Origin of the sequence: Microbacterium sp. OR21 (assembly GCF_047306785.1) — a bacterium.
GTDB lineage: Bacteria > Actinomycetota > Actinomycetes > Actinomycetales > Microbacteriaceae > Microbacterium > Microbacterium esteraromaticum_E.
On the sequence record NZ_JAZEXJ010000003.1, the window covers coordinates 56,696 to 169,548 of the forward strand.

At 69.8% G+C, this 112,853-nt stretch carries 107 protein-coding genes and 1 tRNA gene (2 of these 108 running past the window's edge); 72 read left to right on the forward strand and 36 right to left on the reverse strand.

Features of this window, described 5'->3' with window-relative positions; genetic code table 11:
• Positions 1-180, reverse strand: partial view of a multifunctional oxoglutarate decarboxylase/oxoglutarate dehydrogenase thiamine pyrophosphate-binding subunit/dihydrolipoyllysine-residue succinyltransferase subunit gene (locus V2S04_RS08765; RefSeq protein WP_413638169.1) — the 5' end (the start) only. It extends 3,483 nt beyond the left edge of the window; 180 of the gene's 3,663 nt are visible here — the first part of the coding sequence; the start codon lies at positions 178-180; its stop codon lies beyond the left edge, outside the window.
• 283 nt (positions 181-463) lie between these two features.
• Here V2S04_RS08765 and V2S04_RS08770 point away from each other — a divergent pair, with 283 nt between their 5' ends.
• Together V2S04_RS08770 and V2S04_RS08775 are read left to right on the forward strand one after the other, a co-directional pair.
• Entirely contained in the window at positions 464-1,780 is a 1,317-nt protein-coding gene (locus tag V2S04_RS08770) for a hemolysin family protein (protein ID WP_413638170.1), read from the forward strand.
• Positions 1,777-2,838, forward strand: coding sequence for a hemolysin family protein (locus V2S04_RS08775; RefSeq protein ID WP_413638171.1), 1,062 nt, complete (start codon positions 1,777-1,779; stop codon positions 2,836-2,838). The genes V2S04_RS08770 and V2S04_RS08775 overlap by 4 nt, the downstream gene beginning before the upstream one ends.
• 67 nt (positions 2,839-2,905) lie before the next feature.
• Here the strand turns inward: V2S04_RS08775 and V2S04_RS08780 are convergent, their stop codons facing one another.
• Complete coding sequence (locus V2S04_RS08780) at positions 2,906-3,982, reverse strand: NADH:flavin oxidoreductase/NADH oxidase (protein ID WP_413638172.1); 1,077 nt, start codon at positions 3,980-3,982, stop codon at positions 2,906-2,908.
• Between the two features lie 52 nt (positions 3,983-4,034).
• Here V2S04_RS08780 and V2S04_RS08785 point away from each other — a divergent pair, with 52 nt between their 5' ends.
• Genes V2S04_RS08785 through V2S04_RS08805 form a run of 5 tightly spaced genes read left to right on the forward strand, consistent with a single transcriptional unit; the run spans position 4,035 to position 8,381 of the window.
• Positions 4,035-4,886, forward strand: coding sequence for an NAD(P)H-hydrate dehydratase (locus V2S04_RS08785; RefSeq protein ID WP_413638173.1), 852 nt, complete (start codon positions 4,035-4,037; stop codon positions 4,884-4,886).
• 19 nt (positions 4,887-4,905) lie between these two features.
• Positions 4,906-6,111 (forward strand): hypothetical protein, encoded by a 1,206-nt coding sequence (locus V2S04_RS08790; protein WP_413638174.1) that lies wholly within the window; start codon positions 4,906-4,908, stop codon positions 6,109-6,111.
• A gap of 29 nt (positions 6,112-6,140) precedes the next feature.
• The gene (locus V2S04_RS08795; RefSeq protein ID WP_413638175.1) at positions 6,141-6,473 is read left to right on the forward strand and encodes an MTH1187 family thiamine-binding protein; all 333 of its coding nucleotides are present in this window, start codon (positions 6,141-6,143) and stop codon (positions 6,471-6,473) included.
• Between the two features lie 42 nt (positions 6,474-6,515).
• Complete coding sequence (locus tag V2S04_RS08800; RefSeq protein ID WP_413638176.1) at positions 6,516-7,727, forward strand: MFS transporter; 1,212 nt, start codon at positions 6,516-6,518, stop codon at positions 7,725-7,727.
• A 9-nt stretch (positions 7,728-7,736) separates the two neighbouring features.
• A complete protein-coding gene (locus V2S04_RS08805) occupies positions 7,737-8,381 on the forward strand; it encodes an NUDIX hydrolase (protein WP_413638177.1) in 645 nt (214 codons plus the stop codon).
• Positions 8,382-8,388: 7 nt separating this feature from the next.
• Here V2S04_RS08805 and metX read toward each other — a convergent pair whose 3' ends face one another.
• Positions 8,389-9,594: a homoserine O-acetyltransferase MetX gene (gene metX / locus V2S04_RS08810; RefSeq protein ID WP_413638178.1), complete on the reverse strand. Its 1,206-nt coding sequence runs from the start codon at positions 9,592-9,594 to the stop codon at positions 8,389-8,391.
• Between the two features lie 182 nt (positions 9,595-9,776).
• A complete protein-coding gene (locus V2S04_RS08815) occupies positions 9,777-11,099 on the reverse strand; it encodes a bifunctional o-acetylhomoserine/o-acetylserine sulfhydrylase (protein ID WP_099195559.1) in 1,323 nt (440 codons plus the stop codon).
• A gap of 164 nt (positions 11,100-11,263) precedes the next feature.
• Here V2S04_RS08815 and V2S04_RS08820 point away from each other — a divergent pair, with 164 nt between their 5' ends.
• The 3 genes from V2S04_RS08820 to V2S04_RS08830 are packed head-to-tail and all read left to right on the forward strand — an operon-like array spanning position 11,264 to position 13,244.
• Complete coding sequence (locus V2S04_RS08820) at positions 11,264-12,046, forward strand: SDR family oxidoreductase (protein ID WP_413638179.1); 783 nt, start codon at positions 11,264-11,266, stop codon at positions 12,044-12,046.
• Positions 12,046-12,744, forward strand: a complete 699-nt coding sequence (locus V2S04_RS08825; protein WP_099195560.1) for a uracil-DNA glycosylase — start codon at positions 12,046-12,048, stop codon at positions 12,742-12,744. Before V2S04_RS08820 ends, V2S04_RS08825 begins: the two co-directional genes overlap by 1 nt.
• Entirely contained in the window at positions 12,741-13,244 is a 504-nt protein-coding gene (locus tag V2S04_RS08830) for an N-acetyltransferase family protein (RefSeq protein ID WP_413638180.1), read from the forward strand. Before V2S04_RS08825 ends, V2S04_RS08830 begins: the two co-directional genes overlap by 4 nt.
• A 73-nt stretch (positions 13,245-13,317) precedes the next feature.
• On the opposite strand, the gene V2S04_RS08835 is transcribed toward V2S04_RS08830, so the two are convergent.
• The 6 genes from V2S04_RS08835 to V2S04_RS08860 are packed head-to-tail and all read right to left on the reverse strand — an operon-like array spanning position 13,318 to position 19,211.
• Positions 13,318-14,133, reverse strand: a complete 816-nt coding sequence (locus V2S04_RS08835) for an ABC transporter ATP-binding protein (RefSeq protein WP_413638181.1) — start codon at positions 14,131-14,133, stop codon at positions 13,318-13,320.
• Positions 14,130-14,930, reverse strand: a complete 801-nt coding sequence (locus tag V2S04_RS08840; protein WP_413638182.1) for an ABC transporter ATP-binding protein — start codon at positions 14,928-14,930, stop codon at positions 14,130-14,132. Before V2S04_RS08840 ends, V2S04_RS08835 begins: the two co-directional genes overlap by 4 nt.
• On the reverse strand, positions 14,927-15,793 hold the full coding sequence (locus V2S04_RS08845; protein WP_099195316.1) for an ABC transporter permease: 867 nt from the start codon (positions 15,791-15,793) through the stop codon (positions 14,927-14,929). Before V2S04_RS08845 ends, V2S04_RS08840 begins: the two co-directional genes overlap by 4 nt.
• Positions 15,793-16,746, reverse strand: a complete 954-nt coding sequence (locus V2S04_RS08850) for an ABC transporter permease (RefSeq protein WP_413638183.1) — start codon at positions 16,744-16,746, stop codon at positions 15,793-15,795. Before V2S04_RS08850 ends, V2S04_RS08845 begins: the two co-directional genes overlap by 1 nt.
• Positions 16,743-18,269: an ABC transporter substrate-binding protein gene (locus V2S04_RS08855; protein ID WP_413638184.1), complete on the reverse strand. Its 1,527-nt coding sequence runs from the start codon at positions 18,267-18,269 to the stop codon at positions 16,743-16,745. The genes V2S04_RS08850 and V2S04_RS08855 overlap by 4 nt, the downstream gene beginning before the upstream one ends.
• Positions 18,270-18,302: 33 nt before the next feature.
• Positions 18,303-19,211 carry an alpha/beta fold hydrolase gene (locus V2S04_RS08860; protein WP_413638757.1) on the reverse strand — a complete coding sequence of 303 codons (909 nt, stop codon included), beginning with the start codon at positions 19,209-19,211 and terminating at the stop codon, positions 18,303-18,305.
• Between the two features lie 190 nt (positions 19,212-19,401).
• On the opposite strand from V2S04_RS08860, the gene V2S04_RS08865 reads away from it, so the two are divergent.
• Complete coding sequence (locus tag V2S04_RS08865) at positions 19,402-20,106, forward strand: tyrosine-protein phosphatase (RefSeq protein WP_099195320.1); 705 nt, start codon at positions 19,402-19,404, stop codon at positions 20,104-20,106.
• Between the two features lie 62 nt (positions 20,107-20,168).
• On the forward strand, positions 20,169-20,630 hold the full coding sequence (locus V2S04_RS08870; protein WP_099195321.1) for an SIP domain-containing protein: 462 nt from the start codon (positions 20,169-20,171) through the stop codon (positions 20,628-20,630).
• On the opposite strand, the gene V2S04_RS08875 is transcribed toward V2S04_RS08870, so the two are convergent.
• From V2S04_RS08875 to V2S04_RS08890, 4 genes are all read right to left on the reverse strand, one after another.
• Positions 20,609-21,091 (reverse strand): Fe-S oxidoreductase, encoded by a 483-nt coding sequence (locus V2S04_RS08875; protein ID WP_413638185.1) that lies wholly within the window; start codon positions 21,089-21,091, stop codon positions 20,609-20,611. The genes V2S04_RS08870 and V2S04_RS08875 overlap by 22 nt on opposite strands.
• On the reverse strand, positions 21,088-21,894 hold the full coding sequence (locus tag V2S04_RS08880; RefSeq protein WP_413638186.1) for an arginase family protein: 807 nt from the start codon (positions 21,892-21,894) through the stop codon (positions 21,088-21,090). Before V2S04_RS08880 ends, V2S04_RS08875 begins: the two co-directional genes overlap by 4 nt.
• Before the next feature lie 58 nt (positions 21,895-21,952).
• Positions 21,953-22,693, reverse strand: a complete 741-nt coding sequence (locus V2S04_RS08885) for a PspA/IM30 family protein (RefSeq protein WP_099195324.1) — start codon at positions 22,691-22,693, stop codon at positions 21,953-21,955.
• Between the two features lie 80 nt (positions 22,694-22,773).
• On the reverse strand, positions 22,774-24,771 hold the full coding sequence (locus V2S04_RS08890) for a TPM domain-containing protein (protein ID WP_413638187.1): 1,998 nt from the start codon (positions 24,769-24,771) through the stop codon (positions 22,774-22,776).
• Positions 24,772-24,894: 123 nt separating this feature from the next.
• Between V2S04_RS08890 and V2S04_RS08895 the strand changes: the two genes are divergently transcribed.
• The 6 genes from V2S04_RS08895 to V2S04_RS08920 all read left to right on the forward strand — a co-directional run bounded on the left by V2S04_RS08895 (position 24,895) and on the right by V2S04_RS08920 (position 28,346).
• Positions 24,895-25,734: a DUF3097 family protein gene (locus V2S04_RS08895; RefSeq protein WP_413638188.1), complete on the forward strand. Its 840-nt coding sequence runs from the start codon at positions 24,895-24,897 to the stop codon at positions 25,732-25,734.
• A gap of 71 nt (positions 25,735-25,805) precedes the next feature.
• Positions 25,806-26,531 carry a tRNA (guanosine(46)-N7)-methyltransferase TrmB gene (gene trmB / locus V2S04_RS08900; protein WP_099195327.1) on the forward strand — a complete coding sequence of 242 codons (726 nt, stop codon included), beginning with the start codon at positions 25,806-25,808 and terminating at the stop codon, positions 26,529-26,531.
• Positions 26,528-27,394: a CPBP family intramembrane glutamic endopeptidase gene (locus V2S04_RS08905; protein WP_413638189.1), complete on the forward strand. Its 867-nt coding sequence runs from the start codon at positions 26,528-26,530 to the stop codon at positions 27,392-27,394. The genes trmB and V2S04_RS08905 overlap by 4 nt, the downstream gene beginning before the upstream one ends.
• 54 nt (positions 27,395-27,448) lie before the next feature.
• Positions 27,449-27,521, forward strand: a tRNA-Arg gene (locus V2S04_RS08910).
• A 76-nt stretch (positions 27,522-27,597) separates the two neighbouring features.
• Positions 27,598-27,813 carry a DUF2945 domain-containing protein gene (locus V2S04_RS08915; RefSeq protein WP_099195329.1) on the forward strand — a complete coding sequence of 72 codons (216 nt, stop codon included), beginning with the start codon at positions 27,598-27,600 and terminating at the stop codon, positions 27,811-27,813.
• Positions 27,814-27,815: 2 nt separating this feature from the next.
• Positions 27,816-28,346 (forward strand): DUF488 family protein, encoded by a 531-nt coding sequence (locus V2S04_RS08920; RefSeq protein WP_413638190.1) that lies wholly within the window; start codon positions 27,816-27,818, stop codon positions 28,344-28,346.
• A gap of 15 nt (positions 28,347-28,361) precedes the next feature.
• On the opposite strand, the gene V2S04_RS08925 is transcribed toward V2S04_RS08920, so the two are convergent.
• The 6 genes from V2S04_RS08925 to V2S04_RS08950 form a co-directional block, all read right to left on the reverse strand.
• Positions 28,362-29,156, reverse strand: a complete 795-nt coding sequence (locus tag V2S04_RS08925; RefSeq protein WP_413638191.1) for an SGNH/GDSL hydrolase family protein — start codon at positions 29,154-29,156, stop codon at positions 28,362-28,364.
• Positions 29,157-29,293: 137 nt separating this feature from the next.
• Positions 29,294-30,220: a carbohydrate ABC transporter permease gene (locus V2S04_RS08930; protein WP_413638192.1), complete on the reverse strand. Its 927-nt coding sequence runs from the start codon at positions 30,218-30,220 to the stop codon at positions 29,294-29,296.
• The gene (locus V2S04_RS08935; RefSeq protein WP_413638758.1) at positions 30,217-31,149 is read right to left on the reverse strand and encodes a carbohydrate ABC transporter permease; all 933 of its coding nucleotides are present in this window, start codon (positions 31,147-31,149) and stop codon (positions 30,217-30,219) included. Before V2S04_RS08935 ends, V2S04_RS08930 begins: the two co-directional genes overlap by 4 nt.
• An 89-nt stretch (positions 31,150-31,238) precedes the next feature.
• Positions 31,239-32,660: an N-acetylglucosamine/diacetylchitobiose ABC transporter substrate-binding protein gene (gene ngcE, locus V2S04_RS08940; RefSeq protein ID WP_413638193.1), complete on the reverse strand. Its 1,422-nt coding sequence runs from the start codon at positions 32,658-32,660 to the stop codon at positions 31,239-31,241.
• A gap of 82 nt (positions 32,661-32,742) precedes the next feature.
• On the reverse strand, positions 32,743-33,495 hold the full coding sequence (locus tag V2S04_RS08945) for a sugar isomerase domain-containing protein (protein ID WP_413638194.1): 753 nt from the start codon (positions 33,493-33,495) through the stop codon (positions 32,743-32,745).
• On the reverse strand, positions 33,492-34,424 hold the full coding sequence (locus V2S04_RS08950; RefSeq protein WP_413638195.1) for a MurR/RpiR family transcriptional regulator: 933 nt from the start codon (positions 34,422-34,424) through the stop codon (positions 33,492-33,494). Before V2S04_RS08950 ends, V2S04_RS08945 begins: the two co-directional genes overlap by 4 nt.
• Positions 34,425-34,535: 111 nt before the next feature.
• On the opposite strand from V2S04_RS08950, the gene V2S04_RS08955 reads away from it, so the two are divergent.
• From V2S04_RS08955 to V2S04_RS08965, 3 genes are read left to right on the forward strand one after another with little or no spacing between them, the layout of a single operon-like run.
• Complete coding sequence (locus V2S04_RS08955) at positions 34,536-35,519, forward strand: N-acetylglucosamine kinase (protein ID WP_413638196.1); 984 nt, start codon at positions 34,536-34,538, stop codon at positions 35,517-35,519.
• Positions 35,520-35,550: 31 nt separating this feature from the next.
• Positions 35,551-37,215 (forward strand): arginine--tRNA ligase, encoded by a 1,665-nt coding sequence (gene argS, locus V2S04_RS08960; protein WP_413638197.1) that lies wholly within the window; start codon positions 35,551-35,553, stop codon positions 37,213-37,215.
• Between the two features lie 4 nt (positions 37,216-37,219).
• Positions 37,220-37,987 (forward strand): DUF2993 domain-containing protein, encoded by a 768-nt coding sequence (locus V2S04_RS08965; RefSeq protein ID WP_413638198.1) that lies wholly within the window; start codon positions 37,220-37,222, stop codon positions 37,985-37,987.
• An 11-nt stretch (positions 37,988-37,998) separates the two neighbouring features.
• Here V2S04_RS08965 and V2S04_RS08970 read toward each other — a convergent pair whose 3' ends face one another.
• Complete coding sequence (locus tag V2S04_RS08970; protein WP_413638199.1) at positions 37,999-39,057, reverse strand: YhjD/YihY/BrkB family envelope integrity protein; 1,059 nt, start codon at positions 39,055-39,057, stop codon at positions 37,999-38,001.
• A 114-nt stretch (positions 39,058-39,171) separates the two neighbouring features.
• Here V2S04_RS08970 and lysA point away from each other — a divergent pair, with 114 nt between their 5' ends.
• The 5 genes from lysA (at position 39,172) to prfA (ending at position 46,251) form a co-directional block, all read left to right on the forward strand.
• On the forward strand, positions 39,172-40,563 hold the full coding sequence (lysA, locus tag V2S04_RS08975) for a diaminopimelate decarboxylase (protein ID WP_413638200.1): 1,392 nt from the start codon (positions 39,172-39,174) through the stop codon (positions 40,561-40,563).
• Between the two features lie 52 nt (positions 40,564-40,615).
• Positions 40,616-41,932, forward strand: coding sequence for a homoserine dehydrogenase (locus V2S04_RS08980; protein ID WP_413638201.1), 1,317 nt, complete (start codon positions 40,616-40,618; stop codon positions 41,930-41,932).
• 64 nt (positions 41,933-41,996) lie between these two features.
• A complete protein-coding gene (thrB, locus tag V2S04_RS08985) occupies positions 41,997-42,917 on the forward strand; it encodes a homoserine kinase (RefSeq protein WP_413638759.1) in 921 nt (306 codons plus the stop codon).
• Positions 42,918-43,083: 166 nt separating this feature from the next.
• A complete protein-coding gene (gene rho / locus V2S04_RS08990) occupies positions 43,084-45,150 on the forward strand; it encodes a transcription termination factor Rho (RefSeq protein ID WP_413638202.1) in 2,067 nt (688 codons plus the stop codon).
• Between the two features lie 24 nt (positions 45,151-45,174).
• Positions 45,175-46,251, forward strand: a complete 1,077-nt coding sequence (gene prfA, locus V2S04_RS08995) for a peptide chain release factor 1 (protein WP_340087062.1) — start codon at positions 45,175-45,177, stop codon at positions 46,249-46,251.
• Positions 46,252-46,284: 33 nt separating this feature from the next.
• On the opposite strand, the gene epsC is transcribed toward prfA, so the two are convergent.
• Both epsC and cysK read right to left on the reverse strand, forming a co-directional pair.
• The gene (gene epsC, locus V2S04_RS09000) at positions 46,285-46,848 is read right to left on the reverse strand and encodes a serine O-acetyltransferase EpsC (RefSeq protein WP_413638760.1); all 564 of its coding nucleotides are present in this window, start codon (positions 46,846-46,848) and stop codon (positions 46,285-46,287) included.
• Between the two features lie 13 nt (positions 46,849-46,861).
• Complete coding sequence (gene cysK, locus V2S04_RS09005; RefSeq protein WP_413638203.1) at positions 46,862-47,800, reverse strand: cysteine synthase A; 939 nt, start codon at positions 47,798-47,800, stop codon at positions 46,862-46,864.
• A gap of 101 nt (positions 47,801-47,901) precedes the next feature.
• Between cysK and prmC the strand changes: the two genes are divergently transcribed.
• The 17 genes from prmC (at position 47,902) to V2S04_RS09090 (ending at position 64,689) form a co-directional block, all read left to right on the forward strand.
• Positions 47,902-48,759 (forward strand): peptide chain release factor N(5)-glutamine methyltransferase, encoded by an 858-nt coding sequence (gene prmC / locus V2S04_RS09010; RefSeq protein WP_413638204.1) that lies wholly within the window; start codon positions 47,902-47,904, stop codon positions 48,757-48,759.
• Between the two features lie 66 nt (positions 48,760-48,825).
• Positions 48,826-49,542, forward strand: coding sequence for an L-threonylcarbamoyladenylate synthase (locus tag V2S04_RS09015; protein WP_413638205.1), 717 nt, complete (start codon positions 48,826-48,828; stop codon positions 49,540-49,542).
• The gene (locus tag V2S04_RS09020; RefSeq protein ID WP_413638206.1) at positions 49,539-50,726 is read left to right on the forward strand and encodes an MraY family glycosyltransferase; all 1,188 of its coding nucleotides are present in this window, start codon (positions 49,539-49,541) and stop codon (positions 50,724-50,726) included. Before V2S04_RS09015 ends, V2S04_RS09020 begins: the two co-directional genes overlap by 4 nt.
• Positions 50,726-51,235 carry a hypothetical protein gene (locus V2S04_RS09025; protein WP_340087051.1) on the forward strand — a complete coding sequence of 170 codons (510 nt, stop codon included), beginning with the start codon at positions 50,726-50,728 and terminating at the stop codon, positions 51,233-51,235. Before V2S04_RS09020 ends, V2S04_RS09025 begins: the two co-directional genes overlap by 1 nt.
• Before the next feature lie 179 nt (positions 51,236-51,414).
• Positions 51,415-52,158 (forward strand): F0F1 ATP synthase subunit A, encoded by a 744-nt coding sequence (gene atpB / locus V2S04_RS09030; RefSeq protein WP_099195852.1) that lies wholly within the window; start codon positions 51,415-51,417, stop codon positions 52,156-52,158.
• Positions 52,159-52,201: 43 nt separating this feature from the next.
• Positions 52,202-52,441 (forward strand): ATP synthase F0 subunit C, encoded by a 240-nt coding sequence (gene atpE / locus V2S04_RS09035; RefSeq protein WP_045265023.1) that lies wholly within the window; start codon positions 52,202-52,204, stop codon positions 52,439-52,441.
• 27 nt (positions 52,442-52,468) lie between these two features.
• Positions 52,469-53,011, forward strand: coding sequence for a F0F1 ATP synthase subunit B (locus tag V2S04_RS09040; RefSeq protein WP_099195851.1), 543 nt, complete (start codon positions 52,469-52,471; stop codon positions 53,009-53,011).
• Positions 53,011-53,799 (forward strand): F0F1 ATP synthase subunit delta, encoded by a 789-nt coding sequence (locus V2S04_RS09045; RefSeq protein ID WP_099195850.1) that lies wholly within the window; start codon positions 53,011-53,013, stop codon positions 53,797-53,799. Before V2S04_RS09040 ends, V2S04_RS09045 begins: the two co-directional genes overlap by 1 nt.
• 50 nt (positions 53,800-53,849) lie before the next feature.
• A complete protein-coding gene (gene atpA / locus V2S04_RS09050) occupies positions 53,850-55,490 on the forward strand; it encodes a F0F1 ATP synthase subunit alpha (RefSeq protein WP_413638207.1) in 1,641 nt (546 codons plus the stop codon).
• A 17-nt stretch (positions 55,491-55,507) separates the two neighbouring features.
• Complete coding sequence (locus V2S04_RS09055; protein WP_413638208.1) at positions 55,508-56,401, forward strand: F0F1 ATP synthase subunit gamma; 894 nt, start codon at positions 55,508-55,510, stop codon at positions 56,399-56,401.
• Positions 56,402-56,426: 25 nt separating this feature from the next.
• Positions 56,427-57,881 (forward strand): F0F1 ATP synthase subunit beta, encoded by a 1,455-nt coding sequence (gene atpD, locus V2S04_RS09060; RefSeq protein ID WP_110555023.1) that lies wholly within the window; start codon positions 56,427-56,429, stop codon positions 57,879-57,881.
• 2 nt (positions 57,882-57,883) lie between these two features.
• Positions 57,884-58,144 carry a F0F1 ATP synthase subunit epsilon gene (locus V2S04_RS09065; protein WP_182252895.1) on the forward strand — a complete coding sequence of 87 codons (261 nt, stop codon included), beginning with the start codon at positions 57,884-57,886 and terminating at the stop codon, positions 58,142-58,144.
• A 76-nt stretch (positions 58,145-58,220) separates the two neighbouring features.
• Positions 58,221-58,970, forward strand: a complete 750-nt coding sequence (locus V2S04_RS09070; protein WP_413638209.1) for a YaaA family protein — start codon at positions 58,221-58,223, stop codon at positions 58,968-58,970.
• Between the two features lie 123 nt (positions 58,971-59,093).
• A complete protein-coding gene (locus tag V2S04_RS09075; protein WP_413638210.1) occupies positions 59,094-59,912 on the forward strand; it encodes a large exoprotein in 819 nt (272 codons plus the stop codon).
• A gap of 115 nt (positions 59,913-60,027) precedes the next feature.
• Complete coding sequence (locus tag V2S04_RS09080) at positions 60,028-61,011, forward strand: aldo/keto reductase (protein WP_413638211.1); 984 nt, start codon at positions 60,028-60,030, stop codon at positions 61,009-61,011.
• Positions 61,012-61,083: 72 nt separating this feature from the next.
• Positions 61,084-61,926, forward strand: a complete 843-nt coding sequence (locus tag V2S04_RS09085) for a PP2C family protein-serine/threonine phosphatase (RefSeq protein WP_413638212.1) — start codon at positions 61,084-61,086, stop codon at positions 61,924-61,926.
• 57 nt (positions 61,927-61,983) lie between these two features.
• A complete protein-coding gene (locus V2S04_RS09090; protein WP_413638213.1) occupies positions 61,984-64,689 on the forward strand; it encodes an FtsK/SpoIIIE domain-containing protein in 2,706 nt (901 codons plus the stop codon).
• A gap of 12 nt (positions 64,690-64,701) precedes the next feature.
• Here the strand turns inward: V2S04_RS09090 and V2S04_RS09095 are convergent, their stop codons facing one another.
• Positions 64,702-65,697, reverse strand: coding sequence for an asparaginase (locus V2S04_RS09095; protein ID WP_413638214.1), 996 nt, complete (start codon positions 65,695-65,697; stop codon positions 64,702-64,704).
• A 40-nt stretch (positions 65,698-65,737) separates the two neighbouring features.
• Between V2S04_RS09095 and V2S04_RS09100 the strand changes: the two genes are divergently transcribed.
• Entirely contained in the window at positions 65,738-66,226 is a 489-nt protein-coding gene (locus V2S04_RS09100) for an OsmC family protein (RefSeq protein ID WP_413638215.1), read from the forward strand.
• A gap of 2 nt (positions 66,227-66,228) precedes the next feature.
• Here V2S04_RS09100 and V2S04_RS09105 read toward each other — a convergent pair whose 3' ends face one another.
• Positions 66,229-67,017 carry a lysophospholipid acyltransferase family protein gene (locus V2S04_RS09105; RefSeq protein ID WP_413638216.1) on the reverse strand — a complete coding sequence of 263 codons (789 nt, stop codon included), beginning with the start codon at positions 67,015-67,017 and terminating at the stop codon, positions 66,229-66,231.
• A gap of 128 nt (positions 67,018-67,145) precedes the next feature.
• Between V2S04_RS09105 and V2S04_RS09110 the strand changes: the two genes are divergently transcribed.
• Both V2S04_RS09110 and dxr read left to right on the forward strand, forming a co-directional pair.
• Entirely contained in the window at positions 67,146-68,093 is a 948-nt protein-coding gene (locus V2S04_RS09110; RefSeq protein ID WP_413638217.1) for an FKBP-type peptidyl-prolyl cis-trans isomerase, read from the forward strand.
• A gap of 61 nt (positions 68,094-68,154) precedes the next feature.
• Positions 68,155-69,237, forward strand: a complete 1,083-nt coding sequence (dxr, locus tag V2S04_RS09115) for a 1-deoxy-D-xylulose-5-phosphate reductoisomerase (RefSeq protein ID WP_413638218.1) — start codon at positions 68,155-68,157, stop codon at positions 69,235-69,237.
• Positions 69,238-69,286: 49 nt separating this feature from the next.
• Here the strand turns inward: dxr and V2S04_RS09120 are convergent, their stop codons facing one another.
• Entirely contained in the window at positions 69,287-70,897 is a 1,611-nt protein-coding gene (locus V2S04_RS09120) for a Mur ligase family protein (protein WP_413638219.1), read from the reverse strand.
• An 87-nt stretch (positions 70,898-70,984) separates the two neighbouring features.
• Here V2S04_RS09120 and V2S04_RS09125 point away from each other — a divergent pair, with 87 nt between their 5' ends.
• On the forward strand, positions 70,985-72,298 hold the full coding sequence (locus tag V2S04_RS09125; RefSeq protein WP_413638220.1) for a M50 family metallopeptidase: 1,314 nt from the start codon (positions 70,985-70,987) through the stop codon (positions 72,296-72,298).
• A gap of 30 nt (positions 72,299-72,328) precedes the next feature.
• On the opposite strand, the gene V2S04_RS09130 is transcribed toward V2S04_RS09125, so the two are convergent.
• On the reverse strand, positions 72,329-74,209 hold the full coding sequence (locus V2S04_RS09130) for an anthranilate synthase family protein (protein ID WP_413638221.1): 1,881 nt from the start codon (positions 74,207-74,209) through the stop codon (positions 72,329-72,331).
• A 278-nt stretch (positions 74,210-74,487) separates the two neighbouring features.
• Here V2S04_RS09130 and ispG point away from each other — a divergent pair, with 278 nt between their 5' ends.
• Positions 74,488-75,618 (forward strand): flavodoxin-dependent (E)-4-hydroxy-3-methylbut-2-enyl-diphosphate synthase, encoded by a 1,131-nt coding sequence (gene ispG, locus V2S04_RS09135; protein WP_413638762.1) that lies wholly within the window; start codon positions 74,488-74,490, stop codon positions 75,616-75,618.
• A 19-nt stretch (positions 75,619-75,637) separates the two neighbouring features.
• Complete coding sequence (locus V2S04_RS09140) at positions 75,638-76,492, forward strand: hypothetical protein (protein WP_413638222.1); 855 nt, start codon at positions 75,638-75,640, stop codon at positions 76,490-76,492.
• 32 nt (positions 76,493-76,524) lie between these two features.
• Here the strand turns inward: V2S04_RS09140 and V2S04_RS09145 are convergent, their stop codons facing one another.
• The 3 genes from V2S04_RS09145 to V2S04_RS09155 form a co-directional block, all read right to left on the reverse strand.
• Positions 76,525-76,872 carry a GntR family transcriptional regulator gene (locus V2S04_RS09145; RefSeq protein ID WP_413638223.1) on the reverse strand — a complete coding sequence of 116 codons (348 nt, stop codon included), beginning with the start codon at positions 76,870-76,872 and terminating at the stop codon, positions 76,525-76,527.
• Entirely contained in the window at positions 76,869-77,777 is a 909-nt protein-coding gene (locus V2S04_RS09150; protein WP_413638224.1) for a hypothetical protein, read from the reverse strand. Before V2S04_RS09150 ends, V2S04_RS09145 begins: the two co-directional genes overlap by 4 nt.
• A 72-nt stretch (positions 77,778-77,849) precedes the next feature.
• Positions 77,850-79,277: an RNB domain-containing ribonuclease gene (locus V2S04_RS09155; RefSeq protein WP_413638225.1), complete on the reverse strand. Its 1,428-nt coding sequence runs from the start codon at positions 79,275-79,277 to the stop codon at positions 77,850-77,852.
• A gap of 79 nt (positions 79,278-79,356) precedes the next feature.
• On the opposite strand from V2S04_RS09155, the gene V2S04_RS09160 reads away from it, so the two are divergent.
• The 3 genes from V2S04_RS09160 to V2S04_RS09170 are packed head-to-tail and all read left to right on the forward strand — an operon-like array spanning position 79,357 to position 83,000.
• Positions 79,357-80,127, forward strand: a complete 771-nt coding sequence (locus V2S04_RS09160; RefSeq protein WP_413638226.1) for an isocitrate lyase/PEP mutase family protein — start codon at positions 79,357-79,359, stop codon at positions 80,125-80,127.
• Positions 80,128-80,169: 42 nt separating this feature from the next.
• The gene (locus tag V2S04_RS09165; protein WP_413638227.1) at positions 80,170-81,924 is read left to right on the forward strand and encodes a proline--tRNA ligase; all 1,755 of its coding nucleotides are present in this window, start codon (positions 80,170-80,172) and stop codon (positions 81,922-81,924) included.
• Positions 81,925-81,965: 41 nt separating this feature from the next.
• The gene (locus V2S04_RS09170) at positions 81,966-83,000 is read left to right on the forward strand and encodes a TIGR00730 family Rossman fold protein (RefSeq protein WP_413638228.1); all 1,035 of its coding nucleotides are present in this window, start codon (positions 81,966-81,968) and stop codon (positions 82,998-83,000) included.
• Between the two features lie 3 nt (positions 83,001-83,003).
• On the opposite strand, the gene V2S04_RS09175 is transcribed toward V2S04_RS09170, so the two are convergent.
• Positions 83,004-84,359, reverse strand: a complete 1,356-nt coding sequence (locus tag V2S04_RS09175) for a flavin monoamine oxidase family protein (RefSeq protein WP_413638229.1) — start codon at positions 84,357-84,359, stop codon at positions 83,004-83,006.
• Positions 84,360-84,460: 101 nt separating this feature from the next.
• On the opposite strand from V2S04_RS09175, the gene V2S04_RS09180 reads away from it, so the two are divergent.
• From V2S04_RS09180 to rbfA, 5 genes are all read left to right on the forward strand, one after another.
• Complete coding sequence (locus V2S04_RS09180) at positions 84,461-86,515, forward strand: PhoX family protein (RefSeq protein ID WP_413638230.1); 2,055 nt, start codon at positions 84,461-84,463, stop codon at positions 86,513-86,515.
• Positions 86,516-86,648: 133 nt separating this feature from the next.
• On the forward strand, positions 86,649-87,632 hold the full coding sequence (gene nusA / locus V2S04_RS09185) for a transcription termination factor NusA (RefSeq protein ID WP_099194975.1): 984 nt from the start codon (positions 86,649-86,651) through the stop codon (positions 87,630-87,632).
• Positions 87,633-87,692: 60 nt separating this feature from the next.
• Positions 87,693-87,965, forward strand: coding sequence for a YlxR family protein (locus V2S04_RS09190; RefSeq protein WP_413638231.1), 273 nt, complete (start codon positions 87,693-87,695; stop codon positions 87,963-87,965).
• 94 nt (positions 87,966-88,059) lie between these two features.
• Positions 88,060-90,819 (forward strand): translation initiation factor IF-2, encoded by a 2,760-nt coding sequence (gene infB, locus V2S04_RS09195; protein WP_413638232.1) that lies wholly within the window; start codon positions 88,060-88,062, stop codon positions 90,817-90,819.
• Positions 90,820-90,883: 64 nt separating this feature from the next.
• A complete protein-coding gene (gene rbfA, locus V2S04_RS09200; RefSeq protein WP_099194972.1) occupies positions 90,884-91,312 on the forward strand; it encodes a 30S ribosome-binding factor RbfA in 429 nt (142 codons plus the stop codon).
• Between the two features lie 17 nt (positions 91,313-91,329).
• On the opposite strand, the gene V2S04_RS09205 is transcribed toward rbfA, so the two are convergent.
• Complete coding sequence (locus tag V2S04_RS09205) at positions 91,330-92,232, reverse strand: A/G-specific adenine glycosylase (protein WP_413638233.1); 903 nt, start codon at positions 92,230-92,232, stop codon at positions 91,330-91,332.
• A 72-nt stretch (positions 92,233-92,304) separates the two neighbouring features.
• Here V2S04_RS09205 and truB point away from each other — a divergent pair, with 72 nt between their 5' ends.
• The 6 genes from truB (at position 92,305) to V2S04_RS09235 (ending at position 98,581) form a co-directional block, all read left to right on the forward strand.
• Positions 92,305-93,198, forward strand: coding sequence for a tRNA pseudouridine(55) synthase TruB (gene truB / locus V2S04_RS09210; protein ID WP_413638234.1), 894 nt, complete (start codon positions 92,305-92,307; stop codon positions 93,196-93,198).
• Entirely contained in the window at positions 93,195-93,563 is a 369-nt protein-coding gene (locus V2S04_RS09215) for a hypothetical protein (protein WP_099194969.1), read from the forward strand. The genes truB and V2S04_RS09215 overlap by 4 nt, the downstream gene beginning before the upstream one ends.
• 45 nt (positions 93,564-93,608) lie before the next feature.
• Positions 93,609-94,028, forward strand: a complete 420-nt coding sequence (locus tag V2S04_RS09220) for a hypothetical protein (protein ID WP_413638235.1) — start codon at positions 93,609-93,611, stop codon at positions 94,026-94,028.
• Positions 94,025-94,972 (forward strand): bifunctional riboflavin kinase/FAD synthetase, encoded by a 948-nt coding sequence (locus V2S04_RS09225; protein WP_413638236.1) that lies wholly within the window; start codon positions 94,025-94,027, stop codon positions 94,970-94,972. The genes V2S04_RS09220 and V2S04_RS09225 overlap by 4 nt, the downstream gene beginning before the upstream one ends.
• 190 nt (positions 94,973-95,162) lie before the next feature.
• Positions 95,163-97,316 carry a DEAD/DEAH box helicase gene (locus V2S04_RS09230; protein ID WP_413638237.1) on the forward strand — a complete coding sequence of 718 codons (2,154 nt, stop codon included), beginning with the start codon at positions 95,163-95,165 and terminating at the stop codon, positions 97,314-97,316.
• A gap of 236 nt (positions 97,317-97,552) precedes the next feature.
• Positions 97,553-98,581: a 6-phosphofructokinase gene (locus tag V2S04_RS09235; protein WP_099194965.1), complete on the forward strand. Its 1,029-nt coding sequence runs from the start codon at positions 97,553-97,555 to the stop codon at positions 98,579-98,581.
• A 63-nt stretch (positions 98,582-98,644) separates the two neighbouring features.
• Here V2S04_RS09235 and V2S04_RS09240 read toward each other — a convergent pair whose 3' ends face one another.
• Positions 98,645-100,765, reverse strand: coding sequence for a S9 family peptidase (locus tag V2S04_RS09240; protein ID WP_413638238.1), 2,121 nt, complete (start codon positions 100,763-100,765; stop codon positions 98,645-98,647).
• Positions 100,766-100,916: 151 nt separating this feature from the next.
• Between V2S04_RS09240 and V2S04_RS09245 the strand changes: the two genes are divergently transcribed.
• The 4 genes from V2S04_RS09245 to V2S04_RS09260 are packed head-to-tail and all read left to right on the forward strand — an operon-like array spanning position 100,917 to position 105,199.
• The gene (locus V2S04_RS09245; protein WP_099194928.1) at positions 100,917-102,392 is read left to right on the forward strand and encodes an inorganic phosphate transporter; all 1,476 of its coding nucleotides are present in this window, start codon (positions 100,917-100,919) and stop codon (positions 102,390-102,392) included.
• The gene (locus V2S04_RS09250; RefSeq protein ID WP_413638239.1) at positions 102,389-102,718 is read left to right on the forward strand and encodes a peptidase; all 330 of its coding nucleotides are present in this window, start codon (positions 102,389-102,391) and stop codon (positions 102,716-102,718) included. Before V2S04_RS09245 ends, V2S04_RS09250 begins: the two co-directional genes overlap by 4 nt.
• A 51-nt stretch (positions 102,719-102,769) precedes the next feature.
• Positions 102,770-103,687 carry a phosphodiesterase gene (locus V2S04_RS09255; RefSeq protein ID WP_413638240.1) on the forward strand — a complete coding sequence of 306 codons (918 nt, stop codon included), beginning with the start codon at positions 102,770-102,772 and terminating at the stop codon, positions 103,685-103,687.
• A gap of 51 nt (positions 103,688-103,738) precedes the next feature.
• A complete protein-coding gene (locus V2S04_RS09260) occupies positions 103,739-105,199 on the forward strand; it encodes an aspartate ammonia-lyase (RefSeq protein ID WP_413638241.1) in 1,461 nt (486 codons plus the stop codon).
• 70 nt (positions 105,200-105,269) lie between these two features.
• Here V2S04_RS09260 and V2S04_RS09265 read toward each other — a convergent pair whose 3' ends face one another.
• Entirely contained in the window at positions 105,270-106,139 is an 870-nt protein-coding gene (locus tag V2S04_RS09265) for a fumarylacetoacetate hydrolase family protein (RefSeq protein ID WP_413638242.1), read from the reverse strand.
• A 59-nt stretch (positions 106,140-106,198) separates the two neighbouring features.
• On the opposite strand from V2S04_RS09265, the gene V2S04_RS09270 reads away from it, so the two are divergent.
• Entirely contained in the window at positions 106,199-107,392 is a 1,194-nt protein-coding gene (locus tag V2S04_RS09270; protein ID WP_413638243.1) for a PrsW family intramembrane metalloprotease, read from the forward strand.
• Positions 107,393-107,532: 140 nt separating this feature from the next.
• On the opposite strand, the gene V2S04_RS09275 is transcribed toward V2S04_RS09270, so the two are convergent.
• Both V2S04_RS09275 and V2S04_RS09280 read right to left on the reverse strand, forming a co-directional pair.
• The gene (locus V2S04_RS09275; protein WP_413638244.1) at positions 107,533-108,240 is read right to left on the reverse strand and encodes a cache domain-containing protein; all 708 of its coding nucleotides are present in this window, start codon (positions 108,238-108,240) and stop codon (positions 107,533-107,535) included.
• 88 nt (positions 108,241-108,328) lie between these two features.
• Positions 108,329-109,117, reverse strand: coding sequence for a FadR/GntR family transcriptional regulator (locus tag V2S04_RS09280; RefSeq protein WP_413638245.1), 789 nt, complete (start codon positions 109,115-109,117; stop codon positions 108,329-108,331).
• A 107-nt stretch (positions 109,118-109,224) separates the two neighbouring features.
• Between V2S04_RS09280 and V2S04_RS09285 the strand changes: the two genes are divergently transcribed.
• From V2S04_RS09285 to V2S04_RS09300, 4 genes are all read left to right on the forward strand, one after another.
• Complete coding sequence (locus V2S04_RS09285) at positions 109,225-110,295, forward strand: ABC transporter ATP-binding protein (RefSeq protein ID WP_413638246.1); 1,071 nt, start codon at positions 109,225-109,227, stop codon at positions 110,293-110,295.
• Positions 110,296-110,353: 58 nt separating this feature from the next.
• A complete protein-coding gene (locus V2S04_RS09290; protein WP_413638247.1) occupies positions 110,354-111,538 on the forward strand; it encodes an extracellular solute-binding protein in 1,185 nt (394 codons plus the stop codon).
• Positions 111,539-111,617: 79 nt separating this feature from the next.
• Positions 111,618-112,445 (forward strand): ABC transporter permease, encoded by an 828-nt coding sequence (locus tag V2S04_RS09295; RefSeq protein ID WP_413638248.1) that lies wholly within the window; start codon positions 111,618-111,620, stop codon positions 112,443-112,445.
• 7 nt (positions 112,446-112,452) lie between these two features.
• Positions 112,453-112,853, forward strand: partial view of an ABC transporter permease gene (locus V2S04_RS09300; RefSeq protein ID WP_413638249.1) — the 5' portion only. Its footprint extends 412 nt past the window's final position; 401 of the gene's 813 nt are visible here — the first part of the coding sequence; it begins with the start codon at positions 112,453-112,455; the stop codon falls past the right edge of the window.

Genomic DNA, 112,853 nt, shown 5'->3' on the forward strand with positions numbered 1-112,853 from the left:
CGCGGGCCCCGCGTCGGCCGCCGGGGCGACGGTGTCGGGCGTGTAGTGCTCGAGGATCGGCCACCACTCCTTGTCGACCGAGTTGCGGTCCTTCTTGAACTGCTCGTAGAGCTCGTCCACGAGCCAGGAGTTGGCTCCGAACCCCCCGTCGCCACCGACGCCGGTCACCTGGTTCGACACGCTCTATCGCCCTCTTTCATCGCTGAAGCTCACATGCGACCTGTCGCCCGTTGCAGCGCCCGGGTCGCACTTGCGTAACAGTCTTCAAGCCTAATGCCAAACAGCTCCCGAAATGCCTGCGGCCGCGCCGGTTTCGCGTCGCGGATCCGCCCGGACGCCGCGGTCGGGAGCGATGCGCGCCCTCAGCCGCGTTCTGTAAGATCGTGCGCACCATGGACGACCCTCCTTCTTGCAGTACCTCGCCCCACTGCCCGCACCTCGAGGTTGTCGAGGGACGCAGCTGATGGAATTCGTGCTGTTGGGCGTGGGGCTGCTGCTCATCGTGGGGACGGGGCTCTTCGTCGCCAGCGAGTTCGCTCTGGTCAATCTCGATCGTGCCGAACTCGAAGCCCGTCAGGCCCGCGGAGAATCCCGCCTCGGCCTGACGATCCGCGCACTGAAGATCACCTCGACCCACCTGTCCTCGGCGCAGCTGGGCATCACGCTGACGACCCTGCTCACCGGGTACACGATGGAGCCGGCGATATCGAGGCTGCTCGCCCCGCTGCTGGAGGCGTGGGGGACTCCGGATGCCGTGGCGGTGCCCATCTCGGTGACCGTGGCGATGCTGATCGCGACGATCCTGTCGATGATCCTGGGTGAGCTCGTGCCGAAGAACTTCGCCCTCGCCCTGCCGCTGGCCACGGCGAAGCTCGTGATCCCGTTCCAGACGGCGTTCACGGCCGTGTTCAAGCCCGCCGTCGTGCTGCTCAACGGCAGCGCGAACAGCGTGCTGCGCAGCATGGGCATCGAGCCGAAGGAGGAGCTCTCGGGTTCGCGCAGCGCCGAGGAGCTGTCGTCTCTGGTGCGGCGCTCGGCCAGCCAGGGCGTGCTCGAGAAGGACACCGCCACGCTGCTCGAGCGCAGCCTGAACTTCGCGCGACTGACCGCGGACGACATCATGACCCCGCGGCCGAGCATGCACGCGATCGCGGTGGGCGACTCCGCCGACGACGTCATCCAGCTGGCCAGGCGCACCGGTCACAGCCGCTTCCCGGTGTACGACGACGACCTCGACGACATCACCGGCGTCGTTCACGTCAAGGCCGCCGTCTCGGTGCCGCGGGAGAAGCGCGCCGAGGTGCCGGTGGGCGCTCTGAGCACCGAGCCGCTGCGTGTGCCCGAGACGGTGCATCTCGACGTGCTCGTCGCCGAGCTGCGCACCAAGGGCTACCAGATGGCGGTGGTGGTCGACGAGTACGGCGGCACCGCCGGGATCGTCACGCTCGAGGACCTCATCGAGGAGATCGTCGGCGAGGTGTCCGACGAGCACGACCGCTCGCGCGCGGGCATCGTGCGCCGGGTCGACTCGATCACCTTCCCGGGTGAGCTGCGCCCCGACGAGCTGCTCGGGCGCACCGGCATCGATGTGCCGGCGGGCGAGGTCTACGACACCGTGGCCGGGTACATGATGAGCGTCCTCGAGCGCGTTCCCGTGATCGACGACGAGGTGCGCATCGAGTCGGGCACGCTGCGGGTGGTGCGCATGGACGGACGGCGCATCGACCGCGTCCGGTACACGGCCGATCCGGTCGAGGACGCGACGGAGGTCGAGCGATGAGCGACTGGGCGGGACTGGTCTGGCTCGTCGTGTTGCTCGCGGCGAACGCCTTCTTCGTCGCCGGCGAGTTCGCCGTGATCTCGGCGCGCCGCTCGCAGGTCGAGCCGCTCGCCGAACGCGGATCCCGTGCGGCCAGGACCGCGCTGTACGCCATGGAGCACGCCACGCTCATGCTGGCCACGTCGCAGCTGGGCATCACGATCTGCTCGCTGCTGATCCTGAACGTCTCGGAACCGGCGATCCACCATCTGCTCGAGGTGCCGATGCACGCGCTCGGCTGGGACTCCGCGGTGATCAGCGTGAGCGCTTTCGTGATCACGCTCGCGCTCGTGTCGTTCCTGCACGTCGTGTTCGGCGAGATGGTCCCCAAGAACCTCGCCTTCTCGATCCCGGATCGCGCCGTGCTGCTGCTCGCGCCGCCGCTGGTGTGGGTCTCACGGGTGTTCCGGCACATCATCTGGGCGCTGAACGGCATCGCCAACGGTGTCCTGCGGCTGTTCCGCGTGGAGCCGAAGAACGAGGCGGCGTCGACGTTCACCCTCGAGGAGGTCGCGACGATCGTGGATCGATCGAGACGCGAGGGGGTGCTGACCGACTCATCGGGTGCGGTGGCGGCCGCGGTCGAGTTCACCGACAAGAAGGCCCGCGACATCGCGGTGCCGCTGGCCCAGCTCATCACCCTGCCCGAGACAGCGACGCCAGACGATGTCGAGCGCGCGGTCGCCCGCTACGGGTTCTCGCGCTACGTGATCGTCGACGACGAGCAGTCGCCCATCGGCTACGTGCACCTCAAGGACGTGCTGCGTGCCGCCGAGGGACCGGCGCCCGACGAGAAGATCTCGCTGCCGCTGCCGGCCAAGCGCATCCACCACATGCTGCCCGTGCAGGAGGACACCGACCTCGAGGACGCGCTCGCCGCGATGCGTCGTGCCGGGCGGCACCTCGCACGGGTGCGCGACCGCTCCGGCGAGACCACCGCGGTGCTCTTCCTGGAGGACATCCTCGAAGAGCTCGTCGGTGAGGTGCAGGACGCCACGCGACGCGGACACGGACGCTGAGCCGCCGCATCGGCATCGTCGACCGGGGCCGTGCGGCGGGATCGGCCCGCCGCACGGCGCCGTGACGTCAGCGCCAGCGGGCCCGCAGGTACTGCGGCTGCCACGGCACCTCGACGCCGAGCTCGTGGGCGGCGCGCAGCCCGAAGTGCGGATCGCGCAGCCATTCCCGCCCGGCGAAGATCGCGTCGGCGGCGCCGGAGGCGAGGATCTCCTCCGCCTGGGCGCCGGTGGTGATCAGACCCACCGCGGCGGTCGGCACCCCGTCGTCGCGCACGGTCCGCGCGAACGGCACCTGGTAGCCGGGGCGGTACTCGATGCGGGGGTGGGCGACGATGCCGCCGCTGGAGACGTCGACGAGGTCGGCACCGGCATCCATCGCCCAGCTACCCACCTGGGCCGCCTCCTCGGGGGTGAACCCGCCTTCGGCGTAGTCGGTGGCGGAGAGGCGCACGAAGACCGGACGGTCCTGGGCGATCGCGCGCACCTGGTCGACGATGCGCAGCAGCAGCCGCGCCCGGTTCTCGAGCGAGCCGCCGTACTCGTCGTCGCGGACGTTGGCCAGCGGGGAGAGGAACTCGTGCAGCAGGTAGCCGTGCGCGCCGTGCACCTCGAGCACGTCGAACCCGGCGCGCACCGCGCGGCGGGCGGCGTCGGCGAACGCGTCGACCACGTGCTCGATCCCGGCGGCGTCGAGGGCCGACGGCGCCGCGTACCCGTCGAACGCGATCGCCGACGGGGCGACCGTGGGCCAGCCGCCCTCGGCTGCCGGCACCGTCCCGCGCTGATCGGCCCACGGCCACCAGGTCGAGCCCATCCGTCCGGCGTGGGCAAGCTGGATGCCGATGCGCCCGCCGCGCTCGTGCACCTCGTCGACGATCTGCGCCCAGGCGCTCTGCTGCGCGTCGTTCCAGATGCCGGTGTCGCGCGGCGAGATGCGCCCCTCGGGGACGACACCGGTCGCCTCGGCCATGATCAGCCCGGCCCCGCCGGATGCGAACTGCGCCAGGTGCGTGCGGTGCCAGTCCTGCGGCACGCCGTCGATCGCGCTGTACATGCACATCGGCGAGACCCACAGCCGGTTCGGCAGGGTGAGCGAGCGGATGGTCAGGGGGGTGAAGAGCAGAGGAGTCGTAGGTGAGGTCACATCACGACGCTAACGCCAGGACGCGGTGGCGGGGCGCGCTACCGTGGTGTTCATGCTGCGGGAGTGGACGAGGGCCGACACCAGCGCACTGCTGCGCGTGCCGACCGCGGATGACGACAAGTACTCGCGGGGCGTGGTGGGCCTGCGCACCGGATCCGCCGCTTATCCGGGTGCGGCCGTGCTCGGCGTCGAGGCGGCGTGGCGAGCGGGGGCGGGGTACGTGCTGTACACCGGCGGCGCGCGGGACGCGGTGCTCGCCCGGCGCCCCGAGACGGTCGCCAGAGCCGAGGCGGGCAGAACGCGGGTCGGGGCGTGGGTGATCGGTTCGGGAACGGATGCCGAGCACCGCGATGCCTCCGAGCTCGAGGCGCTCGAGGTGATCCTCAGCGGCGAGGCCGCCGTCGTCGTCGACGCCGGCGCGCTGGATCTCGCCGAGCACGGAACCGCCCCGATGGTGCTCACACCCCACGCCGGCGAGTTCGCGCGGCTGCGTGCCGGGCTCGGGCTGGAGAGCATCGACCTCGGAGCGGAACACGACCGGATCGCGGCAGTGACCGAGACCGCGGCACGGCTCGGGGCGACCGTGCTGCTCAAGGGCGCCCGCACCGTGATCGCCGGTCCCCGCGACGAGCCGATCGTGGTCGAGAACTCCCCGGCCTGGCTGTCCACCGCCGGCACCGGCGACGTGCTGGGCGGGGTGATCGGCGCGCTCATCGCCGCGGATCCCGACCGCACCCTGGCGGAATCCGCGGCGGCGGCCGTCTGGCTGCACGGGCAGGCCGCGGCACGGGCATCCGGAATCGCGGGCGCACCCTCGGCGGGTACACCGTCGCGCGGGCATCCGATCGTCGCTCTCGACGTGGCCGAGGCGCTGCCCGGCGCCGTCGGCGAGCTGCTGTCATGACGCCCTGGTACCCCAGGTGATGTCGCGACCCTGGGTGGTGTGGGCGGCGTTTCTCCTCGCCCACGCCGTCGTCGCGGCGGCGGGCTGGCTGCTTCCGAGCCAGCCGATGGGCGACGTCGTGCTCGTGTACCAGCCGTGGGCGCACGCGGCGCTCGGCGGCGACGCGGTCGTGGGGATCACCGAGAGCTGGGTCTACCCGCAGGTGGCACTGCTGCCCATGCTGGCCGCGCACGCCATCGCCGTCCCGCTCCTGCCGTTGCTGGGCGGCACCGGTGCGTACCTCGTGGGCTGGGCGGTGCTGGTGACCGCGTGCGATGCGCTCGGTCTCGCCCTGCTGCTGCGCGGCCGCGCTGCCCACCGCCGGTCGGCGGCGTGGTTCTGGATCGCCGCGCTCCTGCTGCTCGGCCCGATCGCGATGTACCGGATCGACGCGATCACCGTGCCCCTCGCGCTCGCCGGGGGTCTGTGGCTGGCGTCGCATCCGCGTCTGGGTGCTGCGGTGCTGACCATCGGCGCCTGGATCAAGATCTGGCCCGGTGCCCTGCTGGTCGCCGCGATCGCCGCGGGCCGGCGCGGACTGCAGCTCGCGGTGACCGCCGCCGCCGTCACCGCCGCGATCATCGCGACGCTGCTGATGCTGGGCGCCGGGGAGCGGCTCTTCGGCTTCATCACCGCGCAGACCGGCCGTGGCCTGCAGATCGAGGCGGTCGCCGCGACGCCCCTGCTCTGGGCCGCGGTCGCCGGCGACGCGACGATCGAGTACAGCTTCGACATCCTCACCTTCCAGGTGATCGCCCCGGCAGCACCGGCGGTCGCGGCGGCGACCACACCGGTGATGATGATCGCGGTGGCCGCCATCCTGGTCATCGGGATCGTCCGGGCACGCCGCGGTGCCGCCTGGCCGCGCCTGCTTCCCCCGCTCGCTCTCGCACTGATCGCCGCGCTGATCGTCACGAACAGGGTCGGATCGCCGCAGTTCACCACCTGGCTGATCGCTCCCGCGATGCTGTGGCTCGTCTTCGACCGTCTCCGTGCGCACACGCCGGCGGCTCTCGTGCTGCTGCTGTGCGCCCTCACCTTCTGCATCTACCCGCTGACCTACGACGGACTGCTCGCCGCCCATCCCGTGCCGGTGCTGCTGCTGACCGTGCGCAATGCCATGCTCGTGGTGACGCTCGTCGTCGCCGTGCGTGCCGTGCTGCGCACTCCCGCGTCGCGTCGCTGACGCGATCGACCACGAAAACAGGAGGAACCATGCTCGTCGCATTCTCCGTCGCCCCTTCCGGCGACGGCCGCTCCGGAGATTCGGTGCACGACGCCGTCGCCGCCGCCGTAAGAGTGGTGCGGGGTTCCGGCCTCGCGCACCGCACCACCAGCATGTTCACCGAGATCGAAGGGCCCGACTGGGACTCGGTGATGGATGTCGTCAAGCGGGCCACCGAGGCCGTCATGCCGTACGGGTCTCGGGTCTCGCTCGTGCTGAAGGCCGACATCCGACCCGGGTACAGCGGCGAGCTGGATGCCAAGATCGAGCGCCTCGAGGCGGCGATCGACGCATCCGCCGACGGTGAGGCGACCGGCCGGTAGCATGGGCGGGTGACTCCCTCGAATCTCTCGAGGGGGGCGGCGATGAGGGCGCTCCTCTCTCTCGCCGTCGGCAGCTTCGGCATCGGCATGACCGAATTCGTCATCATGGGCCTGCTGCCCGAGATCGCCCAGGATCTGCTGCCCGATGTCTGGGCGGCCAGCAGTGAGCAGGCGATCGGCCAGAGCGGTGTGCTCATCTCGCTCTACGCGCTCGGCGTGGTGATCGGCGCGCCGACCATCGCCGGCGCCGTGGCGCGCTTCCCACGCCACCGCGTGATGCTGGCGCTCGCGATCGCACTGACCCTCGGCAACGCGCTCACCGTGGTGCTGCCCGGCTTCGGTCTGGTCGGCGCCTCGCGACTGCTCGCCGGCCTGCCGCACGGCGCGTACTTCGGCATCGGCGCTCTGGTGGCGGCCGACATGCTCGGGCCGGGCAGGCGCGCCCAGGGCGTCGCGTTCATCCTGACCGGGCTGACCGTCGCCAATGTCGTCGGGGTGCCGCTGGGCACCTACCTCGGACAGCAGTGGGGGTGGCGCACGGCGTTCCTCGTCGTGACCTGCGTGTTCGCCCTCGCGGCCGTCTGCATCGCCCTGTTCGTGCCGGCGCACCCCGGTGATCCCGGACGCACCCTGCGCTCGGAACTGGGCGTGTTCCGCGTGCCGCAGGTCTGGCTCACGCTGGGCATGGGCGCGATCGGCTTCGGCGGGTTCTTCGCCGTGTACAGCTACATCGCCCCGCTGGTCACCGAGATCGCCGGCGCTGCGCAATGGGTCGTGCCGGTGACCCTCGTGCTGGTGGGTGTCGGCATGACCGTGGGCAACCTGGCAGGCGGACGCCTGGCCGACCGCGATCTGCGCGGCACCCTGGTCTGGGGCCTCGCCGCGCTGGCAGCCGTGCTCCTGCTGCTCGCCCTCCTGTCGTTCTCGATCGTGCCGCTGATCATCACCGCCATGCTCGTCGGCGCGATCGCGTCGGTGCTGAGCCCGGCGATCCAGACCCGCCTGATGGACGTCGCAGGTGACAACCAGTCCATCGCGGCCGCCTTGAATCACTCCGCGCTGAACATCGGCAACAGCCTCGGGGCCTTCCTCGGCGGAGCGGCGATCTCGCTCGGCTTCGGCTACACCGCCCCCGAGTGGGCGGGGGCGGTGCTGGCCGTGCTCGGACTCGCGATCGTGCTGACCGCCTACCGCGCGCAGGCGTCGGCGCCGGAGCAGACGCTGGTGCCGGAGACGGCGGCGCGCGGCCGTTAGAGTGTCCGCATGGATGCACCGATGCGCGTCGCCGGAACCGCCGTGGTGCTGCGCGACGGTGCGGCAGGTCTGGAGGTGCTGCTGCTGCGGCGCCCCGCCACCGGATCGTTCCCCGGCGTCTGGGTCTTCCCGGGCGGGCGCGTCGATCCCGGAGACGAGATCGACACCGACGACGAGGAGCAGGCGGCGCTGCGCGCGGCCGTGCGCGAGACTCGTGAGGAGGCCGGGATCGGCATCCGGGATCTGGCGACCCTCTCGCGCTGGGTGCCGCCGGCCGAGACGCCGGTGCGGTTCCGCACCTGGTTCTTCCTCGCCCGTGACAGCGGCGAGCGGCTGCGGCCGAACCCGGGCGAGATCGAGGAGGCGGTCTGGATGACGCCCGACCGCGCGTTCGGGCGGCACGCGGCCGGCGAGCTCACGCTGTTCCCGCCGACCTGGATCACGCTGCACGCTCTGCGCGAGCATTCCACCGTCGATGACGCGTTCGCGGCGGTCAGCGCCTTCGCCCGCTACGAGACCCGGATGCAGCAGCTCGAGCGGGGGATGCGCGCGCTGTGGGCGGGCGATGAGGAGCATCCCGACGAACCGGGCGCACCGGGAGCGCGCCACCGGCTCACGATGACAGCGCTGCCGTGGGTCTACGAGCGGGGCTGAGCCCCGGTCACGACGCGAGCAGTCGCTCCAGGTGGGCGCCGACCGGGTCGGTCTCGATGAGGAAGCCGTCGTGGCCGAAGTCGCTGGTGAGCACCACGGCCTCGTCGTCGATGAGGTTCGGGATGCTGCGCGCGATACGCTGCTGCCCGTCGACGGGGAACAGCCGATCGGTGTCGATGCCGAGCACGAGCGTCTTCGCCGTCACGGTGTGCAGCGCCTGCTCGACGCCGCCCCGGTCGCGGCCGACGTCGTGCGAGTTCATCGCCTCGACGACCGTGAGGTAGCTGTTCGCGTCGAAGCGCCGCGTGAACTTGTTGCCGTGGAAATCCAGGTACGACTCGACCGCGAACCGTCCGCCGCGGCCGAGCGGCGACACATCCGACTGCCACGAGCGCTGGAAGCGCTGATTCAGCTCGATGGGGCTGCGGTAGTTCAGCAGCGCCATGCGCCGGGCGAGGGCCAGGCCGCGGTGCGGACCCTCCCCGAGCGCCGCGTCGTAGTACTCGCCTCCGGCGAAGCGCGGGTCCATCCGCACCGTCTCGAGCTGCACGAAGTTCAGCGCCAGCTGGTCGGCGGTGGTCACCGGGGGAGAGGAGAGCACCGCGAGCCGCTCGACGCGCTCGGGCTGCATCACCGCCCACTCCAGGGCGTGCATGCCGCCCATCGAACCGCCGATCACGGCGGCCCACCGTTCGATGCCCAGCGCGTCGGCGAGGGCGATCTGCGCGGCGACCTGGTCGCGGATGGTCAGGTAGGGGAAGCGGGATGCCCATTCCCGGCCGTCCGGGGCGATGCTCGCGGGTCCCGTCGAACCCTGGCATCCGCCGAGCATGTTCGGTGCGATCACGAACCACCGGTCGGTGTCGATCGCCGAGCCGGGGCCGACGATGTCCTCCCACCACCCGGCAGTGGCGTGCCCGGCACCCGCGGGGCCGCGGACGTGGCTGTCGCCGGTGAGGGCGTGCAGGATCAGCACGGCGTTGTCGCGTGCCTCGTTCAGCTCGCCCCAGCTCTCCCACGCCAGGCGGGTCGCGGGCAGCAGCTGGCCGTTCTCGGTGCGGAAGCCGCCGAGGAACGTGAAGCGGCGCTCGCCGGCCGGATCTCCGTCCCGCCAGGCGCCGGTCGCGGGCGGGCGCGCCCGCAGCAGACGCACATCCGCCTCGGTCACGGGCGCCGAAGGCACCGTGTCCTCGGAGGTCGTCTGCCAGTCCATGCGTCCATTCTCGCCTGTGCGCCTCTGGGCCCGCCGCAGGTTACGCGGGGGCGGCTGAGGCGGGAGCCGGGCTCCCGCCCGGGTGCACCGCCGGAGACGGAGAGCCGGCCAGGATCAGCCGAAGACGGCGGATGCCCCGGACCGGACGGTCCGGGGCATCCAGGTGCCCGAAGAGGAGGAGGTCAGGCGCGAGCGGCCTCGGCGACGCGACGGGCGGCGCTCAGCGCGCTGTCGAGGTCGGCCTTGAGGTCGTCGATGTTCTCGATGCCGACCGAGAGGCGCACGAGGCCCGGCGTGACGCCGGCCGAGAGCTGCTGCTCGGGCGAGAGCTGCGAGTGCGTGGTCGACGCGGGGTGGATGACGAGCGAGCGCACGTCGCCGATGTTGGCGAGGTGGCTGAACAGGGTGAGGCTGTTCACGAACTCGCGGCCGGCCTCGACACCGCCCTTCAGCTCGAACGACAGCACCGCGCCGACGCCCTGAGGAGCGTACTCGTTCGCCTTGGCGTACCAGGGCGAGGACGGCAGGCCCGAGTAGTTCACCGACGCGACGTCGTCGTGGTTCTCGAGCCACTCGGCGATCTCCTGCGCGTTCTGCACGTGACGCTCGATGCGCAGCGACAGGGTCTCGATGCCCTGGATGAGGTTCCAGGCGCTCTGCGGCGAGATGGCCGATCCGAGGTCGCGCAGCAGCTGCACGCGGGCCTTGATGACGTACGCCAGCGCGTCGCCGACGGCGGTCGTGTACGACGCGCCGTGGTACGAGGGGTCGGGCTCGGTGAGGCCGGGGAACTTGTCGACGTGCTGCGACCACGGGAAGGTGCCGCCGTCGATGATCGCGCCGCCGATGGTGGTGCCGTGTCCGCCGAGGAACTTGGTGACCGAGTGGATGACGATGTCGGCGCCGTGCTCGAACGGACGGATGAGGTACGGGGTGGCGATCGTGTTGTCGACGATCAGCGGCACGTCGTTCTCGTGCGCGATGTCGGCGACGCCCCGGATGTCGAGCACGTTGATCTTCGGGTTGCCGATGGTCTCGGCGAAGAAGAGCTTGGTGTTCGGGCGCACGGCCGCACGCCACTCCTCGGGGTCGTCCTGGTTCTCGACGAAGGTCACCTCGACGCCGAGCTTGGCGAGGGTGTACTTGAAGAGGTTGTAGGTGCCGCCGTAGATCGAGCTGGATGCGACGAAGTGGTCGCCCGCCTGGGCGATGTTCAGGATCGCGAAGGTGGACGCCGCCTGGCCGCTGGAGAGCACCAGGGCGCCGGTTCCGCCCTCGAGGGCGGCGAGGCGCTGCTCGAGAACATCCTGCGTGGGGTTCTGGATGCGGGTGTAGATGTTGCCGAACTCGGCCAGCGCGAACAGGTTCGCGGCGTGGTCGGCGTTGTCGAACACATACGACGTGGTCTGGTAGATCGGCGTCGCGCGCGCCTTGGTGACCGGATCGGGCGCGGCGCCGGAGTGGATCTGCTTGGTCTCGAAGCGCCAGTTCTCGGCTGCGGTCATGACGTGCTCCCAGGGTGGTCGGGACGATTCGGGTCGGGTGGTCGTGCGGCGGATGCCTGGTAGCGACCTTACGAGCGGGCGCGGTGCCCGCCAAGCCTCCGGAAATGTTACGTAACACGCGGGGATGACGGGTTCGGCGGCTCAGAGCGCCTACGGTGGAGGGCATGGTGATCAGACGAGCCGTGGTGACCGGAGCGAGTTCGGGTATCGGAGAGGCGACCGTGCGCGTGCTGCGCGCGAGGGGCTGGGACGTCGTCGGCGTCGCGCGCCGCGAGAAGCGCCTGGAGTCGCTGGCCGCCGAGACGGGCGCATCCGCGATCGCGTGCGATCTGACCGACTCCGCCGCCGTCGACGCTCTGGTCGCCGAGCTCGAGCGCAGCGGTCCGGTGCATGCTCTGGTGCAGGTCGCCGGTGGCGCGCGCGGCACCGACAGCGTCGAGCACGGCTCGATCGACGACTGGCAGTGGATGTACGACGCGAACGTGCTCGCGACCCAGCGGCTCGTCGCCGGGCTGCTGCCACTGCTGCGCCGGTCCGCGGCGGCCGACGGCCACGCGGACACGGTGTTCGTCACCTCGACTGCCGCGCAGAACCCGTACCCCGGCGGCGGAGGCTACACCGCGGCGAAGGCCGCCGAGGCGATGCTGGTCAAGGTGCTGCGTCAGGAGCTGCACGGCGAGCCGATCCGCGTGGTCGAGATCGCCCCCGGCATGGTGCACACCGAGGAGTTCGCCCTCAACCGACTCGGGGGCGACAGCGTGGCCGCCGAGGCGGTCTACGAGGGCGTCGCCGAGCCGCTGGTCGCCGATGATGTCGCCGAGCTGATCGCGTACGCCCTGAACGCACCGCGCCGGGTGAACCTCGACCTCGTGACGATGCGCCCCCTCGCGCAGGCCGCGCAGCACCTGCTGGCGCGTGGGCCACTGCACGTGCGCACCGACGACTGATGCGTCGCACGCTCGTCGAGCTGGCCGATGCCGGCCTGGTCGATCCGGCGTGGGCGCAGGCGCTCGCACCCGTGCAGCCCCTCATCGGCGAACTCGGCGACAGGCTGCGTGCTGAGCAGGCCGCGGGCCGCGACTACCTGCCCGCAGGCCCCGATGTGCTGCGTGCCTTCCGGCGTCCGATGGGCGATGTGCGGGTGCTGATCGCCGGCCAGGACCCGTACCCGACACCCGGGCATCCGATCGGGCTCTCGTTCGCCGTCGACCGGCACGTGCGCCCGCTGCCGCGGAGCCTGGGCAACATCTACCGGGAGCGCCACGCCGATCTCGGCATCCCGCCCGCACCGCACGGCGACCTCTCCGCGTGGAGCGACCAGGGGGTGCTGCTGCTGAACCGCGTGCTCACCGTGCGTCCCGGGACCCCGGCATCCCACCGCGGCTGGGGATGGGAGAAGGTCACCGAGCTCGCCATCCGCGCTCTCGTCGATCGCGGGCAGCCGCTGGTCGCCGTACTGTGGGGGCGCGACGCCGCGGGCCTGAAGCCGCTGCTGGGCGACACCCCGGTGATCGAGTCGGCGCACCCCTCGCCGCTCTCGGCGCGCCGGGGATTCTTCGGTTCGCGCCCGTTCTCGCGCGCGAACGCCCTGCTCGAGTCGATGGGCGCGGCGCCCGTCGACTGGCGTGTCGAGGGGGAGGCGTGAGCGGGTTGCGGGTACGCGAGGTGACGGATGCCGATCTGCCGGCGATCCGCGACATCTACAACCACTACGTGCGCTCGTCGACGGTGACGTTCGACGAGGTCGAGTCCGTCACCGACGACTGGGTGGCGAAGGCCGCCCGTATCGCCGAGGCGGGCATCCCGTTCCTGGTCGCGGAGACGGCGGACGGAGAACTGCTCGGCTACGCACTCGGACAGCCGTGGTCGGCGAAGTCCGCCTATCGCTTCACGATCGAGAACTCGATCTATCTCGCACCCTCCGCCGTCGGACGCGGCGCGGGATGGGCGCTGCTGGCCGTGTTCCTCGACCGCTGCCGGGAGGCCGGCCTGCGGCAGGTCATCGCGGTCATCGCCGACAGCGGCGCGGAGGCGTCGACAGCCCTGCACCGGAAGGCGGGGTTCACGGACGCGGGCCGGCTGGTCGACGTGGGGGAGAAGTTCGGCCGGCGCCTGGGCGTGCTCTTCCTGCAGAAGTCGCTGTGACGGCCGCTTCGCGGCCGATCGATGTCGCATTTCGGTATACCAAGCGCCGGATGCTATGCCGTACTGAAATATTTCAGAAACGGTCCGGAAGGACGGGCACTGCGGCGAGCAGCCGCTTCGTGTAGCCCTCCGCCGGGTGCCGCAGCACGGTCGCAGTGGCACCGCGCTCCACGATCCGGCCGTCCTTCATCACCGCCACCGTGTCGCTGAGATGCTGAACGAGCCCGATGTCGTGCGACACGGTGATCAGGGTCAGCCCCTCCTCGGCGCGAAGCCGGACGAGAAGGGCGAGGATCTGCGCACGCACCGTCACATCCAGAGCCGACATCGGCTCGTCGCCGACGAGGATCCTCGGACGATGCACGATCGCGCGGGCGAGTGCGATCCGCTGCCGCTGCCCGCCCGAGAACTCGTGCGGATGCCGTGCCGCCATCGCGGGGTCGAGATCCACCTGTGCGAGCACCTCGCGCACCCGTGCGCGGTGGTCACCGGGGATGTCGAGGGCCCACAGCGGCTCGGCGATGATCTGCCCCGCCGTCATCCGCGGATCCAGCGACGCGTACGGATCTTGGAACACCAGGCCGGTGCGGCGACGCAGCCAGTGCAGCGATCTCGCGCTCGTCGCGGCATCCACCTCGCGCCCGTCGACGCTCACGCGACCGGTGGAGGGTCGATCGAGTCCGAGCAGCAGTCTCACCAGGGTGGACTTGCCCGAGCCGGATTCGCCGATGATGCCGAGCGATTCGCCCGGGGCGACGGTGAGGTCGGTCGGATGCAGGGCGATGCTCCGGCGGGCGCGCTCGAAGAGGGCGCGGCGGGGAGCGGGGAAGGAGCGGCTCAGCTCCTCCGCGACGATGCGGCCTGCGTCGGAGTCGGCCGGTGTCGTCATGATCCGATCCCGTCGTCGTCGGCTGCCCGCCACAGCGTCGCCGTGGCGTCACGCAGCAGCGCCTGCGTGACCGGAGAGGCCGGGGCGGTGAGCAGGGTGGCGATCGGCGCCTGCTCGACGACGCGACCGTGCTCGAGCACGACCGCGTCGGTCGCGACCTGCGACAGGACTGCGAGGTCGTGCGTGATGAACACGAGCGACATGCCTTCGTCGGTGACGAGACCGAGCAGCAGATCCAGCACCTCGGCCTGGATCGTCACGTCCAGGGCCGTGGTCGGCTCATCGGCGATGAGCAGTCGGGGCCGGCCGGCCAGGGCCATCGCGATCGCGACGCGCTGGCGCTGACCGCCGGAGAGCTGGTGGGGGTAGCGATCGACGATGGCCTCAGGAGTCGGCAGCTGCACGCGCACCGCCTCGGCGACCGCACGCTCACGCGCCTCCCGCCTGCCGATCCGCTCGTGAATGCGCATCGGCTCGGCGATCTGCCGGCCGATCGTGCGGATCGGATTGAGGGCGGAGCGTGGCTCCTGGAAGACCATGCCGATCTCATCGCCGCGCAGACGCGCGAGTTCGCGATCCGGCATCCCGATCAGCTCCACCCCGTCCCATCGGATGCTTCCGCTGACCCTCGCGCCGTCCGGGAGCAGTCCGAGGATGGCGAGCGCGGTCATCGACTTGCCCGAACCGGACTCGCCGATCAGGCCCAGCCGCTGTCCGTCGTCGACGGCGAAGGAGACGCCGTCCACCACGCGGGTGCCGTCGATCTCGACGACGAGGGCGTCGACCACGAGGCTCATGCGATCACCTCCGGGACGTGCACCTGTGCCGAGCGGCGGGAGAGCGTGGGGTCGGTCGCCTCGCGCAGCGCGTCGCCGAGCAGGTTCAGCCCCAGCACGGTGACGGTGATCGCGAGCCCGGGCCAGACGACGGTGAGCGGATGCACTCCGATGTAACGCTGCAGGTCGGCCAGCAGCGTGCCCCACGAGGCCTCGGTGAGGGATGCCCCGAAGCCGAGGTAGGACAGACCCGCCTCGGCGAGCACGGCCACGGCCATCGACCACGACAGCTGCACGATGAACACCGGCGCGACGTTGGGCAGCAGGTGGCGTGCGAGATTCTGACCGGCCGTGAGCCCTGAGGCGCGCCCGGCGAGCACGAAATCGCTCTGCTGCACCCGGCGCAGCTCGGGTCGGGTGACGCGGGCGATGCTGACGCCGAAGCCGATGCCTACTGCGAACACGACCACCCACAGCGAGCCGCCCCAGACGGCTGAGATCATCATGGCGATCATCAGCACGGGGAACGCGATGAGGATGTCGACCAGCACCGCGATGCTCTCGCGCACCCATCGGACGGTCAGTGCACCGAGGGCCGCGAGCGATATTCCCACCAGGGTGGCCACCAGTCCGGCGCCGACGGCGACGAACGCGGTCGTGCGCGCCCCCGCCATGAGCAGACTGAGGATGTCGCGCCCGGTGCCGTCGGTGCCGAGCAGATGCGGCCAGCTCGGCGCCGCCCAGCGTCCGCGCACGTCCGAGAGCATCGGGTCGAACGGCGTCCAGAACACCGACACGACGGCGGTGAGGGCGATCCCCACCACGACGAGCACCGCGAACCGGCCCGTCCACGACGACAGGAGGGTGTGCAGCCAGCGGGGCATCAGCTGTCCTCCCCTCTCTGTCTCGGGTCGATCGCGTGGTGCGCGAGGTCGACGAGGAAGCCGATGATCAGCACGACCCCCGTGAGCACGAGCAGTTCGCTCTGCACCTTCACCAGATCGCGCGTGCCGACGTCGGTGACCAGCATGCGGCCGATGCCGGGCAGTGTGAAGAGCTGCTCGATCACGACGGACCCGACCACGATGCCCGCGATCTGCACCCCCAGCACGGTCACGATCGACAGGCCGACGGCGGGGATGCCGTGCCGCACGAGCGCCTGGCGACGGGTGAGGCCCTTGGCCGCGGCGGTGCGGACGAAGTCCTCGCCCGCCGCCTGGATGGTGGCGCTGCGGACGAACCGCATCAGCATGGCGCCCTCGACGATGCCGATCGTGAGAGCCGGCAGGAGGAGTGACTCGACGGCCTGCGCCGGCGTCGCCCACCCGGTGCGGGGGAAGCCCTGTGCGGGCAGCCAGCCGAGCCAGTGCGCGAAGACGACCACGAGCATCATTCCGGCCCAGATGACGGGCACGGCGGCGAGGGTCTGCGCGCCGATGCTGAGTGCCGTGCCCCCGGCCCGGCCGCGGAGCAGAGCGGATGCGACTCCGAACGGCACGGCGATGAGCAGGGCGACGGTCAACGCCATCAACCCGAGCGGCACGGTCACCCGGGATTTCTCGGCGAGCTCGGCGCCGACCGAGGCGCCGCTGAGCTGCGAGGTGCCGAGGTCGCCGCGCAGGATGCCGCCGATCCAGTCGGTGTACTGCGCGAGCAGGGGCTTGTCGAGGCCGAGCGATTCGCGCAGCGCCTCGACGGTCTGGGCATCCGCCTGCGTTCCGGCGATGAGCTGGGCGACGTCACCGGGGAACACTCGCAATGTGAGGAAGATGATCGCACTCGACACGAGGAGCCCCGCGATCAGCAGGGCTCCTCGGGTGAGCGCGTAGCGGATCACTCCGCGGACTTCGTCACGCCGGCGAGGTCGATGCGCGAGTTGATCGAGTCGGTCGGGAAGCCGGAGACGGCGGCGGTGTGCGCGGTGAGCGTGGCGCCGTTGTAGAGCCAGTCGGCCGCATGGTCCTCCGACACGATGCGTGCCGCCTTCCTCAGCAGCTCGGCGGACTTGTCCGGGTCGATCTCGGTCTGTGACTGCGCATACAGCTTCTGGACCTCTTCGTTGTCGTAGCCGAAGTAGTAGTCGGGGTTCGCGAAGTTCACGAAGTCGCGCGGTTCGACGTGCAGCACGAAGCTCAGCTCGTAATCGTGGTTCGTGTAGACGTCTTCGAGCCAGGTCGGGAACTCGACGCGCTTCACCTCGAGCGAGACGCCCACCTTCGCGTAGTCCGAGACGAGCACCTGCGCGGCCGTGGTGCCGTAGAACGACGGGATGGTGAGCGTGAGGTCGAGCTTCTCGTGCCCGGCCTCCTTCAGCAGCTTCTTCGCCTCGGCGGGGTCGTACGGGGCGACGTCGCTGAGGTCCTCGTATCCCGGGTCGAGCTCGGGGATGGGCCCGTAGAGCGTCTGGCCCGCACCTATCGCCTCGACGAGCGCTTCGTGATCTACCGCGAGGCGCAGCGCCTTGCGCACCCGCACGTCGTCCAGCGGGGCCTTCTGATTGTTGAAGGCCAGGGTCGCCTTGTCGGTGGTGCGACCGGTGGTGATCGTGAAGTCCCCGGTGTCCTCCAGCTGGGACACGAGGTTCGGGTCGACCGCCGTGAGCACGTCGAGCGTGCCGTCGAGCGCCGCGTTCACGCCGGCGGTGAAGTCGGGGATGTACTGGAAGACCACCTCGCCGATGGTCGCCGCGTCGCCCCAGTACTCGTCGTACCGGTCGAAGGTGATCGCACTGCCCTTGGCCCAGCGGTCGAGGACGAACGGGCCGGTGCCGTTCTCGGCGGTCTTCAGATCGGTCGTGTCGCCCTTCTTGAACACCAGGCCGGCGGGGCCGGTGAGCGTGAACAGGAAGTTCTGGTCGGGCTGGGTGAGCGTGATGGTGACGGTCTGCGCATCGGGGGCGGCGACGGATGCCACGTTCGCGAACTCGGCGTTGCCCTGCACCCCGGCATCCGACTTGACCGTCTCGTAGGAGGCGACCACATCGGCCGAGGTGAGTGCGGTGCCGTCGTGGAAGGTGACACCGTCGTTGAGCGTGAAGGTGTAGGTCAGACCGTCGTCCGACACCTCGTACGAGCTCGCGAGACGCTCTTCGATCCCGTTGTCCTGGGTGCGGGTGACCAGACCCTCGTAGATGTTGTCGACGAGGACCTGCTCGAGCGCGGCGCCGCTGGTGTGGCGGATGTCGAGGTTCGTCGGCTCCAGGACGAGACCGACGGTGAGGGTCGCGTCGGGGTCGGCTGCGGCGGGCGTGGTCGGGGTCGGCTGCGCGGTGGGGGAGCATGCGCTCAGTGCGAGGGCGCCCGCAGCGAGCAGGCCGAGCGCGGCGAGTCCGGCCGGACGCCGGGTGGGGGAAGCAGACAAGGGGTGTCCTCTCGAGGGGAAGAGAGCGCGCGGTCAGCGCGCGTCGCGGGTCAGGGCGCCGGACGCGATGTCGGCGAGCGAGGCGGGAGCGGTCTCCTGGACGTTGTGTCCGGCGTCGACCGTGATGACGGGGGAGTCGGGCAGGTGTGCGCGGAACGCGTCGACGTCGGAGTCCTGGAGGAATCCGTGCGCGCCGCGGACGAGGGTCACGGGGGCGGCGACCGCCTCGAGCTCGGCCCACGGATCGGCGACGGCCGTGTGACCGGCCTTCAGGGAGTCGAATGCGGAGCCGATGATGCGCGCGAAGTGGTGCTTCCATTCGACTCGCCCGTCCACTCGCATCCGGGTGTTGAAGAACACACCGCGCTCGGTGTCCTCCAGGCTGCCGCCGAATCCGAAGGACCGGGCGCGCGCCACGGCGTCGGCTCGCGAGGCGAAGTCGGCGACGGCGTAGAACTCTCGCAGGATCGCCGGAGCCGCGTCGGTGTCGAGTCCGGGCACGATGTCGACCAGCACCAGCTCGCGCACGAGCTCGGTATGGCTGGAGGCGATGACGGAGGCCGTCAGCCCACCCAGCGAATGGCCAACGAGAACCTGTGGGCGGGACGTCCAGGCTCCCATCGCACGGACGATGTCGTCGGCGAGGAGCGCCGGGGAGTAGTCGTGGTCGTCGCGCCATGACGAGTCGCCGTGCCCGGCGAGGTCGATCGCGAGAGCCGGCCGACCGAGCAGGAGCGCCACCGCGTCCCAGGTGTGCGCGTTCAGCCCTGCGCCATGCAGCAGCGTCACCTCGGGAGCACCGTCTCCGAAACGCAGCGCGCTCAGGGTGCGGCCATCCGGCAGGGTGAGCGAGATACGCTCGACGGACGGCACGTCGGTGCCGAGGGTCTGTGCCTGGCCGGGCAGGTAGCGAAACTCGCTGGCGTCTTCAACCACGGCCATATTCTGCTCTCGGAACAGGCGGACCGGGAAATGCGGGAGCACCATGCTCGCTTCATTTCCGTAACATCTATCCATATGCTGAGTATCAAGCTCCTTCGCTTGGCTTATTGCATTTCGCCCGGAATTCTGTGGGGGCGGCGCCGCCCGCCTAGGCTGGACGCATGCCTCTGTTTCGAGATCGCGAGCGCGCATGACCGTGCTGCACGTCGGCGGCGTGGCGAACGTGCGGGATGTCGGCGGCATGCCGGCGGGTTCGTCGCGCGTGCGCACCGGTGTGCTGTTCCGCTCCGGGCATCTCGCGCAGCTCACCGCCGAGGGCGGTGCGGTGCTCTCCGCCCGCGTGCGACACGTGATCGATCTGCGCGACGATGCCGAGGTCGATCGGGAGCCCTCCGCGCTGGGCGGCGTTCCGACCACGCGCATCCCGCTGTTCCTGGGATCGGTGGGATCGTTCTTCGCCCAGAACCTCGACCTCGCCGCGATGTACCGGCATCTCATCGACGAGTCGGCGCCTCGCCTGGTCGACGCCATCCGGATCATCGCCGCCGGTCAGCCCACACTCGTGCACTGCACGGTCGGCAAGGACCGCACGGGCGTCACCGTCGCCCTCGCACTCAGCGCCGTGGGTGCCGACCGTGAGGCCGTGATCGCCGACTACGCGCTGACCGCCTCTCAGCTGTCGCCCGAGCGCAACCGGGCGATCGTTCAGTACCTCCGCGCGCACATGCCCGACGCGACCAACGCCGTAGAACTGGCGACCGCATCACCGGCTCCTGTGATGGCTGCGCTGCTCGCGGAGGTGGAGGAGCGCCACGGATCGGTCGCCGGATACCTGCGCGCGGCCGGGATGACCGCAGGCGAGCTCGACGCGCTGGCGACCGCCCTGGTCGACTGACCACGCCGTCTGGGTGCCGGTGAGGTTAGGCAACCCTACATCGGTGGTAGGGTGGACTCATCATGAGCACCACTCAGACGTTCGCCGGCAGCCGCGCCGCACGCCGCGCCTCCCGTCGCCCGCAGGTGCAGCACCTCATCACGGCCGACGAGCACTCGCTGGCAGATCTCGAGCTCGCGCTCGCGACCCTGCCGATGTGCGCGGTCGGCCGCGTCTTCATCGAGGTGCCCGACTCCGCCCACGTGGGCGTGGTCACGGCACCGCCGCGCATGACCGTCACCTGGTTGCCGCGCGCACGCCGGCACGCCGCCCCCCGAGCGACCGGTGAGGCGCTCACCCGCGCGGCGACGGCCTGGGCCGACGAGATGCTCTGCGACGAGTCCGGATCGGGCCTGCGCACCGAGGTCATCCTGCTCGGAGGCTGGCTGAGCACCGTTGACATCGTCGACCACCTCACCGACACGCTCGCGGTTCCCGCATCGGCCATCCACGCCCCGTCGCGCTACGGACTGTCGCTCGACTGAGCGCTCGGCGCGATCCGAGCTGCGGGGCGGGAACGGCGCACGTAGCCGCCGTCCTCCAGACCCGCATCGATCTCGAACCTGTTGCGCAGCGGATCACGCCCGGCGAGGAGATACAGGACGGGCATGAGGAAGCCATAACGCTGCCATTGCCTGCGGTGCACCGCCTCATGGCGGAGGATCGCATCCGACGGGTCGCGGTCTCCGGTGAGGAAGCAGCCGCCCACGCATACGCCCCCGCGGGCGAATGACCATCCGGGCATCCCGCGGAAGACCCACAGACCTTCCCGGCGCTGCACCTTCCCCGTGCTCCACAGCGAGCCCCACACCCAGCCGACCGCCGTGCCCCACGCGTAGCCGATCCGGCTGAGGGGCGAATCCAGCAGCACCGCGGGGATGAGGCGGTCGAACCTGCGTCCGCGTTCCAGCGCGCGCTCGGCGCCCTCGCGCCAGTCCTCGTTCACGCCACAGCACCGATCAGGCGCAGGATGGCGCCGAGATCGAGCACGGCATCGGCGGGACTTCGCGGCGCGAAGCCGGCGATGGTCGCACCGGCGAGCGGCACCTCGTCGCGCAGACGCCGCAGCGCGGCGGCGAGCCCGTTCGCAGTGACGCCGAACGGAGCGGCCTCGGAGACCCCTTCGAACTCGGCGGGGTCGAGGACGTCGACGTCGATGTGCACCCAGACGCGCGTCGCGCCGGTCGCGCGCACGGCAGCGGCGACGGCATCCGTGTCATCGAGGTCGGTGGGGGAGAGCTGGGTGAGCCCGTCCAGAACATCGCGCTCGGTGTCGTCGATGCTGCGCGCGCCGAGCAGCACGATCCGCTCGGCCGGGATGCCGGGATCGAGCGCGAGCTGCGGCTCGCCATCTCCCATCACCGCGCGCAGCGCCATCCCCGCGAAGGCGCCGGAGGGGGAGGTGGACGGCTCGTTCAGATCGGGATGCGCGTCGCACCACAGCACGGCCAGATCGGACGTGTCGACGGCGGCGAGGGCGAAGACGCTCACGCTGCAGTCGCCGCCGATGACGACGGGCGCGTCGGCGGCGCCGGAGAGCTGTTCGGCCACCAGCTCACGGGTGCGCAGCAGGGCGCTGAGCCGTCGGATGCCGGTGCCGAGCGAGTCGCCGGCTTCGAGCGGCACGTCGAGGATCGTCGTGTCGCGGCGGGGCAGGTCGCCGGCGATCGCCGCCGCTCCGTCGGTGAGCAGCATGGCGCGCGCTGACGGCGAGCCCTGCCACTGCGGGACGATGAGGAATCGGGTCATGGTCCCTCCAGGAGGAGAAGGAGGGGTGGATGCCGGTGTGCGGCACCCACCCCGAGGATCATTCTGCTTCGATGGCGGCACGCGAGGTGCCGCCGGACTTGAGCTCGGCGAGCCGGGCCTCGACCTCGGTCAGCTCACCGAGGTCCTCCAGGCTCTCGAACTGCGCGTCGAGCGACGAGGCCGCGATCTCCGCCTTGCCCTGGGCGAGCGCCTCCTGGCGACGGATCTTGTCCTCGAACCGGCCGAGCTCGCTGGTCGGGTCGAGCACGTTGATCGAGCCGATCGCGTCCTGCACCTTGGTCTGCGCTTCGGCGACCTTGGCGCGCGCGAGAAGCTCGCTGCGCTTCGTCTTGAGCTGACCGAGCTTCTCCTTCATGCCGTTCAGGCCGCCCTTGAGCTTCTCGACGATCTCGGTCTGAGCGGCGATCTGCGGCTCCGCCGCCTGTGCTTCGCGCTCCTCGCCGATCTGGCGCTGCAGGGCGATCTTGGCGAGGCTGTCGAACTTGTCGGCGTCGGTGGTGTTGCCGGCGGCGCGCAGCTCGTCGGCCTTGCGGCTTGCGGCGAGGGCCTTGTTGCCCCACTCGCGCGCCGCGCGGACGTCCTCCTCGTGGTCGCGCTCGAGCAGTCGCAGGTTGCCGATCGTCTCCGCGATCGCCGACTCGGCGTCAGCGATGTTGTTCGTGTAGTCGCGGACGAGCTGGTCGATCATCTTCTGCGGGTCCTCGGCCTGGTCGAGGAGGGAGTTGATGTTCGCGCGGACGAGCGTGGAGATGCGTCCGAAGATGGATTCCTTGGCCATGTTCATTCCTTTGCTGTTCTCAGGTTGTGGTGGTCGATGGTCGAATCAGGATCGTGAGGATTCCCGGATCGGGCATCCGGTCAGAAGGCGCCGCCTCCTCCGCTGCTGCCGGAGCTGCCGCCGAAGCCGCCGACGGAGAAGCCGCCTCCGCCTCCGCCCCCGCCGAAGAAGCCGCCGCCCCCGCTGAAGCCGCCGCCTCCGCCGCCGGATCCCCAGCCGCCGCCCCAGCCGCCGTGGTGATGACCTCCGGTGACCTGGCCGATGAGGATGCCTCCGAGAAGAGCGCCGAGCGTGTCGTTCCTGCCGCCGCCCGGTCCGCCGAACCCGGAGTAGTCGCTCTGCGCGAGCCGGATCGCCTCGGATGCCAGCGCGTCGGATCGCTGGGCGAAGGCGAGGGCCTGAACGGGGTCGACCTGGCCGAGGGAGCGGGCCTGGTCGAGGTTCGCCTGTGCTTCGGAGAGTCTCGTCCGAGCGGTCGACGATATCGATCCGCGCCGGTTGAGGATGAAGCTCTCCGCGGTGGAGATCTGCACCTCTGCGCGTCGGATCGCGTTGCCGAGCATGCTCGCGGCGTGCGCGATCCTGGCCTGCTCGTCTCGGCCGCGCTCGATCACCGCGTCGATCGTCGTGTTGGCGGCCTCCAGGGCACGCAGCGCGTCGATCGGCTCGCGTCCCGAGGCGCCGAGCCGGCCCTGCGCCTGCCGGATGCCCTCGATCGTGGCCGCCACAGCCTGGGCCACCTCGCCGCGGGGGTCGGGCAGGCCGCGCGCGGTCTGCGCATCAGCGGTCAGCTCCGACAGCAGGGCGGTCGCGCGCTCGTCGGCGTCCGCGAGATCATGCTGCAGCTTCTCGACAGCGTCCTCGAGCTGGGTGGCCTGCTGCACCGCGCCCTCCGCCGCGCGGACGGCGACCGCCGCATCGCCCGTCTGACCCGCGGCGATGAACGCGTCCGCCTCGCGGATCCGCTCGTCGGCGAAGGTCATGCGCGAGCGCGCCTCGGTCGTGTTCTCTGCGACAGGCGAGATCGCGGCCGGCGAATACACGGTGGCGAGGGTGGAGAGGATCTCATCGGCGCGATCGATCTCGGCGCCGGCTGCGGCGCGCAGGCGGCGCACGTTCTCGAGCGCGGCCGGGGCGTTCTGCTCGAGCTCGCGCAGCTCGTCGAACTCCGCCTTGCGTGCCTCGAGCACCTGGGTCGAATCCGAGCAGAGCTGCAGGATGCGCTGGTTCCACTCGATCCGCTGATCATCGGTGTCGGGCACCTCGTCATCGAGCTTCTGCTGCAGCGAGAACGCCGCGTCGAGGTTGCTGCGAGAGGTCTGCAGCGCCTCGACGAACGGCCCGATGACGTCATCGCCGAACTGCGCCCGCGCGTACTGCATCTCCTGCTCGCTCGTGCGCACGAGGTCGTCCGTCCGCACCAGCGCGATGTCGGCCTGCTGCTCGAGCTCGGCCAGCTGCGCCTGTCGTCTCGCCGCCTCCGCCGCGCGCCTGCGGGCGCGACGCATCAGCAGCACGACGGCGATGACGATCACCGCGATCACGACGACGACTCCGACGATCACAGCGGTACGTGTGCCCGCTTCCGCCGCCCGCTGCGGCGCGAGCACGTAGACGTCGTAGGCCTTGTCCGCGCCGGCGACGACGGCCTGACTGAAGTCGCTGTTCGACAGGTCGGGGCGCATGGCCGAGAGGATCTCATCGCGCTGCTCGACGCTCATCTGCCCCGCGTCGGGCCGGTACATCGTGTAGTTGCGTCCCTCGGTGGAGACGGAGATCAGGTACTGCGAGTCGCTGAAGGCGTTGCCCTGCGCCGTGCGCGTCGTCCACTCCGCCGGGTCCTCCGGCGACGTGTACTCGGGCACGAGCACGAAGAAGAGGTCGATGCCCGCCTCGTCGCGCAGCCTGTCGAGCGTCTCCTCGGCGGCGGCACGATCGGCGCTGGAGACGACCCCGCTGCGATCGGTGATCTGCCCGTCGAGCTCACCGGGGTCCGTGGCGGATGCCGCCGACGCCGTCGCGAGGCCCGCGGCCGCGGCCAGCAGCAGTGCGGCCGCAGTCAGCCACCGAGTCCTCATAGTGATCCTTCCGACCGGCAGCCGCGCCCCCATGGGATGAGTCTATGCACTGGGTCTGACCGGCGACAGCATCCGCGGCGGGTTCGCCGTTCGCCCTCAGCGCAGACGCATACGCTGGAGGGCATGGACGACATGTACGGCTCGGATGTGCTCGCAGACGGCTGGCGTCAGCGCGGTGTCGCGCAGACGACCGAGGTCGCCGCCGTCAAGGACCTCGTCGTCGAGGTCGCGCAGGACGGCTACTGCGGCGCGGTCACGCGCGTCGAGGCGGGCACGGTCGAGCTCGAGGACTGGAAGGGTCGTCGTCGCACGTTCCCGCTGGGCGGCGGCTTCCTGATCGACGGCAGGCCGGTGCGGCTCGTCGTGGCGGCGGCGAAGGCCTCGGGGCCGCGCCGCACGGCATCCGGCTCGTTCGCCGTCGCCGACGAGCGGGCGCGCACCGCGCTGCCGAGCCGCATCCTCGTGGAGGGGCGCCATGATGCCGAGCTGGTCGAGAAGGTGTGGGGCGCCGACCTCCGGGTCGAGGGCGTGGTCGTCGAGTACCTGAGGGGGCTCGACCTGCTCGACGAGCTGCTCGCCGAGTCGCCGCCGTCGCACACCCGCCGCTACGGTGTGCTCGTCGACCACCTGGTGCCCGGCTCGAAGGAGACGCGCATCGTGGATCAGATCATGCGCGGCCCGCACGGCCGCCATCTCAAGATCGTGGGGCACCCCTACATCGATGTGTGGCAGTGCGTGACGCCTGCGGCGATGGGCGTTCGAGCATGGCCGGAGATCCCGCGCGGCACCGACTGGAAGATCGGTATCTGCCGGGCGTTCGGATGGCCGGCGGACGACCAGACCGATATCGCGCACGCCTGGAAGCGGATCCTGTCGCGGGTCACGACCTACCGCGACCTGGAGCCCGCGCTGCTGGGCCGGGTCGAGGAGCTGATCGACTTCGTCACGGAGCCCGCGCGGTGACCGGCCGTTCGCGGGGCATCCCGTCCACATGGGGCGCTGAGCCTGTGGAAGCGCCCCAGTATCCTGGAGGGATGCCTGAACCACGCACCTTCCGCGATGAGCCGGTCTCGTTCGTGCGCCGCAGCGGCCGCATGTCGGAGGCGCAGGAACGGGCATTCGAGCAGCATGCGACGTTCTATCTGCTCGACGTCCCGCGTGACGTGGCGTTCACCTCCGTGCATCCCGACGCACGGCTCGACGTCGCGGCCGAGTACGGGCGCGAGGCGCCGCTGATCGTCGAGATCGGCTCCGGCCAGGGACACGCCATCATCGCCGCAGCATCCGCGGCGCCCGACACCGACTTCCTCGCCGTCGAGGTGTTCCGCGCCGGGCTCGCGCGCACGATGCTCGACGCCGCGACCGCCGACGTTCGCAACCTGCGCCTGGTCGAGGCGAACGCGCCCGAGGTGCTCTCGACGTACCTGCCGGAGGGCTCGGCATCCGAGGTGTGGATCTTCTTCTCCGACCCGTGGCACAAGAAGCGCCACACGAAGCGTCGCCTGATCCGCCCGGGGTTCCCGGCGACGGCAGCCAAGGCGCTGGCGGACGGCGGCCTGCTGCGGCTGGCCACGGACTGGGACGACTATGCGCTGCAGATGCGCGAGGTGCTCGATGAGGCGCCCGAGTTCGAGCGCGCCTTCGACGGCGACTGGGCGGAGCGCTTCGACGGCCGCGTCATGACGGCCTTCGAGCGCAAGGGCATCGCCAAGGGACGCGAGATCCGCGACCTCACGTACCGCCGGGTGTCGCGGGTGTGACGAAGACCTCCTGGCACAGCATCCCGCCTGCCGCGCTGGTCTGCGCGGCCGCCCCCGCGTTCTTCGTGCTCGGGTGGTCGTGGGTGGGCTGGCTTCTGCTGGCGGCGGGAGTCGGCGGTGCCGCGCTGGTCGAGCGCAGGTCTCCGCGCTCGATCGCCGTGTCCGTCGGACACCGCCCCGGCTGGGTGATCGGCGAGCGACGCGTCCCGTCGCTGACCCGCGACCTGGCGCTGATCGGTGTCGGGATGCTCATCGTGCACGCGATCTCGCTCGAGGCGCAGCTGGACGATCTGTCGATGCTGCGCTTCACCCTCGCGCTCGGGGGAGCGGTGCTCGTGCCGTACCTGCTCTCGCGCTTCATGTTCCGCGATCGCGCGATCGCCTTCCCGTGGCGCACCGGTACGCGGTGGGCGCGCTGGCAGTGGATCTGGCTGGTCGCCGTGCTCGTGCTGGGCTGGCTGATCCTGCCGTTCTACTTCATCACCAGCGGCGTCTACCAGAACTGGCCGGTCGTGGACTCGCCCGGCCTGATCGCGCGCCTGTTCGTCGGGGTCGGCGCCGTCGGCATCTGGGACGAGCTGTTCTTCATCTGCACGGTCTTCGCGCTGCTGCGTCGGCACATGCCGGCGGCGACCGCGAACGTGCTGCAGGCGATCGTGTTCGTGTCTTTCCTGTGGGAGCTCGGCTACCGTGCCTGGGGCCCGGTGCTCACGATCCCGTTCGCGCTGCTGCAGGGCTGGATCTTCCTGCGCACGCACTCGCTCGCCTATGTGGTCACTGTGCACCTGCTCTTCGACGCCGTCGTGTTCGCCGTGCTCGTGCACGCGCACAACCCCGGACTGCTGCCGTTCTTCCTCGTCTGAGAGGGAGTCGCGTGCACAGGCAGGGCCCGTGCAACTGGTAGGCTCGACCGGTACGCCTCCGTAGCTCAGCGGATAGAGCGCCGGTTTCCGGTACCGTAGGTCGCAGGTTCGATTCCTGTCGGGGGCACGCACTCAGAAGAAGACCGCCCACCGGGCGGTCTTCTCTCGTTTCCGGCAGCGCGATCATCGAGAGGAGCGCCGGGATGACCAGGCGATACAAGGTCGGCGAGCACGTCAGCTGGAACTCGGAGGCCGGGCGGGTGCGCGGCCGGATCACCAAGGTGCACACCGCTGATTTCGAGTTCATGGGCCGCACGCGGCGTGCAGACGAGGACGAGCCGCAGTACGAGATCAAGAGCGACAAGACCGATCACCTGGCCGCGCACAAGGGGAGCGCGCTGACGCTGCTCGACGACTGAGCATGATCCTCACCGTCGGACACTCCACGCACCCCATCGACGAGTTCCTCACGCTGCTGTCGGACGCCGGGGTGGGTGCCGTCGTCGACGTGCGCCGCCTGCCCGGTTCGAACCGCTACCCATGGTTCAACGAGGATGCCCTGGAGGCATCGCTGCGCGAGCACGACATCGACTACCGGCGGATCGAGCAGCTCGCCGGCCGCAGGAACGTGCAGCGCGACGTCCCCGACGAGATCAATGCGCTGTGGCGCAACCGCAGCTTCCACAACTACGCCGACTACGCGCTGAGCGAGGAGTTCGATGCGGGGATCGCGCAGCTGCTGACGACGGCGGACGGCATCTCCGGGTCGGCGGCCGTGATGTGCTCGGAGGCGGTGTGGTGGCGCTGTCACCGCAGGATCATCGCCGATCATCTCCTCGCCCGCGGCGTCGCAGTCGGGCACCTCATGCCGGAGGGCAGGGTGACCGAGGCGACGCTCACACCCGGCGCGGTGGTGCGCGACGGTGAGGTGGAGTACCCGCCCGCCGACTGACGCCGAGTGACGCGGCTACTTCGCCGGCTGGGGCTTCGCGCCGTCGGCCGCCGTCACGGGGGCGGTGCTGAAACGCTCGAGAGCCGCGGCCACCTTCTCGGCGAGATAGGCGTGACCGGCGTCGGAGGGATGCTTGCGTCCGACGCCCACGTCGATCAGCCGCAGGTAGTTCTCGTCGGTGATCCACCGCTCCCGCACGGGAGAGATGTACCACCATCCCCGTGCGGCGGCGAGGTCCGCGAGATCGCGGTCGATGCGTGCGGTGCTCGCACCCACCGGCAGCTCGTGCGGTGCCGGACCGAGGATGACGATCGGGACATCGGGGTACTTCGCGGACATGGCATCCCACACGGCGTTCACGGCGGCGGGGTAGGCCGCCGCATCCGACCGGCGATCGTTGATCGACCCCTGCAGGATGATCAGGTCCGGGTCGATCCACTGCTCCAGCCCTGCGACGCGGGTGAGGAAGTCCGGGCCGTCCAGACCCGGCTTCTGATAGCCGCTGCCGCGCACGCCGCGCACGACGGTGTCGCCGGGGATGAGCCTGGCCAGCCGGTAGGCGTAGCCGTCGGTCGGCACCGTCGCCGCCGACCCGTATGTCCACGAGTCGCCGAACACCAGCACCTCCGGATCGTCGGGAAGCGTCAGGGCGGCGGGGGAGAGGCCGCTCTCGGCGGCGGCGACGGGAGGGGTCTCGGCGGGCGGCATCCACGGACGGAGGATGCCCAGGGTGACGGCGAGCGCGACCGCGAGAGCGCCTCCGAGCGCGAGGGCCGTGCGGCGCCGTCGGGTCGGCGGGAGCAGGGTCATGAGAAGAGCGTATGCGACCGGGGGCGGCCCCCGGAGGTCGGCAGGTCACGGTGCGACAACGGCTTCGACATCATCCTCGGACGCAGATCGCCCCTCCCCGCGCGGTGCGGCGGGAAGGGACGATCGGACGGCGGATGCTACTTCGAGGTGCCCTGCGACACCGATCCCTGCAGCTGACGCTGGAAGAGGATGTAGACGATCAGCACGGGGATGATGGTGATCATCACCGCCGCGAACATCTCACCGAAGTCCAGCGCGTAGCCCGCCGAGGAGGCGTAGGAGGCCATGCCCTGCGAGAGCACGTAGTTCTCCTGGCTCGTGTTCAGCGAGATCGGCAGGAGGAACTGGTTCCACAGGCCCAGGAAGTTCATGATCGCGACCGCGGCCATGCCGGGCTTGGCCATCGGCAGCATCACCTGGAAGAAGGTGCGCCATTCGCTGGCGCCGTCGACGTACGCGGCCTCCTGGATCTCGTACGGCAGGGACTTGAAGAACGAGAACAGGAAGAACACGGTGAACGGCAGGGCGAACGCCACGTAGGTCAGGATCAGCCCGGGCAGTGTGTTCAGCAGGCCCATCCCCTGCAGGATGAAGAACAGGGGCACGATCGCGAGGAACACCGGGAAGGTGAGTCCCGCGAGCATGAGGTAGTAGATGACCCGGCTGCCCGGCACCGAGAACCTGGCCAGCACGTACGCGCACATCGCGCCGAGCACCATCACCAGCACAAGCGCGACGCCCACCACGATGACGGTGTTCAGGAACATCCGTCCGAAGCTGTTGCCCACCCATGCGCTGATGTAGTTGTCGAAGTTCCACTGCGCGGGCAGCCCGAACGGCGACGTGAAGATCTCGGTGGTCGTCTTGAACGAGCCGATCAGCGTCCACACCATCGGCAGGATGACGATGAGCGACCAGATCGCCAGGACGCCGTGCGAGATCCCGCCGACGACCTTGTCGCCGGTCGTCGCCTTCGTGGTGCGGGTCACGGGGCCGGGGCGGGAGCCGCGCCGACGCTCGGACTTGGGGTCGATGGTGACCGCGGCGCGCGTCTCGGTGCTCATGCGCGTCCTCCTTCATCCTTGCCGCCGATCAGGCGGAAGACGCCGATCACGAGGGCGGCGAACAGCAGTGTGATCACGGCGAGCACCACGCCCATGGCGGTGGCGAGACCAAACTGGCCCTTCTCGAACGCGGTGCGGAACAGGTACTGGCTCATGACCAGGGTGCTGTTCGACGGCCCGCCGGTCGAGTTGAGGCCGGCCATGTACACGAACGCGTCCAGAGCCATGATGCCCAGGTAGATGTACGCGGTCTGCACGTTGTCGCGGATCTGCGGCAGCAGGATCGAGGTCACGGTGCGGAACCGGCCTGCTCCGTCGATGCGGGCGGCCTCGAGGGTCTCGGCGGGGATGCCCTTGATCGCGGCGACGAACAGGATCATGTAGAAGCCGACCATGCTCCAGACGATCACGAAGATCGTCGCACCCATGGCGGTGCTCTGCTCGCCGAGCCAGGCGAACTGGTTGGTGTCGATCCCGAAGACGCCCAGCACGCCGTTGAGCAGACCGCTCGGCGTGTAGATCATGCTCCACAGGATCGCGATGACGATCGCCGGGATCACGTACGGGAAGAACGACACCACCCGGTAGAAGCTCGAGCCGCGCAGGCCGCGGACCTGACCGTGGCTCGCGCCGCCCACGGTGATCATGCTGGCGAACACCAGCGCGATGACGATCGTGATCAGCGGGACGACGATGGCCAGCAGGATGTTGTTGCCCATCGCCTGCATGAACGTCGAGTCGTTGAAGAGCCTTACGAAGTTGTCCAGCCCGATGAACTGCATGTTGGGCGAGAAGCCCGTCCAGTTCGTCATCGAGTAGTACAGCGCCTGGATGAACGGCGAGATCACGAAGGCGAGGAACAGCGCCAGCGGCAGTCCGAGGAAGACGAGCAGGAACGACACGTAGTCGAACGTCAGCTTGCGCGGGATGCCCGCACGGGGCGCCTTGCGGCGCCCCGTGCTCGCTGCGGTGACCGTGGCCGTCTCCAGCCCCGGTCCGCCGCTGGCGGTCGAATAGCTCACTTGATCTCGATCTTCGTGACCGACGAGTCCTCGCGGACCTTGTCCACGATGGCCTGGAGCTGCTTGGTGAGCTCGGCGACCGTCATGCCGCCGCCCAGGAAGGAGTTCCAGATCGGGAGCTGGTCGGAGTTCATGCCGTAGAGGTTCGTCGACTTGATGGTGAACACGTTGTCACCTGCGGCCTCGAGCATCTTCGACTGCGACACCAGCGCCGTCGACCCGAACCCGTCCTCGGGGACGGTGCCCTTGACGATGGTCGGCGCGAGCTTCTCCTTCGCGAACGCGGTCGCCGACTCCTTCGACAGCATGGTGCGCAGCAGCTCCTTGCCGCCCTCGGGGTTCTTCGCCTTCGACGGGACGATGAACGGCTCGCCCGCCTCCGCTCGCATGAACCCGGCCGGGGTGGTCTGGTTCTCGTCCAGCGGAAGCTCCGGGATGCCCATCATCTTGAAGTCGGGCGCCGTCTGCTTCTTCATCTCGTTCTCGATCCACGAGCCCGAGGGGTACAGCAGCGCCTCCTGGTCGAGGCTCCACTGCGACTGCGCCTGCGTGAACTGCGTGCCGGCGCCGCCGGGCTTGACGTAGCCGGCCTTGATGAGCTCGTAGAAGATCTCCAGGATGCTCTGCAGGGTCGGGTGCGACCACGCCTTCGGGTCGAGGTTCTCGAGCGGGAGGCGCACGTCGTCGCCGGACTGGATGACCGCGGAGTCGATGACGAACGTCTGGTAGTAGGTCGCCGCCTCCTTGCCCCACAGGAACAGGAACTTGCCCTGCTCCTTCGCCTTGGCGCCGAGGTCCGTGAGGTCCTGCCACGACTTGGGCAGATCCCAGCCGTTCGCCTCGAACAGGCTCGACGAGTACCAGAGGCCGTACACGGTCATGACGTAGTTCAGCGCCTTGAACTTGCCATCGAACGTGCCGGGGTCCTTCACGCCACCGAACAGGGTGTCGCTGATCTTCTCGCCCTCGAGGTTGTCGGCCTCGAGCACGTCGTCGAGCTCCTCGAGCTGGTCGAGGATGGTGTTCCATCCGATCGAGTTCGCGCCCGAGTTGTCGATGAGGTCCGGCGGGTTGCCGCCGACGAACCGCGGCTGCAGCTCCTGGGCGATCTTGGTCGACGACGACACCTTGACGGTCACGCCGTCGAGCGCCTTGTTGCCCTCCATGATCTTCGCGGAGTTCTCGACGTAGTCGATGCCGTAACCGCCGTTGAAGATGACCGCGTCGACCTTCGAGTTCGCGGCGACGCCGAACGGGTTGTCAGCGGTGACGTCCCCGGCGGGCTTGTTGTCGCCCGTGTTGCCGCCGCCGGGCGCGGCGCACGAGGCGAGCGTCGCGCCGAACGGCAGCAGCAGCGCTGCCGCGGCTGCGCCGCGGAGCAGGTTGCGACGGCTGATGGATGCTTCGTTGAGGTCCATCTCATTACCTTCCGTTGTGATTGATCGGTGTTCAGGGTCGGTTCCTCCGCCGAGCTCGGGAACCCAGGGTTGAGCTCGGCGGTCAAGCTCCCCGCCGGATGCGGCCCGCGTAGCGGTCCTCAAGGACGGAGTTGTGCTCATCGCCGCCGGGGATGTTGGCGGAGATGTACATCGGTGGAGTTTCGCCGCGCTCGGCGATCGTGCGCGCGACGCCGAGCGTCAGCAGCTGCGCGATGAAGGCGGCGGTGATCGACGAGATCGCGCCGGCGCCGATCCCGTCGGCGACCTCGAGGGTCGAGTCGCCGTAGGGGGCGAGATTGTCGATCACGACATCGGCGATCTCGCTGAGGCGCTTGCCGCTCGGGTGCTTCGGCTCGACGCGGGCGGTGTGCGCGAGGCTGGTCACGGCGATCACGGGGTGACCGTGCTCCTGTGCCCAGAGCGCGGTGCCGACGATCGACCCGTTCACCCCGGAGTTGGATGCGATGAGGAAGACGTCGTGCTCGTGCACCGGCACCGTGGCCATCAGCTCGTCGACCACCCACGGCTCCCGCTCGAGCGAACCGGTGAGCACGCCGGCCTCGCGGTCGCCGTGCATGACGATGTCGCGAAGGGCGAAGCGGTTCGTCGGGATCAGCCCGCCGGCACGACCCGCGATCTCCATCGCGAATGCCTCGGAGTGGCCGGTGCCGAAGGCGTGCAGCACGCCGCCTCTGTCGAGAGCGCCGACCATGAGGTCGATCGCGGCGTCGAGCCCGCCGGCTTCGGCATCCGCAGCCAGACGCTCCAGGCGCATGGTGGCTTCGCGCAGCAGCGCGGACGGCGTGGCGGTCATCGGTCCTCCTGGGGTGCGGGGGCGGGCTTGGCCGAGCGCGGTGCGCGGCGGTGCGGCGCGACGGCCATCGCGCTCGCGGCGAGACGGGTGGATGCCACGCCGAAGGTCTGCTGCGCGGCGAGCACGTAGAGCAGGTCGAGCACGAGCAGCTGCGAGTGCTTGACGGAGAGGTCGTCGGGGCGCAGATACGTGGTCGGCTCGGCAGTGGCGAGCGAGACGTCGGCGAGGCCGGCGAGTGGGGAGTCGATGTCGTGGGTGATCGCGACGGTGAACGCGCCGGTCGAGTGCGCCTGGGAGAGCATCTGCACCGTCTCCTCGGTGCGCCCGGTGCTGGAGATGCCGACCGCCACCGACGACTGGTCCTGCAGCACCGCACTGGTCAGGCCGTCGTGCACGTCCGACCAGCTGTGGGCGTTGACGCCGATGCGATACAGCCGGCCCTGGAACTCCCGCGCCATGACGCCGCTTCCGCCGACGCCGTAGATGTCGACGTGACGTGCGGCGGTGATCGCGTCGGCGACGCGCAGCACCGAGTCCAGATCCAGACGGGTCGCGGTGCTCTGCAGGCTCTCCACGTGCAGGTTCAGCAGGGTGTGCAGGACCTTGCCCGGCTCATCGGACGCGCTCAGCTCGCGCCCCATGTCGGCCTGCCAGCTCTCGTCGGCGTCACCGCGTCCGATCTCCGACGCCACGCCGACGCGGAACTGCGTGTAGCCGTCGAAGCCCAGCGCGCGGCAGAAGCGGGTGACGGTGGCGGCCGACGTTCCGGCCCGGTCAGCGAGCTCTGTGATGGTCAGCTCGACGGGGGCTGCGGGGTGCTCGGTCACGACGTCCGCGATCCTGCTCATCGCCGCGGGCATGGCGCGGCGGCGGTCTGCGATGCGGCGCGCGATCGTCAGTCCGTTGCCGATGTCCCGGGTCCGTGGCACCATTGCCTCCAACTTCTCCAGCGGTTCGGGCGAGTGCTCTCGTCCGGCGATCCCTGCTGGAATGAAAACTATTCTCACGCGACGAAAACGTCAAACAGGACAACATCACAAATGAGTCACGAACCGCTCCTCGTCGGCGTCGACGCCGGAGGGACCTCCACCCGAGCAGTGCTCACGGACCTCACCGGACGCTGCCTGGGCTACGGCATCGGCGGCCGCGGCAACCCCATCTCAGCCGGCCCGGAGCGCGCGGCGGCCGGCGTGCTGGACGCCATCCGCGGCGCTCTCGAACCCACCGGACGCCGGCTCGACGATGTGTCGATGATCGTGGCGGCCATGGCGGGGATGCGGGCGTCCGGCGGCAGCGAGTGGCTGATGCAGCGGCTGGTCCCGGCGGGCTACCGCGGCGCGCTGCGCTTCGAGTCCGATCTGCTCGCCGCGTATTTCAGCGGCGCGGCGGCTCCGTTCGGGTACGCCCTCGTCTCGGGCACCGGAGCGTGCGTCATCCGGGTGCAGGACGGCCGCATCGACGCGGCCGGCGACGGCCTGGGCTGGCTGCTCGGCGACCGGGGGAGCGGGTTCTGGATCGGGCACGCGATCGCCCGCGCCGCCGTGCAGGATCTCGACGGCACGGCCCCGCCCACCGCGCTCACCGATCGCGTGCTCGCGCACTACGGGCTCGAGCGAACCGACGTGCGCACCGACGGGCGGCAGCTCGAGCTCGAGGAGCTGATCGGCCGGCTCTACGGGCATCCGCCGATCGAACTCGCGGTTCTCGCGCCCTACGCCTTCGACGTCGACGACACGGTCGCGCGGGGCATCCTCACCGCCGCCGGCGAGCACCTCGCCGACACGCTCTCCGCCGTCCTCGACGGCAGCGGGCCCGTCGTCGTCGGCGGCAGCGTGCTGGCGCGACCCGGCCCCGTCCGGGACGCGTTCATCGCGCGGCTCGGCGCATCCGGGGAACGCCTCGATCTGCGCCCGGTCAGCGACGGCGCCGTCGGCGCCGCCGTGCTCGCCGTGCGCGCCGCCGGCGGCGTCGCCGACGAAGCGGTCCTCGCCCGGCTGACCGACTCCGTCGCCTCGTTCCGGTAGAGGCCGCCGCGAGCCGTAGACTTGACCGTCTATGAACCCTGAAGCCCTCTCCGCCGCAGTCCTCGCCGTTCTCCGTCCGATCGCGGCTTCGCTGCGACCGGACGAGGAGCTCGGCGTCGACGCTGCGGACATCGTGCTGGAGCGCCCGCGCAACCGCGACCACGGCGACTGGTCGACCAACATCGCCATGCGTCTGGCCAAGCGGCTCGGCACGAACCCGCGCGAGCTCGCCCAGCGGATCGCCGACGACCTGGCGCGGACCGCGGGGATCGACGCCGTCGAGGTCGCCGGTCCCGGCTTCATCAACATCCGCCTCGAGGCCGGTGCCGCTGGCGCCCTGGCGAAGAGCATCGTCGAGCAGGGTGAGGCGTACGGCACCAACCAGTCCCAGGCGGGAGTCTCGGTGAACGTCGAGTTCGTCTCGGCGAACCCGGTGGGGCCGCTGCACATCGGGCACACCCGCTGGGCGGCGCTCGGCGACTCGATCGTGCGCCTGCTGCTGGCCAGCGGCGCCGACGCGGTGCGCGAGTACTACATCAACGACGCGGGTGCCCAGATGGAGCGCTTCGCCCAGTCGATCCTCGCTGCGGCCAAGGGCGAGCCGACGCCCGAAGGGGGGTACCCCGGCGAGTACATCGCCGTGCTCGCGCAGCGTGTGCTCGCCGCGCACCCCGGACTGCTCGACCTGCCCGGCGACGAACAGCTGGTCATCGCCCGCGACCAGGCCTACGAGTATCAGCTCGCCGAGATCAGGGCATCCCTCGATGCCTTCAACGTGCCCTTCGACGTGTGGTTCTCCGAGCGCACCCTGCACGCGGCCGGCCCGGACGGATCGAGCCTCGTCGACCAGGCCGTCGAACGGCTGCGCGCACAGGGCCACGTCTTCGACGAGGAGGGCGCCGTCTGGGTGCGCACCACCGACTTCGGCGACGACAAGGACCGCGTCATCCGCCGCTCGAACGGCGAGTACACGTACTTCGCCGCCGACGCCGCGTACTACCTCAACAAGAGCGACCGCGGCTTCCGCGACAAGATCTACCTGCTCGGCGCCGACCACCACGGCTACGTGCACCGCCTCAAGGCGGTCGCGGGCGCCGCGGGCGAGGACCCCGAGAAGAACATCCACGTGCTCATCGGCCAGCTCGTCTCCGTGCGCGGTGCCCGTCTGTCCAAGCGGGCAGGGAACATCATCGAGATGGACGACCTGCGCGCCTGGATCGGCACCGACGCGCTGCGCTACGCGCTGGAGCGCTCTCCGGCGGATTCGCCGCTCGACCTCGACCCCGAGCTGCTGCAGAAGCGCACCAACGACAACCCGGTCTTCTATGTGCAGTACGCGCACGCTCGCACGCACAACGTCTCGCGCAACGCCGCGGACTCGGGTGTCGACCGCTCCGAGTTCGCCCCCGAGCTGCTCACCCATGAGACCGAGAGCGCGCTGCTCGGCGCGCTGCAGGAGTTCCCGCGCCTGGTCGCGTTCGCAGCCGAGGTGCGCGAGCCGCACCGCATCGCGCGCTACCTCGAAGAGCTCGCCGGCCTCTACCACCGCTGGTACGACAACTGCCGTGTCATCCCCAAGGGCGACGACCCGATCGAGACGGTGCACCGCACGCGCTTGTGGCTGAACGACGCCACCGGGCAGGTGCTGCGCAACGGGCTCGACCTGCTCGGAGTCTCCGCCCCCGAGCGGATGTGATCGCATGACGAGGGCGCAGACCGCACGACGCAGGGCGCGCTGGCCCTGGGTCGTGCTCGTCGTGGCTCTCGTGCTCGCAGGCCTCGTCGTCGCCGGGGAGCTCGCCGCCCGCGCGATCGTCCCCAGCACGGTCCGCTCGCTCGTCATCTCCAATCTCGATCTGCCGGCCGACCAGCAGCTCGACGTGCAGACACCGGGCGTGCTGCTGCCGCAGCTGATCTCCGGCACGCTCGACGAGGTGCGCCTCGCATCCGACGACGTGACGATCGGCGGCATCACCGGCTCGGCCCGGGTGACGGCGACGGACGTGCCGATCACGGGGGGCGAGCTGGGTACGGCCGAGGGCACCGTCTCGATCGATCAGGACGAGTTCGGCTCCCTGCTCGAGAACTCCGAGCTGCCCATCACCCGCATCGCGCTCGCCGCGCCGAACGCCACCGTCGAGGGAGAGCTCGAGCTGTTCGGGCGCCAGATCCCCGTCGGACTCACCGTCACCCCCGCAGCCGAGGACGGAGACCTCCTGCTCGCCCCCGTGTCGCTGATGCTCAACGGCGCCCAGGTGGACCTCGGGGCGGTGGCGGGAATGATCGGCGGCGCAGCGGAGAGCATCACGCAGCCGCAGCGCGTGTGCATCGCCGATCGTCTCCCCGCGGGGATCACCCTCACCGGGCTGCGCATCGAGGGCACCCGCGCCGTCGCCGACATCTCGGCCGACGGACGGATCACGGTGGACCAGGCACTGCTCGAGAACGGCACCTGCCCCAGCCCCTGAGGGCCCGTTCCTCACTCGGGCGCGGCAGCCCTCTGCGCGGCGCGCAGCGCCGCGGTGGCCGCGCGCACGTCGTCCTCCGCCCGGCGCAGCGCGAACTCCGGCAGCGTCTCGGCCCCGAACCGTTCGGCGACTCGGTCGCTGCGCTCGCGGTGCGAGACCGTGATCAGCGCGCTGGAGATCAGGATCACCTGCGTCGAGAGGTTCAGCCACAGCAGCAGCGCCAGCAGCGAGGCGAAGGAGGCGAGCAGCGGGTTCGACTTCGCCCCGCCGACGAAGAGTCCCGACAGCTCCTGCAGCACCAGCAGTCCGACTGCGCCCACGAGCGCCCCGCCCCACAGCGCGCCGGCCGAGGCCCGCACGCCGGACAGCATCCGGAACACCGCCGCGATCAGCACCGCGTCGAGTGCGAACACGACGACCAGCGACAGCAGCCGCACCGACCAGAACACCAGGGCCGAGTCGCCCGCGACCCCCAGCAGTCCTGCTATCCAGCCGACGATCAGCTCTCCCGCGAAGGTGAGTCCGGCCGCGGCGACGAAGGTGCCGCCGATGATCAGCGCGAGCAGGACGCTGCGCAGGATCACCAGGTAGAACACCACGTCGGTGTGCTCGGTTCCGGCGACCGTGCGCACCGCGGTGCGCATCGAGCCGATCGCGCCGAGCGCCGATCCGATGAGGCCCACGAGCGAGATCACCCCGGCGACGGACAGCCCTTCGGGCGCGGTGATGTCGCCGAGGTCGACGATGCCGTTCTCTCCGTCCGTCGCGATCAGACCCGGCACCGCTGAGTCCACCGCCGAGACCACGGCGCTCCACGCTGCGGCATCCCGGGAGAGCCACAGCGCGGCCGCGGAGAACCCGAGCAGCACGGCGGCGAAGACGCTGAACAGCGCGCGATACGTGACCGCGTCTGCGAGCATCGGGCCGCGCCGTCCGCTGTACAGCAGGGCGGCGCGGACGATGCGCAGCCGCAGCAGACGTCGGATCAGGTTCGCGGATGTCCGCGCCAGCCACCCCTTCTGCTCCGGTCGCGTGGTCGAACCCGGTTCGGTACTCGTCGGCCTCTCCATCCTCCCCACACTATTGAGCGCATCGGAATGTGGACGGGGGTTGACGCGGCGGTGTCTTAGAATCAGGGGCGACCTCGCCGCCACGGCGAGACCCCGTGATCCGATTGGTTCTGCGTGCATTCCCCTGATTCCTCTCCCGCCCCCGGATGGCTGCTCGTCCCCGACGACGCCGACGACCTGGTCGAGGGGGTGTGGCCGCGCTCCGCTCGCCGTGACGCCGACGGCGAACTGCACATCGGCGGCGTGGGTGCGGGCGATCTGGCCCGCACGTACGGCACGCCGGTGCAGGTGATCGACGAGACAGAGGTGCGCCGCCGAGCGGCGACGCTGCGCGCCGCGTTCGAGAACGCCGCGGCGACCCACGGCACGACGGCGCGCATCTACTACGCGGGCAAGGCGCTGCTGAACACGACGATCGTGCGCTGGGTGCTGGACGAGGGGCTGAACGTCGACGTCTGCACCGGCGGCGAGCTCGAGGTGGCGCTGGCCGGGGGAGCGGATGCCGGACGGCTGGGCTTCCACGGCAACAACAAGTCCGCCGCCGAACTCGAACGCGCGGTGGGTGCCGGGGTCGGCACGATCATCATCGACAGCCTCATCGAGATCGAGCGCCTCGCTGCGATCGTCTCGCGCACCGACGCCTCGCAGCGGGTGATGCTGCGCGTCAACAGCGGCGTGCACGCCGAGACGCACGACTTCCTGGCCACCGCGCACGAGGATCAGAAGTTCGGCTTCCCCCTCGACCAGGCGGCTGCCGCCGTCGCCCGCATCCGCGAGATCGACGGGCTGGTGTTCGTCGGCCTGCACTGCCACATCGGATCCCAGATCTTCGGGGTGGCCGGGTTCCGCGAATCCGCCTCCCGCGTGCTCGACCTGCATCAGCAGCTGCTCGATGGCGGCGAGATCCCGCAGCTCAACCTGGGCGGCGGCTTCGGCATCGCCTACACCCGGGTCGACGATCCCACGCCGATCGCCGAGCTCGCCGACGGCATCGTCTCGGCGGTCGCCGAGGGGTGCGCCGCCCGAGGCATCCCGATGCCGGCCCTGTCGTTCGAGCCTGGCCGCGCCATCGTCGGGAACGCGGGCGTGACCCTGTACGAGATCGGCACCACGAAGGACGTCGCGCTCGAGACGACGACGCGGCGCTACGTCAGCGTCGACGGCGGGATGAGCGACAACGCGCGCCCAGCCCTGTACGGCGCCCAGTACTCGGCCCGGCTCGCGTCCCGGACCGGCACCGGCAACCCGGTGCTCGTGCGCGTCGTGGGCAAGCACTGCGAGTCGGGCGACATCGTCGTCGACCACGAGTACCTTCCCGGCGATCTGGCGCCCGGCGATCTGCTCGCGGTGCCCGCGACCGGCGCGTACTGCGCGCCGCTGTCGAGCAACTACAACCACGTGCCGAGGCCGCCCATCGTGGCCGTCGCCGACGGCGTGTCCCGGGTCATCGTGCGCGGCGAGTCGATCGACGATCTGCTCGCGCGCGACGCGGGCATCCCGCAGTGACCCGCCGCTCGGGCCAGACCGAATCACCCATCCGACGTGCTGAGGAGCGCAGATGACTGACTACCGACGACTTCGCGTGGCGCTGCTGGGGGCCGGGGCCGTGGGCTCTCAGGTGGCCTCCCTGCTCCTGCGCCACGGCGACGAGCTCGCCGACCGCGCAGGGGCGCATCTGGAGCTCGCCGGAATCGCCGTGCGCGATGTGGACGCGCCGCGTGACGTCGACCTTCCCCGCGAGCTGTTCACCACCGACGCCGAGACGCTGATCACCGGGGCCGACATCGTCATCGAGCTGATGGGCGGCATCGAGCCGGCCCGCTCGCACATCCTGCTGGGTCTGGGCTCGGGGGCCGACGTGGTGACGGCGAACAAGGCGCTTCTGGCCACCCACGGCCCGGAGATCTTCGACGCAGCCGGACGCGTCGGCGCCTCCGTCTACTACGAGGCCGCCGCCGCCGGCGCCATCCCCATCATCCGTCCGCTGCGCGACTCGCTCGCCGGCGACCGCGTGGTGCGGATCATGGGCATCGTCAACGGCACCACCAACTACATCCTCGACCGCATGGACGGCGAGGGCGCTGACTTCGCCGACGTGCTCGCCGACGCGCAGCGTCTCGGCTACGCAGAAGCCGACCCCACCGCCGACGTCGAGGGGTACGACGCCGCGCAGAAGGCGGCGATCCTGGCATCGCTCGCCTTCCACACCGCCGTTCCGCTCGACGCCGTGCACCGCGAGGGCATCACCACCGTCACCGCGGACATGATCGAAGAGGCGCGCGAAGCCGGATTCGTCATCAAGCTGCTGGCGGTGTGCGAGCGACTGGGCAACGGCGGCGACGAGTCGATCTCGGTGCGCGTGTATCCGGCGCTCGTGCCGCGTGATCACCCGCTGGGTGCCGTGCACGGTGCGAACAACGCCGTCTTCGTCGAGGCCGAGGCCGCCGGCTCGCTGATGTTCTACGGCGCCGGAGCCGGAGGCGTGCAGACGGCGTCCGCCGTGCTGGGCGACGTGGTCTCGGCCGCGCGCCGTCACATCGCGGGCGGCACCGGAGTCGGCGAGTCGACCAGGGCCAACCTGCCGGTCGTTTCGATCGGGCACGTGCTGACCCGCTATCAGATCACCCTCGAGGTGTCCGACGAGGCGGGCGTGCTCGCCGCCATCGCCGGACTGCTCAGCGAGGGCGGCGTCTCCGTCGCCACCCTCGTGCAGACGGTGATCCCCGCCGAGGACGGCGCCGGGGGCGACACCGCCCGCCTGATCATCGGCACCCACCGTGCCACCGACAGCGCCCTCAGCGCCGCCGTCGATCGCCTCGCGGCGAGCGACGCGGTCGAGCGCGTGGTGTCGGTGCTGCGCGTCGAGGGGGAGTGACGTGGGGGTCACCCTCGTACCCGCAGAGCCGGTCGTCGCGGCGGCGCCGCAGGTCGACGGCGCGGTGCGCACCGTCACGGTGACGGTGCCGGCCACCAGCGCCAACCTCGGACCCGGATTCGACACGCTCGGCCTCGCGCTGAGCGTCTACGACACCCTCACGGCGTCATCCTTCGACGACGACCGGCTGGTCGTCGAGGTCACCGGCCCCGGCGCCGACGAGATCCCGACCGACGAGAGCAATCTCGTGGTCCGCTCGATCGCGCACGTCTACGCCGACGTCGACCGCCCGATGCCCGGGCTGCACCTGCACGCCGAGAACGGCGTGCCGCACGGGCGCGGGCTGGGCTCGTCGGGTGCCGCGGTGACCGCGGGCATCCTGATCGCCAAGGGGCTGCTGGCCGGCGACGTCGACCTCGACGACGACGCGCTGCTGCGCCTGGCCACCGAGCTCGAGGGGCATCCCGACAACGTCGCACCTGCCCTGTTCGGCGGCCTCACGATCGCCTGGACCGCGGAGCGCGGCCCGCGGCACAAGAAGCTGCTGGTGCACCGCGGCGTCGCGCCGGTAGTGTTCGTACCCGGCTTCACGATGTCGACCTCGCTCGCCCGCTCGCTGCAGCCGCCGCACGTCTCCCGAGAGGACGCGGTGTTCAACGTGTCGCGCTCGGCGCTGCTGATCGCCGCGCTCACGCAGAGCCCCGAGCTGCTGCTCGACGCCACCGATGACCGCCTGCACCAGGACTACCGCGGGCCCGCGATGCCGGAGACGCTGCGTCTCGTGCAGGCGCTGCGCGCCGAGGGCTTCGCGGCAGTCGTCTCGGGTGCCGGGCCCAGTGTGCTCGTGCTCGCCGACGGCCCCGGCGCGCGTCAGCGCGCCGTCGAGATCGCGGATGACGTGACGGACACTCCGTGGCAGGCCCACATGCTCGCGGTCGACGTGCAGGGTGGTACAGTGAGGGAACGAGCGGAGGGCTCCACGTAACTTCGTGATTCTCGCCCTATCGCAACTCTGCGAAGTCCGCACGCGATCCCCAGGAACACCCAGGTACTGGCCGGCAGGCGCTCTGCCCCGGCGCGTGTGATGCCCGCAGCATCTGCTGCGTGCACATCGGACTGCTCGTCTTCCCACGACATATGAGGGAGTACTCGTGGAGAACCTCTCCGAGACCCAGAACGACACCCCCGCCACCGAGTCGGTGACGACCGAGGCTCCGGCGCAGGTCCGCAAGCGCGCGCCGCGTCGCGCCACCACCGCGTCGGCTGCGGCTGCGGCTGCGGCCGAGGCGACGCCCGCCGAGGCGCCGGCGACGCCCGCGGCGGATGCCGCACCTGCCGACGAGCAGCCGAAGGCGAAGGCCCCGCGCCGCAGCCGCGCGAAGAAGGCCGATGCCGAGACGCTCGATCTGCCCGTGGCGGATGCCCCGGCGGATGCCACCCCGGCGAAGGCGGACACCGCCGAGAAGTCCGACGCGACCGAGGAGCCGGCGAAGCCGGCGCGCAAGCGCGCTGCGCGCACGAAGAAGGCGGATGCCGAGACCGACGCCGCTGCCGCCGCCGAGCCGGGCAGCGCTCCGGAGGCGCCCGCTGCGGATGCCGTCGCGGAGACCGCCGGCAGCGAGCCCCGCGGCGCAAAGGGCGCGGACGAGAACGCGGAGGCGCCCGCCGAGACCGCGAAGCGACCCGCACGCGGCCGACGCGGCGCGAAGAGCGCCGAGGCCGAAGCGCCTGCCGAGAGCACGGCCGACGCCACCACGAGCGAGCCGGCGACCGCTGCCGGCGACCAGGGCGGCGACAACGACGGCGACGGTGAGGGCTCCGGTCGCAGCCGCAGCCGCAGCCGCAGCCGCAGCCGCGGTCGCGGCGGCAACGGCCAGGGCGGCAACGGGCAGAGCGGCCAGAGCGGCAGCGCCCAGAGCACCGGCGGCCAGAACGACTCCGACGACGACGGCGGCTCGGGCCGCGGGCGCCAGCGCGGCAGCAAGCGTCGTGGCGGCGGCAACACCACCGCCGACGAGTTCGACACCGAGATCGGCGAGGACGACGTCCTCATCCCGGTCGCCGGCATCCTCGACGTCCTCGACAACTACGCCTTCGTGCGCACCACCGGCTACCTCGCCGGCTCCAGCGACGTCTACGTTTCGCTCGGACAGGTCAAGAAGTACAACCTGCGCAAGGGCGACGCGGTCGTCGGCGCCATCAAGCAGCCCCGCGAGGGCGAGCAGCAGGGGCGTCAGAAGTACAACGCGCTGGTCAAGGTCGACTCGATCAACGGCCTCTCGCCCGACGATGCGGCGAACCGCGTCGAGTTCGGCAAGCTCACGCCGCTGTACCCGCAGGAGCGGCTGCGTCTGGAGACGGCTCCCGAGAAGCTCACCCAGCGGATCATCGACCTGGTCGCCCCGATCGGCAAGGGGCAGCGCGGCCTGATCGTCGCACCGCCCAAGGCCGGCAAGACCATCGTGCTGCAGCAGATCGCCAACGCGATCGCGCAGAACAACCCCGAGGTGCACCTCATGGTCGTGCTCGTCGACGAGCGTCCCGAAGAGGTCACCGACATGCAGCGCACGGTCAAGGGCGAGGTCATCGCCTCGACCTTCGACCGCCCCGCCGAAGACCACACGACCGTCGCAGAGCTCGCCATCGAGCGGGCCAAGCGCCTCGTCGAACTGGGTCGCGACGTGGTCGTGCTGCTCGACTCGATCACCCGTCTCGGACGCGCGTACAACATCTCGACCCCCGCGTCGGGCCGGGTGCTCACCGGCGGCGTCGACGCGGCAGCCCTCTACCCGCCCAAGCGCTTCTTCGGAGCCGCTCGCAACATCGAGAACGGCGGGTCGCTGACCATTCTGGCGACCGCGCTCGTCGAGACCGGGTCGAAGATGGACGAGGTCATCTTCGAGGAGTTCAAGGGCACCGGCAACAGCGAGCTGCGTCTGTCGCGCCAGCTGGCCGACAAGCGCATCTTCCCGGCGGTCGACGTCAACGCGTCGAGCACGCGCCGGGAGGAGATGCTGCTCTCGGCGGACGAGGTCAAGATCACCTGGAAGCTGCGTCGCGCACTCGCCGGCCTCGACCCGCAGCAGGCCCTGGAGGTCGTGCTCGGCAAGCTCAAGGAGACCGGCTCCAACGTCGAGTTCCTCTTCCAGATGCAGAAGTCGGTGCCCGCGCCGGCTTCCAACGGCAGCTCGCACGCCCACGAGAACAGCATCCGCTGATCCATCGCTGACCGGAGCAGAGCCGTGTTCGAATCGGTCCAGGCCCTCATCGAGGAGCATCGCCGGGTGCAGGAGGAGCTCTCCGACCCGGCGGTGCACGCCGACGCCGCCCGCGCCAAGCGGGTGAACCGGCGCTACGCGGAGCTCAATCGCATCGTCGCGGCGCACGACGCGTGGACCGCGGCGTCGGACGACCTCGACGCCGCTCGCGAGCTGGCCAGGGAGGACGACGCGTTCGCCGACGAGGTGCCGGTGCTCGAGGAGGGCCTGCGCGTCGCGCAGGAGAAGCTGCGGCGGCTGCTCATCCCACGCGATCCGGATGACGCGCGCGACGTGATCATGGAGATCAAGGCGGGGGAGGGCGGAGCCGAGTCGGCGCTGTTCGCCGCCGACCTGCTGCGCATGTACGTGCAGTACGCGGCGTCCAGGGGGTGGAAGACCGAGCTCCTCGAGCGCAACGAGTCCGACCTCGGCGGCTACAAGGATGTGCAGGTCGCGATCAAGGGCTCCTCGTCCGATCCGTCGCAGGGCGTCTGGGCGCATCTGAAGTACGAGGGCGGCGTGCACCGCGTGCAGCGTGTGCCCGCGACCGAGTCGCAGGGCCGCATCCACACCTCCACGACCGGAGTGCTGGTGTTCCCCGAGGTCGACGAGCCGGAGGAGATCCAGATCGATGCGAACGATCTGAAGATCGACGTCTACCGCTCGTCCGGTCCCGGCGGCCAGTCGGTGAACACCACCGACTCGGCGGTTCGCATCACGCACGTGCCCACCGGCATTGTCGTGTCGATGCAGAACGAGAAGTCCCAGCTGCAGAACAGGGAAGCGGCGATGCGCGTGCTGCGCGCCCGACTGCTCGCCAAGCAGCAGGAGGAGCGCGACGCCGCCGCATCCGACGCGCGCCGCTCGCAGATCCGCGGGATGGACCGCTCCGAGCGGATCCGCACGTACAACTTCCCCGAGAACCGCATCGCCGACCATCGGACGGGGTACAAGGCCTACAACCTCGACCAGGTGATGGACGGCGCGCTGGATCCGATCATCGAGTCGGCGATCCATGCCGATGAAGAGGCCAGGCTGGCAGCTCTCGGCGGCGACTGAGGTCGCGCGGTCGGCCGCCGTCGGATCGAGGCGTCAGATCGAGTAGTCCGGCGCGGTGAGCAGCGAACGCAGATGCTCCTTCTCGCCGCGGTGGCGCGGCTTGGCAGGAACGCCGACGAGCACGCTGTCGGCGGGGGCGTCCCTGGTCACCACGGCGTTCGCGCCGACGACCGAGCGCGCCCCGATGCGCACGGGTCCGAGGATCTTGGCTCCGGCTCCGACGGCGACCCCGTCCTCGAGCGTGGGATGGCGTTTGCCGTGATCGCGGGTGCGACCGCCGAGGGTGACCCCGTGATACAGCATCACGTCGTCGCCGATCTCGGCCGTCTCGCCGATCACCACGCCCATCCCGTGATCGATGAAGAAGCGTCGCCCGATGCGCGCACCCGGATGGATCTCGATGCCGGTGGCCCAGCGGGTGAGCTGAGACCCCATCCGGGCGACGAACCGCATCCCCCGCAGCCACAGCGCGTGCCAGAGCCGGTGCGCCCAGATCGCGTGCAGCCCGGGATACAGCAGAGCCACCTCGACCCCGCCGCGTGCGGCGGGGTCGCGATGACGTGCGGCAGCGAGGTCCTCGCGGACCCGAGCGATCATGCCCACGGAGGGATCAGTCCTCGCGCAGGTCTTCGAACAGCGCGGTCGACAGGTAGCGCTCGCCCGTGTCGCAGCCGATGACCACGATCTGCTTGCCCTTGCTCTCGGGGCGGGCGGCGACCTTGAGAGCCTGCGCGACGGCGGCGCCGGCCGAGATGCCCACCAGGATGCCCTCCTTGGCGGCCAGTGCGCGGGAGGTCTCCAGCGACTCCTCGAATCCGGCCGTGATGATCTCGTCGATCACGTCGCGGTCGAGGATGGCGGGGACGAAGTTGGGGCCGATGCCCTGGATCTTCGCGGGGCCGGTGCGGCCCTCGGACAGCAGCGGCGAGTCGGTCGGCTCGACGGCGATGACGTGCACCTCCGGCTTCACCGACTTGAGGGCCTGGCCCACGCCGGTGATGGTGCCGCCGGTGCCGACGCCGGCCACGAAGATGTCGACCTGCCCGTCGGTGTCGCGCAGGATCTCCTGAGCGGTCGTCTCGCGGTGGATCGCGGGGTTGGCGGAGTTCTCGAACTGGCGGGCCCACACGGCGCCCGGCGTCGACTCGATGATCTCCTGCAGCTTCTCGATCGCGCCCTTCATGCCGAGCGTCGGGTCGGTGAGCACCAGCTCCGCGCCGAACGCCTTCAGCAGCACACGCCGCTCCTTCGACATGGAGGCCGGCATGGTGAGGATCACCTTGTACCCGCGGGCCGCGCCGACCATCGCGAGTGCGATGCCGGTGTTGCCGCTCGTGGCCTCCACGATCGTGCCGCCGGGCTTCAGCTCGCCCGAGGCCTCCGCGGCGTCGACGATGGCGATGCCGATGCGGTCCTTCACGCTCGATGCCGGGTTGAACGATTCGAGCTTGACGAGCACGGTGGCGTCGAGCCCCTCGGTCAGGTGGTTCAGCCGCACCAGCGGCGTGTTACCGAAGGTGCTGGTGATGTCGTTGTGGATGCCGGTCATGGCGGACCTTTCGTCAGCGGGTTCAGCATGATCAGCCTACGATGCGGCATCCGGCTGATGACGGAATGTGTCCGCCTCCGTCCACCGCATACGCTGGACGGATGCCCCTTCTCATCTCGGCGCAGCTGCGCGTCGCAGCGCAGCTGCTGGCCGATGCCGGCGTCCCCGATCCGCTGGTCGATGCCGAACTGCTCATCGCCCACGTCCTGAGGATGGGGCGCGGCGAGCTGCAGGCCGCCATGGTGCGCGGTGACGACATCGCCGATCCGGATGCCGAGCGCCTGGCGTCTCTGATCGAGCGGCGCGCTGCGCGCGAACCGCTGCAGCACCTCACCGGCACAGCCGCCTTCCGGCACCTCGAGCTGGCGGTCGGGCCGGGTGTCTTCGTGCCGCGGCCGGAGACCGAGACGGTGGTGCAGTTCGCGATCGACGCGCTGATGGAGAGCGCCTCAGCCGCCCCGACCGCGATCGATCTCGGCACCGGCAGCGGCGCCATCGCGCTGGCGATGGCGACCGAGGTCCCGCACGCCAGGGTGCACGCCGTCGAGCGCTCGGCCGAGGCGCACGCGTGGGCGGCGCGCAACATGCGGGGCGTGGAGAATCTGGCCCTCGTCCTCGGCGACCTGGCCACCGCCTTCGACGAGCTGCGCGGCACCGTCGACGTGGTGATCTCGAACCCGCCCTACGTGCCGGACGACGCCGTTCCGCGCGACCCCGAGGTGCGTCTGCACGACCCGGCGGCGGCGCTGTACGGCGGCGCGGACGGCCTCGACGTGGTGCGTGTGATCAGCCGTCGCGCACAGGAACTGCTGCACAGCGGGGGCCTGCTCGTGCTCGAGCACGGCGAGCTGCAGGGGGCCGCGATCCGCGACATCCTCGGCGCCGACGGGTGGCGCGCGGCCGCGACCCATCAGGACCTCACGCGCCGCGACCGCGCGACCACGGCCCTGCGCCCCTGAACCGCGCCGCGGTCCTGATCCGGCGCAGAGTGGCCGAAGAGGCGACCGACGTAGACTAGGGAGGCCATGTCTACTGTCTTCGACTGCCGCGACGAGTCCCAGATCCTCGCCGGAATGCGCCACGCCCGCCAGGCGATCGCCCGCGGCGAGCTCATCGTGATGCCCACCGACACCGTCTACGGCATCGCCGCCGACGCCTTCTCGCCCGCAGCGGTGCAGCGGCTGCTCGACGCCAAGGGCCGTGGCCGCGACATGCCCCCGCCCGTCCTGGTCGCGGGACAGGACATGCTCGCGGCGCTGGTCGAGGAGATCCCGGCCGCGGTGCAGCAGCTGGTCGACGCGTTCTGGCCCGGCGGGCTGACGATCGTCCTCCCGGCGCAGCCGTCGCTGACCTGGGACCTCGGCGAGACCAAGGGCACCGTCGCGGTGCGGATGCCCGATCGCCGTGTCGCTCTCGAGCTGCTGGCCGAGACCGGTCCGCTCGCGGTCTCCAGCGCCAACCTCACCGGTCGTGACGCCGCCATCATCGCCTCGGACGCGCAGGACATGCTCGGTGAGAGCGTCGCGGTGTACCTCGAGGAGGGGTTCAGCGAGACCGGCGTGCCGTCGACGATCGTCGATGCCACCTCGCTCGTCGCCACTCCCGACGGCGAGACGCCGATGGTGCGCATCCTGCGTGAGGGCGCGGTCAGCCGGGAGCAGCTCGCCGAGGTTCTCGGAGACCTGCTGGAGCCGGAGGAGGCGCCGGCCGAGGGCGAAGAGAGCCCGGTCGGCGAAGAGTGAAGCAGTACCTGTTCACGATCATCCTGACGGCCGCGATCACCTTCGCGCTGTCATGGGCGGTCTGGCGACTGAGCTTGAAGTTCAAGCTCTACCCGGGCATCCGTGAACGCGACGTGCACAAGACGCCGACCCCACGGCTGGGCGGCGTCGCGATGTTCATCGGCATCGCCAGCGCGATCCTCATCTCCGCGGCCAACCCGTTCTTCGAGCGGATGTGGTCGCCGCCGAACACCCTGTGGGCGATCCTCGCCGCGGCGCTGCTCATCGCCGTGGTCGGGGTGATCGACGATCTGTTCGATCTGGACTGGATGATCAAGCTCGCGGCGCAGTTCCTGGCCGCGGGCATCATCTCGGTCGGGGGCGGACTGCAGATCCTGTCGCTGCCGGTCGGCGACATGATCCTGGTGTCGAGCTGGGTGAGCATCTCGATCACGATGTTCGCGATCGTCGTGGTGATGAACGCGGTCAACTTCATCGACGGGCTCGACGGGCTGGTGGCCGGGGTCTGCCTCATCGCCAACGGCGTGTTCTTCGTCTACGCCTACATCCTCACCCGGGACTCGGGTGCGACCAGCTACTTCAACCTCGCCACCTTCATCGCCGCGGTCCTCATCGGAGCCTGCCTCGGCTTCCTCCCGCTGAACTGGAGCCCCGCGAAGCTCTTCATGGGCGATTCCGGGGCGCTCGTGCTCGGCCTGCTGATGGCGACCTCGACGATCGCGCTGACCACCCAGGGCGACGTGAACGCGTTCGACCCCGAGCGCTTCGGCCGCTCGCAGCTTCTCGGAGCCTTCATCCCGATCGTGCTGCCGCTGGTGATCGTGATGCTGCCGCTGCTCGACTTCGGCCTCGCCGTCTTCCGTCGGATGCGCGCGGGGAAGTCGCCCTTCTCGCCCGATCGGAAGCATCTGCACCACCGGATGCTGGACCTCGGCCACCGCCACCGCGACGCGGTGCTCATCTTCTACGCGTGGAGTGCCGTCATCTCCCTGACTGTGCTGCTGATGTACATCGCGGGCCGACAGGACTGGCCAGGCGGATACTTCGCCGCGGTCGCCTTCGGCGTCGTCGGCGTCATCGCGTGCCTCGTCGTCACGCGCACCCCGCACGGCTCGCACCGCGGAGCCGCCCGCGCACCCAGCCCCGACGCACCCGTCACCGATCCTCACGACATGGAGCCCTGATGACCTCGAGCCCCGTCTCCAGCACACCCATCCTGCGGCGCACCCTCGCCTGGTCCGCAGCGGCCGCCGTGGTGCTCGCCCTGATCGCGGGAGGCATCGGATACGCCGTCGACGGCACGGACGGCCTGTGGAGCGGCCTGATCGGCGTGCTGCTCGCCTTCGTCTTCCTCGCCATCACCGCCGGCAGCATTCTTTTCGCCAACCGCTGGTTCGGCGACCCGATCTACGTGCAGCTCTTCTTCGCGATCGTGCTGGGCGGCTGGCTGCTCAAGCTCGGCGTGTTCCTCGTGGTGATGATCGTGCTCAGCGGGCAGCCGTGGATCGCACCCCTGGTGTTCTTCCTCTCCATCGTGGCGGGGGTGGTGCTCTCGCTCGTGGTCGACATGATCGTGCTCATGCGCATGCGACTTCCGCACGTCAGCGACATCGGCCTCCCCACCGTCAACCCCGAGGACGAAGTGGAGGGCCCCGGCCGACAGGCCTCGGGAACGGCGGAGGAAGAGCGCTGAATCTGGTAGTGTTTACCCGTGCCCGCCGCTCGTCTCGCGAGCGCTTGCGCTGATGCACACCGTCCCTCGTCGCCCCGGTTCTGACCGGTGACCCGAAGCTGGAGCCCGCGCTGTTGAATCCCGTTGCGACCCTGACCCTTCGTCCGATCGCCGGTGACGGTGAATTCCACGGCCCCTCGATGGACGAGTTCTTCCCGGAGATCCTGTTCAACGCGTTCGGTGTCGTGCCGATGCATCGCATCCACCTCATCCAGCTGCTGTCGGTCATCGCCGTCGTGCTGATCATGTGGCTCGGCACGCGTCGCATGAAGGTCGTGCCCGGCCGCTTCCAGAGCCTCGTCGAGATGGGCATCGGCTTCGTCCGCACCGGTATCGGCCACGACCTGCTCGGCCGCAAGGACGGCGAGCGGTTCGCGCCGCTGCTCGTGACGATGTTCTTCATGATCCTGTTCATGAACATCACCGGGATCATCCCGTTCCTGAACATGCCGGGCACCGCGATCATCGCCGTGCCGCTCACGCTCGCCGTGATCAGCTACGTGACCTTCATCTACGCCGGCATGAAGAAGAGCCCTCTCGGGTTCTGGAAGAACTCGCTCTTCCCCGCTGGCGTGCCGTGGCCGGTCTACATCATCGTCACCCCGCTGGAGTTCATCTCCACGTTCATCATCCGTCCGGTGACCCTCACCCTGCGTCTGATGATGAACCTCGTCGTCGGTCACATGATCCTCGTGCTGTGCTTCGCGGCAACGCACTTCTTCTTCTTCACCGCAGGTGGCGGCTGGGCGGCGCTCGGCGTCGGCACGCTCGCCTTCGGCGGCGCCTTCACTCTCTTCGAGATCCTGGTCGTCGTCCTGCAGTCGTACGTCTTCACCGTCCTCACCGCGATCTACATCCAGCTCGCGGTCGCAGAAGAGCACTGAGCGGGTCGGCAACTGCCGTCCCACCCAACGAAAGGAAAAACCCGTGGACGCTACTACGGTTCTCGCTGAAATCAACGGTCACATCGGTGCGGTCGGCTACGGCCTCGCAGCCATCGGACCGGCCATCGGCGTGGGCATCGTCGTCGGCAAGACCATCGAGGGTGTCGCCCGTCAGCCCGAGCTGGCCGGCCGTCTCCAGGTCCTCATGTGGATCGGTATCGCCTTCACCGAGGCACTCGCGTTCGTCGGCATCGCCGTCGCATTCATCCCGTTCCCCGCGTAATCCACACCGACTTCTGAAGGAGACAGGATGCTGAACGCTCTTGTCACGAACCTCGCGGCGGAGACCGAGGCGCAGAACCCGCTCATCCCCGCGTGGTACGACATCATCTGGTCGGGCCTGTGGTTCCTCATCATTCTCATCGTGGTGTGGAAGGTCGCCCTTCCTCGCCTGACCGCGATGCTCGACGAGCGCTCAGCCGCTATCGAAGGCAACATCGCCAAGGCGGATGAGGCGCAGAAGCAGGCTGAGGCCGCGCTGGAGGAGTACACCCGCCAGCTCGCCGAGGCACGCACCGAAGCCGGTGAGATCCGCGAAGCCGCCCGTGAGGACGGCAAGAAGATCGTGACCGAGGCCAAGGAGACCGCGGTCGCCGAGGCAGGCCGCATCACCGCAGCCGCTCACTCGCAGATCGAGGCCGAGCGCCAGGCGGCGTTCGTCTCGCTGCGCAGCGAGGTCGGCACGCTCGCGATCGACCTTGCCGGCAACGTCGTGGGGGAGACCCTCAGCGATGACGCCCGTGCGACGGCCGTCGTGGACCGCTTCCTCGCCGACCTCGAGAAGGCCAAGTAATGGGCAGCGCGACCACTCAGGCACTCGCGGCATCGACGGACGCGCTTGCCGCAGCGTCGGGCCTGAACCTCGACAGTGCGGCCGAGCTCTTCGCTGCGGCCCGCACGATCGGGGAGTCGGCTCAGCTGAGCGGCGCGCTCGCCGATCCCGCAGCTCCGGCTGAGGCGCGCAGCGCGCTCGTCTCGGCCGTCTTCGCCGGTGTCTCGGCTCCGGTGCGCACGCTGCTGACCGCGGTCGCAGCCGAGCGCTGGTCGTCGACATCCGACCTGGTCGACGGTGTCGAGGAGCTCGCCATCCGGGCGGCGGCGAAGGCTGCTCCCGGCGACGACATCGCGGGTGAGCTGTTCGGCTTCTCCCGTCTCGTCGCGGCGAACCCCGAGCTCGAGCTCGCCCTCGGCAGCCGCCTCGGCGGCGCGCCGGCGAAGGGCGAACTCGTCGAGAAGGTGCTCGGCGGCTCGGCGTCACCGGCGACCGTGCTGGTCGCCTCGTCGCTGGTGCGCATGCCGCGCGAGCGCCGTGTCCGTCAGGTGCTCAGCCGTGCGATCGACATCGTCGCCGCACAGGCCGACCGCACGGTGGCGACGGTGTACACCGCGACCCCGCTGACCGACGCGCAGCAGACGCGTCTGCACGACGCGCTCGCACGCCGCTACGGCGGCGAGATCTCCATCAACCAGGTGATCGACGCGAGCGTCGTCGGTGGCCTGCGCGTGCAGATCGCCGATGACGTCATCGACGGCAGCATCTCCGCACGACTCGCCGACCTTCGCCAGAAGCTCGCGAGCTGAACAACTTCACGCGGGGAACCGCGGACACCCAGACACACAAAGGGAAGACAATGGCAGAACTATCGATCAGCCCCGACGTCATCCGTGACGCGCTGAAGAACTTCGCCGCCGCCTACGAGCCCACCGGCGCCGTGGCGACCGAGGTCGGCACCGTCATCGACGCGGCCGACGGCATCGCGCACGTCGAGGGACTGCCCGGCGTCATGGCGAACGAGCTCGTCACCTTCGCGGACGGCACCAAGGGCCTGGCCCTGAACCTGGACGAGCACGAGATCGGCGTCGTCGTCCTCGGCGACTTCACCGGCATCGAGGCCGGCCAGGAGGTCACCCGCACGGGTGAGGTCCTCTCCGTCCCGGTCGGCGACGGCTACCTGGGTCGCGTCGTCGACCCGCTCGGCAACCCGATCGACGGCCTCGGCGCCATCGCCACCGAGGGTTCGCGTGAGCTCGAGCTGCAGGCGCCTGGCGTCATGCAGCGCAAGTCGGTGCACGAGCCGATGCAGACCGGCATCAAGGCGATCGACGCCATGATCCCGGTGGGCCGCGGTCAGCGTCAGCTGATCATCGGCGACCGCCAGACCGGCAAGACGGCCATCGCGATCGACACGATCATCAACCAGAAGGCCAACTGGGAGTCTGGCGACGTCACCAAGCAGGTGCGCTGCATCTACGTCGCGATCGGCCAGAAGGGCTCGACCATCGCCTCCGTCAAGGGTGCGCTGGAAGAGGCCGGTGCCCTCGAGTACACGACCATCGTCGCCGCCCCGGCATCCGACCCGGCCGGCTTCAAGTACCTCGCCCCCTACACCGGTTCGGCAATCGGCCAGCACTGGATGTACGGCGGCAAGCACGTCTTGATCATCTTCGACGACCTGTCGAAGCAGGCTGAGGCCTACCGTGCCGTGTCGCTTCTGCTGCGCCGCCCGCCGGGCCGCGAGGCGTACCCCGGTGACGTCTTCTACCTGCACTCGCGTCTGCTCGAGCGCTGCGCGAAGCTGTCCGACGAGCTCGGTGCGGGTTCGATGACGGGTCTGCCCATCATCGAGACCAAGGCGAACGACGTCTCGGCGTACATCCCGACCAACGTGATCTCGATCACCGACGGCCAGATCTTCCTGCAGTCCGACCTCTTCAACGCCAACCAGCGTCCGGCGGTCGACGTGGGCATCTCGGTCTCGCGAGTCGGTGGTGACGCTCAGGTCAAGTCGATCAAGAAGGTCTCCGGAACGCTGAAGCTCGAGCTCGCGCAGTACCGTTCGCTCGAGGCGTTCGCGATGTTCGCGTCCGACCTCGACGCGGCTTCGCGTCGTCAGCTCGCCCGCGGTGCGCGTCTGACCGAGCTGCTCAAGCAGCCGCAGTACTCGCCGTACCCCGTCGAGGAGCAGGTCGTGTCGATCTGGGCCGGTACGAACGGCAAGCTGGACTCGCTCGAGGTCGAGGATGTGCTGCGCTTCGAGCGCGACCTGCTCGACTACCTGCGTCGCAACACGTCGATCCTCGACACGCTGCGCGAGACGAACGTCCTCGACGACGCCACGGTCGCAGAGCTCGACAAGCAGACCGACGCGTTCATCCTGGAGTTCCAGGGCGGCAAGGGTCAGTCGATCAGCAGCCCCGGCAACGAGCAGGTCTCGGCCGAGGACGCCGTCGACGTCAGCCAGGAGAAGATCGTCAAGGGTCGTCGCGCGTAAGCGCGAGGTGCTGATTCATGGGCGCTCAACTCAGGGTCTACAAGCAGAAGATCTCTTCTGCTCAGACGACCAAGAAGATCACGAAGGCGATGGAACTCATCGCGGCTTCGCGCATCCAGAAGGCGATGGCACGCGTCAAGGCGTCCACCCCCTTCGCGCAGGCCGTGACGAGGGCCGTGTCGGCCGTCGCGACGCACTCCAGCGTCGATCACCCGCTCACCAGCGAGGCAGAGACGATCCGTCGCACGGCGGTCGTCATCTTCTCGAGTGACCGTGGGCTCGCCGGCGCGTTCAACTCGCAGGTGATCCGCGAGGGTCTCGAGCAGGGCGAGCGTCTGCGCGAGCTCGGCCGGGAGCCGGTCTACTACCTGGTCGGACGCAAGGCCGTCGGGTACTTCCAGTTCCGCCGGATCGAGTCCGCGGCCGAGTGGATCGGCGACACCGACACGCCGTCGTTCCACACCGCCGAGGAGATCGCGCACACGCTGCAGGAGGCCTTCCTGCGCGGCAGCGAGTCCGAGGGCGTCGACGAGATCGTGCTGGTGTACAACCGCTTCGTCAGCATGATGACGCAGGAGCCGACGGCTCTTCGTCTGCTGCCGCTTGAGATCGAAGAGGCGGAGGACACGGCGACCGCCGCCGTGTACCCGCTCTACGAGTTCGAGCCCGACGCCGAGACCGTGCTCGACGCGATCCTTCCGGTCTACATCCAGAGCCGCGTGTTCAACGCGCTTCTGCAGTCGTCGGCAGCCAAGCAGGCCGCGACGCAGAAGGCGATGAAGTCGGCCAGCGACAACGCCGACAAGCTGATCACCGACTACACCCGCCTGCGCAACAACGCTCGCCAGGCCGAGATCACCCAGCAGATCGCAGAGATCGTCGGCGGCGCCGACGCCCTGGCATCCAGCTGACACACATCAGGAGAAGAGACGAGAAATGACCACCACCGCCATGGCTGAGCAGCCGGCGACCGCGGTCGTCGGACGCGTCGCACGCGTCAACGGTCCGGTTGTCGACATCGAGTTCCCGCACGACTCGATCCCCGACATCTACAACGCACTCAAGACCACCATCACGATCGGCGAGGACTCCACCGAGATCACGCTCGAGGTCGCGCAGCACCTCGGCGACGACCTGGTCCGCGCCATCGCCCTGAAGCCGACGGACGGCATCGTCCGCGGTCAGGAGGTCCGCGACACCGGTGAGGCCATCTCGGTCCCCGTCGGCGACGTGACCAAGGGCAAGGTCTTCAACGTGATCGGCGAGGTCCTTAACGCCGAGCCCGGCGAGACCATCGAGGTGACCGAGCGCTGGCCGATCCACCGCAAGGCGCCGAACTTCGACCAGCTCGAGTCGAAGACGACCATGTTCGAGACCGGCATCAAGTCGATCGACCTGCTCACTCCCTACGTGCAGGGCGGAAAGATCGGTCTGTTCGGTGGTGCCGGCGTCGGCAAGACCGTGCTCATCCAGGAGATGATCCAGCGCGTCGCGCAGGACCACGGTGGTGTGTCGGTGTTCGCCGGTGTCGGTGAGCGCACCCGTGAGGGCAACGACCTCATCCACGAGATGGAGGAGGCGGGCGTCTTCGACAAGACCGCCCTCGTCTTCGGCCAGATGGACGAGCCGCCGGGGACGCGTCTGCGCGTCGCGCTGTCGGCCCTGACCATGGCGGAGTACTTCCGCGATGTCCAGAAGCAGGACGTGCTGCTCTTCATCGACAACATCTTCCGCTTCACGCAGGCGGGTTCCGAGGTGTCGACCCTTCTGGGCCGCATGCCCTCGGCCGTGGGCTACCAGCCGAACCTCGCCGACGAGATGGGCCTCCTGCAGGAGCGCATCACCTCGACGCGCGGTCACTCGATCACCTCGCTGCAGGCGATCTACGTGCCGGCCGACGACTACACCGACCCGGCCCCGGCGACCACGTTCGCGCACCTCGACGCGACCACCGAGCTCTCGCGTGAGATCGCCTCGAAGGGTCTGTACCCCGCGATCGACCCGCTTACCTCGACGTCGCGCATCATGGACCCGCGCTACCTGGGTGAGGACCACTACCGCGTGGCCACCACGGTGAAGCAGATCCTGCAGAAGAACAAGGAGCTGCAGGAGATCATCGCGATCCTCGGTGTCGACGAGCTCTCGGAAGAGGACAAGATCGTCGTCGCCCGTGCACGCCGCATCCAGCAGTTCCTCTCGCAGAACACGTACATGGCGAAGAAGTTCACCGGTGTCGAGGGCTCGACCGTGCCGCTCAAGGAGACCATCGAGTCGTTCGACGCGATCACCCGCGGTGACTTCGACCACGTCGCAGAGCAGGCGTTCTTCAACGTCGGCGGCATCTCCGACGTCGAAGAGGCATGGGCGAAGATCCAGAAGGAGAACGCCTGACCATGGCGCTGCACGTGAGTCTCGTCTCCGCCGACGCGGAGGTCTGGACGGGGGAGGCGTCGCTCGTCGTCGCCAAGACCGTCGAGGGTGAGATCGGCATCATGTCCGGTCACGAGCCGGTGCTGGCCATCCTCGCCCAGGGCGAGGTCCGCATCACTCAGACCGATGGCAGCAAGGTGCTCGCGAACGCGCAGGACGGGTTCCTCTCGATGGAGGGCGACACCCTGACGATCGTCGCCGGCAACGCCGCTCTGATCGCCTGATAGCAAGACAACCCGGCGTCCGCCCCGGCTCGTGCTCAGCACGCACCGGGGCGGACGCTTCGTCTGTGTGGAGACCATGAAGATCCTTCTGCCCCCGTCCGAGACCAAGCGCCAGGGCGGTGCCGGCCGGCCACTGCGCCTCGATTCGCTGGCTCTGCCGTCGCTCACCGCTCAACGGGCCGAGCTCGTCGACGCGCTCGTCGCGCTGTGCGCGGACGCCGCCGAGGCCCGTCGGGTGCTCAAGCTCAGCGAGCGGCAGGCGGGCGAGATCGAGCACAACCGGATGCTGCGCACCGCCCCCACCATGGCGGCGATCGATCGCTACACCGGCGTGCTCTACGACGCTCTGGACGCCGCATCGCTCGACCGTCTTGCCAGCCAGTGGCTCGGCGCGCACGTGCTGATCCACTCCGCGCCGTTCGGACCCGTCGGCGCGCTCGATGAGATCCCGGCGTATCGGCTGGCGGCGGGAGTGTCGCTGCCGGGCATCCGGCCGCTGCGCCGGCACTGGGCGGAACCGACCTCCGCGGCGCTGACCGACGCCGGCTTCGTGCTCGACCTGCGCAGCGAATCGTACGTGGCGCTGGGTCCGGTCGCGGGCGTCGTGCCGTCGGCGTACGTGCGCGTCGTCACCGAGGCCGGACGAGCGCTCAACCATTTCAACAAGAAGGCGAAGGGAGAGTTCGTGCGGGCACTGGCCACGACACGCCCGAGGGCGCGGACGGCCGGTGCGCTCATCGACTGGGCGTCCGAGCGCGGCATCCGGCTGCGAGAGGCGCAGGATGCCGGTGTTCTGGAGCTCGTCGTCGACAGCTCATCTGCCTGACGGCGGCCCACGACGCGGCGAGTCGTTGTCGGCCGCGCATCGCCTTCGCTAGCATGACCGGTGCGCAAGATTCGCACCGGGGGAGCGGCATCGCTTCCTCCCAACGAGGAAAGTGGTTCACTCATGGACTATGGCGACTACGGCGACTACGGCGCCATCGCTGCATTCATCGGCCTGATGACGATTCTGCTGCTGATCGTGGGGCCGATCCTCTACGTCGTCTCGTCGATCTTCATGATGAAGATCTTCGACAAGGCCGGCGTCGTCGGCAAGTGGCGGGCCTGGGTGCCCGTGTACCGCGAGATGATATTCTTCAAGCTCGGCGACATGAGCCCGTGGCTCGTGCTGTACGCCCTGGGTGCGACCATCCTGCTGTCCTGGACGGGCATCGGCAGCATCTTCGGACTCGTGTTCACCGCTCTCTACGCGATGGCGGGCTGGCGCGTCGGACTCAAGCTGCAGAAGGAAGCGGCGTGGGTGATTCTGTTCGTGCTGCTCAACATCGTGTGGATGGGCATCGCGGCGTTCGACCGCTCCCGCTGGAACCCGAACATCGCGCCCGCGCCGTGGGCAGGCAACGGATTCCTCGCCGACCGGACCGTCTGGGACGGTGTCCCCGTGCAGCCTGGTCAGAGCACCGGCCCGGCCGCCGGGTACGCCGCGCCGCAGGGCTACCAGCCGCCGGCACCGCAGGGCTACGCACCTCCCGCGCAGCCCGGCTACGCACCTCCCGCACAGCCCGGCTACGCCCCTCCGGCACAGCCCGGCTACGGCGCCCCGCAGAGCCCGGCGGCTCCCGTGCCTCCGGCACCCGGCGCACCCGTGCCTCCGGCGCCCGGCGCCCCCGTCCCGCCGCCGGCCACCTCGCCGGCACCGCCGGCACCGCCGGCAGCGCCTCCGACGAAGCGGCCGGACGACGAGCCCACGCAGCCTCCCGCGTGAGCGGTGCTGAGCAGCCGCGCTGAGCAGACCTGAACGAAGAAGCCCCCGACGATGTCGGGGGCTTCTTCGCGTCCGGCCGCGCGGCGGCCGTCCGAGGCCCCGATAGTGTGGAGGCATGGTCACCTCGCAGCGCCGCGTCGGCGCATCCGGACTCGTCGTCTCCGCCACCGGTCTCGGCTGCAACAACTTCGGCCGGGCGGGCACCGTCACCGAGACCATCGAGGGCACTCGCGCGGTGATCGACGCCGCGCTTGCGAACGGCGTCTTCTTCTTCGACACCGCCGATATGTACGGCGCGGAGGCGGGGCGCAGCGAAGAGCTGATGGGCGAGGTGCTCGAGGGCCGCCGCGACCGCGTCGTGCTCGCAACCAAGTTCGGGCACGAGCGCGACATGGGCTACGACTTCCCGGGCGGGCGCGGCTCGCGCCGCTATGTGCGTCACGCCGTCGAGCAGTCGCTCCGGCGTCTGCGCACCGATTGGATCGACCTGTACCAGCTGCATCTGCCCGACTCGCAGACGCCGATCGCCGAGACGATCGACGCGCTCGACGAGCTGGTCGACGAGGGCAAGATCCGCTACTACGGTCACTCCAACTTCACCGGATGGCAGATCGCCGAGGCGGAGTTCACCGCCCGCGCGAGGTCGACGGGACGCTTCATCTCGGCGCAGAACCACTATTCCCTGCTGGCACGCGCGTCGGAGCGCGAGGTGCTGCCTGCCGCGAATCGCTACGACCTCGGCTTCTTCCCGTTCTTCCCGCTGAAGAACGGACTGCTCACCGGCAAGTTCACCCGGGAAGGGGGGCCTGCGGGCAGCCGCATCATGGAGACCCGGCAGCACATCTGGGCCGATGCCCCCTGGGATGCCCTCGAGCAGTACCAGCGCTTCTGCGACCAGCGAGAGATCACCATGCTGCAGGCGACCTTCGGCTGGCTGCTCGCCCAGCCGGGCGTCTCGAGCGTGATCGCCGGGGCGACGAGCCCGGCGCAGGTCGAGGCGAACGCCGCTGCCGCCGACGCATGGACGCCCACCGCCGACGACCTCGCCGAGATCGACGGGATCTTCCCGCTGATCGACGACCCGGCCGACCGGATGTGAGCGCAGGCACCACTACGATGAGAATGAAACCCGCGGCCCCCGCGCCGCTCAGCCGCCCGACGGAGAGCCCACGTGCCTGAGACCACGACGCAGACGTTCCGCGTCAGCGATGAGCTGGAGCTCACCTGGGCAGGCGTGACCGACCGCGGCCGGCGCCGCGAGAACAACCAGGACTCCTTCCTCGCGAAGTACCCGCTGTTCATCGTCGCCGACGGGATGGGCGGCCACGCCGGCGGCGAGATCGCCAGCCAGGCCACCGTCGACCGGCTGTCCGACATGGTCGACGCCGGCGAGATCGATGACGACCGCATCCTCGCCGCGCTGCAGCTGGCGGTCGACGACATCCATCACCACCCCGAGACGACCGATGAGGGCACCGGCACGACGCTGACCGGCGTGTACCTCGACCGCGGTGAGGACGGCTGGCGCTGGATCGCGCTGAACATCGGCGACTCGCGGGTGTATCTCGAGCGCGACGGTCGCCTCATCCAGGTCACCACCGATCACTCGGTCGTCCAGGAGCTCATCGCATCGGGCAAGATCAGCCCTGAAGAAGCCGATGTGCACCCGTACAGCAACGTGATCACCCGCGCCGTCGGAGCGAACGAACTCGTGTCGCCCGACTACGTCGCCATCGACGTCGTCGACGGAGACCGCTTCATCATCTGCTCCGACGGGCTGACCAAGGAGCTCACCGATTACGGCATCCTGCACTTCCTGCGCGAGAACGCGGAACCTGCCGATGCGGTGAGCGCGATGGTCGACGCCGCGCTCGAGAACGGCGGACGTGACAACGTCACGCTGATCGTGCTGAACGTGCGCTACACCGGGGCAACGGAGGGCGGCATCGCTGACGAAGAGGCCGCGGACGGGGTCGAGCAGTCTTCCTCCACAGAACCGGGTTCCGAGGACTGATCCGCAGGAGCTGTGGACAGCTCGGATGCAGCGCACCGCGTGCGCTGAGATGGGCGGATGGATGCCACCACCATCGTGCTCCCCGCCGCTCCCGCAGAGCCCACCCGACCGCAGCTTCCACTGCTGGCCGCGTTCGTGCCGGTCATCGCCGGGGTCGTGCTGTGGGCCGTGACAGGCTCGCTGTTCGCCCTGTGCTTCGCGGCCCTCGGACCGCTGATGCTGCTCGCGTCGTTCTTCGACGGCATCCGCTCGCGACGCCGAACCCGCCGTCAGGCGGCCGGCGAGTTCGACGCGGCATGGCGACGTGCGGAGGATGAGCTGACGCGGCTGCACGACGAGGAGCACCGGCTGCTCTGGCATCGCTCACCGGATGCCTGCGGCTGCGCGCTCGAGCCGCCGCTGCGCGGGCGCACACCGCTGAGCGCCGCCACCGAGATCGTCATCGGGCGGGGTGATCGTCGCAGCCGGATCCGCGCCTCGGGCGGCGACGACCAGCGCTCCCGGCTGTTCCGCGAGCGCGCCGAGCGCCTCATCGACGGGCCGATCGTCGTCGAGCTCGGCGGGGGAGTGTGCCTGCGCGGGCCCGAGCCGGTGGCTGCCGCCGTGGCCAGGGCGCTGGTGACGCAGCTGTGCCTGCGATTCGGTTCCGCCGAGCTGAGTCTGCACGGCAGCGGTGTCGCGGACTGGGGCCTGGTCGGCTTCCCCCACGCGAAGCGGCGCCGTGCCCGCTTCCGGCTGCGCCTCGGCGAGGGCACGGAGCCGGTGGACGCGGTGATCTGCATCCGGATGCCCGAGGACGAGCCGCCCGAGGGGATCACCACGGTGCTCGACTGGGTGGTTCCGACGCGGGCGAAGGCGCGCACACCGGAGGGCATCGGCTCTCTCGCTCTGGAGGGGCTGTCGGCTCGGCAGACCGCGGCGATCGCCGCGGTCTGCGCCGGCCGTGCCGACGAGGACGCCGAGGTGCCGGATGCCCTGGCGTTCGCGGAGCTGGACCCGACTCCCGGCGGCGACGGTCGTCTCGCGGGCCGGGTGGGGCGAGGCGAGCAGGGGGACGTGCTCATCGACCTGGTCGATGACGGACCGCACGCCATCGTCACGGGCATGACCGGCACGGGCAAGAGCGAGCTGCTGACCAGCTGGGTGGCAGCGATCGCGGCCGCGCACCCGCCGAGTGAGGTCGTCTTCGTGCTGATCGACTTCAAGGGCGGCACGACCTTCGACCCGCTCCGCACGCTCCCGCATGTCGTCGCGGTGGTCACCGATCTCGACTCGGCCGGGGCCCGCCGCGGAGTCGGCAGTCTCACCGCAGAGCTGCGCCGCAGGGAGGCCGCTCTCGCCGCAGCCGGAGCGCGCGACGTGAGCGAGTGCCCGTCGCTGGCGCGCCTGGTGATCGTCGTCGACGAGTTCGCCGCCCTGGTCCAGGAGCACCCCGACCTGGCGCAGATCTTCACCGACATCGCGGCCCGCGGGAGGGCTCTGGGCATGCACCTGGTGCTCGGCACGCAGCGTGCCGGCGGTGTCATCCGGGATGCCCTGGCGGCGAACTGCCCGCTGCGGGTGAGCCTGCGCGTGGCCGAATCGGCCGACAGCCGCTTCGTGATCGGCTCCGACGCGGCGGCGGCGCTGCCGGGCGGGCACGAATCCCGAGGCCTGGCCTATGTGCGGCGGCCGGAGGACATCGAGCCGCTCGCCATGCGCGTGGCGCTCACGGCACCCGCCGATCTGACTGCGATCGCGCAGCGCTGGTCCAGCGCGGCGCGGCCGCCGAGCCCATGGCTGTCTCCGCTTCCGGCGGTGATCGACGTCCCATCGATCGGTGGGCACGCCGGGGCTGGGCCCGTGCTCGGTCGGGCAGACGAGCCCGAGCGGCAGGCGCAGCCGTGGGTGCATCTCGCGCCAGGGGAGGGTCTCGGAGTGATCGGAGGGCCCGGCTCCGGAAAGAGCACGCTGATTCGCGCGATGCACAGCCAGCTGCCCGATGCGGTGGTCGTCCCCTCGGACGTGGAAGAGGCGTGGGACGCGGTGGCCGAGCTGGCCACGGGACGACACGGCGTCGTGCTGTGCGACGACGTCGACGTGCTGCTGGCGCAGTACCCCGCCGAGCACGCCCAGCTCTTCCTTGACCGGTTCGAGAGCATCCTGCGCGCCCCCGCCGGCGCGGTGGTCACCGCGTCACGCGCGTCCGGCCCGGTCGGCCGGCTGCTCGACGGGCTGCCGCGGCGTGCTCTCCTGCGGCTGAGCAGCCGAGTCGAGCACATCGCCGCGGGCGGCGACTCCGCCGACTTCGACCTGCACCGGCCGCCGGGCCGCGGGTGGAGCGGGGGACGAGAGATCCAGTTCTGCTGGGCGGACCCTGCGACACCGGAGAGCACCGGGTCGGCGCCGGTCGACGGGTGGCGTCCGCACCTCGCGTGCTCCGGAGTGATCACCCCCGCGGTGGAGGCGACGCGCGCCGTCCTCGCGGCGGCGCACCCCGGAGCCCGGGTGCTCACTCTCGCCCAGGTCGGCGGGACTACCGCCGACCTTCCCTTCGACGCCACGCCCCTCGTGATCGTCGGCGATCCCGACGAGTGGCGGTCTCAGTGGGCGCGGCTGCAGAGCATCCGATCCGCCGGCGAACTCCTCATCGCCGCCGAGTGCGCACCCGAGCTGCGCCAGCTCGCCGGCACCCGGGAGACCCCGCCGTTCGCGCGCACCCACGAGGGGCGCGCCTGGGCGGTCGAAGCAGGCCGCCGCCCGCGACGAGTGCGTCTGGCCTGACGGTGCAGCCGCTCAGATGCCCGAACCGGGGCGGATCATGCCGACCGGCTGTCCGCCGCCGAGGACATCCAGCGGCAGAGCGCTCGCGAGGGTCGCGACATCGGCCTCGGAGAGTCCGCCGGCGCGCGCGAGCAGAGTCGCCGCGACGATCGCCGAGGCGCGGCTGCTGCCGTCGAGCATCTTCAGCGCCACGGTCGTGCCGTCGGGAGCGACCATCACCATCACGCCTTCCGCGCCGTGCTTGGCGAACACGCCGAGCGTCTCGATGGCGATGGTGTCGGGCTCGCCGGGACCGGCGATCGTCCACGGATTCTCCCGCACGGCGCGCACGAGGGCACCCGCGACACGGTGCAGGGCGAACGGCGAGCGCTCCGACGCCGAGCCGATGCGGTGGACGGCACGGGCGAGTCCGAGCAGGGTGATGGCGTGCACCGGAGCGCCGCAGCCGTCGATCGACGTGTGCGCGATCTTCTCGCCGGCGAGGCGCTCGACCACCTCGCGGATGTGGACCTGCAGCGGATGAGCGGGGTCGAGGTAGCCGTCGGTCGGCCAGCCGGTCGCCACGCAGGCGCGGAGCATCAGCGCGTGCTTGCCCGAGCAGTTCATCCGCACCCGCGCGCGGTCGGCGTGGTCTCGGATCATGTCGCGGCGTGTGGTGGCGTCGGACGGCCACGCGACCGGGCATCCGAGATCGTCCTCGTTGAGCCCGCCGGCCGAGAGCATCTCGCGGACGACCTCGACGTGCCGGTCGGTGCCGCTGTGGCTGGCCGTGCCGAGAGCCAGCTGCTCGCCTTCGAGGGCGGCGCCGGCGGTGACGGCGGCGATCGCCTGCAGCGGCTTCAGGCTCGAGCGCGGCAGGATCAGCGCCTCGGCATCGCCGTGCTGAGCGACGATGTCCCCGTCTGCGGAGAGCACGACGGCGGCTCCCGCATGGCGGGACTCCACGAAGCCGTTGCGCTCCACGATCGCGAGTTCGACGGCGTCAGCGATGGTGAGAGTCTCGAGCACCCGTCAAGCCTAATGCGCCGCGCGGTGGCAGACTGGCGCCATGGCCCCGCTCGGCGAACACCACTACGCGCTCACCACCACCTGGACCGGAAATCGCGGCACCGGCACGAGCGGCTACCGCGACTACGCCAGGGACGTCACGATCGGGGTCGAGGGCAAGCCCGATCTGCTGGCCTCGTCGGACAAGCCGTTCCGCGGTGACTCCAGTCGCTGGAATCCGGAGGACCTGCTTCTCGCCGCCCTGTCGGAATGCCACCTGCTGTCGTACCTGCACGCCTGCGTCACGGCCGGCGTCGTCGTCACCGACTACCACGACGAGGCGACCGGGATCATGCGCGAGGACGGGCGGGGCGGCGGTGCGTTCGCCGAGGTCACGCTGCGGCCCCGGGTCGTGGTCGCCGACGCGTCGATGCTGGAGGCGGCAAGGGAAGCCCATCGCACCGCCCACGAGTGGTGCTTCATCGCGAACTCGGTGAACTTCCCGGTGACGCACGAGGCCACCGTCGTGGCCGCGTCGAGGTCAGACTGAGCTCAGCGGCGCTCGTGGGGGAGCGCCTGCCTGATCTTCTCTATCGGCGTCTGCGCCGGCGGCTCGTTGTAGACGCCCGCGAGCTCCTGCCCGCTCAGGGCGTGGATCGCGGTCATGATCTCGTCGGTGGCGAGGCGTCGTGCTCTTCCGCTCGTCGCCGGTCCGTGCGTGGACACGTCGATCGGCTCGCCGAAGCGCACCGTGACCCGCTCGCTGAGCGACGGCATCTTCGCACCCCTGGGCATGACCTTGTCCGTGCCGATGAGTCCGACGGGCACGACCGGAGCGCCGCTCTGCAGGGCGAGGAAGGCGACACCGGTGCGTCCTTTGTACAGACGGCCGTCCGTGGAGCGGGTCCCCTCGGGGTAGAGCGCGACGGCCAGGCCCTCGTCGAGCAGCTGTCGCTGCTGGTCCAGAGCGTCGAGGGCCGCTTGACCGGCGCCGCGGCGCACCGGGATGGCACCGACGGAGGTGAAGAAGTCCCGGGAGATCGCGCCCTTGAGCCCGGTGCCCTCGAAGTAGCTCGACTTGGCGAGGAAGTGCACCGGTCGCGGAGCGGCGATCGGAATCGCCATCGAGTCGATGAACGACAGGTGGTTGCTGGCGAGGATCACCGCGCCGGTGAGCGGCACGTTCTCGCGTCCTTCGATGCGCGGCCGGTAGATCACCCGCGCGACGGAAGCCGCGACCATCCGTCCCACCTTGTACTTGAACCCGGCATGACGGGGCGGACGGTGCCCCTGCGTCTCGGACTCGGGATCCGCGGGGGTCGCCGACTGCTCAGAACTCACCGGAAGAGCTTATCCGCCGGTTCATGCCGATCGTGGAATGACGCCGCGTCGTGGTCGCGCACTCAGCGTCGGCAAAGCACCGTGCGCCACAATGAGATCTTCCCGTTCCGCGAAACCGAGGTCTCATCTTGCGTCTGCGCCCCCTCACCCTGGCGTCCACCGTGGCCGTCACCGCCCTTCTGCTGACCGGATGCTCCGGTGCGCAGGACAAGCCGGAAGCATCCGCCTCGAAGGACGGCGCCGACGCCTGCGCGCAGGTCGCGGCGCCGGGCGCGTTCACCGACAGCGTCGACGTCACCGGCGAATTCGGCGAGCCGGCCAAGATCACCGTCGCGAAGGACCAGAAGGTCGACGAGGTGCAGCGCACCGTCGTCACCGAGGGTGACGGCGAGAAGGTCCAGGAGGGCGACTACATCGCCTATGCGATGAGCGCCTTCGACTCCCAGACAGGTGACCACCTGGGCGACCTCGGCTACACCGAGGGCGAGCTGCTTCCGCAGGACGCGCTGGCGAACGAAGCGCTCGCGGAGGCGATCGGCTGCGCCCCGGTCGGCACGCGGGTCGCGTTCGCGCTGCCGGCTGCCGAGGGCACTCAGTCGCAGCTGTACATCATCGACGTGCTCGACAAGGTGCCCACCTCGGCCTGGGGCGAGAAGCAGGCGCCGGTCGAGGGGATGCCCACGGTGAAGCTCGCCAAGGACGGCGAGCCCGACGTCGTCGTCCCCACCGGAGACGCTCCCGACGAGCTGAAGATCTCCGTGCTCAAGCAGGGCGACGGGCCCGCGGTCGCAGACGGCGACACGACGCTGCTGCAGTACTACGGCGTCGACTGGGAGAGCGGCGACAGCTTCGACTCCTCCTGGTCGAAGGGCGCCCCGTACGCCGCACCCGGCAACACCTACGTGCCGGGGTTCGTGCAGGCGCTCGCCGGTCAGAAGGTCGGCTCGCAGGTGCTCGTCGTCATCCCGCCGGAGCTGGCCTACGGAGACGACCCGGAGGGCCACGAGCTCGGCGGCAAGACCCTGGTGTTCGTCATCGACATCCTCGCGACGCAGCACGCTCCTGCCGCGCAGTGACCCGCTGAACGAGAGGGCGGCGATCCGACGGGGTCGCCGCCCTCTCGCATAGGCTGGCGGCATGCGTCGCGTCATCGTCCTCGGCTCCACCGGTTCCATCGGCACTCAGGCGCTGGATGTGATCCGCGGCAATCCGCGCCGCTTCGAGCTCGTCGGCCTCGCCGCAGGCAGCAACGCCGAGCTCGTCGCAGAGCAGGCTCGGCAGTTCCAGGTCGAGCACACCGCCCTGGGGGCAGCGGAGGCCGAGCAGCTGGTCCGCGACGTCGACGCCGATGTGGTGCTCAATGCGATCACCGGGTCGATCGGACTCGGCTCCACTCTCGCGACGCTGAATGCCGGGCGCACGCTCGCCCTCGCGAACAAGGAGTCGCTGATCGTCGGCGGCGAGCTGGTGCGCGCGGCAGCGGGCCCGGATCAGATCGTCCCCGTTGACTCCGAGCACTCCGCCCTGGCTCAGGCGCTGCGCGCGGGCACGCGTGCGGAGGTCAGCCGGCTCGTCGTCACGGCATCCGGCGGTCCGTTCCGCGGGCGGAGCCGAGCGGATCTCGCCGACGTCACTCCCGCCCAGGCGCTCGCCCACCCCACCTGGGACATGGGGCGCATGGTGACCACCAACTCAGCGACGCTCGTGAACAAGGGGCTCGAGGTCATCGAGGCGCATCTGCTATTCGACGTGCCGTACGACGACATCGAGGTGGTCGTGCACCCTCAGTCGATCGTGCACTCGATGGTCGAATTCGTCGACGGCTCCACCATCGCGCAGGCTTCGCCCCCCGACATGCGCCTGCCGATCTCACTCGGGCTGGACTGGCCGCACCGGGTCGGCGGCGTCGGCCGCCCGCTCGACTGGCGCACGGCGACCAGCTGGACGTTCGAGCCTCTCGACGACGAGGCGTTCCCCGCCGTCGCCCTCGCCAAGGCCGTCGGCCGTGCCGGCAGCACGTTCCCCGCGGTGTACAACGCCGCGAACGAGCAGGCCGTGCACGCCTTCCACGACGGACACCTGCCATTCCTCGGCATCGTCGACACGATCCAGCGGGTCATCGATGCTCACGACGCGCCCGAGCAGTTGACGATCGAGGCGCTCGCCGATGCCGAGAGCTGGGCGCGTGCCAAGGCGGATGCCCTGATCGCCGCCTCCTGACGCAGCGGCGCCGCGGCTGCGGACTGCGCTCCGGGCGCCGTGACGGATCTCAGTCGCCGTAGGGCACCGGCCAGTGCGATTCCGGAGCCGGCCATCCGGCGGCGATGAGCGCCCGGCGGGCGAGCTCACGCGCGGAGTACGGCGTGCGCACGCCACGGATGTCGCGGTAGTCCTGGTGCCCCGGTCCCGCCCAGAGGATGGCATCCCCTTCGCCCACCATGCCCACCGCGGCGACGATCGCATCCTCCGGCGGCGAGACCTCGTGGATCTCGGCATCCGGACGCGCTCGCCGGGCCCCCTCCACGAGGGTGGCGCGGATCGACGCCGGGTCCTCGAAGCGCGGGTGGTGGTCGGTGATCACGAGGATGTCGCTGCCTTCGACCGCAGTGCGTGCCATGTCGAAGCGCTTGGTGGCGTCGCGGTCGCCGTCTGCGCCGAACAGCATGAGCACTCTGCCCGGGGTGACGCGGCGCACCGCGGCCAGGGTCTTCTCGAAGGCATCCGGGGAGTGGCCGAAGTCGACGTAGACCGCCGGACCCGTCTCGCCGGAGACGAACTGCGTGCGGCCGGGCAGGTGTGCGACGATGTGCCCGTCGCGCGCGAGGGCGTCGGCGATGCGCTCCCACGTGTAGCCGCCCTCGAGCAGCATGACGATCGCGAGACCGGCATTCGCTGCCATGTGCGGACCGATCACCGGGACGACGGTCGACAGCTTCCGCCCCTCCGGTCCGGTCAGCGTGAACGCCGTCCCGCTGGGGCGTTCGTCGTCGATCGTGACCACCCAGTCGGCACGTGACGCCGCGTCGGCATCGACCGCGATCGCGGGGGTGCCCACGGTGACGACGGGCACGGTGGCGCGCTCGACGACGACGGCACCGGAGGTCGAATCGACGCTCACGACCGCGCGCCGCGAGCGCTCGGGGGTGAACAGCGGAAGCTTCGCCTCGAAGTACTCCGTCATGTCGGCGTAGTCGTCGAGGTGGTCGTGCGACAGGTTGGTGAAGCCCGCGACGTCGAACATGATCCCGTCGACGCGGTGCCGCGACAGGGCCTGCGCGCTGACCTCGACGGCGACCGCTTCAACGCTCCGCTCGCGCATGAGGGCGAGCAGCGCGTGCATCTCCGACGCCTCGGGGGTGGTCAGCCGTGACACGATGACCTCGCCGGCGATGTGGCGCTCGGCCGTCGACGACAGTCCCGACACGACGCCGATCTGATCGAGCAGGCCCTGCAGCAGGTGCGACACGCTGGTCTTGCCGTTGGTGCCCGTGGTGCCGAACAGCAGGGGCAGCGGGTCGCCGGCGCCCGTGCCGTAGACCCAGGCGCTGAGCGCGCCGAGCACCGCACGCGGATCGTCGACGACGATGATCGGCAGGCCGGCGGAGGCGGCGATGTCGGCGCCGGCCTCGTCGGTGATGACGGCCACAGCGCCCTGCTCGGCCGCCGTCTGCGCGAACTCCGCGCCGTGCCGGTTCACGCCCTGGATGGCGACGAAGGCCTCACCCGCCCGCAGATCCGCGGTGGCGAGGGTGATGCCGCTCAGCTCGACGTCGGCGATGTCACCGCGGACGTCTCGGGCGAAGCGTTCGGCCAGCTCGGTCAGTGCACGACGGGGTGGGTCGGCCGGACGGAGCACAGGGGGCAGCGATGTCGTGGTCATATCCCGTCCATGATCTCACGTGGCCCCGGCGCTCCCACGATGCGGCGGATCCAGGCGATTCCTCAGCGGTGCCGTTAGCGTGGACGGGTGGAGATCCTGCTGTACCTGGGCGGCGTCGTGTTCATGCTGATCGGCCTCGGCCTGTCGATCGGACTGCACGAGGTGGGGCACCTGCTGCCCGCGAAACTGTTCGGCGTGCGCGTCGGCCAGTACATGATCGGCTTCGGACCGCGCCTGTGGTCCAAGCGCATCGGTGAGACCGAGTACGGGTTCAAGGCGCTGCCGCTGGGCGGATTCATCTCGATGTCGGGGATGTATCCGCCGTCGTCCAAGAGCTCTCCCGCGCGCGGCGTGTTCGCCTCACTCGTGCAGGACGCCCGCACGGCGAACGACGAGACGATCGGCGCGGGCGACGAGAACCGGGTCTTCTACCGTCTGCCGGTCTGGAAGCGCGTGATCATCATGCTCGGCGGCCCGGCCATGAACTTCCTGCTCGCGATCGCGATCTTCACGGTGATGGCATCCGGCATCGGCATCCAGCAGGCGAGCACGACGGTCAGCTCGGTCACCGAGTGCGTCCTGCCGGCCGGCACCACGCAGCAGACCTGCACGGCCGACGATCCCGCGGCGCCCGCCGCAGAGGCCGGCATCCAGGCGGGCGATGTGCTGGTGAGCGTCGACGGCGAGAAGGTTCAGACGTTCGCCGAGGCGTCGGCGATCATCCAGCGCTCCCCGGGCGAGCCGCTCGCCGTCGTGGTCGATCGCGGCGGGAAGGATGTCGAGCTCACCCTCACCCCGGTGGCGGCGGAGCGGGGGGAAGTGGATGCCGAGGGGCGCCCCGTGGTTGACGACAACGGCGACCCGGTGACGCGCACCGTCGGCTACGCGGGCATCATCTCGCAGCAGAAGTACGTGCCGCAGCCGATCGGCACCGGCGCGGAGCTGGCCGTGCAGCAGACGCAGGCGGTCGCGTCGCTCGTGATCAATCTGCCCGCCAAGCTGTGGGACGTCGGCGTCTCGCTCGTCACGGGCTCCGAACGCGACCCGAACGGCCCGCTGAGCGTAGTCGGCGTCGGACGCCTCGCCGGTGAGGTCGCCGCGACGGATGCCCCGGTGCTCAACCGCCTGGTCGTGCTGATGAACCTGCTGGCCGCGCTGAACATCGCCCTGTTCGTGTTCAATCTCATCCCGCTGCTTCCCCTCGACGGCGGTCACATCGTCGTCGCGCTGTGGGAGGGCCTCAAGCGCGCGTGGGCGAAGCTCACCGGCCGCCGAGCACCGAGACCCGTCGACGCCACCAGGCTCGTGCCCGTCACGGTCATCGTCGCCGTGCTGCTGATCGGGATGGGGGCGCTGCTCATCGTGGCCGACCTGGTCAAGCCGATGAACCTGCTGGGCTGAGACCTCTCGCTGGCGCCCGTCACCGCGGCGTCAGGCGAGAGCGTGCGCGGTGAGACGCTCGAGAGTCGCCAGCCCGTCGCGCGACAGGATCGACTCCAGGTGGCCCTGCACCGAGGCGAAGCGCTCGCCGCGGAGCGCGTAGACGTCGCCGCTGTCGGGATCGGCCGACACCTCGGCATCCGCCACTGCGGTCGTGCCGGGTGAGACCCGCGCGGTGAAGGTGTTGTAGAAGCCGACCGATGCATCGTGGCCGAACACCGGCACCGTCTTCTGCACCCCCTGGTGCGGCGCGGTCAGGGGCACCAGGTCGATCCCGAGCCGGTCGGCGAGGATCTGATGGCTCAGACACACCGCGAGCAGCGGTGCGCCCGCGTCGCGGCGCCGGGCGACCACCTGCCGCATCCGCGCGATGCGCGGCGCGGATCCGTCGCGAGGATCACCCGGTCCGGGACCTGCGACGACGAGGTCGGCGGCGTCGATCGCGCTGTCGGTCACGGCGTCCCACGTGACGATCTCGACATCGAGGCCGAGATGGCGCAGCTGGTGCGCCAGCATCGTGGTGAATCGATCCTCGGCGTCGACGACCAGCGCGCTGCGGCCGGCGAAGCGGCCGCCGGGAGGGGTGTCCTGCGGCTGCATCCAGAAGTCGGCGAGGCGGGTGTTGCGGGATGCCAGAAGCTCGGCGATCCCTGGGTCATCGGAGAGCCGCGCCTCGCCCGGCGCGTCGTCGTCGCGGGCCTCGGCGGCGCGGTCACGCTCGATGGCACCGATCGCGCCGAGCACGCCCGCCGCCTTGCCGTGCGTCTCGCTCACCTCGCCGTGCGGATCGGAGTGGCGCACGAGGGTGGCGCCGACCGGCACGCGCAGCCGCCCACTGTCGAGATAGACCGTGCGGATGAGGATCGGAGCATCGAGGTCGTGCCCACCGTCGGCGTTCGGCGTGAACAGAGCGGCGACGCCGGAGTAGTAGCCGCGCGGCGACCGCTCGTGCCGGCGGATCACCGCGCACGCGTTCTGCATGGGCGAGCCGGTGACGGTGGGCGCGAACATCGTCTCGCGCAGGATGTCGCGCGGATCGAGCCTGCTGCGGCCGCGCAGCATGTACTCGGTGTGGGTGAGGCGCGACATCTCCTTCAGATGCGGGCCGGTGATGCGCCCGCCGTCCGAGCACACCTGGCTCATCATCTTGAGCTCTTCGTCGACGACCATGAACAGCTCCTCGGTCTCCTTCGTCGACGAGAGGAACTCCGACAGCGTCTCGCGGGTCGCGCCGCCCGCGGGATGGCGGAACGTGCCCGAGATGGGATTCATGGTGACGATGCCGTCTCTGGCGACGACGTGCGCTTCGGGGCTGGCGCCCACGGCGATCTGCCCGGGGGTGATGACCGCGAATGTCCAGTACGCGCCGCGCTCGTGCTCGAGAAGCGCGCGGAACCAGGTGAGGGCGGCGGTGCGGTCGTCGGCGTCGAATCCGGCGCGGTAGTCGCGACGGATGACGAAGTTCGCGCCCTCGCCGCGGCCGATCTCCTCGGAGATGACCTGCTCGACCGTGTCGGCGTAGTCGGCGTCGGAGATGTCGAAGCCGCCGTCGGTGAGCGCGATCGGCGCATCCGGCAAAGCGGCCACCACGTCGGTGAGATCGAGCCGGTGGTGCTCTGTGACGACGACGCATCGCAGGGGGGTGCCGTCGTCCTGCGCCTCGAAGCCGCGCTCGCGCACCTGACGGTACGGCACCATGGCGAAGACCTCGCGAGCGCCGCCGGGACCGTCCAGGGGGATGTCCGCAAGCAGGTCGACGTCGACCACGTCGCCGGTGAGCAGGTCGACGCCGCCCTCGCGCGCGATCAGGACGAACGACGCGTCGCGATCGGCGGTGAGCTCGGCCAGTCGGGCGAGCGGAACTGCGGTCATCGGTGTCTCCTCGGTCGGGGATCCGGTGCGGACAAGAAAAAGACCGCCCCGGGAGGCGGTCTGATCTCGTGGGTACGCGAATCACCGCCTAGAAGGCGGGCCACCAGGTGCGGGTCGCGGACATACCGTGAAAAGTAGCACATCAGCGGTGCAGGATCTGCGCATGTGTCCAGGCTGCTCCACGACGGATTCCCTCGCTGAACACGGCGGTGGCCGACATCCAGCCTGCGTCTATCCGGCGGCGGTAGCCTGGAGTCGTGCCTGCAGTGAATCTTGGGATGCCGCGCATCCCCGAAGTCCTCGCCCCGCGTCGCAAGTCCCGTCAGATCAGGGTCGGCAAGGTGCTCGTCGGCGGTGACGCCCCGGTCAGCGTGCAGTCGATGACGACGACCAAGACCACCGACATCAACGGCACGCTGCAGCAGATCGCCGAGCTCACGGCATCCGGATGCGAGATCGTCCGCGTGGCCGTGCCGTCGCAGGACGACGCCGATGTGCTGCACATCATCGCGAAGAAGAGCCAGATCCCGGTGATCGCCGACATCCACTTCCAGCCCAAGTACGTCTTCCAGGCGATCGACGCGGGTTGTGCCGCCGTGCGCGTCAACCCGGGCAACATCCGCAAGTTCGACGACCAGGTCGGCGCGATCGCGCAGGCCGCCAAGGCCGCCGGCGTCTCGCTGCGCATCGGTGTGAACGCCGGGTCGCTCGACCGCCGTCTTCTCGAGAAGTACGGTAAGGCCACGCCCGAGGCGCTCGTCGAGAGCGCCGTGTGGGAGGCGTCGCTGTTCGAGGAGCACGACTTCCACGACTTCAAGATCTCGGTCAAGCACAACGACCCCGTCGTGATGGTCAAGGCTTACCGGCAGCTCGCCGAGCGCGGCGACTGGCCGCTGCACCTCGGAGTCACCGAAGCGGGTCCCGCGTTCCAGGGCACCATCAAGAGCGCCACCGCGTTCGGCATCCTGCTCGGCGAGGGCATCGGCGACACCATCCGCGTGTCGCTCTCTGCACCCCCGGCCGAAGAGGTCAAGGTCGGCCACCAGATCCTGCAGTCGCTGAACCTGCGTGAGCGCAAGCTCGAGATCGTCTCGTGCCCGTCGTGCGGTCGGGCCCAGGTCGATGTGTACTCGCTCGCCGAAGACGTGACCGAGGGGCTCAAGGATATGACCGTGCCGCTGCGCGTCGCCGTCATGGGCTGCGTCGTGAACGGGCCGGGCGAGGCCCGCGAGGCGGACCTCGGCGTCGCGTCGGGCAACGGCAAGGGACAGATCTTCGTCAAGGGCGAGGTCATCAAGACCGTGCCCGAGGCCGACATCGTCGCCACGCTCATCGAGGAGGCGAACCGCATCGCCGCCGAGATGGGTGCGGATGCCCCGATCGGCACCGCCCAGGTCGTCACCGGCTGACGCGCCGGAGGAAGAACACATGCAGTCGACGCTCGTCTCGTTCCCCGATGGTGCCCTGACCGGCGAGGGCGAGGTGCTTCTCGTGGATCAGACCGCCGCCATCGTCGTGGTCGACGCGACCCCGTTCCATCCTGTCGATCACACCTGGCCCGACCAGCCGGGAGACTCCGGCGCGATCGCCGTCGGCGATGTGCAGGTGCGAGTGACCGAGGCCGTCATGGCCGCCGTCAGCGACGAGGGCGCACTGGCCGTCGGCTCCGACATCCCCGTCAAGCGCGGCGGCGAGGGCTGGACCTGGATGGTCGGTCACCGGACCGAAGGGGCGATCCCTGCCGACATCGCTGTCGGGGCGCGGGTCACGCTGACGGTGGATGCCGATCGTCGAGACTCACTGAGCCGAGGACACACCGCCTGCCATCTGGCGTCCCTCGCCCTCGATGCAGCGCTCGCCGACCTCTGGCGCAAGGAGATCGGCACCGACCCGCTCGGCAGCCCCGACTTCGAAGGGAAGGCGAACCAGTCCAGCCGCATCCACCCCGATGGTAGCGTCGACGAGTACCGCCTGGGCAAGAGCCTGCGCAAGGCCGGCTTCGACTCCGAGGGACTCGCGGCATCGCTGGCCGAGCGAGAGCAGCGCATCAACGAGCTGCTCGCGAGCTGGGTCGCCGCAGCGGGAGAGAGCCGCATCGACGTCGAGGGCCCGAGCATCATCGACCGTCGCACCTGGCGCTGCACGCTGCCCGAGGGTGGGGTGAGTTTCCTGTGCGGGGGAACGCACGTGCGATCCCTCGGCGAATTCGCGTCGATCACGGTGTCGCTCGACCTCAGCGATCCGCAGCTGCTCGTCATGACCACGACGGCCGTCGCGGCCTGACCGTCACGACGTGGCGCTCCGCACGTCCCGCATCACCACATCGCGCGGAGGATGCGCACCGCGTCCTCCGTGCTGAGGTCTTCTCGGCGCGCGGCTGATGCCAGCGCCCGGGCAGCGCGGGCGACATCCTGTGAGACGGGAGCGGCCGATCGGCTCACCCGTGTGCCAGCTCCAGTGCGAGAGACGACCAGGCCATCCGCCTCGAGGTGCCGATAGGCCTTCGCCACCGTGCCGGCGGCGATACCGAGGTCTGACGCGAGCTGCCGCACGGAGGGCAGGCGCTCCTCGGCGGCGAGCTGGCCAGAGGTGATCAATCCGCGCAGCTGCCCGTAGACCTGCTCGGCGGGAGGGCCACCCTCACGGGCGATCTCGATCCTCATTCCGCGACCGGCTCTGCATGCCTTCGCGCGTGCGCCGGGAGCACGCTGAGCGCGACCATGACCCACAGGGTGAGCCCGGCGATCACTGCCGCGTACGCCGTCCAGGTGAGCGCGGGTGCGATCGCGGCGAACGGCGTTCCGACCGAGACCTCCCCGAGTTCCGCCGAGGCCGCGGTGCCCTGCATCGACGCGGTCGATGCCAGAGAACGCAGAACCACAGAGAGGTGGGTCAGCAGAGCGCCGAGGGCCGCGCGACCGACGAGAGAGCTGCGGAACCGGCGCAGCGCGGCGTCGCGCTCGACGTCGTCGTCCCACGCGGGGTGGGAGATGGATGCCCAGGCGACGACGGTGACCACGACCAGCGCGGCGAGCGCGATGAGCGACGGCACCGAGTAGTACCAGCCGTAGATGCCGGACCTGATCTCCGTGCCGGATGTGCCGATCACGATCGAGTACTCGGTGAAGCGCCCGAATTCATCCGGACTGGAGGCCGAGCCCGCGGCGATCGTGATCGCGATGATCGCGACGGCGAGCACCGCCATCGACGTCGGCCATGCGCGTGGCACGAACGCCCTCATACCCCTCGGCGACAGGTCGGCGGCAGCGGGTGCTCGTCGTCGACGCCGCGGCGCCGTCAGCAGCGTCGCACTCGCGATGCCCAGCAGGAGGGGAAGCAGCGCCCGCATCTCCAGCGGCATGCCGAGGCCCGGCCGCCAGAGGAACAGCGCCACTGGGGCCAGCCCGATGATCACCGCAGGGACGCCGCCGGCCAGTGCCGAGATCACACGCAGTCGGGACGGCAGCGGCACGCGCGATCCTCGATTCTGCAGATGCAGCAGGACTCCCACGAGGACCGCGAGAGCGAACGGACCCCACAACAGCATCCACATCACGACCGCACCCATGAGCCGCCTCCAAATGTGTCATCCGGACGATACAAAATGTAGCGTCCGTCTGACACAAGATCAAGGGTCCGATCAGGCGGTGGCTTCCAGCTCCACGGTGCCCTTCGACACATCGACCGCGGTAACCCGCAGTCGCACCGTCGCGCCCGGAGCGACACCGCCCGATACCGGCGCGGTCGAGGTCACCGCGGGCTCAGCGATCTGCACGGCCGCGCGGTCGTCGCCGCGCAGCTCGATCACCGTCGCCTCGATCGTGTGCCCGACGAGCGGCTGCAGCAGCGCCGCCTCGACGCGGTTGATGGTCTCGGCATCCAGACGTGACGCACGCTGCGCCGACTCCTGCATGAGGGCCGGAAGCTCAGCGAGCGAAGCGCGCGCCCACTCGGGCGCCGTCTCGCCGAGCGACTCGGCGAGACAGATCGCCAGCGACCAGCGATCCACCAGCCGGCGCAGGGGAGCGGTGGCGTGCGCGTACGGCGCGCCGATCGCGGCTTGCGTCAGGTCGCCGTCGGGCAGGCGGCCGTCGAAGGTGACGTATCCCGCGCCCCGGAACAGCGAGGCCGCAGCCTCGAGGACCGGCAGGGTGAGCGGATCGCTCTTGTCGAGCCGGCGCAGGTAGTCGCCGTATCGACCGGTCGTCCACGGACGACCCAGCGCCCGCGTCTGCTGCCGGAACCGATCGAACGCGCTCTCGTCGGGCTGCGGCATCGTGCGCAGCACACCCACCTTCGCATCGATCATCAGCTCGGCCGCCGCCATGCCCGTCATCAGCGAGAGCTGAGCGTTCCAGTCTTCGATGGGCAGCGGGTGACGGCGTTCGATGTCGTAGCGGCCGTCGTCGCGCAGCACGACCTCCTCATCGGGCAGGTTCAGGCTCGCGCCGCCGCGCTCGGCCTCCTGCGCTCGCCGCAGCTCTCCGATCTCCCGCAGCAGGGCGAGGTGCTCGTCGGCACCCCGGTCGACGGATGCCTGGGCGGCGACGTACTCGAGCTGCGACCGTGAGCGCACGAGGGCGCGTTCAAGTCGGAAGTCCGTCCTCGAGCCCTCGGCGTCGAGCCTGAAGGTCCAGACCAGCGCGGGCCGCTCGGCATCCGGCAGCAGCGACGCGCGATCCTCGGACAGCACGCGGGGGTGCAGCGGGATGTTCCCGTCGGCGAGGTAGAGGGTCTGGCCGCGCAGCCGGGCCTGAGCATCCACGGCGCTTCCAGGATCCACGAAACCCGGCACATCGGCGATCGCGTACCGCACCTGGTAACCGGCGCCGGCCCGCTCCAGATGGAAGGCCTGGTCGAGATCCCGGGAGCCGAGGGGATCGAGGGTGACGAACGGCACGTCGCGCAGGTCGAGCTCGGGAGCCGGCGCGCTGGCCGACTGCGCTTCCGCGATCGCCTCGGGTGGGAACTCGACGGGCGCCTCGATCTCCACTCGCAGCGCTGCGAGCGCCTCTGCGAGCTCGCTCTGCGCGGCGGACGAGGAGACATGAGAACGACGCTGTGGCATGCCCCCACCCTAAGCAGGGCTCTGTGCAATCTCGGGTAACAGCGGCCCGGCACCTGGGTACGCGCATTAGCGTGAGGGCATGACGAACGCTGACAAGGCCCGCACCCTCATCGACCTGTACGAAGCGCCGGAGATCCTGCGCGTCGTGAACATCTGGGACGTCGTCTCGGCGAAGGCCGTGGCCACGCTGCCCGAGACGAAGGCCCTCGCCACGGCGGGGCACTCGATCGCCGCGACCTTCGGCTATGCAGACGGGCAGATCCCGCGCGACATCATGATCGACTTCGTCGGACGCATCGCGGCGGCCGTCGATCTTCCGGTCACCGCCGATCTCGACGACGGCTACGCAGACGCCGGCGAGACCACCAGGCTCGCGATCGGCGTGGGCGTCGTGGGCGCCAACATCGAAGATCGCCTGGCTCCGTTCGCGGAGTCGGTGGCGAAGGTCGAGGCGATCGTCAAGGCGGCTGAGGCGGAGGGCGTGCCGTTCGCGCTCAACGCCCGCACCGACGCGGTCGTCCGCGGCGGCGACAAGCCGCTCGCCGACAAGCTGGCGGATGCCGTGGAGCGCGGCCGTGCGTTCATCGACGCCGGCGCGACCGCCGTCTTCGTCCCCGGCGTCCTCGACGCGGATGCCACCCGCACCCTCGTGGAGGGGATCGGGCACAACAGGGTGAGCGTCATCGGCCTGCCCGGCGCCCTGACTGCCGCCGAGTACGAGGCGCTGGGCGCCTCGCGCATCTCGTACGGCCCGCTCACGCAGCGCGTCGCGCTCACCGCGCTGCAGGACCTCGCGACCGACCTGTACGCGGACGGCGTCATCCCCGAGAGCACCCGCGCGCTGAACTGACCGACGACGGGACGGGCGACGACGGGTCAGTAGACTTGGCCCGTGGTCACTCGTCTCTCCAACTTCTTCCTCCGCACGCTCCGCGAAGACCCGGCCGGTGCCGAGGTCGCCAGTCACAAGCTGCTGATCCGCGCCGGGTACATCCGCCCGCAGGCCGCGGGCATCTTCGCGTGGCTGCCGCTGGGCCTGCGCGTCAAGGCGAAGATCGAGACCGTGATCCGCGAGGAGATGACCGCCGCCGGTGCGCAGGAGGTGCACTTCCCGGCGCTGATGCCCCGGGAGGCGTACGACGCCACCGGCCGGTGGGACGAGTACGGCGACCTGCTGTTCCGGCTGAAGGATCGCAAGGGAGGCGACTATCTGCTCGCACCCACCCACGAGGAGGCCTTCACTCTCCTCGTGAAGGACCTGTACTCCTCGTACAAGGATCTGCCTCTGACGATCTACCAGATCCAGGACAAGTACCGTGACGAGGCGCGCCCCCGGGCCGGGCTGCTGCGCGGGCGCGAGTTCACCATGAAGGACGCCTACTCGTTCGACGCGTCCGACGAGGGCCTCGACACCAGCTACATGGCGCAGCGCGACGCCTACGAGCGCATCTTCCAGCGGCTGGGCCTGGAGTACGCGATCGTGCAGGCCGACGCCGGCGCGATGGGCGGCTCACGCAGCGAGGAGTTCCTGCACCCCACTCCCGTCGGAGAGGACACATTCGTGCGCAGCGCGGGCGGGTACGCCGCCAACGTCGAGGCGTACGTCACCACCGCTCCCGAGGCGGTCGGCTGGGAGGGCGTGGGACCGGCGACGATCTTCGACTCGCCCGACACGCCCACCATCGAGACCCTGGTCGCGCACTCCAACGCCGCACTCGACGGCGAGTACACGGCAGCGGACACCCTGAAGAACGTCGTGCTCGCCCTGACGCACCTCGGCGGCTCCCGCGAGCTCGTGATCGTGGGCATCCCCGGCGATCGCGACGTCGACCTCAAGCGCGCCGAGGTCGCCTTCGCGCCGGCCGAGGTCGAAGCCGCGACGGACGCGGACTTCGAACGCCACCCTCTGCTCGTGCGCGGATACATCGGACCATGGTCCGAGACCGGGCCGGTGCTCGGCGAGGAGTCGGCCACCGGCATCCGGTATCTCGTCGACCCCCGCGTCGCCGACGGAACCCGCTGGATCACCGGCGCCAACATCGATCAGAAGCACGTGCACACCGTCGTGGCCGGGCGCGACTTCACCGCCGACGGCACCGTCGAGATCGCGAACGTGCGCGAGGGCGACCCGGCGCCGGACGGGTCCGGCCCCGTCTCGCTAGCGCGCGGCATGGAGATCGGGCACGTCTTCCAGCTCGGCCGCAAGTACGCCGAGGCGCTGGGGCTGAAGGTGCTCGACCAGAACGGCAAGCTCGTCACGGTCACCATGGGCTCGTACGGCATCGGCGTCACCCGCATCCTGGCGATCATCGCCGAGCTGAACAACGACGACAAGGGACTGATCTGGCCGGCATCCGTCGCGCCGTTCGACGTCCAGGTGGTCGCTGCCGGACGGGACCAGATCGCATTCGACGTCGCCGAGGACATCGCGAACCAGCTCGAGGCCGCCCGCCTCGACGTGCTCTATGACGACCGCGTGAAGGTCTCGCCCGGGGTGAAGTTCGGCGACGCCGAGCTCGTCGGCGTGCCGAAGATCGTCGTCGTCGGACGCGGTGCGGCAGACGGCCAGGTCGAGCTGTGGGACCGCGCCTCGGGCGATCGAGAGGCGCTCTCGGTGGCTGAGGCGATCACACGACTCACCCGCTGACGGCCCGCGGAAGCCGGCTGACGCTGTGCCAGGGTGGAGGCATGACGGACGCCACGCTGAACGAAGACCTGCGCCACGAGCTCACCGTGCTGCTGGACAAGGCCGGCATCCGCGCGGAACGCGGGCTGGTGGCGCGGCTGCTGCAGACGTCGCTGTCGATGGGCATGGAGAACACCGATCGGCTCGACCTGAAGATCGCCTCGGCGGCCCTTCAGGAGATGCACCAGGCCTTCCAGCTGTTCCAGCCCTTCCATCAGGTGCCGAAGGTCACCGTGTTCGGATCGGCGCGCACGGGCGAGGACGACCCGCTGTACCTGCAGGCGCGCGATGTCGCCTCCGCCCTCGCCGACGACGGATGGATGGTGGTCACCGGCGCGGGTCCCGGCATCATGCAGGCCGCCGCGGAGGGAGCGGGGTCGAAGATGTCGCTCGGGGTGTCGATCCGGCTGCCGTTCGAGGAGCGCGCGAACACGATCGTCGCGGAGAGCACGCAGGTCGTGTCGATGAAGTACTTCTTCACCCGCAAGCTGATGCTCATCAAGGAGTCACGCGGGTTCATCTGCCTGCCCGGCGGGTTCGGCACCATGGACGAGATGTTCGAGCTGCTCACGCTGCAGCAGACCGGCAAGGCCGAGCCCATGCCGATCGTGCTGCTGGATGCCCCGAACGGGACGTTCTGGGGCGGTCTGAAGCGCTTCGTCGACGAGCACCTCGCGCCGGCGGGGGTGATCTCGCCCCACGACCTCGATCGGGTGCTGATCACCGATTCCGTGCAGGAGGCGGCGGCCAGCGTCACCGGCTTCTGGAGCAACTACGACTCGCTTCGCTGGGTCGGGGATCTTCTCGTCCTTCGGCTGGTGAACACCCCCACGGACGCCGAGGTCGAAGATCTCAACGAGCGCTTCGGACACATGTGCGCCTACGGTCGTATCGAGCGAACCGATCCGCTGGACGTCGAGCGCACCGCGGGGGACGTCGTCGAGCTGCCGCGCCTGGCGCTGCATCTCAAGCAGCGCAGCGTCGGCGCGCTGTACTCGCTGATCCGCGCGATCAACGACCTGCCGTCCGCTCGCTGATCATCAGCGGGCTGCTTCCCGCTCGCGGGCCGTGATGGCCGCGGCGAACGCGGCTCGGTCGATCCGACGACCGAGGATGCTCTCGGCCGCGCGGTGCCCGGATTCGTAGGCCCCGCCGACGGTCGCGGGCTCTCGGCCCCAGGTCGCCTCGCCCGCGAACCGCAGTCCGCCGTCGAACGGCCCGGCGAGCGCGTCGTGATCCTCGTGCGATGCTCCGATGGGCAGGTGGGAATACGAACCGCGTGCGTGCGGATCATCGCCCCAGCGCGTGACCCACGAGGCGATCGGCTCGGCGACCCGCTCACCGTAGAGCGCGCGCAGGGTGCGCACGGAGTCGGCGACGACCTCGGCATCCGACAGTGTCTGCAGGTGACGGCCGAGCGGGCCGGCGGCGAAGGTGAGAAGTGTCGGGATGCCGCTGATCACTGAGACGTCGTACCAGGAGTGCCATCGCTCGCCGGCCGCGCCGAGTGCGCGGATGACGCAGGTCCCCTCCTCCCAGAACCGTTCCGGGAACTGCACGAACACCTTGTTGAACACCCCCATGCCCAGCCGGGAGATGCTGTCGCTCGCGGGGCGGGGGAGCGGCGGATCGAACGCGATGGCACGGGACTGCAGCACGCCGAGCGGCACCGTGATCACCACGTCCGTCGCGGTGAACGACCCTGCGTCGGCGCGGACGATCCATCCGTCTGCCGTTCGTCCGACAGCGTGCACGGGGTGGGCGAATCGCACATCGACGCCCGCCCCGATGCGCCGCGGCAGCTCGTCGTAGCCGCGCGGGAAGATGACCTCATCGCCGTCGATCGCGTCCTGGTCCAGGCCGTGCGCGTCGAGATCGCCGATCCACGCGCCGCACTGCTCCTCGACCCGATGGCGGAAGAACTCCCGGATCTCCACGATGCGCTCCGGCGGCAGTCCTGACGCCTCGAGCGCCCGCTCCGTCACGTCGAGGTAGCTGTCGCCGGGAGACGATCGTGCGATCACCTCGGCCAGATCACGGTCGACGGCCTCGACGTGCGCCGCCCACCGGGCCGACGCCTGGGCATCCATCCGCCGACCGGCCGAGTCGAAGTGCTCCATCGGCCGACCGCCGACCTGGAAGCTGCCGACGGTGAATTCGCGGGTAGGGATCTGCAGCGCCTCGACCAGTGACCACAGCGCGGAATCGCGGATGCCATGGATCCACGACGCGCCGAGGTCGACGGGGAAGCCGGCCGTGCGGTCGGTGCACATGCGTCCGCCCACGCGTTCGCGCGCCTCGAGGACCACCACGCTGCGCCCCGCATCCATCAGCATCCTGGCGCAGGTGAGTCCGGCCATGCCGGCACCGACGACGACCGTGTCGAATCGCTCCATGCACTCAGTATGCGCACGCGCAGAGCATTCACGTCGCGTTCACCTCCGCGTCGACCGCGGGCGGCATCCTTGCCCCGATTCGCACCAGACGAGGAGAACCGATGTCCCCGACCGAACCCGCCCGACGCCGCCTTCCCATGCTCGACCACGTCCGCGGCAAGCGCTCCGCGGTCACCTGCCAGCTGAAGTGCGCCAACGCCTGCCTCGGTCCGGAATGCAACACCTCCACGAACGAGGACTTCCGCTCGATCGCGTCGGCCGTGTTCTCGCGTCGCGCCGTGCTCGGCCTCGGCGCGGCAGCGGCCGTCGCTGTCGCGGTGGGGGTCGGGCGACAGGCTCCCGTCTCAGCGCCGGCGGCAGCCGGAGCGACCGGTGCCGGGGCGTCGTTCGCCCGTCCGGGGCGGACCGGCCTGCCGTTCACCGCCATCGCCCCCGTCCCGGCCGAGGTGGACGCGTTCACCGTCCCGGCCGGCTACACCTGGCAGCCGATCATCCGGTGGGGAGATCCCCTCTTCTCGCGGACGCCCGCATTCGACATCCGCCGCCAGAGCGCCGAGGCGCAGGCGGGCCAGTTCGGCTACAACAGCGACTATCTCGACATCGTGGCAGACCCGAGCGGCAAGACCGGGGTGCTCGTCAACAACCACGAGTACGTCAACCCGAATCTGATGTTCCCCGACACCGACGACGAGGCCGAGCTGCGCCGCCGCGGAGGTGTCTTCAAGGCGGCGCAGGGCATGTCGGTCGTCGAGATCCGGCGCCGGCACGTCGGCGACCCGTGGGAGTACGTCGTCGACGGACGCCGCAACCGGCGCATCACCGTGGAGACGGTATTCGAGCTCACCGGCCCCGCAGCGGGTTCCGATCTGCTCAAGACCGCCGCCGACCCCGAAGGACGCTGGGTGCACGGCACGCTGGGCAACTGCGCTGGCGGAACCACGCCGTGGGGCACCATCCTCTCGGGCGAGGAGAACTTCAACGGCTACTTCGCCTGGGCAGCCGACACCCCGCAGCAGAAGCGGTACAGCGGCTCCGCCACCACCAGCACCTCGACGGGCTGGGAGAAGTACGATCCGCGCTTCGACGCGCACGATCCCGACTACGTCAACGAGCCCAATCGCTTCGGCTACATCGTCGAGGTCGACCCGCAGGACCCCACCTCCACGCCGCGCAAGCACACCGCGATGGGCCGGTTCAAGCACGAGGGCGCGAACGTGCGTGTCGCGGAGGACGGCCGCGTGGTGGCGTACATGGGAGATGACGAGCGGGGCGACTACCTGTACAAGTTCGTCTCGAAGAACCGCATCTCGGGCTCGCGTCGGAAGAACATGACGCTGCTCAGCGAGGGAGACCTCTTCGTCGCGAAGTTCCGCGGCAGCTCTCCCGCGGCGGAGATCACCGGCACCGGTGCGCTGCCGGCTGACGGCGCCTTCGACGGCACCGGCGAATGGCTGCCGCTCACTCTTCGGGGTGAGAGCGTCGTGCCCGGCTTCTCGACCGAGGAGGTGCTGGTGCACACCCGCCTCGCGGCCGACGCAGTGGGCGCGACGAAGATGGACCGCCCCGAGGACGTCGAGCCGAACCCGGTCACCGGGAAGGTGTACGTCGCCCTGACGAACAACTCGCGTCGCTCCGTCGTCGACGAGGCGAACCCGGTCACCGGCAATCGGTACGGGCACGTGCTCGAGCTGACCGAGACCGAGGGCCAGTCCGGTCGTCGCTTCGGCTGGAGCGTGCTGCTGCTCTGCGGCGATCCGAGCACATTCGAGAACGCGTACTTCGCCGGCTTCCCGAAGGAGCTGGTATCGCCGATCTCCTGCCCCGACAACGTGGCGTTCGACTCGAACGGAGACCTGTGGATCTCGACCGACGGCGCGCCGAGCACCATCGGATACGGCGACGGCCTGTTCAAGGTGCCGCTGACCGGAGCGGAACGAGGACACGTCCAGCAGTTCCTGTCGGTGCCGCGTGACGCCGAGACGTGCGGCCCGGTGATCCACGACAGAGAGGGCCTCGTGTTCGTCGCTGTGCAGCACCCCGGTGAGGACGGCACATTCGAGCAGCCGCGCTCGCTGTTCCCCGACTACGGCTCCACCGCCCCGGGCGACGTGGCCACCGGGCCGCGCCCTGCGGTGGTGCAGGTGCACCGGATCTGAGGCAGGAGGTGGAGCCGGCCAGGGGCCTCGCCCCCTGACCGGCTCTCCGTCTGCGGAGCCGTCGATCGGGTATTCTTGTCTGATGCCCGCGAAGCATCTGTTCGCGGTGAGAGCTGAATAGAGGAGACCGCTGATGGACATCGAACTCGGACTGCTGCGCGGAATCGAGAAGGAGAAGGCGATCCCCTTCGACGAGCTCGTCTCGATCATCGAGCAGGCCATCCTCACCGCGTACGGCAAGCACGTCTCCGAAGACGGCGCCGTGCCCGCCGGCGTGCGCGTCGAACTCGACCGCAAGACCGGTCACGTCGCCGTGCTGCAGCCCGTCACCGACGAGGAGGGAGCGGTCATCGGCGAGGAGGAGGCCGTGACCGAGAACTTCGGACGTATCGCCGCCTACGCCGCGAAGCAGGTCATCAGCCAGCGCCTGCGCGACATCGCAGACGACGCTGTGCTGGGCGAGTTCCGCGGCAAGGAGGGCGACATCGTCGCCGGAGTGATCCAGCAGGGCCCGAACCCGCGCATGATCCACGTGGACCTCGGCACCGTCGAGGCGATCCTCCCGCCCGAGGAGCAGGTGCCCGGCGAGGAGTACGCGCACGGTCGACGCCTGCGCGTGTACGTCACCAGCGTCGCGAAGGGCGCCAAGGGCCCGCAGATCACCGTCTCGCGCACCCACCCCGGTCTCGTCCGCAAGCTGTTCGCACTCGAGGTCCCCGAGATCGCCGGCGGACTGGTCGAGATCGTCTCGCTCGCCCGCGAGGCGGGTCATCGCACGAAGATCGCCGTCAAGGCGAACGACCCGTCGGTCAACGCCAAAGGCTCGTGCATCGGCGAGATGGGCCGTCGCGTCCGCGCGGTCACCGAGGAGCTCGCCGGGGAGAAGATCGACATCGTCGACCACCACCCCGACCTCGCCACCTTCGTCGCGCACGCGCTATCTCCCGCCAAGGTCACCTCGTCCTTCGTGCTGGACGCAAACACCAAGGCCGTGCGCGCGCTCGTACCCGACTACCAGCTCTCGCTCGCGATCGGCAAGGAAGGTCAGAACGCCCGTCTGGCCGCCAAGCTCACCGGCGCGAAGATCGACATCCAGCCCGACAGCGTGATGGAGTGACCCGCAGCGACCCGCCCGTCCTCGGAGCGGCGGGCGGCGGTCGAGGCGGTGAGGTGTAAGATGGATCCTGTACGAACGTGCGTAGGTTGCCGCGGTCGTGCCTCTCGAACCGCCCTGGTCAGGGTGGTCGTGCAGAACGACCGGCTCGTCATCGACGAGCGGGCAGCTCTGCCGGGGAGGGGCGCGTGGCTGCATCCCTCGCTCGAGTGCCTCAACACCGCCCTGCGGCGACGGGCCTTCGCACGAGCACTCCGCGTGCCGCCGTCCATCGGGTTCCCCGAGGCGGAGGACGCGCAGACCATCCAACGGTACTTCCACCGGAACAAAGGCTGAACGGCTATGGAAACAAAGTGAACGGCTCGAAATGAGACCCGTCCGCGACTAGTGGTCTGCCCTGCCTGGGCGGACCGACCCAGACAGGAGAATTGTGGCTGCCAAACCACGTGTGCACGAGATCGCCGCTGAACTCGGCGTCGACAGCAAGTTCGCGCTCGCGAAGCTCAAGGAGCTCGGCGAGTTCGTGAAGAGTCCGTCTTCGACGGTGGAGCCCCCCGTGGCGCGCAAGCTGCGCGCTGCGATCGAGGCCGACCCCAACGCGAAGCCGGCAGAGAAGACCGACGCGAAGCCGGCTGCCAAGCCCGCCGCCGCGTCCAAGGCGCCGACTCCCGGACCCAAGCCGGGACCCGCCAAGAAGCCGGCCCCGGCTGCGGAGGCCGAGGCGCCGCAGGCGACGGAGGCTCCCGCCGCGAAGCCCGGCGCCCCCACGCCCGGCCCTGCCAAGCCCGCAGCCCCCAAGCCCGGTGGCAGTGCGCCGGCTGAGAGCTCCCCGAAGCCCGGTGGAGCGCCGAAGCCCGGCGCACCTCGTCCGGGTAACAACCCGTTCTCGTCGGCTCAGGGCATGGGGCAGCGTCCCGCCGGTCCCCGTCCGGGCAACAACCCCTTCGCCTCGGCTCAGGGGATGGGCCAGCGTCCGACCCCCGGCAACATCCCGCGTCCGCAGGCGCCCCGCCCCGGTTCGCCCCGGGTCGGCGCCCCGCGCCCCGGTCGTCCCGGCGGTGCCGGCGGCCGCGGTGGCCAGGGCGGTCGTCCCGGCGCACCCTTCCAGCAGCGTCCCGGCGGTCCCGGTCGTCCCGGCGGCGCCGGTGCGGGTGCAGGAGCCGGTGGCGGCTTCCAGCGTCCGGGCGGCGGCTTCGCCGGTCGTCCCGGTGGTGGCGGTCGTGGGCGTGGCCCCGGTGGCGGCACCGCGGGCGCCTTCGGCAAGGGCGGCGGCAAGAGCAAGCAGCGCAAGTCGCGTCGGGCGAAGCGCCAGGAATTCGAGATGCGGTCGGCGCCGGTCGTCGGCGGCGTCAACGTCTCGAAGGGCAACGGCGAGATCATCCGTCTGCGCCGCGGCGCATCCATTGCCGACTTCGCCGACAAGCTCGAGGCCCTGAACGGCTACACCGTCCAGCCCGGCACCCTGGTGACCATCCTCTTCAACCTCGGCGAGATGGCCACGGCCACCGAGTCGCTCGATGAGGCGACGTTCGAGGTGCTCGGCGAGGAGCTGGGCTACAAGATCCAGATGGTCTCGCCCGAGGACGAGGACAAGGAGCTCCTCGAGGGCTTCGGTCTCGACCTCGAGGCCGAGCTCGAGGCGGAGAGCGATGAGGATCTCGAGATCCGCCCGCCCGTGGTCACCGTCATGGGTCACGTCGATCACGGTAAGACCCGCCTGCTCGACGCCATCCGTCAGAGCAACGTCATCGAGGGTGAGGCCGGAGGCATCACCCAGCACATCGGTGCGTACCAGATTTGGACCGAGCACGACGGGATCGACCGTGCGGTCACCTTCATCGACACCCCCGGTCACGAGGCGTTCACCGCCATGCGCGCCCGCGGTGCCCAGGTCACCGACATCGCGATCCTCGTGGTCGCCGCCGACGACGGCATCATGCCGCAGACGGTGGAGGCTCTGAACCACGCGCAGGCCGCTGATGTGCCGATCGTCGTGGCCGTCAACAAGGTCGACAAGCCCGAGGCCAACCCCGCCAAGGTGCGCCAGCAGCTCACCGAGTACGGTCTGGTCGCTGAGGAGTACGGCGGAGACGTCATGTTCGTCGACGTGTCGGCGCGCAACGGCACCGGCATCCAGGAGCTGATCGACGCCGTCCTGCTGACCGCGGACGCCGGCCTCGACCTGACCGCCAACCCGAACAAGGCTGCCCGTGGTGTCGCCATCGAGGCGAAGCTCGACAAGGGCCGCGGCTCGGTCGCCACGGTGCTGATCCAGTCCGGAACGCTGCGCGTCGGCGACGCGATCGTCGCCGGAACCGCGTACGGCCGCGTCCGCGCAATGCTCGATGAGAACGGCGAGTCCGTCGCCGAGGCCGCGCCCTCGCGTCCGGTGCAGGTGCAGGGTCTGAACTCGGTGCCGCGTGCCGGTGACGTCTTCATCGTCACCGAGGAGGACCGCACGGCCCGCCAGATCGCCGAGAAGCGCGAGGCCGTCGAGCGCAACGCCCTGCTGGCCAAGGCCCGCAAGCGCATCTCGCTCGAGGACTTCACCCGTGCTCTCGAAGAGGGCAAGGTCGAGACGCTCAACCTCATCATCAAGGGCGACGTGTCCGGTGCCGTCGAGGCGCTGGAGGAGTCGCTGCTCAAGATCGAGGTCGACGACTCGGTGCAGCTGCGCATCATCCACCGCGGCGTCGGTGCGATCACCGAGTCGGATGTGAACCTGGCGACGATCGACAACGCGATCATCGTGGGCTTCAACGTCCGTCCCGACACCAAGGCCCGCGAGGCCGCCGCCCGCGAGGGCGTCGACGTGCGGTTCTACTCGGTGATCTACTCCGCGATCGACGAGATCGAGAACTCGCTTAAGGGCCTGCTCAAGCCCGAGTTCGAAGAGGTCCAGTCGGGTGTGGCCGAGATCCGCGAGGTGTTCCGCTCCTCGAAGTTCGGCAACATCGCCGGTGTCATCGTCCGCTCCGGAACGATCACGCGCAACGCCAAGGCGCGCGTCATCCGCGACGGCGTCGTCATCGCCGATGGCCTGGCCATCGAGTCGCTGCGCCGCTTCAAGGACGACGTCACTGAGGTGCGCACCGACTACGAAGCCGGTATCGGCCTCGGCAAGTACAACGACATCCAGATCGGCGACGAGATCGAGACCACTGAGCTGGTCGAGAAGCCTCGCGGCTGATCACGGCGATACGGTGAGGGGCGCCCGCGGGCGCCCCTCATTCGTCCTCAGAAGGAATGGGAACATGGCTGGAGAACGACAGGCACGACTCGCGGACCGCATCCGCGTCATCCTCGCCGAGCGACTCGAGAAGGGCCTGCGAGACCCGCGACTCGGGTTCGTGACGATCACCGACGTGCGCGTGTCGGGAGACCTGCAGCACGCCTCGGTCTTCTACACCGTGCTCGGCACCGACGAGGAGCGCGTCGCCAGCGGCGCGGCGCTGGAATCGGCCACCGGTCTGCTGCGCAAGGAGGTCGGCCGTCAGCTCAACGTGCGGCTGGTGCCGACGCTGGAGTTCATCCCGGATGCCCTGCCTGAGAGCGCCGGCCACATCGCAGACCTGCTGCGCGAGGCGCGCGAGCGCGACGCCGAGGTGGCGAAGCTGGCCTCGTCCGCCACGCACGCGGGGGATGCAGACCCGTACCGTCGAGACGACGAAGACGAGGACTGAGCTGACTGGGCCTCCGCTCAGCGGGGGAGCAGCAGCATGTCGTCGGCGGCCTCGATGAGGCCGTCGGCGATGAGAGAGTCGATCGCGCGGTCGCGCTGCGCGGCGTCCGGCCAGTCGGAGACGACCTCGGCGGCCGGCATCGTGTGACCGGGCGCCTCGCGGAGGCTGCGCAGCACCGCTCCTCGCGCCTGTCGATCCGAGCCCTCGAATCGCGCCTGCCTGCGACGCGTGTCGCCGGTGTCGGGGCGGCCGGCTGCCAGCCACGCGCATCCGGATGCCAGCGGGCAGACCTCGCACTTCGGTGCACGCGCCGTGCAGACCACGGCTCCGAGCTCCATCATCGCGGCGTTGAACACCGCTGATTCGGCGACGTCATCGGGCAGCAGCTCGGCCATGCGCGCGAGGTCGCGCCTGGCGGGCGGACCCGGTTGCGAGCGTCCGTCGACCGCCCGGGCGATTACCCGGCGGGTGTTGGTGTCGACCACCGGATGCCTGTCGCCGTAGTGGAACACGGCGACGGCGCGAGCGGTGTACTCGCCGATGCCCGAGAGCGCCAGGAGCGCGCTCACGTCCCGGGGCACGACCCCGTCGTGGCGTTCGACGACCTCGATCGCGGCGCGGTGCAGCCACAGCGCGCGCCGGGGATAGCCGAGGTTCGCCCACTGATGAACCACCTCGGCAGGTGTCGCCGGTGCCATAGCCGCAGGCGTGGGCCAGCGGTGCAGCCAGGCCTCGAGGTGCGGAATGACCCTGTTCACGGGGGTCTGCTGCAGCATGAACTCGCTGACCAGTGTTCCCCAGGCGCCGTACCGCTCCGCGAACTCCGTACGACGCCAGGGCAGGTCGCGCGCCGTGGCGTCGTACCACCCCAGCAGCTCGGCGCGCCCGATCGCGGCGGCGGTCGACGACGGTGCGGGCATCCGACCAGCCTACGCCGGGCACCTTCCGGCTTCCGCGCGGGTCTGCCGGCGGGCACGCTCTAGGCTTGAGGGATGGTCTCACCCGGCATCCTGCTCGTCGACAAACCCGGCGGGCTGACCAGCCATGACGTCGTCGCCCGCACCCGACGAGCCTTCGGCACCCGCAAGGTCGGGCACGCCGGCACCCTCGACCCGATGGCCACCGGTCTGCTGGTCATCGGCATCGAAGGCGCGACCCGGCTGCTGACGTACATCGTCGGCGCCGACAAGACCTACACCGCGACCATCCGCCTGGGCGTCTCGACCACCACCGACGACGCCGAGGGTGAGCCGGTTCGCACCGCCGATCCCGCAGCACTCGCGTCGGCCACCGACGCGCGTATCGCCGCGGAGATCGCCGAACTCACCGGCGCGATCTCGCAGGTGCCCAGCTCCGTCTCTGCGATCAAGGTCGACGGCCGCCGTGCCTACGACCGGGTGCGCGCGGGGGAGGAGGTCGAGCTGGCGGCGCGGCAGGTGACCGTCTCGCGCTTCGACGTGCTGGAGACCCGCCGCGGCTCCGACGCGATCGACGTGGACGTCGTGGTCGAGTGCTCATCGGGCACGTACATCCGCGCGCTGGCTCGCGATCTGGGCGAGGCGCTCGGGGTCGGCGGGCATCTCACGGCCCTGCGGCGAACCCGTGTGGGCGGTTTCGACGTCGCGGACGCGGTCGACATCGACCACCTCGCCGGAGCGCAGACGCTCAGCCCGGCCGAGGCGGCGTCGCGAACCATGCCCGTGCTCGAGGTGACGGCCGACGAGGCGAGGGATCTGCGCCATGGCAAGCGGCTGCTCGGGCAAGCCGCGCGCCTGAAGGCATCCGAGGTCGCGGCCGTCGACCCCGACGGTCTGCTCGTCGGCGTCGTCGAGGCGCGAGGCAGGGACATCAAGAGTGCCATGAACATGCCGGAGGTGCAGGGATGATCCTCTGGTTCACCATCACCCAGATCGCCGTGGCGTGCGCTGCCGGGCTGTTCTGCATCGTGGCGGGGCTCGCCGGACGGCGCCCCAGCGACTGGACGGTGGGCAGCCTGCTGCTGGTCGAGCTTCTGCTCATCGCGCAGGTGATCGTCGCGATCATCGCGCCGCTCGCCGGCAATCCGCCCACCGGAGACCTGCTCGAGTTCTGGGTCTACCTCGTCTCGGCCGTGCTGCTGCCGATCGGCGGGACCGCGTGGGCGCTGCTCGACCGCACGCGATGGAGCACCGTGATCCTGGGGGTCATCGGGCTGTCCCTGGCGATCATGCTGTGGCGGATGCAGGCGATCTGGACGCTTCAGGTCGCGTGACGCCGCCGGCAGGCCCCGGCGGTCGCGCGTAAGATGGACGACGCAATGTCCCACACCGTTTCGCGCGCCCGGATGACGGGCATCGGCCGAGTCCTCGTCATCGTCTACGCCGTGATGGCGCTGGCCGCCACCGGTCGCAGCTTCGTCCAGATCCTCCGCCGCTTCGACGAGGCCCCGCTCGCGTACAGTCTCTCCGCGCTGGCAGCTGCGGTGTACATCCTCGCCACGCTCGCCCTCGTGCTCGCGCATCGGCGCGGCTGGTACACCGTCGCCTGGGTGGCGATCGTCTTCGAGCTGACCGGCGTCATCGTCGTCGGGGCTCTCAGCCTGCTCGCCCCCGCGCTGTTCGGCCACGACAGCGTGTGGTCGTACTTCGGCATGGGCTACCTCTTCATACCGCTGGTGCTGCCGGTGTTCGGTCTGTGGTGGCTGCGCACGCACCGTCCCCAGGGGGAGTCGGCATGATCGTCTTCCGTGACCCGTCCGAGGTGCCGGCGGACTTCGGCCGCTCCGTCGTCGCGATCGGCAAGTTCGACGGTGTTCACGTCGGGCACCGCGCCGTGATCGAGCGGATGCGCGAGGACGCCGGGGCGATCGGCGCACGAACCGTGGCGGTCACCTTCGACCGCAACCCGCTCGAAGTGCTCCGGCCCGAGCTGTGCCCCGAGAATGTCGTCGCGACCGAGCGCAAGATCGAGCTGCTCGGCGAGCTTGACCTCGACGCGACGCTGGTGCTCACCTTCGATCGCGCGCTCGCCTCGCTGCCCGCCGAGGACTTCGTCCGCGACATCCTCGTCGATGCGCTGCATGCGGCCATGATCCTCGTCGGGCGCGACTTCCGCTTCGGGCGAGGGGGTGCGGGCGATCCGGCGCTTCTGCAGCGCATGGGCCCCGAGCACGGCTTCACCGTCGACGTCATCGATGATGTGACACCGGAAGGGGGTGAGCGCCGGGTGTCGTCCACCTGGGTGCGCGAGCTGCTCGCTGCGGGCGATGTCGCACAGGCCGCCGGAGTGCTCGGCCGTCCGGTCAGCGTCGCCGGCGAGGTGGTGCACGGTCTCAAGCGCGGGCGCGAGCTCGGGTTCCCCACGGCCAACCTGTCGGAGACGATCGACGCCCTCGCGCCCGCCGATGGCGTGTACGCCGGGTGGCTGGTGGATCACGAGACGGGCATCCGGCATCCCGCGGCGATCTCGGTCGGCACCAATCCCACGTTCGACGACGTCGACCGCCGCCAGGTCGAAGCCCACGTCCTCGATGCCACCGGACTCGACCTCTACGGTCACCGGGTGACGGTCGAGTTCACCGACCGTCTGCGCGGCATGGTCGCCTACAAGGGCATGGACGCCCTGATCGCCCAGATCGCCGAAGACGTCACGGTCGCACGCGAGCGCCTCGGGCTGGGCTGATCCGGCGCGAAGACCCGATGCTGGGCGTTCGCCGCCCGATGGCCTAAACTCGAAGCAGTGCTCGTCGACAGCCGCCATGGGCGTGCAGCCGAGCATGCAGATCCGCACGGTCCTGGCTGGCGCCACACGCGGATGACAGCAACGAACCGAAGGCCGCTTCGGCACTTCGGCACTCACGCTCAGGAGGAGCATGCCGAGCACGGCGACCGCCGCCCCGCGGCGAAAGAAGACGTCCCGTCGAGATGAAGAGGCGCCGCTGATCCCCATCCTCGCCCGCAAAGTGCGGGAGATCGAGGCGAAGGCGCTGCGCGCGAAGCTGGGGCCCACGAACCGCGTCAAGTTCCAGGTGATCGCGTTCCTCGTGCGCGAGGAGCGCGCGAGGGTGAAGGCCGACGGCGACCTGACCGACGCCGCCCGCGCCGAGCTGCTCAAGCGGCTCGACGGCGTCGCGACGATCCTGGCGAAGACGGCTGCGCGCGACACGTCGCTGATCCAGCTGCTCGAGGCTGACCAGGCCACCTCTCCGGTGGCGAAGCGGATGCGTCGCGACTGGCTGCTGGAGTCGGGGGCCGAGCTGCCCCCGGAAGAGCTGGTGATCACCGACGTCGCGCCGATCGTGCAGACGCCGGTCGTCCCCGCGGCTCTCGCCGAGAAGCAGGTGACACCGCCCTCGGTGGAGTCGCGTCTGCTCGCATCGCCGTTCCTCGCCCCCGACCTCACGCCGCGTCCTGCGGCCGTGCCGCGGCGCCGGCTCGACGGCTGGGAGCTGATGGGGCCGCTGTACAAGGCGTTCGAGTCGGGCGCGGGCGGGGGAGCAGCGACGATGGAGCTGCCCCCGGTTCCCGAGTACGACCACATCTCGCCCAAGGGGCGCGAGGTGATGGTGCACCAGTCGCGCTTCGTCGAGGCGGTGCGCGCCGGTCACCGCAGCTTCCTGCTCGCCGACGAGCCCGGCCTCGGAAAGACCGCGCAGTCGGTGCTCGCCGCGTCGGTGGCGAACGCGTATCCGCTGCTGGTGGTGGTGCCGAACGTCGTGAAGATGAACTGGGCGCGTGAGGTCGAGCGATGGACGCCGCAGCGCCGCGCCGCCGTCATCCAGGGCGACGGCGCCGACATCGACGCGTTCGCGGACGTGTTCATCGTCAATTACGAGATCCTCGACCGTCACCTGTCGTGGCTGGGCTCGATCGGCCTGAAGGGAATGGTCGTCGATGAGGCGCACTTCATCAAGAACCTCTCTTCCCAGCGCTCGCAGAACGTCCTGGCGCTCGCGGCACGGATCCGCGACCGCGAACGCAACCCGCTGATGCTCGCGCTGACGGGAACCCCGCTGATCAACGACGTCGAGGACTTCGACGCGATCTGGCGCTTCCTGGGCTGGACCAACGGCGAGAAGCCCGAGCCGGCGCTGATGGAGAAGCTGGACGCCACGGGGCTCACCCCCGCGGACAAGTCGTTCTATGCCGAGGCCCGCGAGGCGGTCATCTCGATGGGCATCGTGCGGCGCAAGAAGAAGGACGTCGCAGCCGACCTGCCCGACAAGCTCATCGCCGATCTTCCAGTGCAGCTGGACGACGAGTTCGGCCGCGGCATCCGGGCCGCGGAGCGCGAGCTCGGTGAGCGGATGGCCGCCAAGTACCGCCGGATCGTCGAGGCGCGCGCGGCGACGCACGGGCCGTCGACCGACGCGCACGGCGCGATCGACGACGACATCGTGCGTCTCGTCGCCCACAACGAGCTCGAGGAGTCGAAGGCGGCCGGCGCGGGCGGCGACAACGTCTTCACCATGGTGCGGAGGATCGGGCAGGCCAAGGCCCTGCTGGCTGCCGACTATGCCGCTCAGCTGCAGCGGTCGGTCGGGAAGGTCGTGTTCTTCGCGAAGCACGTCGACGTGATGGACCAGGCCGAGGCGCACTTCGCCGCGGCGGGGATCAGGTCGGTGTCGATCCGCGGCGATCAGACCAGCCCGGTGCGCCAGCAGGCGATCGACGCGTTCAACACCGACCCGGAGGTCGGCGTCGCGGTCTGCTCGCTGACCGCCGCGGGTGTGGGCGTGAACCTGCAGGTCGCCTCGAACGTCGTACTGGCCGAGCTCAGCTGGACGGCCGCCGAGCAGACTCAGGCGATCGACCGCGTGCACCGGATCGGTCAGGACGAGCCGGTCACGGCGTGGCGGATCATCGCGGCGCACACGCTCGACACGAAGATCGCCGAGCTGATCGATCAGAAGCAGGGGCTCGCCGCCCGGGCGCTCGACGGCGAGGCCGTCGCCGAGGAGCCGGGCGAGTCCGTGCAGATGGCCGCGCTGATGCACCTGCTGCGGGAGGCGCTCGGCGGGGAATGACTGACGGCCGGGAATGACTCACGGCCGGGGACGGGCGTTAAGAAGATCGCTTCTTTGCGCCCGTTCTGGCGTATCGGATGAGATGTGCGCCAAGAATCGACGATCGGCGTGCGACATCGCGCAAGATACGGCGTTTTCGCGTCTTCCGAATGGCTTCTCCCCGCGATCGGCACTATGGTCGACAACGGGCAATGTCGCCTCTTCTACCCGTACCCCTCACGCACGAAGGCAGCAGCATGAAGATCGGCATCCTCACCAGCGGCGGCGACTGCCCCGGACTCAACGCCGTCATCCGCGGCATCGTGCTCAAGGGCACCACCACCTATGACCTGGAGTTCGTCGGGATCCGCGACGGCTGGCGCGGCGTCGTCGACGGCGACTTCTTCCCTCTGACCCGCCACGAGGTCAAGGGGCTCTCGAAGGTCGGCGGCACCATCCTCGGCACCAGTCGCACCAACCCGTACGAGGGCGTGCGCGGGGGAGCGGAGAACATCGCCAAGACGCTGTACGGGCATCGGATCGACGGCATCGTCGCGATCGGCGGCGAGGGCACGCTGGCAGCAGCCGACCGGCTGTCGAAGGACGGGATCAACGTGCTCGGCGTGCCGAAGACCATCGACAACGACCTGCGCGCGACCGACTACTCGTTCGGCTTCGACACCGCCGTGAACATCGCCACCGATGCGATGGACCGCCTGCGCACCACCGGCGACTCGCACCAGCGCTGCATGGTGGCCGAGGTGATGGGGCGGCACGTGGGCTGGATCGCGCTGCACGCCGGCATGGCTGCCGGAGCCCACGTCATCTGCATCCCCGAGGTGCCCATGTCGATGGACGAGATCTGCTCGCTGGTCAGCAGCGCCGCCGCTCGCGGACGTGCCCCGCTCGTCGTGGTCTCCGAGGGCTTCACCCTGAAAGGCATGGACGAGGCGTACAGCGACAAGGGCCTCGACGCCTTCAACCGTCCGCGCCTCGGCGGGATCAGCGAGATCCTCGCACCCGAGATCGAGCGGATCACCGGGATCGAGACCCGCTCCACCGTGCTCGGCCACATCCAGCGCGGTGGATCGCCGTCGGGCTTCGACCGGGTGCTCGCCACACGTCTCGGCCTGCACGCCGCCGACGCCCTGGTCGACGGGGACTGGGGTCAGATGGTCGCCATGCGCGGCACCGACATCGTCCGGGTGCCCTTTGCCGAGGCGCTCGGCGAGCTGAACACCGTCCCCCGCACCCGGTACGACGAGGCCGCAGCGCTGTTCGGCTGAGCGACCCCGCCGGTCCCGGCCCCGGCCAGTCCCGGCCCCGTCGGGCCCGGGACGGCGGGCCGGTCAATCCGCGAGACCGAGGACGTCCAGCATCCAGGCGAGCTCGAACGCACGCTCGCGCCACGCGTTGTACCGGCCGCTGACGCCGCCGTGTCCGGCCGACATCTCGCACTTCATCATCACGTCCGCCGCTCCCGCGTGCCGCAGCGCCGCCACCCACTTCGCGGGCTCGACGTACAGCACGCGGGTGTCGTTGAGCGACGTCATCGCGAGGATGCGCGGGTAGGCGACGCCCTCGCGGATGTTCTCGTACGGGGTGTACGTCTTCATGTACGCGTACACCTCCGGGTCATGCAGCGGGTCGCCCCACTCGTCCCATTCGACGACCGTCAGCGGCAGCGACGGATCGAGGATCGAGGTGAGGGCGTCGACGAACGGAACGCCCGCGAGGATGCCGGCGAACAGCTCCGGGGCGAGGTTCGCCACCGCACCCATGAGCAGCCCGCCCGCGCTGCCGCCCTCGGCGACCATGCGCTGCGGCGTCGTCACACCCGTGTCGACGAGGTGGCGTGCGCAGGCGACGAAGTCGGTGAAGGTGTTGCGCTTGTGCAGCTCCTTGCCCTTCTCGTACCAGTCGCGGCCCATCTCGCCGCCGCCGCGCACGTGCGCCACGGCGAAGATCACCCCGCGATCGAGCATCGACAGCCGCATGGTCGAGAAGGCGGGGTCGATCGAGTGCTCGTACGAGCCGTAGCCGTAGAGGTGCAGGGCGCGCGGCTCGTCGCCGGGGTCGCCGAACGAGCGCTTCCACACCAGCGAGATCGGCACCTGGGCGCCGTCGTCGGCCGTCGCCCAGACGCGCCGCTGACCGTAGTCGGCGGCGTCGTATCCGCCGAGCACCACCATCTGCTTGCGCAGGTGCTTCTCGCCTGTCGCGACCTCGAGGTCGAGCACCTGCGACGGCGTGACGAACGAGGTGAAGGTCATCCGCAGGAACGGTGAATGCCACTCCGGGTTGCCGCTGAAGTACGCGTCGAACAGGGGTTCGTCGAAGTCCACCTCGTCCAGCTCGCCGGTGGCGAGATCCATGATCGCGGCGCGCACCAGACCCTCGCTGCGGTACTCGAACGTCGCGAAGTCGCGGAAGCAGTCGACGTCGATGATGCGTCGCCCGGGCTGGTGCGCCTGCAGCACCTGCCGTGCCCCTTGCGGGTCGGATGCGGCGACCGAGACGAGCTCGAAGTCCAGCGCGTCCTCGTTGTGCAGGATGAGCAGGCGGTCCTCGCCGTCGACGACCGCGTGATCGACGGAGTACTCCACGCCGTCGCGGCGGGGCCAGACCATGCGCGGCTGGACCGACCCGGGGTCGGCGCCGAGTTCGCCGAGGTCGACCAGCAGCTCTTCGCTGGTCACCTTGGAGCCGAGTCCGATCACGAGGTACTTGCGGCTGCGGGTGATGCCCGCCCCCATCCAGAAGCGCTCGTCCGCCTCGTGGAACAGTTTCAGATCCGACTCGACGGGCGTGCCGATTCGATGCAGCCAGAGCGTGTCGGGCCGCCAGGCCTCGTCACGGGTCGTGTAGACGATCGCCTTCCCGTCGGGGGTGAAGAACGCCTGTCCGGTGTCCGGGATGACATCCGGCAGCATCTCGCCGGTCGCCAGGTCGCGCACGTGCACGGTGTAGAGCTCGGAGCCGTCGACGTCGACCGACCACAGCAGTCGCGTTCCGTCATCCGACGCATCGAAGGCGCCCAGCGAGAAGAAGTCGTGACCCTCCGCCTCGACGTTGCCGTCCAGCAGCACCTCCTCGCCGGGCACGGGCACGCCCGGCTCGAGTGACGGCGGTGTCCAGTCGTCGTCCACGGCCGCGGTGCGGCAGTGGATCCCGTACTGCGCGCCCTCCTCGGTGCGGCTGTAGAACCACCAGTCGCCCCGGCGCGTCGGGACAGACAGGTCGGTCTCCAGCACTCGCGACCTGACCTCCTGGAACAGCTTCTCGCGCAGCGGTGCGAGGTGAGCGGTCCGTGCGTCGGCGTAGGCGTTCTCCGCCTCGAGGTGCGCGATGACCTCGGCGTCGTCCTTGGCGCGGAGCCATTCGTAGGCGTCGTCGAAATGGTCGCCGTGGTGGGTGCGGGTGGTGATGCGGCGGGCGGCCTCGGGAGGTCGGATGCTGGAGTCGGTCACCCTGCCACGCTACCCCGGCGAGTTGACCGCGACCGGGCAGGGTGGGAGGATTCATGCGGGTCCTTTAACGGATGACATACCCACGGTGAACTCTTCGTTCGTCACCGCCGAGTCCTCGGCCCCTCCCTGGCAGTCCCAACGAAAGAGACCGGTGGAAACCGCAGCCCTCATCGTCGTGCTGGTCATCGCGCTGGCGCTCTTCTTCGACTTCACCAACGGATTCCACGACACCGCGAACGCGATGGCGACGCCGATCGCCACCGGGGCTCTGAAGCCCAAGACCGCGGTGCTGCTCGCCGCGGTGCTCAACCTCGTCGGCGCGTTCCTGTCGACGGAGGTGGCCAAGACTGTGTCCGGCGGCATCATCCGCGAGGACTCCATCAGCGAGATGGGTGCGCAGGTGTTCCTCCCGCTCATCTTCGCCGGCCTGATCGGCGCGATCACCTGGAACATGCTGACCTGGCTGCTGGGTCTTCCCTCCAGCTCGTCGCACGCCCTGTTCGGCGGTCTGATCGGAGCCACCCTGGTCGGCGTGGGTGCCACCGGCATCGACTTCGGCATGGTGCTGTCGAAGATCATCCTCCCGGCCGTGATCGCCCCTCTCACCGCGGGCATCATCGCCTTCATCGCCACGAAGATCGCCTACGGCGTGACGCGGCGATACGACGGCAAGCCCGACGGACGCTCCGGGTTCCGCTGGGGCCAGATCTTCACCTCGTCGCTGGTCGCGCTCTCGCATGGCACGAACGACGCCCAGAAGACGATGGGCGTGATCACCCTCGCGCTGATCACGATCGGATGGCAGACCGGCGACCCGAACAGCGCCGACTACCACAACCCCGAGTTCTGGGTGATCGTCGCGTGCGCGTTCACGATCGCGCTCGGCACGTACCTGGGCGGCTGGCGCATCATCCGCACGCTCGGCAAGGGGCTCACCGAGGTCAAGCCGGCGCAGGGCTTCGCCGCCGAGAGCTCCACCGCGGCGACCATCCTCGCATCCAGCGCCCTCGGCTTCGCGCTGTCGACCACGCAGGTGGCGTCCGGATCGGTGATCGGATCGGGTCTCGGCCGGCGCGGAGCAAGCGTGCGCTGGGCGACCGCGGGCCGGATCGCGATCGGATGGCTGCTCACCCTTCCCGCCGCGGGCGGAGTGGGCGCCCTCGCCGCACTGCTGGTGATCTGGCTGGGCAACTGGGGCGTCGCGATCGACGCGGTGCTCGCCCTCGTCATCATCGTGGGGCTGTTCATGTACTCGCGGCGCAACGCGGTGACGCACGCCAACGCGATGAGCGACGTGGCGGAGTCCGGACTCGCCGTCGACCAGCCGGACGTTCCGGGACCGACGCGACGCGCCAGCCGCATGGAGCTCATGCGCGCCCTCGAGCGCGCCGAACGCAAGGCGGACGAGGCCGAGCGCGCCGCTAGGCGGGCCAAGAAGCTGAAGAAGGCGGGCGCGTCGCCCGCCGAGGTCAAGGCCGCCAAGCGCGCCGCGGAGAAGGCGGCGCAGAAGTTCGCCGCCGCCGAGAAGGCCGCGCAGGAGTGGGAGACGGTGATCGCCAGCCGCAGGGCGCGGGCAAACCTCGCCGAATGGGACATCGCCGTCGACGAGCAGGAGGACGCACGATGAGCATCGACTGGGGAGCCTTCGTCAGCGTCTTCGTCGCCGCACTGCTGGGCGCCGGTGCGACCGTCCTCTTCTACGCCCTGGGGCTGCGGATGCTGGTGCGCGCAGGGCGCGTGCCGGTGGTCACTCCGGTGGAGTTCACGGATGCCATCACGGTGCTCTCCGAGAAGGAGATCAGACGCGCCGCGAAGCAGGCTGAGAAGGCCGCGCGCAAGAGCCCGCTGAGCGAGCGGCAGAAGGCGTTCGCGTTCGCCTGCGCCATCGGCTGCTTCATCCTGTGCGGCGCCGCCGTCTTCGGCGGCATCCTGCTCATCGTCGTCGGTCACTGACACCCCGGACGCTGACCGCGGCACCGCGGCGAGCCGCCATAGGCTGGGCGCATGTCAGAGCACTTCGCCTTCGGCAGTCACGATCCGGCCTCGCACGTCATCGTGCACATCAGCGATCCGCATCTGCTCGCGGACGGCGCCCGGCTGGGGGAGCGGTACGACGTCGACGGCACGCTCGCGCGCACGCTGGACGCAGTCCGGGCGACCCGCAGCGATCCGAAGGCGATCGTCGTCACCGGTGATCTCGCCGATCTGGGAGAGCCCGACGCCTACCGTCGCCTCCGGGCGGCCGTCGAGCCGTTCGCCGACGACCTGGGCTGCCCCGTGGTCTGGGTGGCGGGTAACCACGACGAGCGGCCCGCGCTGCGACGGCACCTGCTCGATCTGGAGCCCACCGAGCAGCCGGTCACCGGCGTGTGGGACCTGGACGGGCTGCGGCTGATCGCCCTGGACACGAGCGTACCCGGGTGGCATCACGGCGACCTCGACGAGGCGCAGCTCGCCTGGCTGCGCGAGCAGCTGAGTGAGCCCGCGCCGCACGGCACGATCCTCGCGATGCACCACCCGCCGCTGCCCAGCCACATCCCGCTGTTCGACATCCTCGAGCTGCGCAACCAGCATCTGCTCGCGGAGGCGGTCGCCGGAGCCGATGTGAGAGCGATCCTCGCCGGCCACCTGCACTACTCGTCGCACGGTCTGTTCGCGGGCATCCCGGTCAGTGTCGCCTCCGCGACCTGCTACACCATGAACGTCGCGCGTCCTGCCGTCGAGGTCAACGGCATGGACGCGGCGCAGTCGTTCCAGCTGGTGCATGTGTACCCCGACACGGTGACGCATACCGTCGTGCCGGTCGTGGAGGCGCCCACCGGCGACTTCTTCACCCGCGAATGGGCCGAGCGCATGGCATCCCTCACCCCCGAACAGCGACTCGACGTGTTCTCCCGCAAGCCCGGCTGGGAAGCATCGTAGACTGGGCGCATCCCCCGAATCCCTGATCGCCACTACCCACAAGGATGTGACATGGCCTCTTCTGAGCCTGTTGTTAGCCGCACAGAGACCGATTCGATCGGAAGTCTCGAGATTCCCGGGGACGCGTATTACGGCGTCCACACCCTGCGCGCCGAGCAGAACTTCCCCATCACCAAGCGCCCCATCTCGGTGTACCCGGACCTCGTCCGCGGACTCGCGATGGTCAAGCAGGCGAGCGCCCGCGCGAACAAGGAGATCGGGGTGCTCGACGCCGACAAGGCGGATCTGATCGACGCCGCCGCGCAGCGGGTCATCGAGGGCGAGTTCCACGACCAGTTCATCGTCGGAGTGATCCAGGGCGGGGCGGGGACCTCCACCAACATGAACGCCAACGAGGTCATCACGAACATCGCGCTCGAGATGGCCGGGCGTGGGAAGGGCGACTACGCGTTCCTCTCGCCGATCGACCACACCAACCGCAGCCAGTCCACGAACGATGTCTACCCGACCGCGGTCAAGATCGGCCTCTCGCTGAACCTCGTCTCGCTGCTCGACGAGCTCGACCTGCTGCGCAAGTCGTTCCTCGGCAAGGCGAACGAGTTCCACGACGTGCTCAAGGTCGGCCGCACCCAGCTGCAGGACGCCGTGCCGATGACCCTTGGACAGGAATTCCACGGCTTCGCGACGACCCTCGGTGAGGACCACAGCCGTCTCACCGAGAACGCGTCGCTGCTCACCGAGATCAACATGGGCGCCACCGCCATCGGCACGGGCATCACGACCCACCCCGACTACGCGCCCACGGTTCTGAAGCACTTGCGCGAGATCAGCGGGCTCGACCTGAGCACCGCCACCGACCTGGTCGAGGCGACCAGCGACACCGGCGCGTTCATGTCGTTCTCGTCGTCGCTCAAGCGCAACGCCATCAAGCTCTCGAAGATCTGCAACGACCTGCGCCTGCTCTCATCGGGCCCGCAGGCCGGTATCGGCGAGATCAACCTGCCCGCGATGCAGGCCGGCTCCAGCATCATGCCGGGCAAGGTCAACCCGGTCATCCCCGAGGCGGTCAACCAGGTCGCCTTCGCGGTCGCCGGGGCCGACGTCACCGTGACGATGGCCGTCGAGGGCGGTCAGCTGCAGCTGAACGCCTTCGAGCCGGTCATCGCGCACTCGATCTTCCAGTCGATCACCTGGATGCGCCAGGCGATGTGGACGCTGCGGGTGAACTGCGTCGATGGGATCACCGCCAACCGCGAGCGTCTCGGTGCCATGGTGGGCGCTTCGGTCGGCGTCGTCACGGCGCTGACGCCGTTCATCGGCTACGCGGCGTCGGCGGCGCTGGCGAAGACGGCGCTGCTCACCAACCGCAACGTGGCCGACCTGGTCGTCGAAGCAGGGCTCATGTCGCGCGACGAGGTCATGAAGCAGATCTCCCCGGCGCGCCTGTCAGGCCTTGAGACCGTGACCGCCGCGATCCCGGTGATCGCCGCCGAGGATCTGCCGCAGGCCTGAGTCTCCGAGCACACGACGAGAGGCGGATGCCCTGGGGCATCCGCCTCTCGTCGCGTCCGGCGCGCGCCGCTCAGCCGAGCGTGCGGCAGTGCGTGGTGAGCTCGCCGATGCCTTCGACCCCGACCGTCACCGTCGAGCCGTCGCGCAGGAAGATCTGCGGGTCGCGGGAGTAGCCGGCGCCGCCCGGGCTGCCCGTGGAGATCAGGGTTCCCGGCAGCAGAGTGGCCGAGGAGGAGAGGTGCGCGATCAGCGTGGCGACGCTGCGCACCATCTGCCCCGTGCTGGCGTCCTGCACGGTCTGGCCGTCGACGACGGCCCAGATGTGCAGGTCCTGCGGGTCGGGGATCTCGTCGGCGGTCACGACGACCGGTCCTGTCGGCGTGAAGCCGTCGAACGACTTGCAGCGCGACCACTGCGCCTCGGCGAACTGGATGTCGCGAGCGGTGATGTCGTTGACCACGGTGTAGCCCCACACCGTGTCGAGCGCGTCGTCTGCGGAGACGTCCTTCGCGGCGCGCCCGATGATCACGCCGAGCTCCGCCTCGTAGTCGACCGACTCGCTGAGCGAGCGCGGCCACTCGGTCGTGGCGTCGTGCGCGCCGAGGGAGTTCGGCCAGAGCGTGAACACCGTCGGCGCGGTGTCGGTCTTCAGCCCCAGCTCGCTGGAGTGCGCCGCGTAGTTCAAACCCACCGCCAGGATGATCGGCGGCGAGACGACGGCTGGTCCGAAGCGCAGATCGGCGATCGGATGCCGGGGCGCAGCGCCCTCGGCGTATGCGGCACGCAGCCGCTCGAGCAGCTCGTCACCGCCCTCGATGAGCTGCTGCAGGGTCGAGGGGGCGGGGGAGAGGAGGTCGCTGACGAGGACCGCGTGCTCGCCGTCGATGACGGCGAGCTGCAGGGCCTCGGAGTCGCGAGCGCTCAGGTGGGCGAAACGCATGTCTCTACGCTACCGGGCGCGATGCCGCCCGCGGCAGAGGCGGCCTCTAGGCTTTCCACATGAGCTTTGGAGGACAGCCCCCGGCGCCGCAGCGCTTCCCGACCGCTCTCGCCGGGCGCTCCGGATACGCCCCGCCCGCGCCCGCGGCGCCCTCGCCAGCGGCGGCGATGCCTGCGCTCCCGATGCCCGCACGACGCGGACGCAGTGCATCCGTGTGGGCGTTCGGCGCCCTCGGCTTCGCGATGCTCGCGCTGATCGCCTACTTCGCGCTCTTCCTCGGGGTGGGCGCGTCGGTGGTCGGACTGGTGCTCGCCCTGGTGCCGCTCGCGATCGTGCTCACCGGCGTGCGGATGATCGACCGCTGGGAGCCTGAGCCGAAGAGCCTCGTGATCTTCGCGCTCGCCTGGGGAGCGGTGGCCGCCGTGGGCATCACCCTTCTCGTCGACCTGGCGTTCGCGCTGGCTGTCGGTCAGCGCGACGAGTTCTTCGCCGCGGTCATCCAGGCGCCCGTGATCGAGGAGCTCGCCAAGGGAGCCGGTGTTCTGCTGGTGTTCGTCATCGGACGCAGGGCCTTCGACGGGCCGGTCGACGGTGTCGTGTACGGCGCTCTGATCGGGGCCGGCTTCGCCTTCACCGAGAACATCCAGTACTTCGGCACCAGCCTGATCTCGGGCGGTGCCGGCGAGCTGACTCTGACCTTCATCCTGCGGGGACTGGTCTCTCCGTTCGCGCACGCGATGTTCACCGCCCTGACCGGCTTCGCCATCGGCTTGGCCGCTCGTCGGGGAGCGAGCACCGCCGCAGCGGTCGGATCGGGGGCCCTCGGACTTCTCGGTGCGGTGGGCCTGCACGCCTACTGGAACGGATCGTCGCTGCTCGGCGACTTCCTCGCGCTGTACCTCACCACGCAGGTGCCGCTGTTCATCGGCTTCATCATCGCGATCCTCGCTCTGCGCCGCGAAGAGGCCAGGCTCACCCGCGTGCGCCTCGGCGAGTACGCGGCCGCCGGATGGTTCACCCCGCAGGAGGTGGAGATGCTGGCCACGCCCGCCGGTCGTCGCACAGGGCTGCAGTGGGCAGCAGGACTGCGCGGCGACCGCCGCGAGGTGATGCGCGAGTTCATCCGGGATGCCGCGGCGCTGGCTGCGGTGCGCCAGCGCGCGATCACCGGACGCGACCCGCTGGCGGCGGCCGACGAGCATGCGCTGCTGATGCGGAGTCGGGATGCCAGGGCCCGCCTGCTCGCGTACTGACGGCTCCGGAGCGGAGCCCGGGACAGACTCAGCGCCCGGTGCTGCGGCGATGCCTGCAAGTCTCCCGGGCGCTGAGTTGATCTACACACAGGGTGCCTCGCGCACTGGTCGAAGTCAAGACCTGCTCGCGAATCGTGAGATCAGAGGCTCTCCACGATCACGTCGAGGGCGACGCCTGCGCAGGAGACCCTCGGCAGGTCGGCGAGGCGGCTTCCGCGCACCGAATCGCCCGTCGCGCATCGCGGATCGGTGGAGACGACCACGCGTCCCACGCCGTTGGTGAGGGTGACCTGGTGGCCGAGTGCGGCGAAACGAGGCGTCAGCTCGCGCTCGACCTCGGAGACGAGGAGATCGAGCCCGGCGACGCCGAGAAGACGCCCGTCGGCGACAGCGGGAACGGCGATCGTAATGGTGTACTCGTCGCTGCAGAGGTAGTCCACGTACGGGCCCGCGACGTGCGGCTGGCGCGTGCTCATCGGCACGCGGTACCACTCGAGTTCGCTGTAGTCGATGTACTCCTTGTTCACGGTCTGCGAGGCGAGCACGAGCTTGCGGCCGTCCTCGCCCTGCCACCAGGCCAGATGGCTGTGCGCATCGCTGAGCAGATCGATCGCGGCGATGAAGCCCGCGCCGTACACGGGCACGGCGTCGAGCGCGAGGGTGCGTGCCGCGTATGGCTCGACGACGGCATCGAGACGGGGGCGTGTCAGCGCGCCCTCATCGAGAAGATGAGCGAGCTCCCGTGCGCAGGAGCCGACCCAGCTGTCGAGCATTCGTATGGGAGCGCCGAAGTAGTCCTCGACGATCCGGGCGGCTTCTACGGGGGCGGTGGTGGTCGGGGTGCTCATCGCGTCCTCCAGTGCACGTCGATGGAACTTCTTGAGGGGGAGAGAACGGTTCGAGGGAGAACGAACTGTTCGAGGGGGAGGGGATGGGTCATGGGATGCCGGGTGGCGAGCTCTGCAGGTGGATCAGCGCATCGATGACGTCGGCGACGAGCTGCTCGGTCCGTGCGCCGGCCGCATCCGGATCGCTCTGCTCGACAGCGGCGATGATGCTCGCGAGAGAGGCGGACTGCGCCCGAAGGCCCGCATCGTCGGGAGCGGCCAGTCGGAGATAGGGCGAGAATTCGGCCTGCAGCTTCATCTGCTCGCGGGTCAGCCGAGCCGACTGGCTCAGAGAGACCAGTTCGACCAGCACGTCGTCGAGCACGCGACGCTGCTGATCGACATCCAGGTCCTCGAGCCGATCCAGACGCCGCAGAACACGCTTCGCCTCGGTGGGGTCGGCGCGGCGGGCCGCGAGACGCACGGCCGCGGCCGTGATGGCGCTGTAATGCGCCCCCATGTCTCGCAGGGACAGGCGGGAGGTGCGCAGCAGAGCCGCGTGCGCGAAGGCGAGCGGGTCGGCGTCGTCGACCACGAAGCTGCCGCCGTTGCGCCCGCGTCGAGTCACGATCAGCCCCTGCCCGCGAAGGATGAGCAGAGCCTCGCGCACGGTGACGGGGGCCACGCCGAAGCTGCGGGCGAGCTCGGATTCCGACGGTAGGCGTTCTCCGGCCCGCAGGTGTCCGCGGTGGATCGCGTCGACCAGGCGCCGCTCGACGAGCTCGGCCCTGCCCTCGTCGCCGATCGGCTGGAAGAGCGCGCCCTGCAGGCGATGCGGAGGACGGCTGCGCTGATCCGGCTCGGTGCGAGCACCGGGGGATGAGGTCAGCGAATCCATTCCTGGATTCTTCCACGAGAGGCCGTGGAGATGAAGTCTTGAAATATGATCTACGGTTTTATATGTTTAATCCACCTTCCGAGTCGATGAGGATCGAGGAGCACGAGATGACGACTGCTGCGCCGGCCACTGATGCCGCGAGCGACACCTCCGCGAAAGGCAGCGTGTCGCTGACCGGCCTGACCAAGTCCTTCGGCGAGTTCACCGCCGTGCGCGACCTCGACCTGCACGTCGCGCCGGGGGAGTTCCTCTCGATGCTCGGTCCATCGGGTTCGGGCAAGACCACGGTGCTGAGGATCATCGCCGGCTTCGAGGAGGCGACCTCGGGCACGGTGCGTCTCTCGGGGGTCGATGTGACCCGGACCCCGCCGCATGCACGCGATGTCAACACCGTCTTCCAGGACTATGCGCTGTTCCCGCACATGACGATCGCCGAGAACGTCGGCTACGGCTTGCGGGTGAAGGGTGCGAGCAAGAGCGAGCGAATCGAGCAGGTCGCCGAGTCGCTGCGCCGGGTGCGCCTCGATCACGTGGCCGAGCGGCTGCCCCACCAGCTCTCCGGAGGCCAGCGGCAGCGGATCGCGCTCGCCCGTGCGCTCATCCTGCGGCCGCAGGTGCTGCTGCTCGACGAGCCGCTCGGCGCCCTCGACAAGCAGCTGCGCGAGCAGATGCAGATCGAGCTCAAGCAGATTCAGCGCGAGGTCGGCATCACTTTCATCTTCGTCACGCACGACCAGGAGGAGGCTCTGACGCTGAGCGACCGCGTCGCCGTGTTCAACAACGGCCGCATCGAACAGGTCGGCAGCGCGCGCGACGTCTACGAGGAGCCGCAGACGGAGTTCGTCGCGCGCTTCCTCGGGCTGTCCAACCTGATCGGAGCCGAACTCGCCGATGAGCTGACCCGCGACCGACGCACGATGAGCATCCGTCCCGAGCGTGTGCGCCTGCACGCGGCATCCGATGCCCTCTCCGACGGCGACGTCGGTCTCGTCGGCACGATCTCCGAGGTCGTATACACCGGACCCGCCACCCGCTACCTCATCACCTCGGATGCCGGCGTCGACATCATCGCCGAGCGCCCGAACGCGCACCACCACGCCTCCGGAGCCGGCGAACCCGGCCGAGGCGACCGGGTGCGCGCCACCTGGAATCCGGCGCACGCCGCCCGGCTTCCCTGAGCCCCTCCCCAGCAGTACCGACACACACTCGCGCACCGCGATCACGAAGGAGAGATCCATGCGAAAGAAGATCCTGGCCATCTCGGCCCTCACCGCAGCCGCAGCCCTCGCGCTGTCCGGCTGCTCGGCAGCCGCCGAGCCCTCGGGCGGGGGCGACGGCGGCCTCTCGATCGACGTCCCCGACATCCCCATGATGGACAAGCTCGGAGACAACGAGAAGGAGGTGAACATCATCGCCTGGTCGGGGTTCGTGGAGCCCGCCTGGTCGGACGCGTTCACCGAGGAGACCGGCTGCACGGTCAACCGCCGCGTCGCGGGAACCAGCGACGAGATGGTTCAGCTCATGCGCACCGGCGACTACGACCTGGTCTCGGCATCGGGTGATGCGAGCCTCCGCCTCATCGCCGGCGGCGACGTGCAGCCGCTGAACCTCGATCTCATCCCCAACTTCGGCGACGACATCGTCGAGGGCATGAAGGGCCAGATCTACGACACGATCAACGGCAAGTCGTACGGCATCCCGATCGGCCGCGGCGCGAACATCCTGCAGTACAACAGCGAGGTCGTCACAGAGGAGCCGGCCAGCTGGGATGTCGCATGGGAGAAGGACAGCCCCTACGCGGGCAAGGTCATCGCCTACGACGCCCCGATCTACATCGCCGACGCGGCCGTGTACCTCATGGCGCACGAGCCCGATCTCGGCATCGAGAACCCCTACGCCCTCGACGAGAAGCAGCTCAAGGCCGCCGTCGACCTGCTCAAGCAGCAGAACGAGATCGTCTCGGAGTACTGGGCCGACCCCGCGGCGCAGATCACCTCGTTCGCCGGCGGCACCACCGTGCTCGGCACCTCATGGGAGGTGCTGCGCAAGCTCACCGAGGACGAGAAGTTCAAGAGCGTGCTGCCAGAGGAGGGCTCGACCGGCTGGTCGGATGCCTGGATGCTCGCCGCGAAGTCGAAGAACCCCAACTGCGCGTATGCCTGGATGGACTACGCCTCGTCGCCCGAGGTCAACGGAGCCATCGCGATGAACTTCGGCATGGCTCCCGCCAACGCCGCCTTCTGCGACACCAGCGAAGAGGCGAAGGCGCACTGCGAGTACTACAACGCCACGAACGAGGAGTACTTCAAGAAGGTGTGGTTCTGGACCACCCCGATCGAGCAGTGCATCGATGGTCGCACCGACGTCAAGTGCACCAACTTCCAGCAGTGGACCGACGCCTGGACGAGCGTCAAGGGCTGATCCGGCCCGCCCGAACCCCGGGGCGGGGGAGCTGCGTCCTCCGCCCCGGAACCACCCTCTCGACCCCGACAGGAACGACATGACGCGCCGCGTACGCCTCGCCGGCCTGCTGGCCCTGCCTATGGCCTGGCTCATCGGCATCTACATCTTCTCGCTCGTCATGCTGCTGGTGACGGCGTTCTGGGTGACCGATCCCTTCACCTCGAAGGTCAAGCCCGGCTTCACCTTCGGCAACTTCGAGCAGCTGGTAGCCAACCCCGCGTACGCCTCCACGGCGTTGCGCACGCTGGGGATCGCCCTCGGGGTCACCGTGCTCTCGATCGTCATCTCCGTGCCGCTCGGCATCTTCATGGCGAAGGTCGCCTCGCCGTGGCTGCGTGGGGTGCTGGCCGTCTCGATCACGCTGCCGCTCTGGGCCGGCTATCTGGTGAAGGTCATCGCGATGCGCATCACCTTCACCGAGCAGGGCTTCTTCAACTGGATGCTCGCGCCGTTCGGCATCCGCGGCCCCGGCTTCACCGTCTTCACGGTCGTCCTCACGCTCACCTACCTCTGGCTGCCGTACATGGCCGTTCCGGTCTACACCGCCATCCGCCAGCTGCCGGCGAATCTCTTCGACGCCTCGGCGGATCTCGGCGCGGGTTCATGGCGCACGATTCGCACCGTGGTGCTCCCGCTCATCAAGCCGGCCATCATCGCGGGCTCGGTGTTCACCTTCTCGCTGAGCCTTGGTGACTACCTGGTGGCGAAGTTCGTCGGTGGCGACACTCAGATGATCGGAAGCGTCATCGCCTCGAACATCAACCTGAACCCCCCTCTGGCAGCCGCGTTCTCGGTCGTGCCGATCGCCTTCGTCGTCATCTACCTGGTGAGCGTGCAGCGCACCGGCGCCCTGGAAAGGATGTGAGCCGGCCATGCTGAGACTGTCACGCACCTCGAAGATCGTGCTCGGTGTCATCGTCGCGGTGATCCTCGCCTTCATGTACATCCCGCTCATGCTCGTGGTGCTGAACTCGTTCAACTCCGCGCGCATCGCCAGCTGGCCGGTCAGCGGATTCAGCCTGGAATGGTGGGGCAAGGCGTTCACGAGCCAGCCCGTGCGCGACGCGGTGCTGAACTCGGTGCTGGTCGCCACCGGCGCCACGGTCATCGCGCTCGTGCTCGGCACGCTGGTCGCCTTCGCCCTGCAGCGCTACCGGTTCTTCGGCCAGCGCGGCGTGAACCTCCTGGTGGTGCTGCCCATCGCCCTGCCCGGCATCGTCACCGGTGTGGCGCTGAACAACACCTACAACCAGATGCTCGAGCCGATCGGCAT

Excerpts from the sequence above, each read along its gene's own strand:
- V2S04_RS08770 (WP_413638170.1), top strand. The coding sequence starts at position 464 with ATGGAATTCGTGCTGTTGGGCGTGGGGCTGCTGCTCATCGTGGGGACG.
- V2S04_RS08775 (WP_413638171.1), top strand. The coding sequence starts at position 1,777 with ATGAGCGACTGGGCGGGACTGGTCTGGCTCGTCGTGTTGCTCGCGGCG.
- V2S04_RS08785 (WP_413638173.1), top strand. The coding sequence starts at position 4,035 with ATGCTGCGGGAGTGGACGAGGGCCGACACCAGCGCACTGCTGCGCGTG.
- V2S04_RS08790 (WP_413638174.1), top strand. The coding sequence starts at position 4,906 with ATGTCGCGACCCTGGGTGGTGTGGGCGGCGTTTCTCCTCGCCCACGCC.
- V2S04_RS08795 (WP_413638175.1), top strand. The coding sequence starts at position 6,141 with ATGCTCGTCGCATTCTCCGTCGCCCCTTCCGGCGACGGCCGCTCCGGA.
- V2S04_RS08800 (WP_413638176.1), top strand. The coding sequence starts at position 6,516 with ATGAGGGCGCTCCTCTCTCTCGCCGTCGGCAGCTTCGGCATCGGCATG.
- V2S04_RS08805 (WP_413638177.1), top strand. The coding sequence starts at position 7,737 with ATGGATGCACCGATGCGCGTCGCCGGAACCGCCGTGGTGCTGCGCGAC.
- metX (WP_413638178.1), bottom strand. The coding sequence starts at position 9,594 with ATGGACTGGCAGACGACCTCCGAGGACACGGTGCCTTCGGCGCCCGTG.
- V2S04_RS08815 (WP_099195559.1), bottom strand. The coding sequence starts at position 11,099 with ATGACCGCAGCCGAGAACTGGCGCTTCGAGACCAAGCAGATCCACTCC.
- V2S04_RS08820 (WP_413638179.1), top strand. The coding sequence starts at position 11,264 with ATGGTGATCAGACGAGCCGTGGTGACCGGAGCGAGTTCGGGTATCGGA.
- V2S04_RS08825 (WP_099195560.1), top strand. The coding sequence starts at position 12,046 with ATGCGTCGCACGCTCGTCGAGCTGGCCGATGCCGGCCTGGTCGATCCG.
- V2S04_RS08835 (WP_413638181.1), bottom strand. The coding sequence starts at position 14,133 with ATGACGACACCGGCCGACTCCGACGCAGGCCGCATCGTCGCGGAGGAG.
- V2S04_RS08840 (WP_413638182.1), bottom strand. The coding sequence starts at position 14,930 with ATGAGCCTCGTGGTCGACGCCCTCGTCGTCGAGATCGACGGCACCCGC.
- V2S04_RS08845 (WP_099195316.1), bottom strand. The coding sequence starts at position 15,793 with ATGCCCCGCTGGCTGCACACCCTCCTGTCGTCGTGGACGGGCCGGTTC.
- V2S04_RS08860 (WP_413638757.1), bottom strand. The coding sequence starts at position 19,211 with ATGGCCGTGGTTGAAGACGCCAGCGAGTTTCGCTACCTGCCCGGCCAG.
- V2S04_RS08865 (WP_099195320.1), top strand. The coding sequence starts at position 19,402 with ATGACCGTGCTGCACGTCGGCGGCGTGGCGAACGTGCGGGATGTCGGC.
- V2S04_RS08870 (WP_099195321.1), top strand. The coding sequence starts at position 20,169 with ATGAGCACCACTCAGACGTTCGCCGGCAGCCGCGCCGCACGCCGCGCC.
- V2S04_RS08880 (WP_413638186.1), bottom strand. The coding sequence starts at position 21,894 with ATGACCCGATTCCTCATCGTCCCGCAGTGGCAGGGCTCGCCGTCAGCG.
- V2S04_RS08885 (WP_099195324.1), bottom strand. The coding sequence starts at position 22,693 with ATGGCCAAGGAATCCATCTTCGGACGCATCTCCACGCTCGTCCGCGCG.
- V2S04_RS08890 (WP_413638187.1), bottom strand. The coding sequence starts at position 24,771 with ATGAGGACTCGGTGGCTGACTGCGGCCGCACTGCTGCTGGCCGCGGCC.
- V2S04_RS08895 (WP_413638188.1), top strand. The coding sequence starts at position 24,895 with ATGGACGACATGTACGGCTCGGATGTGCTCGCAGACGGCTGGCGTCAG.
- trmB (WP_099195327.1), top strand. The coding sequence starts at position 25,806 with ATGCCTGAACCACGCACCTTCCGCGATGAGCCGGTCTCGTTCGTGCGC.
- V2S04_RS08915 (WP_099195329.1), top strand. The coding sequence starts at position 27,598 with ATGACCAGGCGATACAAGGTCGGCGAGCACGTCAGCTGGAACTCGGAG.
- V2S04_RS08920 (WP_413638190.1), top strand. The coding sequence starts at position 27,816 with ATGATCCTCACCGTCGGACACTCCACGCACCCCATCGACGAGTTCCTC.
- V2S04_RS08925 (WP_413638191.1), bottom strand. The coding sequence starts at position 29,156 with ATGACCCTGCTCCCGCCGACCCGACGGCGCCGCACGGCCCTCGCGCTC.
- V2S04_RS08930 (WP_413638192.1), bottom strand. The coding sequence starts at position 30,220 with ATGAGCACCGAGACGCGCGCCGCGGTCACCATCGACCCCAAGTCCGAG.
- ngcE (WP_413638193.1), bottom strand. The coding sequence starts at position 32,660 with ATGGACCTCAACGAAGCATCCATCAGCCGTCGCAACCTGCTCCGCGGC.
- V2S04_RS08945 (WP_413638194.1), bottom strand. The coding sequence starts at position 33,495 with ATGACCGCCACGCCGTCCGCGCTGCTGCGCGAAGCCACCATGCGCCTG.
- V2S04_RS08955 (WP_413638196.1), top strand. The coding sequence starts at position 34,536 with ATGAGTCACGAACCGCTCCTCGTCGGCGTCGACGCCGGAGGGACCTCC.
- argS (WP_413638197.1), top strand. The coding sequence starts at position 35,551 with ATGAACCCTGAAGCCCTCTCCGCCGCAGTCCTCGCCGTTCTCCGTCCG.
- V2S04_RS08965 (WP_413638198.1), top strand. The coding sequence starts at position 37,220 with ATGACGAGGGCGCAGACCGCACGACGCAGGGCGCGCTGGCCCTGGGTC.
- V2S04_RS08970 (WP_413638199.1), bottom strand. The coding sequence starts at position 39,057 with ATGGAGAGGCCGACGAGTACCGAACCGGGTTCGACCACGCGACCGGAG.
- V2S04_RS08980 (WP_413638201.1), top strand. The coding sequence starts at position 40,616 with ATGACTGACTACCGACGACTTCGCGTGGCGCTGCTGGGGGCCGGGGCC.
- epsC (WP_413638760.1), bottom strand. The coding sequence starts at position 46,848 with ATGATCGCTCGGGTCCGCGAGGACCTCGCTGCCGCACGTCATCGCGAC.
- cysK (WP_413638203.1), bottom strand. The coding sequence starts at position 47,800 with ATGACCGGCATCCACAACGACATCACCAGCACCTTCGGTAACACGCCG.
- prmC (WP_413638204.1), top strand. The coding sequence starts at position 47,902 with ATGCCCCTTCTCATCTCGGCGCAGCTGCGCGTCGCAGCGCAGCTGCTG.
- V2S04_RS09015 (WP_413638205.1), top strand. The coding sequence starts at position 48,826 with ATGTCTACTGTCTTCGACTGCCGCGACGAGTCCCAGATCCTCGCCGGA.
- V2S04_RS09025 (WP_340087051.1), top strand. The coding sequence starts at position 50,726 with ATGACCTCGAGCCCCGTCTCCAGCACACCCATCCTGCGGCGCACCCTC.
- atpB (WP_099195852.1), top strand. The coding sequence starts at position 51,415 with ATGGACGAGTTCTTCCCGGAGATCCTGTTCAACGCGTTCGGTGTCGTG.
- V2S04_RS09040 (WP_099195851.1), top strand. The coding sequence starts at position 52,469 with ATGCTGAACGCTCTTGTCACGAACCTCGCGGCGGAGACCGAGGCGCAG.
- V2S04_RS09045 (WP_099195850.1), top strand. The coding sequence starts at position 53,011 with ATGGGCAGCGCGACCACTCAGGCACTCGCGGCATCGACGGACGCGCTT.
- atpA (WP_413638207.1), top strand. The coding sequence starts at position 53,850 with ATGGCAGAACTATCGATCAGCCCCGACGTCATCCGTGACGCGCTGAAG.
- V2S04_RS09055 (WP_413638208.1), top strand. The coding sequence starts at position 55,508 with ATGGGCGCTCAACTCAGGGTCTACAAGCAGAAGATCTCTTCTGCTCAG.
- atpD (WP_110555023.1), top strand. The coding sequence starts at position 56,427 with ATGACCACCACCGCCATGGCTGAGCAGCCGGCGACCGCGGTCGTCGGA.
- V2S04_RS09065 (WP_182252895.1), top strand. The coding sequence starts at position 57,884 with ATGGCGCTGCACGTGAGTCTCGTCTCCGCCGACGCGGAGGTCTGGACG.
- V2S04_RS09070 (WP_413638209.1), top strand. The coding sequence starts at position 58,221 with ATGAAGATCCTTCTGCCCCCGTCCGAGACCAAGCGCCAGGGCGGTGCC.
- V2S04_RS09075 (WP_413638210.1), top strand. The coding sequence starts at position 59,094 with ATGGACTATGGCGACTACGGCGACTACGGCGCCATCGCTGCATTCATC.
- V2S04_RS09080 (WP_413638211.1), top strand. The coding sequence starts at position 60,028 with ATGGTCACCTCGCAGCGCCGCGTCGGCGCATCCGGACTCGTCGTCTCC.
- V2S04_RS09090 (WP_413638213.1), top strand. The coding sequence starts at position 61,984 with ATGGATGCCACCACCATCGTGCTCCCCGCCGCTCCCGCAGAGCCCACC.
- V2S04_RS09100 (WP_413638215.1), top strand. The coding sequence starts at position 65,738 with ATGGCCCCGCTCGGCGAACACCACTACGCGCTCACCACCACCTGGACC.
- dxr (WP_413638218.1), top strand. The coding sequence starts at position 68,155 with ATGCGTCGCGTCATCGTCCTCGGCTCCACCGGTTCCATCGGCACTCAG.
- V2S04_RS09120 (WP_413638219.1), bottom strand. The coding sequence starts at position 70,897 with ATGACCACGACATCGCTGCCCCCTGTGCTCCGTCCGGCCGACCCACCC.
- V2S04_RS09130 (WP_413638221.1), bottom strand. The coding sequence starts at position 74,209 with ATGACCGCAGTTCCGCTCGCCCGACTGGCCGAGCTCACCGCCGATCGC.
- ispG (WP_413638762.1), top strand. The coding sequence starts at position 74,488 with ATGCCGCGCATCCCCGAAGTCCTCGCCCCGCGTCGCAAGTCCCGTCAG.
- V2S04_RS09140 (WP_413638222.1), top strand. The coding sequence starts at position 75,638 with ATGCAGTCGACGCTCGTCTCGTTCCCCGATGGTGCCCTGACCGGCGAG.
- V2S04_RS09145 (WP_413638223.1), bottom strand. The coding sequence starts at position 76,872 with ATGAGGATCGAGATCGCCCGTGAGGGTGGCCCTCCCGCCGAGCAGGTC.
- V2S04_RS09150 (WP_413638224.1), bottom strand. The coding sequence starts at position 77,777 with ATGGGTGCGGTCGTGATGTGGATGCTGTTGTGGGGTCCGTTCGCTCTC.
- V2S04_RS09155 (WP_413638225.1), bottom strand. The coding sequence starts at position 79,277 with ATGCCACAGCGTCGTTCTCATGTCTCCTCGTCCGCCGCGCAGAGCGAG.
- V2S04_RS09160 (WP_413638226.1), top strand. The coding sequence starts at position 79,357 with ATGACGAACGCTGACAAGGCCCGCACCCTCATCGACCTGTACGAAGCG.
- V2S04_RS09170 (WP_413638228.1), top strand. The coding sequence starts at position 81,966 with ATGACGGACGCCACGCTGAACGAAGACCTGCGCCACGAGCTCACCGTG.
- V2S04_RS09175 (WP_413638229.1), bottom strand. The coding sequence starts at position 84,359 with ATGGAGCGATTCGACACGGTCGTCGTCGGTGCCGGCATGGCCGGACTC.
- V2S04_RS09180 (WP_413638230.1), top strand. The coding sequence starts at position 84,461 with ATGTCCCCGACCGAACCCGCCCGACGCCGCCTTCCCATGCTCGACCAC.
- nusA (WP_099194975.1), top strand. The coding sequence starts at position 86,649 with ATGGACATCGAACTCGGACTGCTGCGCGGAATCGAGAAGGAGAAGGCG.
- V2S04_RS09190 (WP_413638231.1), top strand. The coding sequence starts at position 87,693 with ATGGATCCTGTACGAACGTGCGTAGGTTGCCGCGGTCGTGCCTCTCGA.
- rbfA (WP_099194972.1), top strand. The coding sequence starts at position 90,884 with ATGGCTGGAGAACGACAGGCACGACTCGCGGACCGCATCCGCGTCATC.
- V2S04_RS09205 (WP_413638233.1), bottom strand. The coding sequence starts at position 92,232 with ATGCCCGCACCGTCGTCGACCGCCGCCGCGATCGGGCGCGCCGAGCTG.
- truB (WP_413638234.1), top strand. The coding sequence starts at position 92,305 with ATGGTCTCACCCGGCATCCTGCTCGTCGACAAACCCGGCGGGCTGACC.
- V2S04_RS09215 (WP_099194969.1), top strand. The coding sequence starts at position 93,195 with ATGATCCTCTGGTTCACCATCACCCAGATCGCCGTGGCGTGCGCTGCC.
- V2S04_RS09220 (WP_413638235.1), top strand. The coding sequence starts at position 93,609 with ATGTCCCACACCGTTTCGCGCGCCCGGATGACGGGCATCGGCCGAGTC.
- V2S04_RS09225 (WP_413638236.1), top strand. The coding sequence starts at position 94,025 with ATGATCGTCTTCCGTGACCCGTCCGAGGTGCCGGCGGACTTCGGCCGC.
- V2S04_RS09230 (WP_413638237.1), top strand. The coding sequence starts at position 95,163 with ATGCCGAGCACGGCGACCGCCGCCCCGCGGCGAAAGAAGACGTCCCGT.
- V2S04_RS09235 (WP_099194965.1), top strand. The coding sequence starts at position 97,553 with ATGAAGATCGGCATCCTCACCAGCGGCGGCGACTGCCCCGGACTCAAC.
- V2S04_RS09250 (WP_413638239.1), top strand. The coding sequence starts at position 102,389 with ATGAGCATCGACTGGGGAGCCTTCGTCAGCGTCTTCGTCGCCGCACTG.
- V2S04_RS09255 (WP_413638240.1), top strand. The coding sequence starts at position 102,770 with ATGTCAGAGCACTTCGCCTTCGGCAGTCACGATCCGGCCTCGCACGTC.
- V2S04_RS09260 (WP_413638241.1), top strand. The coding sequence starts at position 103,739 with ATGGCCTCTTCTGAGCCTGTTGTTAGCCGCACAGAGACCGATTCGATC.
- V2S04_RS09265 (WP_413638242.1), bottom strand. The coding sequence starts at position 106,139 with ATGCGTTTCGCCCACCTGAGCGCTCGCGACTCCGAGGCCCTGCAGCTC.
- V2S04_RS09270 (WP_413638243.1), top strand. The coding sequence starts at position 106,199 with ATGAGCTTTGGAGGACAGCCCCCGGCGCCGCAGCGCTTCCCGACCGCT.
- V2S04_RS09275 (WP_413638244.1), bottom strand. The coding sequence starts at position 108,240 with ATGAGCACCCCGACCACCACCGCCCCCGTAGAAGCCGCCCGGATCGTC.
- V2S04_RS09280 (WP_413638245.1), bottom strand. The coding sequence starts at position 109,117 with ATGGATTCGCTGACCTCATCCCCCGGTGCTCGCACCGAGCCGGATCAG.
- V2S04_RS09285 (WP_413638246.1), top strand. The coding sequence starts at position 109,225 with ATGACGACTGCTGCGCCGGCCACTGATGCCGCGAGCGACACCTCCGCG.
- V2S04_RS09290 (WP_413638247.1), top strand. The coding sequence starts at position 110,354 with ATGCGAAAGAAGATCCTGGCCATCTCGGCCCTCACCGCAGCCGCAGCC.
- V2S04_RS09295 (WP_413638248.1), top strand. The coding sequence starts at position 111,618 with ATGACGCGCCGCGTACGCCTCGCCGGCCTGCTGGCCCTGCCTATGGCC.